This window comes from Pseudomonas sp. DR 5-09, assembly GCF_001655595.1.
GTDB lineage: Bacteria > Pseudomonadota > Gammaproteobacteria > Pseudomonadales > Pseudomonadaceae > Aquipseudomonas > Aquipseudomonas pharyngis.
In genome coordinates, this window is sequence record NZ_CP011566.1 from 2,913,731 (window position 1) to 3,024,386 (window position 110,656).

The 110,656-nt window shown below is 59.5% G+C and carries 120 protein-coding genes, 1 tRNA gene and 3 pseudogenes (2 of these 124 cut by a window edge); 66 read left to right on the forward strand and 58 right to left on the reverse strand.

Features of this window, described 5'->3' with window-relative positions:
* The 3 genes in view from PDR5_RS12955 to PDR5_RS12965 are tightly spaced (each overlapping or abutting the next) and all read right to left on the reverse strand, a layout consistent with a single transcriptional unit that may run on beyond the window.
* A protein-coding gene (locus tag PDR5_RS12955; RefSeq protein ID WP_064596017.1) for a xanthine dehydrogenase family protein molybdopterin-binding subunit crosses the window boundary here: on the reverse strand, positions 1-1,279 show its 5' portion. The gene continues 959 nt to the left of window position 1, outside the view; the window shows 1,279 of its 2,238 coding nt (coding positions 1-1,279); its start codon is at positions 1,277-1,279; its stop codon lies beyond the left edge, outside the window.
* Positions 1,276-1,749, reverse strand: coding sequence for a (2Fe-2S)-binding protein (locus tag PDR5_RS12960; protein ID WP_064596021.1), 474 nt, complete (start codon positions 1,747-1,749; stop codon positions 1,276-1,278). Before PDR5_RS12960 ends, PDR5_RS12955 begins: the two co-directional genes overlap by 4 nt.
* Positions 1,746-3,005, reverse strand: coding sequence for a c-type cytochrome (locus PDR5_RS12965; protein WP_064596025.1), 1,260 nt, complete (start codon positions 3,003-3,005; stop codon positions 1,746-1,748). Before PDR5_RS12965 ends, PDR5_RS12960 begins: the two co-directional genes overlap by 4 nt.
* Before the next feature lie 309 nt (positions 3,006-3,314).
* On the opposite strand from PDR5_RS12965, the gene PDR5_RS12970 reads away from it, so the two are divergent.
* Both PDR5_RS12970 and PDR5_RS12975 read left to right on the forward strand, forming a co-directional pair.
* Complete coding sequence (locus PDR5_RS12970) at positions 3,315-4,514, forward strand: MFS transporter (protein WP_064596030.1); 1,200 nt, start codon at positions 3,315-3,317, stop codon at positions 4,512-4,514.
* Positions 4,515-4,614: 100 nt separating this feature from the next.
* Entirely contained in the window at positions 4,615-5,532 is a 918-nt protein-coding gene (locus PDR5_RS12975; protein ID WP_064596032.1) for a LysR family transcriptional regulator, read from the forward strand.
* A 119-nt stretch (positions 5,533-5,651) separates the two neighbouring features.
* Here the strand turns inward: PDR5_RS12975 and PDR5_RS12980 are convergent, their stop codons facing one another.
* The 3 genes from PDR5_RS12980 to PDR5_RS12990 all read right to left on the reverse strand — a co-directional run bounded on the left by PDR5_RS12980 (position 5,652) and on the right by PDR5_RS12990 (position 8,620).
* On the reverse strand, positions 5,652-6,854 hold the full coding sequence (locus PDR5_RS12980) for an NAD(P)/FAD-dependent oxidoreductase (RefSeq protein WP_064596034.1): 1,203 nt from the start codon (positions 6,852-6,854) through the stop codon (positions 5,652-5,654).
* 223 nt (positions 6,855-7,077) lie between these two features.
* On the reverse strand, positions 7,078-7,452 hold the full coding sequence (locus PDR5_RS12985) for a response regulator transcription factor (protein WP_064600789.1): 375 nt from the start codon (positions 7,450-7,452) through the stop codon (positions 7,078-7,080).
* 148 nt (positions 7,453-7,600) lie between these two features.
* Positions 7,601-8,620, reverse strand: a complete 1,020-nt coding sequence (locus PDR5_RS12990; RefSeq protein WP_064596036.1) for a GlxA family transcriptional regulator — start codon at positions 8,618-8,620, stop codon at positions 7,601-7,603.
* A 275-nt stretch (positions 8,621-8,895) separates the two neighbouring features.
* Between PDR5_RS12990 and PDR5_RS12995 the strand changes: the two genes are divergently transcribed.
* The gene (locus PDR5_RS12995) at positions 8,896-9,855 is read left to right on the forward strand and encodes an MBL fold metallo-hydrolase (protein ID WP_064596038.1); all 960 of its coding nucleotides are present in this window, start codon (positions 8,896-8,898) and stop codon (positions 9,853-9,855) included.
* A 143-nt stretch (positions 9,856-9,998) separates the two neighbouring features.
* Here the strand turns inward: PDR5_RS12995 and PDR5_RS13000 are convergent, their stop codons facing one another.
* The 5 genes from PDR5_RS13000 to PDR5_RS13020 form a co-directional block, all read right to left on the reverse strand.
* Complete coding sequence (locus PDR5_RS13000; protein WP_064596040.1) at positions 9,999-10,373, reverse strand: response regulator; 375 nt, start codon at positions 10,371-10,373, stop codon at positions 9,999-10,001.
* A gap of 126 nt (positions 10,374-10,499) precedes the next feature.
* Positions 10,500-11,024 (reverse strand): hypothetical protein, encoded by a 525-nt coding sequence (locus PDR5_RS13005; RefSeq protein WP_064596042.1) that lies wholly within the window; start codon positions 11,022-11,024, stop codon positions 10,500-10,502.
* Between the two features lie 15 nt (positions 11,025-11,039).
* Positions 11,040-11,750, reverse strand: a complete 711-nt coding sequence (locus PDR5_RS13010) for an AraC family transcriptional regulator (protein ID WP_064596044.1) — start codon at positions 11,748-11,750, stop codon at positions 11,040-11,042.
* Positions 11,751-11,797: 47 nt separating this feature from the next.
* Complete coding sequence (locus PDR5_RS13015) at positions 11,798-13,258, reverse strand: PAS domain-containing sensor histidine kinase (protein WP_064596046.1); 1,461 nt, start codon at positions 13,256-13,258, stop codon at positions 11,798-11,800.
* Between the two features lie 346 nt (positions 13,259-13,604).
* Positions 13,605-14,252, reverse strand: a complete 648-nt coding sequence (locus PDR5_RS13020; protein WP_011333881.1) for a response regulator transcription factor — start codon at positions 14,250-14,252, stop codon at positions 13,605-13,607.
* Positions 14,253-14,654: 402 nt separating this feature from the next.
* On the opposite strand from PDR5_RS13020, the gene PDR5_RS13025 reads away from it, so the two are divergent.
* On the forward strand, positions 14,655-15,629 hold the full coding sequence (locus tag PDR5_RS13025; protein WP_064596048.1) for a LysR family transcriptional regulator: 975 nt from the start codon (positions 14,655-14,657) through the stop codon (positions 15,627-15,629).
* A gap of 110 nt (positions 15,630-15,739) precedes the next feature.
* On the opposite strand, the gene PDR5_RS13030 is transcribed toward PDR5_RS13025, so the two are convergent.
* A complete protein-coding gene (locus PDR5_RS13030; protein ID WP_064600791.1) occupies positions 15,740-16,558 on the reverse strand; it encodes an alpha/beta fold hydrolase in 819 nt (272 codons plus the stop codon).
* Between the two features lie 345 nt (positions 16,559-16,903).
* The gene (locus tag PDR5_RS13035) at positions 16,904-19,078 is read right to left on the reverse strand and encodes a TonB-dependent siderophore receptor (RefSeq protein ID WP_064596051.1); all 2,175 of its coding nucleotides are present in this window, start codon (positions 19,076-19,078) and stop codon (positions 16,904-16,906) included.
* A 404-nt stretch (positions 19,079-19,482) separates the two neighbouring features.
* On the opposite strand from PDR5_RS13035, the gene PDR5_RS13040 reads away from it, so the two are divergent.
* Positions 19,483-19,923 carry a hypothetical protein gene (locus PDR5_RS13040; protein ID WP_064596053.1) on the forward strand — a complete coding sequence of 147 codons (441 nt, stop codon included), beginning with the start codon at positions 19,483-19,485 and terminating at the stop codon, positions 19,921-19,923.
* 122 nt (positions 19,924-20,045) lie between these two features.
* Here the strand turns inward: PDR5_RS13040 and PDR5_RS13045 are convergent, their stop codons facing one another.
* The 6 genes from PDR5_RS13045 to PDR5_RS13065 form a co-directional block, all read right to left on the reverse strand.
* On the reverse strand, positions 20,046-20,465 hold the full coding sequence (locus PDR5_RS13045; RefSeq protein WP_064596055.1) for an organic hydroperoxide resistance protein: 420 nt from the start codon (positions 20,463-20,465) through the stop codon (positions 20,046-20,048).
* 319 nt (positions 20,466-20,784) lie between these two features.
* Positions 20,785-20,946 carry a hypothetical protein gene (locus PDR5_RS29860; protein WP_172829481.1) on the reverse strand — a complete coding sequence of 54 codons (162 nt, stop codon included), beginning with the start codon at positions 20,944-20,946 and terminating at the stop codon, positions 20,785-20,787.
* A 157-nt stretch (positions 20,947-21,103) separates the two neighbouring features.
* Complete coding sequence (locus tag PDR5_RS13050) at positions 21,104-22,456, reverse strand: c-type cytochrome (RefSeq protein WP_064596057.1); 1,353 nt, start codon at positions 22,454-22,456, stop codon at positions 21,104-21,106.
* Between the two features lie 17 nt (positions 22,457-22,473).
* Positions 22,474-24,723 (reverse strand): xanthine dehydrogenase family protein molybdopterin-binding subunit, encoded by a 2,250-nt coding sequence (locus PDR5_RS13055; protein ID WP_064596059.1) that lies wholly within the window; start codon positions 24,721-24,723, stop codon positions 22,474-22,476.
* Positions 24,723-25,178 carry a (2Fe-2S)-binding protein gene (locus PDR5_RS13060; protein WP_027613020.1) on the reverse strand — a complete coding sequence of 152 codons (456 nt, stop codon included), beginning with the start codon at positions 25,176-25,178 and terminating at the stop codon, positions 24,723-24,725. The genes PDR5_RS13055 and PDR5_RS13060 overlap by 1 nt, the downstream gene beginning before the upstream one ends.
* A 77-nt stretch (positions 25,179-25,255) precedes the next feature.
* Positions 25,256-26,188, reverse strand: coding sequence for an AraC family transcriptional regulator (locus PDR5_RS13065; RefSeq protein WP_064596061.1), 933 nt, complete (start codon positions 26,186-26,188; stop codon positions 25,256-25,258).
* 227 nt (positions 26,189-26,415) lie between these two features.
* Here PDR5_RS13065 and PDR5_RS13070 point away from each other — a divergent pair, with 227 nt between their 5' ends.
* Positions 26,416-27,624 (forward strand): MFS transporter, encoded by a 1,209-nt coding sequence (locus PDR5_RS13070; protein WP_064596064.1) that lies wholly within the window; start codon positions 26,416-26,418, stop codon positions 27,622-27,624.
* Between the two features lie 188 nt (positions 27,625-27,812).
* Here PDR5_RS13070 and PDR5_RS13075 read toward each other — a convergent pair whose 3' ends face one another.
* The 4 genes from PDR5_RS13075 to PDR5_RS13090 form a co-directional block, all read right to left on the reverse strand.
* Positions 27,813-28,811: an NADP-dependent oxidoreductase gene (locus PDR5_RS13075; protein ID WP_064596066.1), complete on the reverse strand. Its 999-nt coding sequence runs from the start codon at positions 28,809-28,811 to the stop codon at positions 27,813-27,815.
* A gap of 67 nt (positions 28,812-28,878) precedes the next feature.
* Positions 28,879-29,748, reverse strand: coding sequence for an alpha/beta fold hydrolase (locus PDR5_RS13080; protein ID WP_064596067.1), 870 nt, complete (start codon positions 29,746-29,748; stop codon positions 28,879-28,881).
* Positions 29,749-29,830: 82 nt separating this feature from the next.
* Positions 29,831-30,619 carry an SDR family NAD(P)-dependent oxidoreductase gene (locus PDR5_RS13085; RefSeq protein WP_064596070.1) on the reverse strand — a complete coding sequence of 263 codons (789 nt, stop codon included), beginning with the start codon at positions 30,617-30,619 and terminating at the stop codon, positions 29,831-29,833.
* Between the two features lie 39 nt (positions 30,620-30,658).
* Positions 30,659-31,759, reverse strand: coding sequence for an alkene reductase (locus PDR5_RS13090; RefSeq protein ID WP_064596072.1), 1,101 nt, complete (start codon positions 31,757-31,759; stop codon positions 30,659-30,661).
* A gap of 149 nt (positions 31,760-31,908) precedes the next feature.
* Here PDR5_RS13090 and PDR5_RS13095 point away from each other — a divergent pair, with 149 nt between their 5' ends.
* A complete protein-coding gene (locus tag PDR5_RS13095; protein WP_172829529.1) occupies positions 31,909-32,505 on the forward strand; it encodes a TetR/AcrR family transcriptional regulator in 597 nt (198 codons plus the stop codon).
* A 123-nt stretch (positions 32,506-32,628) separates the two neighbouring features.
* The gene (locus tag PDR5_RS13100; protein WP_064596076.1) at positions 32,629-33,249 is read left to right on the forward strand and encodes a TetR/AcrR family transcriptional regulator; all 621 of its coding nucleotides are present in this window, start codon (positions 32,629-32,631) and stop codon (positions 33,247-33,249) included.
* A gap of 25 nt (positions 33,250-33,274) precedes the next feature.
* Here PDR5_RS13100 and PDR5_RS13105 read toward each other — a convergent pair whose 3' ends face one another.
* Entirely contained in the window at positions 33,275-34,735 is a 1,461-nt protein-coding gene (locus PDR5_RS13105; protein ID WP_064596078.1) for an efflux transporter outer membrane subunit, read from the reverse strand.
* A 190-nt stretch (positions 34,736-34,925) separates the two neighbouring features.
* Between PDR5_RS13105 and PDR5_RS13110 the strand changes: the two genes are divergently transcribed.
* Together PDR5_RS13110 and PDR5_RS13115 are read left to right on the forward strand one after the other, a co-directional pair.
* Entirely contained in the window at positions 34,926-36,035 is a 1,110-nt protein-coding gene (locus PDR5_RS13110) for an efflux RND transporter periplasmic adaptor subunit (protein ID WP_064596079.1), read from the forward strand.
* Positions 36,032-39,121: an efflux RND transporter permease subunit gene (locus tag PDR5_RS13115; protein ID WP_064596082.1), complete on the forward strand. Its 3,090-nt coding sequence runs from the start codon at positions 36,032-36,034 to the stop codon at positions 39,119-39,121. The genes PDR5_RS13110 and PDR5_RS13115 overlap by 4 nt, the downstream gene beginning before the upstream one ends.
* A 127-nt stretch (positions 39,122-39,248) precedes the next feature.
* Here the strand turns inward: PDR5_RS13115 and PDR5_RS13120 are convergent, their stop codons facing one another.
* The 4 genes from PDR5_RS13120 to PDR5_RS13135 are packed head-to-tail and all read right to left on the reverse strand — an operon-like array spanning position 39,249 to position 42,605.
* On the reverse strand, positions 39,249-39,806 hold the full coding sequence (locus PDR5_RS13120; protein WP_236190449.1) for a hypothetical protein: 558 nt from the start codon (positions 39,804-39,806) through the stop codon (positions 39,249-39,251).
* Between the two features lie 16 nt (positions 39,807-39,822).
* Entirely contained in the window at positions 39,823-40,824 is a 1,002-nt protein-coding gene (locus tag PDR5_RS13125; protein WP_064596084.1) for an NAD(P)H-quinone oxidoreductase, read from the reverse strand.
* Positions 40,825-41,157 carry a carboxymuconolactone decarboxylase family protein gene (locus PDR5_RS13130; RefSeq protein WP_064596087.1) on the reverse strand — a complete coding sequence of 111 codons (333 nt, stop codon included), beginning with the start codon at positions 41,155-41,157 and terminating at the stop codon, positions 40,825-40,827. It lies immediately after the preceding gene.
* Between the two features lie 11 nt (positions 41,158-41,168).
* Complete coding sequence (locus tag PDR5_RS13135) at positions 41,169-42,605, reverse strand: NAD-dependent succinate-semialdehyde dehydrogenase (protein ID WP_064596089.1); 1,437 nt, start codon at positions 42,603-42,605, stop codon at positions 41,169-41,171.
* Between the two features lie 239 nt (positions 42,606-42,844).
* Here PDR5_RS13135 and PDR5_RS13140 point away from each other — a divergent pair, with 239 nt between their 5' ends.
* Complete coding sequence (locus tag PDR5_RS13140; RefSeq protein ID WP_039772208.1) at positions 42,845-43,771, forward strand: LysR family transcriptional regulator; 927 nt, start codon at positions 42,845-42,847, stop codon at positions 43,769-43,771.
* A 76-nt stretch (positions 43,772-43,847) separates the two neighbouring features.
* Here PDR5_RS13140 and PDR5_RS13145 read toward each other — a convergent pair whose 3' ends face one another.
* The 9 genes from PDR5_RS13145 to PDR5_RS13180 all read right to left on the reverse strand — a co-directional run bounded on the left by PDR5_RS13145 (position 43,848) and on the right by PDR5_RS13180 (position 48,516).
* A complete protein-coding gene (locus PDR5_RS13145; protein WP_064596091.1) occupies positions 43,848-44,099 on the reverse strand; it encodes a DUF2790 domain-containing protein in 252 nt (83 codons plus the stop codon).
* A gap of 675 nt (positions 44,100-44,774) precedes the next feature.
* The gene (locus tag PDR5_RS13150; RefSeq protein ID WP_064596093.1) at positions 44,775-45,224 is read right to left on the reverse strand and encodes a carboxymuconolactone decarboxylase family protein; all 450 of its coding nucleotides are present in this window, start codon (positions 45,222-45,224) and stop codon (positions 44,775-44,777) included.
* Positions 45,225-45,456: 232 nt separating this feature from the next.
* Positions 45,457-46,506 (reverse strand): tyrosine-type recombinase/integrase, encoded by a 1,050-nt coding sequence (locus PDR5_RS13155; RefSeq protein WP_064596095.1) that lies wholly within the window; start codon positions 46,504-46,506, stop codon positions 45,457-45,459.
* A gap of 1 nt (position 46,507) precedes the next feature.
* Positions 46,508-46,750: a DUF4224 domain-containing protein gene (locus PDR5_RS13160; protein ID WP_039772214.1), complete on the reverse strand. Its 243-nt coding sequence runs from the start codon at positions 46,748-46,750 to the stop codon at positions 46,508-46,510.
* A gap of 35 nt (positions 46,751-46,785) precedes the next feature.
* Complete coding sequence (locus PDR5_RS29675) at positions 46,786-46,941, reverse strand: hypothetical protein (RefSeq protein WP_156669328.1); 156 nt, start codon at positions 46,939-46,941, stop codon at positions 46,786-46,788.
* A gap of 60 nt (positions 46,942-47,001) precedes the next feature.
* Positions 47,002-47,436 carry a hypothetical protein gene (locus tag PDR5_RS13165; protein ID WP_064596097.1) on the reverse strand — a complete coding sequence of 145 codons (435 nt, stop codon included), beginning with the start codon at positions 47,434-47,436 and terminating at the stop codon, positions 47,002-47,004.
* 132 nt (positions 47,437-47,568) lie between these two features.
* Positions 47,569-47,796, reverse strand: coding sequence for a hypothetical protein (locus PDR5_RS13170; RefSeq protein WP_237233842.1), 228 nt, complete (start codon positions 47,794-47,796; stop codon positions 47,569-47,571).
* Positions 47,797-47,801: 5 nt separating this feature from the next.
* The gene (locus tag PDR5_RS13175) at positions 47,802-48,143 is read right to left on the reverse strand and encodes a hypothetical protein (protein ID WP_082934404.1); all 342 of its coding nucleotides are present in this window, start codon (positions 48,141-48,143) and stop codon (positions 47,802-47,804) included.
* A gap of 49 nt (positions 48,144-48,192) precedes the next feature.
* On the reverse strand, positions 48,193-48,516 hold the full coding sequence (locus tag PDR5_RS13180) for a hypothetical protein (protein ID WP_064596101.1): 324 nt from the start codon (positions 48,514-48,516) through the stop codon (positions 48,193-48,195).
* Between the two features lie 99 nt (positions 48,517-48,615).
* Between PDR5_RS13180 and PDR5_RS13185 the strand changes: the two genes are divergently transcribed.
* The gene (locus PDR5_RS13185) at positions 48,616-49,287 is read left to right on the forward strand and encodes a DUF4145 domain-containing protein (protein WP_064596102.1); all 672 of its coding nucleotides are present in this window, start codon (positions 48,616-48,618) and stop codon (positions 49,285-49,287) included.
* A 110-nt stretch (positions 49,288-49,397) separates the two neighbouring features.
* Here PDR5_RS13185 and PDR5_RS13190 read toward each other — a convergent pair whose 3' ends face one another.
* On the reverse strand, positions 49,398-49,757 hold the full coding sequence (locus tag PDR5_RS13190; protein ID WP_064596104.1) for a hypothetical protein: 360 nt from the start codon (positions 49,755-49,757) through the stop codon (positions 49,398-49,400).
* An 86-nt stretch (positions 49,758-49,843) separates the two neighbouring features.
* Between PDR5_RS13190 and PDR5_RS13195 the strand changes: the two genes are divergently transcribed.
* Together PDR5_RS13195 and PDR5_RS13200 are read left to right on the forward strand one after the other, a co-directional pair.
* Positions 49,844-50,494: a hypothetical protein gene (locus PDR5_RS13195; RefSeq protein WP_064596106.1), complete on the forward strand. Its 651-nt coding sequence runs from the start codon at positions 49,844-49,846 to the stop codon at positions 50,492-50,494.
* 186 nt (positions 50,495-50,680) lie between these two features.
* The gene (locus PDR5_RS13200; protein ID WP_064596108.1) at positions 50,681-51,337 is read left to right on the forward strand and encodes a DUF2971 domain-containing protein; all 657 of its coding nucleotides are present in this window, start codon (positions 50,681-50,683) and stop codon (positions 51,335-51,337) included.
* Positions 51,338-51,535: 198 nt separating this feature from the next.
* Here the strand turns inward: PDR5_RS13200 and PDR5_RS13205 are convergent.
* Positions 51,536-51,969: pseudogene (locus tag PDR5_RS13205) on the reverse strand (hypothetical protein).
* A 136-nt stretch (positions 51,970-52,105) separates the two neighbouring features.
* Here PDR5_RS13205 and PDR5_RS13210 point away from each other — a divergent pair.
* On the forward strand, positions 52,106-52,936 hold the full coding sequence (locus PDR5_RS13210) for a DUF3825 domain-containing protein (RefSeq protein ID WP_064596110.1): 831 nt from the start codon (positions 52,106-52,108) through the stop codon (positions 52,934-52,936).
* Positions 52,937-52,938: 2 nt separating this feature from the next.
* Here PDR5_RS13210 and PDR5_RS13215 read toward each other — a convergent pair whose 3' ends face one another.
* From PDR5_RS13215 to PDR5_RS13240, 6 genes are all read right to left on the reverse strand, one after another.
* Positions 52,939-53,301, reverse strand: a complete 363-nt coding sequence (locus tag PDR5_RS13215; RefSeq protein ID WP_064596112.1) for a hypothetical protein — start codon at positions 53,299-53,301, stop codon at positions 52,939-52,941.
* 84 nt (positions 53,302-53,385) lie between these two features.
* Positions 53,386-53,694 carry a hypothetical protein gene (locus PDR5_RS13220; protein WP_064596114.1) on the reverse strand — a complete coding sequence of 103 codons (309 nt, stop codon included), beginning with the start codon at positions 53,692-53,694 and terminating at the stop codon, positions 53,386-53,388.
* Positions 53,691-53,993 carry a hypothetical protein gene (locus PDR5_RS13225; protein WP_237233845.1) on the reverse strand — a complete coding sequence of 101 codons (303 nt, stop codon included), beginning with the start codon at positions 53,991-53,993 and terminating at the stop codon, positions 53,691-53,693. Before PDR5_RS13225 ends, PDR5_RS13220 begins: the two co-directional genes overlap by 4 nt.
* Before the next feature lie 415 nt (positions 53,994-54,408).
* Positions 54,409-55,287 (reverse strand): hypothetical protein, encoded by an 879-nt coding sequence (locus PDR5_RS13230; RefSeq protein ID WP_064596119.1) that lies wholly within the window; start codon positions 55,285-55,287, stop codon positions 54,409-54,411.
* Entirely contained in the window at positions 55,268-56,077 is an 810-nt protein-coding gene (locus PDR5_RS13235) for a HipA family kinase (RefSeq protein ID WP_064596121.1), read from the reverse strand. The genes PDR5_RS13230 and PDR5_RS13235 overlap by 20 nt, the downstream gene beginning before the upstream one ends.
* Positions 56,040-56,735 (reverse strand): helix-turn-helix domain-containing protein, encoded by a 696-nt coding sequence (locus PDR5_RS13240; RefSeq protein WP_064596123.1) that lies wholly within the window; start codon positions 56,733-56,735, stop codon positions 56,040-56,042. Before PDR5_RS13240 ends, PDR5_RS13235 begins: the two co-directional genes overlap by 38 nt.
* A gap of 106 nt (positions 56,736-56,841) precedes the next feature.
* Between PDR5_RS13240 and PDR5_RS13245 the strand changes: the two genes are divergently transcribed.
* From PDR5_RS13245 to PDR5_RS13285, 8 genes are all read left to right on the forward strand, one after another.
* Positions 56,842-57,045, forward strand: a complete 204-nt coding sequence (locus tag PDR5_RS13245) for a Cro/CI family transcriptional regulator (RefSeq protein WP_064596125.1) — start codon at positions 56,842-56,844, stop codon at positions 57,043-57,045.
* A 283-nt stretch (positions 57,046-57,328) separates the two neighbouring features.
* Positions 57,329-57,754, forward strand: a complete 426-nt coding sequence (locus tag PDR5_RS13250) for a phage regulatory CII family protein (RefSeq protein ID WP_064596127.1) — start codon at positions 57,329-57,331, stop codon at positions 57,752-57,754.
* Positions 57,755-57,940: 186 nt separating this feature from the next.
* Complete coding sequence (locus PDR5_RS13255; RefSeq protein WP_442963856.1) at positions 57,941-58,729, forward strand: helix-turn-helix domain-containing protein; 789 nt, start codon at positions 57,941-57,943, stop codon at positions 58,727-58,729.
* The gene (locus PDR5_RS13260; RefSeq protein WP_064596134.1) at positions 58,729-59,391 is read left to right on the forward strand and encodes a replication protein P; all 663 of its coding nucleotides are present in this window, start codon (positions 58,729-58,731) and stop codon (positions 59,389-59,391) included. Before PDR5_RS13255 ends, PDR5_RS13260 begins: the two co-directional genes overlap by 1 nt.
* Positions 59,384-59,593 carry a hypothetical protein gene (locus tag PDR5_RS13265; RefSeq protein WP_064596136.1) on the forward strand — a complete coding sequence of 70 codons (210 nt, stop codon included), beginning with the start codon at positions 59,384-59,386 and terminating at the stop codon, positions 59,591-59,593. Before PDR5_RS13260 ends, PDR5_RS13265 begins: the two co-directional genes overlap by 8 nt.
* Positions 59,584-59,886, forward strand: coding sequence for a nuclease domain-containing protein (locus tag PDR5_RS13270; protein WP_064596138.1), 303 nt, complete (start codon positions 59,584-59,586; stop codon positions 59,884-59,886). The genes PDR5_RS13265 and PDR5_RS13270 overlap by 10 nt, the downstream gene beginning before the upstream one ends.
* A complete protein-coding gene (locus tag PDR5_RS13275) occupies positions 59,883-61,196 on the forward strand; it encodes a tyrosine-type recombinase/integrase (RefSeq protein ID WP_064596140.1) in 1,314 nt (437 codons plus the stop codon). Before PDR5_RS13270 ends, PDR5_RS13275 begins: the two co-directional genes overlap by 4 nt.
* A 296-nt stretch (positions 61,197-61,492) precedes the next feature.
* A complete protein-coding gene (locus tag PDR5_RS13285; protein WP_172829530.1) occupies positions 61,493-61,882 on the forward strand; it encodes an antiterminator Q family protein in 390 nt (129 codons plus the stop codon).
* Between the two features lie 85 nt (positions 61,883-61,967).
* Here the strand turns inward: PDR5_RS13285 and PDR5_RS13290 are convergent, their stop codons facing one another.
* Positions 61,968-62,999 (reverse strand): hypothetical protein, encoded by a 1,032-nt coding sequence (locus tag PDR5_RS13290; protein ID WP_156669329.1) that lies wholly within the window; start codon positions 62,997-62,999, stop codon positions 61,968-61,970.
* A 378-nt stretch (positions 63,000-63,377) separates the two neighbouring features.
* On the opposite strand from PDR5_RS13290, the gene PDR5_RS13295 reads away from it, so the two are divergent.
* From PDR5_RS13295 to PDR5_RS13425, 28 genes and pseudogenes are all read left to right on the forward strand, one after another.
* On the forward strand, positions 63,378-63,698 hold the full coding sequence (locus PDR5_RS13295; RefSeq protein ID WP_064596150.1) for a phage holin family protein: 321 nt from the start codon (positions 63,378-63,380) through the stop codon (positions 63,696-63,698).
* Positions 63,699-64,100: 402 nt separating this feature from the next.
* Positions 64,101-64,670, forward strand: coding sequence for a hypothetical protein (locus PDR5_RS13300; protein WP_064596152.1), 570 nt, complete (start codon positions 64,101-64,103; stop codon positions 64,668-64,670).
* Positions 64,671-64,674: 4 nt separating this feature from the next.
* Positions 64,675-66,669 carry a phage terminase large subunit family protein gene (locus PDR5_RS13305; RefSeq protein ID WP_064596154.1) on the forward strand — a complete coding sequence of 665 codons (1,995 nt, stop codon included), beginning with the start codon at positions 64,675-64,677 and terminating at the stop codon, positions 66,667-66,669.
* Between the two features lies 1 nt (position 66,670).
* The gene (locus PDR5_RS13310) at positions 66,671-66,877 is read left to right on the forward strand and encodes a phage head-tail joining protein (protein ID WP_064596156.1); all 207 of its coding nucleotides are present in this window, start codon (positions 66,671-66,673) and stop codon (positions 66,875-66,877) included.
* The gene (locus PDR5_RS13315; protein WP_064596159.1) at positions 66,877-68,358 is read left to right on the forward strand and encodes a phage portal protein; all 1,482 of its coding nucleotides are present in this window, start codon (positions 66,877-66,879) and stop codon (positions 68,356-68,358) included. The genes PDR5_RS13310 and PDR5_RS13315 overlap by 1 nt, the downstream gene beginning before the upstream one ends.
* Positions 68,355-69,503, forward strand: coding sequence for a head maturation protease, ClpP-related (locus PDR5_RS13320; RefSeq protein WP_064596161.1), 1,149 nt, complete (start codon positions 68,355-68,357; stop codon positions 69,501-69,503). The genes PDR5_RS13315 and PDR5_RS13320 overlap by 4 nt, the downstream gene beginning before the upstream one ends.
* A gap of 2 nt (positions 69,504-69,505) precedes the next feature.
* A complete protein-coding gene (locus tag PDR5_RS13325; protein WP_064596168.1) occupies positions 69,506-69,850 on the forward strand; it encodes a head decoration protein in 345 nt (114 codons plus the stop codon).
* Positions 69,851-69,912: 62 nt separating this feature from the next.
* The gene (locus PDR5_RS13330; protein WP_064596172.1) at positions 69,913-70,908 is read left to right on the forward strand and encodes a major capsid protein; all 996 of its coding nucleotides are present in this window, start codon (positions 69,913-69,915) and stop codon (positions 70,906-70,908) included.
* A gap of 2 nt (positions 70,909-70,910) precedes the next feature.
* Positions 70,911-71,231: a head-tail joining protein gene (locus PDR5_RS13335; RefSeq protein WP_064596174.1), complete on the forward strand. Its 321-nt coding sequence runs from the start codon at positions 70,911-70,913 to the stop codon at positions 71,229-71,231.
* Positions 71,228-71,893, forward strand: coding sequence for a hypothetical protein (locus PDR5_RS13340; protein WP_064596176.1), 666 nt, complete (start codon positions 71,228-71,230; stop codon positions 71,891-71,893). Before PDR5_RS13335 ends, PDR5_RS13340 begins: the two co-directional genes overlap by 4 nt.
* Positions 71,886-72,401: a hypothetical protein gene (locus PDR5_RS13345; protein ID WP_064596178.1), complete on the forward strand. Its 516-nt coding sequence runs from the start codon at positions 71,886-71,888 to the stop codon at positions 72,399-72,401. The genes PDR5_RS13340 and PDR5_RS13345 overlap by 8 nt, the downstream gene beginning before the upstream one ends.
* 29 nt (positions 72,402-72,430) lie before the next feature.
* On the forward strand, positions 72,431-72,967 hold the full coding sequence (locus PDR5_RS13350; RefSeq protein ID WP_064600795.1) for a phage baseplate assembly protein V: 537 nt from the start codon (positions 72,431-72,433) through the stop codon (positions 72,965-72,967).
* Between the two features lie 52 nt (positions 72,968-73,019).
* Positions 73,020-73,268, forward strand: coding sequence for a hypothetical protein (locus PDR5_RS13355; RefSeq protein ID WP_064596180.1), 249 nt, complete (start codon positions 73,020-73,022; stop codon positions 73,266-73,268).
* Between the two features lie 5 nt (positions 73,269-73,273).
* Complete coding sequence (locus PDR5_RS13360; protein WP_064596181.1) at positions 73,274-73,600, forward strand: GPW/gp25 family protein; 327 nt, start codon at positions 73,274-73,276, stop codon at positions 73,598-73,600.
* Entirely contained in the window at positions 73,597-74,478 is an 882-nt protein-coding gene (locus PDR5_RS13365) for a baseplate assembly protein (RefSeq protein ID WP_064596184.1), read from the forward strand. The genes PDR5_RS13360 and PDR5_RS13365 overlap by 4 nt, the downstream gene beginning before the upstream one ends.
* 1 nt (position 74,479) lies before the next feature.
* The gene (locus PDR5_RS13370) at positions 74,480-75,088 is read left to right on the forward strand and encodes a phage tail protein I (RefSeq protein WP_064596186.1); all 609 of its coding nucleotides are present in this window, start codon (positions 74,480-74,482) and stop codon (positions 75,086-75,088) included.
* A complete protein-coding gene (locus tag PDR5_RS29300) occupies positions 75,081-77,093 on the forward strand; it encodes a phage tail protein (RefSeq protein WP_082934406.1) in 2,013 nt (670 codons plus the stop codon). Before PDR5_RS13370 ends, PDR5_RS29300 begins: the two co-directional genes overlap by 8 nt.
* Positions 77,094-77,095: 2 nt before the next feature.
* Positions 77,096-77,521, forward strand: coding sequence for a phage tail assembly chaperone (locus PDR5_RS13380; protein ID WP_156669330.1), 426 nt, complete (start codon positions 77,096-77,098; stop codon positions 77,519-77,521).
* 103 nt (positions 77,522-77,624) lie between these two features.
* Positions 77,625-78,794, forward strand: coding sequence for a phage tail sheath subtilisin-like domain-containing protein (locus tag PDR5_RS13385; protein ID WP_064596190.1), 1,170 nt, complete (start codon positions 77,625-77,627; stop codon positions 78,792-78,794).
* Positions 78,795-78,807: 13 nt separating this feature from the next.
* The gene (locus PDR5_RS13390; protein ID WP_064596192.1) at positions 78,808-79,311 is read left to right on the forward strand and encodes a phage major tail tube protein; all 504 of its coding nucleotides are present in this window, start codon (positions 78,808-78,810) and stop codon (positions 79,309-79,311) included.
* Positions 79,312-79,324: 13 nt separating this feature from the next.
* Positions 79,325-79,615, forward strand: a pseudogene (locus PDR5_RS30160) (phage tail assembly protein); the annotation flags it as partial.
* 75 nt (positions 79,616-79,690) lie between these two features.
* A pseudogene (locus PDR5_RS30165) lies at positions 79,691-79,924 on the forward strand (phage tail assembly protein); the annotation flags it as partial.
* Between the two features lie 150 nt (positions 79,925-80,074).
* Complete coding sequence (locus tag PDR5_RS13400) at positions 80,075-82,735, forward strand: phage tail tape measure protein (RefSeq protein ID WP_064596194.1); 2,661 nt, start codon at positions 80,075-80,077, stop codon at positions 82,733-82,735.
* 9 nt (positions 82,736-82,744) lie between these two features.
* Positions 82,745-83,590, forward strand: coding sequence for a phage tail protein (locus tag PDR5_RS13405; RefSeq protein WP_064596195.1), 846 nt, complete (start codon positions 82,745-82,747; stop codon positions 83,588-83,590).
* Positions 83,565-83,771 carry a tail protein X gene (locus PDR5_RS13410; RefSeq protein WP_064596196.1) on the forward strand — a complete coding sequence of 69 codons (207 nt, stop codon included), beginning with the start codon at positions 83,565-83,567 and terminating at the stop codon, positions 83,769-83,771. Before PDR5_RS13405 ends, PDR5_RS13410 begins: the two co-directional genes overlap by 26 nt.
* Before the next feature lie 96 nt (positions 83,772-83,867).
* A complete protein-coding gene (locus tag PDR5_RS13415) occupies positions 83,868-84,917 on the forward strand; it encodes a phage late control D family protein (protein WP_064596197.1) in 1,050 nt (349 codons plus the stop codon).
* Positions 84,918-84,966: 49 nt separating this feature from the next.
* On the forward strand, positions 84,967-85,500 hold the full coding sequence (locus tag PDR5_RS13420; protein WP_064596198.1) for a glycoside hydrolase family 19 protein: 534 nt from the start codon (positions 84,967-84,969) through the stop codon (positions 85,498-85,500).
* Complete coding sequence (locus tag PDR5_RS13425) at positions 85,497-86,021, forward strand: lysis system i-spanin subunit Rz (RefSeq protein WP_064596200.1); 525 nt, start codon at positions 85,497-85,499, stop codon at positions 86,019-86,021. Before PDR5_RS13420 ends, PDR5_RS13425 begins: the two co-directional genes overlap by 4 nt.
* On the opposite strand, the gene PDR5_RS13430 is transcribed toward PDR5_RS13425, so the two are convergent.
* The 5 genes from PDR5_RS13430 to PDR5_RS13450 form a co-directional block, all read right to left on the reverse strand.
* The gene (locus PDR5_RS13430) at positions 85,993-86,349 is read right to left on the reverse strand and encodes a hypothetical protein (RefSeq protein ID WP_064596202.1); all 357 of its coding nucleotides are present in this window, start codon (positions 86,347-86,349) and stop codon (positions 85,993-85,995) included. The two genes, PDR5_RS13425 and PDR5_RS13430, sit on opposite strands and share 29 nt — an antisense overlap.
* Positions 86,350-86,812: 463 nt before the next feature.
* Entirely contained in the window at positions 86,813-87,265 is a 453-nt protein-coding gene (locus PDR5_RS13435) for a transcriptional regulator (protein ID WP_064596204.1), read from the reverse strand.
* A gap of 1 nt (position 87,266) precedes the next feature.
* A complete protein-coding gene (locus tag PDR5_RS13440) occupies positions 87,267-87,596 on the reverse strand; it encodes a hypothetical protein (RefSeq protein WP_064596205.1) in 330 nt (109 codons plus the stop codon).
* 111 nt (positions 87,597-87,707) lie between these two features.
* Positions 87,708-87,917, reverse strand: a complete 210-nt coding sequence (locus PDR5_RS13445) for a hypothetical protein (protein ID WP_064596206.1) — start codon at positions 87,915-87,917, stop codon at positions 87,708-87,710.
* 209 nt (positions 87,918-88,126) lie between these two features.
* Positions 88,127-88,214, reverse strand: a tRNA-Ser gene (locus PDR5_RS13450).
* A gap of 122 nt (positions 88,215-88,336) precedes the next feature.
* On the opposite strand from PDR5_RS13450, the gene PDR5_RS13455 reads away from it, so the two are divergent.
* The gene (locus PDR5_RS13455) at positions 88,337-89,008 is read left to right on the forward strand and encodes a Bax inhibitor-1/YccA family protein (protein ID WP_007955123.1); all 672 of its coding nucleotides are present in this window, start codon (positions 88,337-88,339) and stop codon (positions 89,006-89,008) included.
* Positions 89,009-89,080: 72 nt separating this feature from the next.
* Here the strand turns inward: PDR5_RS13455 and PDR5_RS13460 are convergent, their stop codons facing one another.
* Both PDR5_RS13460 and PDR5_RS13465 read right to left on the reverse strand, forming a co-directional pair.
* Positions 89,081-89,407 (reverse strand): YceK/YidQ family lipoprotein, encoded by a 327-nt coding sequence (locus tag PDR5_RS13460; RefSeq protein ID WP_064596208.1) that lies wholly within the window; start codon positions 89,405-89,407, stop codon positions 89,081-89,083.
* A gap of 40 nt (positions 89,408-89,447) precedes the next feature.
* Positions 89,448-89,885 (reverse strand): Lrp/AsnC family transcriptional regulator, encoded by a 438-nt coding sequence (locus tag PDR5_RS13465; protein WP_064596210.1) that lies wholly within the window; start codon positions 89,883-89,885, stop codon positions 89,448-89,450.
* Between the two features lie 139 nt (positions 89,886-90,024).
* On the opposite strand from PDR5_RS13465, the gene PDR5_RS13470 reads away from it, so the two are divergent.
* Complete coding sequence (locus PDR5_RS13470; protein WP_064596212.1) at positions 90,025-90,918, forward strand: DMT family transporter; 894 nt, start codon at positions 90,025-90,027, stop codon at positions 90,916-90,918.
* Between the two features lie 2 nt (positions 90,919-90,920).
* Here the strand turns inward: PDR5_RS13470 and PDR5_RS13475 are convergent, their stop codons facing one another.
* The 3 genes from PDR5_RS13475 to PDR5_RS13485 form a co-directional block, all read right to left on the reverse strand.
* Positions 90,921-92,813, reverse strand: coding sequence for an acyltransferase family protein (locus PDR5_RS13475; RefSeq protein ID WP_064596214.1), 1,893 nt, complete (start codon positions 92,811-92,813; stop codon positions 90,921-90,923).
* Between the two features lie 73 nt (positions 92,814-92,886).
* Positions 92,887-93,927 carry an FUSC family protein gene (locus tag PDR5_RS13480; protein WP_172829531.1) on the reverse strand — a complete coding sequence of 347 codons (1,041 nt, stop codon included), beginning with the start codon at positions 93,925-93,927 and terminating at the stop codon, positions 92,887-92,889.
* Positions 93,928-93,973: 46 nt separating this feature from the next.
* Positions 93,974-95,599, reverse strand: coding sequence for an NADP-dependent glyceraldehyde-3-phosphate dehydrogenase (locus tag PDR5_RS13485; protein ID WP_064596218.1), 1,626 nt, complete (start codon positions 95,597-95,599; stop codon positions 93,974-93,976).
* Between the two features lie 231 nt (positions 95,600-95,830).
* Here PDR5_RS13485 and PDR5_RS13490 point away from each other — a divergent pair, with 231 nt between their 5' ends.
* The 3 genes from PDR5_RS13490 (at position 95,831) to PDR5_RS13500 (ending at position 98,881) form a co-directional block, all read left to right on the forward strand.
* Positions 95,831-96,193, forward strand: coding sequence for a c-type cytochrome (locus PDR5_RS13490; protein WP_064596221.1), 363 nt, complete (start codon positions 95,831-95,833; stop codon positions 96,191-96,193).
* 76 nt (positions 96,194-96,269) lie between these two features.
* Positions 96,270-97,598, forward strand: a complete 1,329-nt coding sequence (locus PDR5_RS13495; RefSeq protein WP_172829532.1) for a D-arabinono-1,4-lactone oxidase — start codon at positions 96,270-96,272, stop codon at positions 97,596-97,598.
* Between the two features lie 74 nt (positions 97,599-97,672).
* Complete coding sequence (locus PDR5_RS13500; protein WP_172829533.1) at positions 97,673-98,881, forward strand: DSD1 family PLP-dependent enzyme; 1,209 nt, start codon at positions 97,673-97,675, stop codon at positions 98,879-98,881.
* A gap of 3 nt (positions 98,882-98,884) precedes the next feature.
* Here PDR5_RS13500 and PDR5_RS13505 read toward each other — a convergent pair whose 3' ends face one another.
* Both PDR5_RS13505 and PDR5_RS13510 read right to left on the reverse strand, forming a co-directional pair.
* Entirely contained in the window at positions 98,885-99,157 is a 273-nt protein-coding gene (locus PDR5_RS13505) for a bacteriocin immunity protein (RefSeq protein WP_064596229.1), read from the reverse strand.
* Between the two features lie 9 nt (positions 99,158-99,166).
* A complete protein-coding gene (locus PDR5_RS13510; RefSeq protein WP_064596231.1) occupies positions 99,167-100,480 on the reverse strand; it encodes an S-type pyocin domain-containing protein in 1,314 nt (437 codons plus the stop codon).
* Between the two features lie 269 nt (positions 100,481-100,749).
* Here PDR5_RS13510 and PDR5_RS13515 point away from each other — a divergent pair, with 269 nt between their 5' ends.
* From PDR5_RS13515 to PDR5_RS13560, 10 genes are all read left to right on the forward strand, one after another.
* Complete coding sequence (locus PDR5_RS13515; RefSeq protein WP_082934408.1) at positions 100,750-101,361, forward strand: transposase; 612 nt, start codon at positions 100,750-100,752, stop codon at positions 101,359-101,361.
* 71 nt (positions 101,362-101,432) lie between these two features.
* Complete coding sequence (locus PDR5_RS13520) at positions 101,433-103,028, forward strand: ShlB/FhaC/HecB family hemolysin secretion/activation protein (RefSeq protein WP_064596235.1); 1,596 nt, start codon at positions 101,433-101,435, stop codon at positions 103,026-103,028.
* A gap of 14 nt (positions 103,029-103,042) precedes the next feature.
* Positions 103,043-104,842, forward strand: a complete 1,800-nt coding sequence (locus PDR5_RS13525; RefSeq protein ID WP_064596237.1) for a DUF2341 domain-containing protein — start codon at positions 103,043-103,045, stop codon at positions 104,840-104,842.
* An 11-nt stretch (positions 104,843-104,853) separates the two neighbouring features.
* A complete protein-coding gene (locus PDR5_RS13530; RefSeq protein WP_007955109.1) occupies positions 104,854-105,279 on the forward strand; it encodes an ExbD/TolR family protein in 426 nt (141 codons plus the stop codon).
* 3 nt (positions 105,280-105,282) lie between these two features.
* Positions 105,283-105,987 (forward strand): energy transducer TonB family protein, encoded by a 705-nt coding sequence (locus tag PDR5_RS13535; protein WP_064596239.1) that lies wholly within the window; start codon positions 105,283-105,285, stop codon positions 105,985-105,987.
* A 39-nt stretch (positions 105,988-106,026) separates the two neighbouring features.
* Positions 106,027-107,724, forward strand: a complete 1,698-nt coding sequence (locus PDR5_RS13540) for a putative porin (RefSeq protein WP_064596241.1) — start codon at positions 106,027-106,029, stop codon at positions 107,722-107,724.
* 16 nt (positions 107,725-107,740) lie between these two features.
* Positions 107,741-108,370 carry a hypothetical protein gene (locus tag PDR5_RS13545; protein ID WP_011333921.1) on the forward strand — a complete coding sequence of 210 codons (630 nt, stop codon included), beginning with the start codon at positions 107,741-107,743 and terminating at the stop codon, positions 108,368-108,370.
* A 29-nt stretch (positions 108,371-108,399) separates the two neighbouring features.
* The gene (locus tag PDR5_RS13550) at positions 108,400-108,867 is read left to right on the forward strand and encodes a YbjN domain-containing protein (RefSeq protein WP_064596243.1); all 468 of its coding nucleotides are present in this window, start codon (positions 108,400-108,402) and stop codon (positions 108,865-108,867) included.
* The gene (locus tag PDR5_RS13555) at positions 108,864-109,811 is read left to right on the forward strand and encodes a peptidylprolyl isomerase (RefSeq protein WP_064596244.1); all 948 of its coding nucleotides are present in this window, start codon (positions 108,864-108,866) and stop codon (positions 109,809-109,811) included. The genes PDR5_RS13550 and PDR5_RS13555 overlap by 4 nt, the downstream gene beginning before the upstream one ends.
* Positions 109,812-109,850: 39 nt before the next feature.
* Positions 109,851-110,656, forward strand: the 5' portion of a protein-coding gene (locus PDR5_RS13560; RefSeq protein ID WP_064596246.1) for a LysR family transcriptional regulator. 172 nt of this gene lie beyond the right edge of the window; 806 of the gene's 978 nt are visible here — the first part of the coding sequence; it begins with the start codon at positions 109,851-109,853; its stop codon lies off the right edge, out of view.

Sequence of the window (110,656 nt, forward strand, 5' to 3'; positions counted from 1 at the left end):
GCACCCGCACCGGCGTGCCCGGCACGCGCATGGCAATCAGCGCCGCATCGGCCGCGGCATCGTCTGCGCCGTTGTGGCCGTAACAGCCGGAGCCTTCGGTGTGGATGCAGCGCACGCGCTCGGGTGGCAGCCGCAGCATCTCGGCGATTCCGGCACGCAACGGGTACACGCCCTGGGTGTGGGTCCAGACGGTGAGGGTGCCGTCCTTGAACCAGGCCACGGCGCAGGACGGACCGATCGAGCCATGCATCAGGTATTGCTTGGTCACCCGGGCGCGATATTCGTTGTCGGTCGCGCCTTGGGGCGTGCCTTCATGGCTGATCGGATAACGACGCGACGGCAGGCGTTTAAGCAAGGTGTGGATGTCGCGCGATTCGGGAATCGCCTGTCCGCCGCTCCAGCGCGCGGAGGCGTATCCGTGACGCATGGCTTTGATCGCCTGCCATTCGTCCCGCGCTACCACGGCTAGATAATTGCCGTCGCGAATCACCTGCACCACCCCGGACAGCGTCTTGATCGATTCAATATCGATGGCTTCCAGCGTGCAGCCGGGACGCGGCGGGCGGATGACCCGGGCGTGGAGCATGCCCGGCAGGCGAATGTCCTGCACGAACGCGGCGCCGCCGCTGACTTTGCCCGGGATATCCAGACGTGGCAGCGAATGGCCGATGAGCTTGAACGACGCCGGCGGCATCGAGGGCGATGCGGATTTTGCGTAGCGGTGCAGATCGACCTGCTGCACGGCGTCGGCGTAGGACATGCGTTGCCCGGTCGGGCCGAGAATGATGCCGTCGCGAGTCGTCAGCAGCGCCGGCGCAACGTTCCAGCTGCGCCCGGCCGATTCCAGCAGCATCTCGCGCACTTGCGCCGCCGCGTTGAACAGCGCGGTGCCGCTGTCGAAAATCGTGTGGCTGCCGGCGGTGTAGCCTTCGTTCGGCGTGAGTGCGGTGTCGGCGGTGAGCAGGTTGATCGCTGTGGGGGCGACCTCCAGCCGTTCAGCGGCAATTTGCAGTAACGCGGTTTTGACCCCGGTGCCCAGTTCGACCTTGCCGGTGTAGACGGTGATGCCGTCGTGGCCGACGCGGATCCAGGCATCGAGCCAGGGGTTGGTGCGCAGGCTGCCGGGCAGGTCCGGCGCCAGGACGACCGTGCCGAGGGTATCGACTTCGGTGTCAGCCAGGGCGCGGCGCGAGACCGGCACCAAAGCAAACGCCACCAGCAACGCGCCCCCGCGCAGGAACGCACGGCGACTCTGATCGACCTCATTGATCGTGGTCATTGCGCACTCCCGTTTTGCCGGGCGACCAGGCTGATCGCCTCGATGATGCGCAAGTGCGTGCCACAGCGGCACAGGTTGCCTGCCATGTGTTCGCGAATGGTCTGCTCGTCGGGATGCGGATTGCTTTCGAGCAGTGACTGCGCACGCATCAACATGCCGGCGATGCAGTAACCGCATTGAGCGGCCTGTTTGTCGATGAATGCTTGCTGCAGAGTGCCGGGGCGTTCGGCCGTGCCCAGACTCTCGACCGTCCGCACCTTTTTGCCTTCAAGGCCGGCGCAGGGTGTCAGGCAGGAAAACACCGGTTGGTCATCGACGATGACGGTGCAGGCGCCGCATTGGCCCAGGCCACACCCGTACTTGGCGCCGTTCAGGCCTAGGTGATTGCGCAGCGCATAGAGCAGCGGCATGTCCGGTTCCAGCTCGAGAGCCCGGGAAGATCCGTTGACGTTGAGGGTGATCTGAGTCATTTCGTCTCCTGACGTAGCGCTTGGAGGGTGGCAGGAAGGTCGGTCCACGGTTGATCGGGGCTGGCCTGATGGCGCAGGTAGACGGCCAGGGCGTTGAGTTGGGTGTTATCGAGACTGGCGGCGAACGAGGGCATCACCGGACCGGGCTGGCCGGGTTCTGCCGGGATGCCTTCGAGTACGGTTTTCACAAAATTGCGCGGGCTGGCGGCCTGCAGAGCCGAGGTGCGATCCAGTGCCGGGCGGCCGTCGATGTCACGCATCGGCGCGCCTTGGGCATGGCAGCCGGCGCAGGCACTGGCGAACAGCAGCGCGCCAGAGGATCGATCCGCAGGTTCAGCGCTGGCGCTCGGAATTTCGTTGATCGCGGTTTTCGCCGGCAGACTCAGCAGGTATTCGGCAATCGCCTGGGCATCTTCCACGGGCAAGCGCGCCAGACCGAGACTGACCGGGCGCATCGGGCCCGCTGCCGTGCCGTGTCCGTCGACCACTTCGGCTCGCAGGTAACTCACCAGTTGCTCGCTGCTCCACGGGTTTGCCCGGTGCGCCATGCCCAGCAGTGACGGCGCGTCCCAGCCATCCACGCTGCCGCCGGCCAGGTTTTCGCCGGATTTCTCGGCGCCGATCAGGTTCAACGGCGAATGACAGCCCGCGCAGTGACCGGGCCCCTCGACCAGGTAACGTCCGCGATTCCACGCCTGCGATTGCTGCGCCAGTGGCGTCAGCGGCTTCCCATGCAGAAACAGCAGGTTCCAGAACGACACCAGAGGCCGGATGCTCATCGGGAAGTTCATGCGGTTCTGTTGTGGCGGCGAGCTCACGGCCGGGCCGCTCATCAGGTACGCATAGGCGTCGGTTATGTCGTCTTGGCTCATGCGCCGGTAATGAACGTAAGGGAAGGCCGGGTACAGGAAGTGCCCGTCGCGGGAGATCCCTTCACGCATCGCCCGCTCGAAGGCCGGCAGCGACCATTGGCCGATGCCGGTCTGTGGATCCGGGGTGATGTTGGTGCTGTAGAGGGTGCCGAACGGCGTCACCAGCGGCAATCCACCGGCCAGGTATTGGCCGCCGGGACGCGTATGACACACCGCACAGTCGCCCGCCTCGACGACGCGCGCGCCGCGTTGCAGTTGTGCGGAGTCGAAGGTTTGCGGGCGTTCGACCGGCGCAATTGCCGGCCGCCACATCAGCGCCAAGGCAGCGATTGCACCGATCGACGCGAGGGCTGCCGCGCTGACCCACAGCGCTCTGGATCTCATGAAATGGCCGTTCATGAGCGGTTGCCCAAGAGGCACGCGGTGGGCGTGAGGGACGGATTCGGCATCTTCGACAACTCCTTGAACGACCGGGGAAGGGCGCCGATGCAAAGCCCTGCGCCAGGTGCCCAAGGGTAGAGAAGGTGCATACGTCCGAGTATTGCCGGACCGCGCAATAGCACGTTGCGCCAAGTGCAACGCCGAGGGTCGTTGCATTTGGCGCATCACTCAATTGCCTTTGGGATGGATACTCGAAGGCCTGTGCGCCCCTTAGCCTTGGCGTCACTTTTCCAAACTCATCGAGGTGTCATCATGCTTACGGGCAATCCGGCAGCGGCGGCCAAGGCCGAAACATCCGCTTCTCTTTCCGGCCTGATGGTCGCGTTCCTGGCATTCTGCTGCGGCGCGGTCGTGGCCAACCTTTATTACGCTCAGCCGATCGTCGAACTGATCGCGCCGCAGATCGGCCTGTCCAGTGCCAATGCCAGTCTGATCGTTTCACTCACGCAGTTCGGTTATGCATTGGGCCTGCTGTTGCTGGTGCCGCTGGCCGACCTGATGGAAAACCGTCGGCTGGTGGTGGGCTTTACCCTGGCGGCAAGCGTGACGCTGTTGTGCGCCGGCCTGACGCATTCGCCGTCGATGTTCCTTGTCCTGTCGTTGCTGATCGGCCTGACTTCGGTGGCGGTGCAGATCCTGGTGCCGTTGGCCGCGCACCTGGCGCCCGAGGCGAGCCGTGGCCGGGTGGTGGGCAACATCATGAGTGGCCTGTTGCTGGGCATTCTGCTGTCGCGGCCACTGTCGAGTCTGCTGGTGGAGGTGTTCGGCTGGCGCGGGGTGTTTTTCAGCGCAGCGGCACTGATGGCCGTCATCGCCCTTATCACGGCGATTGCCTTGCCGCGCCGCGTCCCGAGCCATCAGGCGACGTACGTGGCGCTGATCGGCTCGGTGTTTGCGCTGGCCCGTCGGCACGCGGTTCTGCGCCAGCGTTCGCTGTATCAGGGCTTGCTGTTCGCCAGCTTCAGCCTGTTCTGGACCCTCGCACCGATTGAGCTGATGCGGCACCACGGTTTCAGTCAGGCACAGGTGGCGATATTTGCCCTGGTCGGCGCTGTCGGCGCGGTCGCAGCGCCGATCGCCGGGCGACTGGCCGATGCCGGGCACGGTCGGCGCGGGACGCTCGTGGCACTGTTGCTGGCGCCAGCCTCGTTGCTGATCGCCGCGCTGCCGGGCAGCAGCTATGTCTGGCTGGTGGTTTGCGCGGTGCTGCTGGATTTCGCCGTGCAACTGAACATGGTGCTCGGCCAGCGCGAGGTGTACGCCCTCGATCCGCACAGCCGGGCCCGGCTGAATGCCGTGTACATGACCAGCATCTTCGGCGGCGGTGCTCTGGGATCGCTGGTCGCCAGTCCGCTCTACGAACATTTTGGCTGGAACCTGTCCGCCGTGACCGTGGCGTTGCTGCCGGCGCTGGCCCTGGCGCTGTTCCTGAGCCGCAAGGCCGATGCGTGAACCGCAGGCACCGCTGAGTCCGATGAAGCACGGTCCTACAAGACGATTGGCGAACGGTGATGCACAATCATCACCGTTTCCTTTCGATCGGGCTCCACTTATGGACAAGTTGCTGGCACTGAAGATGTTCGTTGAAACCGTCCGTTGCGGTGGTTATTCCTCGGCGGCGCGCAAACTCGGCATCTCCACCTCTTCAGTGACGCGCCAGGTGGCGGGGCTGGAAAACGAATTGGGCGCCAGCCTGCTCAACCGCACGACACGCAACACCAGCGTGACGGTCGCCGGCCAAACCTATTTCGAGAAAGCGCTGGCCATTCTCGATGCCATCGATGAGGCCGACGCGGTTGTCGCCGACCGTGGCAGCGAGGCGCAGGGACGCTTGCGCATCAGCGTGCCGGTGGAGTTCGGCCGGCAGATCATTGCACCGCAACTGGGGGAATTGCTCGACCGCCATCCGGGGCTTGAAATCAGTGTGTCGTTGAGCGATCAGGTCAGCGATCTGCTGAGCGAGCAGATCGATGTCTCGGTGCGACTGGGATCATCTGTGGTCAGTGACGATATCGTCAGCAAGCGCGTGGGCGGCTTCCAGCGCTGGATTGTGGCGAGTCCGGATTACCTCAGCCTTCACGCTGTGCCGGCGCATCCGCGAGACTTGCTCGAGCATCAATGCCTGCGCTTCGACTACGCGGGTTCGCACCAGCACTGGACGTTCCAGGGCGACGAGGAAACCATCCAGCTCAATGTCCATGGCCGCCTGCAAAGCAACAACGCCGACATCCTGCGCGAAGCGGCGGTGGCGGGGCGCGGGGTGGCCCTGCTGGCCGACTGGCTGGTGCGCGCCGATGTCGAGGCCGGTCGGTTGACGCGGCTGCTGGAGGGTTATGAAGTCAACCCCGGTAATGCGAGCTGCTGCATCAATGCGTTGTACCTGCCCAATCACCGGGGCTCCAGTCGTATCAATGTGTTCATCGACTTTCTGGAAGACATTCTGGCAGCGGAGCCATCGACTCAACGCTAGAGTGCCGTTTATTGCCGCCCGACGCTTTGTAAGTTCTGCATAAAAAAAGCGCCCGCCAAAAAAACCGTGGCGGGCGCCTGGGAATGCGCAGCGATAGGGAAGTGTGAACCGTCGGGTGATCAGGCCACCGGAATCAACGGGTCGGCCGCGGCCAGTGCGGTTGCACGATCGGCGGCCGGCGGGTAAATCCACACGGTGTTGATCTGAGTCTTGAGGTCTTTGGCCTCTTGCCCGACCAGTTTCAATTGACGGTCCCAGCCCTCGGTGAACACCGCGCCCCAGGCACCGAGGTCAAGGCAGGTCACGTACTTGGGCTGGCGGTAGGTGACCGGTGCGACACCGATCAGGTCAGCGGCCACATTGTTGCCGGCATAACGGCCCAGGCTGATCGCATGCTGGCAGGACATCGCGGCGTAGTTTCCGAGATCATCCGTAGCGGCATAAGCGACGTCGCCGGCAGCGAAGACATCCACGTGCCCCAGCACTTTCAAGTGGCCGTCGACGTGCAGGCGACCTTGCGGATCACGGCTGCCCGGAATCTGTTCAGTGAGCGGGCTGGCGCGAAAGCCAACAGTCCAGATGACGGTGTTGGACTCGATCCGTTTGCCGTCAGCCAAAGTCACGCCGCTGGCATCCACCGAGGCGACCGAGGCATCGACTACCCATTCAATGCCCAGCTCTCGGGACGCTTCGACAATGGACGGGCGAATACCGTCACCCAGCGTCGCGGCGATTTGCGGCGCACGGTCCACCACGATGACCCTGATCGGCGCATCGTCACCCAGTGCGGCACGTAGGCGGGCCGGCATTTCGGTGGCGGTTTCGATCCCGGTAAAACCACCACCGGCGACCACCACGGTATTACGCGCAGCGCTCGACGGCTGGTCCTTCAACGATTTGATATGGGCTTCGAGGCGTGCTGCTTCTTCGATCTGATCGACATCGAAGGCGTGTTCGATCATGCCTTTGAGCGGTGGGCGAATCACGCGACTGCCGGCGGCCAACACCAGTCGGTCATAGCTCAGCGTGCTTTGTGTGCCGAAGGCATCGCTGTAGGTCACTTGCTTGCTGGCGGTGTCGATGCTGTCGGCGATGCCTTTGACAAATTTCACGCCGACCGCATCGAACAGCTCACCCAGCGGCGCTTTCATGTTGTGGACATCCGGCTCGTAGAAGCGCGGACGGATGCGCAGTTCTGCCTGGGGCGCGAGGACGGTGATCTGCACGTCGTTACGATCATGCTGGTCCAGCAGACGTGCGGCGCTCAAGGCGCTCCAGACTCCACCAAACCCTGCGCCTATCACTAAAATGTGCTGTTTCATCGGATGACTCCTGTGGAAAATCTGGTCGTTGAACGGCTTGTCCGTTCATGCGTGACCGTCTGCCGCTCTGCACGAAGCAGGTGGTTGTGAACAACCGCAGAGCCGGTTCGATTCGCTGGGGAAGATGCTATCGGGGAAGGTGCGGCGAGACACTTCTACATAGGGTCAGTGCCGATATGCTTAGGTATGGGGTGGGGTATACACAGGTATAGAAAGAGGGCAGTCAAACGGCGCGATTGAATGCGCTTTCGATGCAGGTGATGAGTTCGCCGCACGGGAAGGGTTTAGGGAAATAGGCGAGGGGCTCGGGGAATGCGGCGTTGACCCGTGGTGGACGCCCCTGGTAGCCCGTGATGAAAATGATCGGGATGCGCACGCCTCGGGCGCACAGCTCATCATACATCTCGATACCGGACAGACCGGGCATCTGGATGTCCGAGATGATGCAGCCAGGGCGGGGCGGCGCCTTCATCGCCAGAAAAGCCTCCGCGTTCGGGTACAACTGCACGGTGTAGCCGTGAGAGCGCAACAGGCTGTCCAGCGCCATGCGCACGGACTCATCATCATCGACAACCGATATAACAGCGGTGTGGGACATTGCTTTACCAGGGCTGATCTCGGGTAGCCCGTCGAGGACGCCCGCCATTGCCGCACGATACGCCGCTCGGTTCGGCGGCGTACTTATACGTGTGTATAGCGACCGTATTTGAAAGTCTGCGAGCCCGGCGCCATTGCGCTGTGTGGCGTCAGCGCGAGAACCGGCTGCGGTATTCCCGGGGCGAGACCGAGAGGTGACGGTAGAAGGTGTCGCGCATGCGTTCTTCGTCGCCAAACCCGCACAACTGTGCGATCTGGTCGATGTTGCGCTGAGAGTCTTCGAGCATTCGTCGCGCCGCTTCCAGGCGAAACAGCTCGAGTGCCTTGGCCGGCGTGCGGCCGATCTTGCGTTTGTAGACCCGCGCGAAATTGCGCGGGCTCATCTGCGTCTGTCGGGCCAGCGATTCGACGCTCAATTGCGGGTCGCCGAGGTTTTCGCTGATCCACAGGTGCAATTCTTCGAAGCAGCCTCTGTCGTCGATCTGCGCTTGCAGCAACTGGCTGAACTGCGCCTGACCGCCAGGGCGTTTGAGAAAAACCACCAGCTCCCGCGCCACCTTCAACGCCACGGCGCGGCCGCAATCGGCCTCGACCAGCGCCAGCGCCATGTCGATCCCGGTCGTGACCCCGGCGGAAGTCCAGACGTTGCCTTGCTGGATGTAGATCGCATCAAGGTCGACATCGACACTCGGAAAACCACCCTTGAGCATGTCGCACATGCCCCAGTGGGTGGTTGCGCGCAAGCCTTCCAGCAGCCCGGCCTGGGCCAGCAGAAAGGTGCCGCTGCACACCGAGGCGGTGCGTCTGGCCTTGGCCGACGCCGCGCGCAGCCAGTCGACCAACGCAACATTGTCGAGCATGGCCTGACGGATGTTCGGCGCACCGGGCACGATCAGCGTATCGATGGTTGTCTCGTCAAAGGTGCGCAGGGCCAAGGTGTTGACCGACAGCCCTTCGGCGGTGGCGATCAATCCGCCGTCCAGGCTTGCGGTGTGCAACGCGTAGCCAGGCAAGCCGCGTTCGGCCATGGCCTTGGACGCGGCCCAGAACACGGTTTGTGCGCCGGTCAGGTCCAGCAAGCCCATCTGCGGATACGCCAGGAACACCAGCGTGCGCGGTTGCGCGAGCAAGCAGGTGAGAGGGTCGGGTTGGTGAAAAATAGAGTTCATGACTGCTCAGGGACCTGATGATCGCCCGCTTTTCGGCGATCCGGTGCGCCGTAGTTTCGGTGTTTGCGGGCAGGAGCGCGAATATACATTGGTATGGGCCACAGCCACCTCAACAGCGGCGTTACTCGGTCGATGTGGTTCAAGCCCTATACCCGCGTATGGTGTTGGACGTCGTGGTCGCGATGCACACTCGATTTCAAGGCGCGCCATTCAGCGCTTGCGCCAGCAAGGGCATTCGTCCGGGAAATTTTGACTCAGCCAAGAGGAAAGCGACCATGTCAACGTATCTGAATCACTCCAATCAAACCAACGCAACCGATGACCGGCAGGCGTCCGTCACCCGCCAGCCATTCGCTCCGGCGCAGGAGCTGGTGCCATCGCGCTACGCACTGCAGGTCGGCGACATCGACGTGGTGGTGATCAGCGACGGCGTGCTGCCGCTGCCGACTTCGACCATGTCCACAAATGCCGACCCGCAGGCTCGCGCCGCCTGGTTCAAGGACATGTTCCTGGGGCCGGACGCGTTTGACTGGGCACTCAACGTGCTGGTGGTGCGCAGCGGCGAGCAGATCATTCTGGTCGACGCCGGACTGGGCGGGCAGTTTCCCGGTTTCCCCCGGGCCGGCCAGTTGCCGAAACGGCTGGAAGCGGCGGGCATCGATCTGGCCAGCGTGACTGACATTGTGATCACGCACATGCACATGGACCATGTCGGCGGTCTGCTGGTCGACGAGGTGAAGAGCCGGTTGCGTGCGGACGTGCGCATTCACGTCTCGGCAAAAGAGGTCGAGTTCTGGGAGACGCCGGACTTCACCCAGACCGTCATGCCGGCGCCAGTGCCTGACGTTCTGCGCGCGACGGCCAATCAGTTCATCAACGATTACCGCCGCCAGGTGCGCACCTTCGAGGATGAATACGAAGTGGCGCCGGGGGTGGTGGTGAAACTCACCGGCGGTCACACGCCGGGGCACAGCATTGTCTACGTCAACTCGGGCGGCGAACGCCTGACCTTTGCCGGCGACGCCCTGTTTCCGGTGGCCTTCGAGCATCCGGAATGGCACAACGGTTTCGAGCATGATCCTGAAGAGTCGGTGCGTGTCCGCGTACGCCTGATGCGTGAGGCGGCGGCAAGCGGCGAGTGGTTTGTCGCCACCCACCTGCCGTTCCCGTCGGTGGGCCGCGTGGCGGTCGATGGCGATGCGTTCCGCTGGATTGCAGCGTTCTGGGATTACTGATCGGCTGTCGGCGGCCTGGCTGCATTCGGCCGGGCTCGATAAAAATCAGTCCCCGAAGTGATGAACTTGCGGGGCCTTTTTTTGCTTTGAGGTTTGTCGGTCGGGCAGCGGCGGCTCTGCATCGAGTTGTTCGAGAGGACCGCTCAACGACGGCGCATCAGCGCCTGCTCGATGCAAGCCAGCAGAGCCTCGGTATGGAACGGTTTGGAGAAATAACCTTCCGGCGTCTTCACCCGGGCACTGAACTCGGGGGGCAGGCCCGGTTTGCCAGTGATGAAAATCGTCGGAATGTGGATCTTCCTGACCGCCAGCGCCTCGTACATTTCGACCCCGCACATGCCGGGCATCTGAATGTCCGAGATCAGGCACCCGGTCTGCTCTGGCGCGCTCGATTCAAGAAATGCAAAAGCGCTGTTGAATGTCTTGACCGTATAACCGCAAGACCGCAACAAACTGTCCATTGAAACCAGAACAAGTTCGTCATCATCGACAACTGAAACAATAGCTGAGTTGAACATGGGAAACCTTGCGTTCTTTGCGGGTGTCTGTCGCGCCCGCCATACTTGCAAGATACGCTTTCAAAAATTGTGGAATAGTATACGTGGGTATGTTTGGTTGGCTTTTTTGTTAGTTGCGAAAGTTAATCAATGTTCAGCAAATAAATGGTTGTTGATTAACGAAAGAAAGTAACTGTTATGTCGAGTGCAGGCTTCAAAGAGTTGTCGGCTGGCGTAGTCGTTGTTGGCAATTGCGCTGGCGCGACAGTCGCGGAACAAGGCATCGGCGGCCCGCAGTCGGCGCAGGGCGCGGTCAATGCCTTTAAGGCAGTCGGCAAAGCATAAAGGTTCGGGAGCTTCATTGAGGTGGTAGAGCGCGTCGCGCTGGGCATGGCCGCCCAGGTCGGTGATGCCGGTGACGAGAAAGTCGGCGTAACGGGTATTGGCATTCAACAGCCTGCGAAACAGCGTCTGCACCGGTAAAAAGCTGACAGCGTGCAGTGTCTGCTGGCTGTGCCTGAGCCGCGCCAGAATGCTCAGCGTCGCGCTCAGGGTCTGCGTCAATGCGTCGATGATCTCCACGCGCTCAGCGGTGGACAACGATGTGTGCGTGCCATAGCGGGTGACGCAGGGCGGGTGACTGACCAAATACAGTTTGTGCGGTGCGTTCATGACCACCGTCTCCGGCTAGCGCTCGTGCGCGATTGAATGTTGTGATTGCAGCAGCGGACTCCACTGTTTCTGGTTGTCCGGGCGTCGGTAGTAAACCACCATGCGCCGGGCGACCTGCATGGCCAGCTCGCGACCGTGATCGGCCTCAACCAGCGCCAGCGCCAGATCGATCCCTGCGCTGACGCCGGCGGAGGTCCACACCGATGCCTGGTGAACGAAGATGGCCTCGCGATCCAGCTCGACCCTGGGGAACAGCCGCTCGAACATGTCAGCCATCAACCAGTGTGTCGCCACGCGCAGGCCGTCGAGCAGTCCGGCCTGAGCCAGGAAAAAAGCACCGCTGCATACCGACGTCGTACGGTTGGCCGTGGCTGACGTGACGCGCAACCAATCGACCAGCGGCGCGTTGTCTCGCAACGCCTGGCTGATGAACGCCGAGCCCGGAACGATCAACGTATTGATCGGCTCGTCGCCGAGCTCATCCAGCCGCCGGGTTTGAACCACCAGGCCTTCGCCGGTCTGCACCGGCCCGCCTTGCAGGCTCGCGGTGTGCAAGGCATAACCGGGCAAACCGAGTTGCGCCAGTCTGCAGGTCGCTGCCCAGAACACGGTCTGCGCACCGGTCAGGTCCAGCAGGCCCATTTGCGGGTATGCGACGAAAACGACGGTACGGCTTGATTGCGGGGTTTCGGGTCCAGCGCCAGGGTTTGTACTTTCGATAGGCAATGCTGATCTCCATATCGCCACGGGGCGACATCAGGGGTGGATGACGGTCATTGATCGTGTTCGAGCGCAGCCAATGGAATCGCAAACACAAACTGCGTGCCGACGCCTTCGGTGCTGTTGACCCAGATGCGCCCGCCGTGGAACTCAATGATCGAGCGGCAGATCGAGAGCCCCATGCCCAGGCCCGTTGGCTTGGTCGTGAAGAACGGATCGAACAGTGAAGGCAGGATGTCTTCGGCAATGCCGACGCCGGAGTCGGCGATTTCAAGCACGGCCTCGTTGTGCAGGATCGAGGTGGTGATCCGCAGTGTCCGGGCCCGGTCATGCACGTTGGCCATGGCCTGGCAGGCATTGATGATCAGATTGATGATGACTTGCTGCAGCTGCACCCGGTCGCCTTTGATCAGCGCGCCGCGAGTGCCCAGTTGCGCGTGCGGGCGAACCTCATGGAAGCAGATGTCGTGTTGCATGAGCGTCAGCGAGTCACTGACGATGTCGTCGAACACTTCGACATTGCGCTGCACCTCGCTGTGTCGCGACAAGGCCCGGATACAGGCGATGACGTCGGAAACCCTGACGGAGTTTTGAATGATCCGGTCCAGCGAACGGCGCGCTTCTTCCAGGTTCGGCTCGGGACGATTGATCCAGCGTTTGCAGGATTCGCCGCTGGTGATGACCGCTGCCAGCGGCTGATTGATTTCGTGGGCAATCGACGCGGCCAGTTCGCCCATCGACGTCAGGCGCGTGACGTGGGCGAGGGTGGCTTGCGAGTGGAACAGCGCCTCTTCGGACTGTTTGCTGGCGGTCACGTCCATCAGAGCCCCGGCGTATTCCGTGCGCCCGCGGTGCCTGGGCATGGGGCTGGCGATCATCTGCACATGCTTGATCCGGCCATCGGGCATGACCAGCCGATGCTCTGCTTCGATCAGCTCCTGCCGGCGCGCGAACTGGTCCAGCACCTGGTCGATCACCGGCAGATCATCGGGATGGGTGCGTGACTTGACCAGGGCGAGTGTCGGGGTGACGCTCGGCGGATACTCGAAAATGCGCGAGGACTCTTCCGACCAGGACAAGGACACGCTGACTTTCTTGTCGATGATGAAACCGATACTGCCGGTGTGACTGAGCTTCTGTGCGCCGAGAAAGAACGCTTCCTTGCGCCGCAGCGTTTCAGTGGCGCGTTTGCTGCGCAGTGCCAGCAGGGAAATGGTCGTCAGCGCGATCAGGCACCTGACGAATCCGGCGATGCTGCGGTGATCGCGATAACCTTCATCGACCAGGAAGTCGGCCGTCAGCAGCGTGAGGCAACCCAACGCGACGGCAAGAAATACCGGTACCGGGAAGATGTTCGCTGACATGAATACCAGCGTGATGTAGAACAACGTCGGCGCAACGTCCAGATCAAGGTACGCATTGGTGATATAGATCATGCTGCCGACCGCTATGGCGCAAAGCCAGGCGAAGGCGTCTGAACAAAGAAGTTGTGCGCGACGTTTGATGATAGACATTTATTCTTCCAGATTTTTGCTATCGGACGGCAGGGCGTGTTCTTTCGATGAAGCAGGCAAACGCTATGAAAGGCGTATTGATGAAGAGGTTAAAAAGTCTGAAGTTGTTTTTCAGGCATGACGGTTGTTGGCGACTGTCTGTCATTCACCAATCGTTGTATTGAGTAATGGTTATTTGAATAAAGATCTTATTCGAAGACTTCTACGCTGGCACTGCTGCATTGGGTCATTTGCAGTATGACTGCGTATGAACCGGCTATACCCAAGTGTTAGTTGTTCGGAACTTGAGTGTTGATTGTGCCGGCCAGCCACGGCGGCTTGAGCCATACCGTATCGTTTCATTCGGTCACCGATGTGCAGGTAGCGCCGCGATGACTTCGGCCATGCGCACCAGGTCGGCAAATGAGCGCGCGCCCATTTTGCGCATGGCCTGGCCCCGGTGGATCTTCACAGTGATTTCACTGAGGCCGATTTCCCCGGCGATCTGCTTGTTCATCAAGCCTGAGGCCGCCAGCGCCATGACCGTCTGCTCCCTGGGTGTCAACGTCCCATGACGGGCGCGCAGTTCATCGGCATGCCGCCCTGACTCGCGACGCTGCTTGTCCCGCGAGTGTGCGGCGCAGACGGCATCGATCAGGTCCTGCTCGCGAAACGGTTTGGTCAGGAAGTCCACCGCGCCGGCTTTCATCGCGCGCACGGTCATGGCGATATCGCCGTGTCCGGTGATGAACACGATTGGCACATTGATTCCGGCGGTGGCCAGTTCATTCTGGAAATCCAGCCCGCTGCTGCCTTGCAGACGCACGTCGAGTACCAGGCAACTCAGCGTGTCCGGACGTTGATACGTCATGAACTCGGCGACCGACCCGAACAGCTCCACCCGCAGACCAATGGAGCGCAACAGGCTGCCGAGGGATTCGCGCAACGCGGCATCGTCGTCGACGATGAATACCACCGGCTCGCTGGGGTTGTTGCTGATGGGATTGTTGTTCATTGCTCTTTTCCCAAAAGGTTGTGACGTTGTGGCGAATCCCTTGGCCCGGCGGCCGGTGTTTGCTCGTGCGGGTTGATGCCCGACCAGAGACACGGTCCCGCTGGCGATAGCGCCGTGCGACACGTTGCGCAGGTGTGGGCGTAAGTAGATAGACGGTTAAGCATCGTAGTGGCGCAGCACGCCGCCAGCTAGGACAAAAAACCCGAAAAAACGGCCATTGCACCGGTCTTTGCGCGGCCCGATGCAGCTATCGGTTTCAAACGGTTCATACACAAGTATCAAAACACTCACCTAACGCATGATCCCGCTGTCCCCAAGTACCACAGACGTCCGGCAGCCGCGCCCTTAACCTTTAACAGCTCTCCGTCGATCTCAATGGCCGCGTGCCGGGTGGTGAACTTCATGAACAGAAATGAACTCCGTCGTGTCGACATCAATCTGCTGGTGGTCTTCGAGACGCTGATGCATGAGCGCAACGTCAGCCGGGTCGGCGAGAAGCTGTTTCTCGGTCAACCGACCATCAGTGCCGCGCTGGGGCGTTTGCGTGTGCTTTTTGACGATCCGTTGTTCGTTCGTGCGGGGAGGGTGATGGAGCCGACAAGGCGGGCCGAGGAAATTTTCGCCAACCTGACGCCGGCGCTGGATGGCGTTGTCGCGGCGTTGAGCCGTTGCCAGCCCTTCGACCCAGCTACCAGCGAGGTGACCTTTCAGGTCGGCCTGTCCGACGATGTCGAATACGCGTTGCTCCCGCGACTGCTGCGCCAGCTTCGTAGCGAGGCGCCGAATATTGCCTTGGTGGTGCTGCGCGTCGATCAGCAGCAGATGTCGCAGCGGCTGTTCAATGGCGAGATTTCTTTGGGCATCAGCCCTACGCTCGATCTGCCGGCCAACGCTCGACGCAAGAGTCTGCGGTCGATCCGGCCAATGCTCCTGCGCTCGGATACCCGCCCGGGCCTGCTGGCGCTCGATGAGTTCTGCGAGCGACCGCACGCCATCGTGTCATCCATGGGCAAAGCCAAAGACGACACCGACCACGCGCTGGACCTGCTCGGACGTCGGCGCAAAGTGGTGCTGGCGGTGCCGCAGTTCAGTGCCTTGCCAAGGTTGTTGGCGCAGAGCGACATGCTGGTCATCGTTCCGGATTACGTGGCCAGGGCCATGGCCTCGGTGAATGGCATCAGGGCCGAGCCGGCCCCTCTGTTGCTGCCATCGCGGGAGCTTTCCATGGTCTGGCGTGCCGCTGCGCACAACGATTGCGCTCAGCGTTGGCTGCGTTCGCGCTGCCAGGCGTTTTTCGGTACGCCGATTGAATTGCAGGTAGTGCCAAAATTACGCCCGGCGTTGCCCGTCGATCAGACGTTGATGATGGCCCGGTAGATAACTGCAACGGCTGTGTGATTCGCCCAATAAAAAAGCTCCGACTCGATCGGAGCTTTTCTTTTCAGGGGGCTGTACGTGGCTTGTCGTGAGGGCGCGGCCCTGGAACCTCATGCATTGATAAACGCCAGCAGGTCCGCGTTGATGGTGTCGCCGTTTGTGGTGCACATGCCATGGGGCTGGCCGGGGTAGGTTTTCAGCGTACCGTGCTTGAGCAATTTGATTGAGAGGTGAGCCGAATTGGTGATCGGCACGATCTGGTCATCTTCACCGTGCAGCACCAGGGTCGGCACATCGATGTTTTTCAGGTCATCGGTGAAGTCGGTTTCGGAGAACGCGCTGATGCAGTCGTATTGCGCCTTGATCCCGCCGTTCATGCCCTGACGCCACCAGTTTTCGACGATCGCTTCAGACACTTTCGCACCTGGGCGATTGAAGCCGTAAAACGGGCCGCTCGGGAAGTCACGATAAAACTGGCTGCGATTCTGCGCGAGTGCCTTGCGCAACCCGTCAAACACCTCCATCGGCAGGCCGCCGGGATTTTTTGCGGTGCGCAGCATGATGGGCGGCACGGCGCCGATCAGCACGGCCTTGGCCACCCGGCCGCGACCATGCCGCGCCACGTAGCGCGCCACTTCACCGCCGCCGGTGGAGTGGCCGATGTGCACGGCGTTGCGGATGTTCAGGTGCGCCATCAACTCGGCAACGTCGGCGGCGTAGGTGTCCATTTCGTTGCCCGTGGCGGTCTGCGAAGAGCGACCATGGCCACGTCGATCATGGGCGATGACGCGAAAGCCCTTGTTGAGGAAGAACAGCATTTGCGTGTCCCAGTCATCACTCGAAAGGGGCCAGCCGTGGTGGAAAACGATCGGCTGGCCGTGGCCCCAGTCCTTGTAGAAAATCTGCGTGCCATCCTTGACGGTGAACATTCCCGTACCGCTGCCGTTACCGGCGCTTTTGCTGCCCCCTGACGCGGATGCCGGTGTCTGCTGCGTCGCCAGCGCCGGCAATGCCACCGCCAGGGTAGCGGCCATGGCCCCCGTCGTGATCAAGCCACGACGGGTGGTTCCGTTTTTCTCGTCAGTCATTTTGAACACCCATTGAGTTAAAGAAGTTGCACAGGCGGCGCAAGGCTGCAGTCCTGGCCGAAGGCAATCTTTGGGCAAAGGGGTACGACTGACCACCAGACATGGGTTTTTGAAATTAACGCTTTGGTATGTAGGGCGTGGCGGGATGAGTGCTGCGGGGTTGGCGCGTCCCTGCGCCTGGACAACTCAGAAGGTGTACTTGGCCGTCAGCATCATGTTGCGCGGCGTGCCATAGCTGTCGCCGCCGTAGCTGACGGAGTTGGCGATGGTGGAGTAGTACTTGCGGTCGAAGATGTTGTTGGCGTTGAGTTGCAGATCGAGGTTTTCATTGACCCGGTAGCCGGCCATCAGGTCGGTCACGGCGTACGCGCCTTGCTTGAGGCGGTAGTTGCCGCCATCAAGAAGTTCGATGTCGTTGTACATGCGGCTCTGCCAGGAGATGTTGCCGCCCACGCGCAGTTTTTCCAGCGGGCCCTGGAAGTTGTAGCGGGTGGTCAGTTTGAACAGGTGTTCCGGGGTGTCGGTGTCGAACTGCTTGTTGACGTTCTGCGGGTTCGCCTCGTCCTTGATGGTGTGCGTACGGGCGTAGGTGTAGCCGCCGCCGATCTGCCAGTTGTCGGTGAGCGCGCCTTGCAGCTCGAGGTCGATACCCTGGCTGCGGATCTCGCCGGAGGCTTCATAGCAGGACGACTGCGGGCAGTTCGGGACGAACACTTGCACCGCGCGGTTTTCCTGATCGACGCGGAACACGGCGAGGCTGGCGTTCAGCGCGCCGCCCAGGTATTCGCCCTTGATGCCGACCTCGTAGTTCTTGCCCACGATCGGCTTGACCGGGTTACCGGAGGTGCCCTTGTTGCTCTGCGGGGTGAAGATGTCGCTGTAGCTGGCGTACACCGAATGATGGTCGTCCAGCTCGTAGATCAGGCCGGCATAGCGGGTGACGTTGCGGGTGACTTTGTAGTCGCCGTCGCCATCGCGGTTGTCGTAGTCGTACCAGTCCAGGCGTCCGCCGAGGATCAGCTTAAGCGGGTCGGCCAGGCTCAGGCGAGTCGTCAGGTACACGCCGTCCTGAGTGGTGACTTCACGCGTGTTGTTGGTGTGGACGAAGTCCGGTTTGCTGGCGTTGATCGGCCAGTTGGTGTCGTAGGGTGAGTAGTTGTGAGTGGTCAGGTCGTAGATGCGTTTGCTGGCGCCGACCACCAGTTCATGGCTGCGCCCGAAGGCTTCGAACGGACCGCTGAAGAAGGCGTCGAGACCTGCCTGGTTTTCATCGGCCTTGGACTGGTAAACCGTGCGGGCCAGGGTGTCGTTGACCCAGCGCGACTGGTACGAGCCGGAGAACAGCGCGTTCTGTTCGGAATAGTTGGCGTTGACCTGCAGCTTCCAGTCGTTGGCCAGTTGCTGACGGATCTCGGCGAAGACGGTGTTGATCTCCTGATCCTTGTCTTCCCAGGAAGTGCCGGGGTTATACGAGCGCGGCAGATCAAGGTGATGGCCGTCGAGGCCGATCATCGACGAGCCCCAGAAGTAGTTGGTTCTGTCCTTCTGGTGCGAGAAGCCGAGGGTCAGTGTGGTGTCATCGCTCAGGTCGGCTTCGGTGACGGCGTAGAACAGGTTGTGTTGCTCGTCTACGTCATCGATGAAACTGTTGGAATCGCGATAGGACGTGACGACCCGGCCGCGCAGGGTGCCGCTGTCGTTGAGCGGGCTTGAAGCATCGACCTCGCCGCGATAGTTGTCCCAGGTTCCGGCGGCGCCGGTCAGGGTCACGCGCTGCTCGGCCAATGGCCGTTTGCGCACCAGGTTGATCGCCGCCGAAGGGTTGCCGGCACCGGTGACCAGACCGGTCGCACCCCGAACGACTTCAACCCGATCGAACATCGCCAGATTCGGCTGGGATCCGACGTTCACGCCGTTGTAGCCGCTCGGAATGCCGTCGTACATCAGGTTATCAATGTCGAAACCCCGGGCTTTGTAGGACTGCCGACCTGGGCCGTTGGAGTAGTCGAGGAACAGCCCTGGCGTGGCGTTGACCACATCATTGATGCTGGTCATCGCCTGATCGTCCATGCGCTGGCGGGTGATGACGGTGACGGCTTGCGGTGTTTCGCGCAGGGTCAACGGCAGTTTAGTGGCGGTGGCCATGGTGCCGGTGGTGTAGGACTCCGAGCCTTCGGTGGTGCTGCCCAGTTCGGTGGAAGTGATGGCGGTCGCGCCGAGCTCGAGGGTGGCGGGCGGGGCGGTGTCCTGCGCCTCGCGGGTTTCATCGGCCAGCGCCGGGGCCATGACGGCCATGCAGATGGCCATGGACAGGAGGTTGCGTGACGGGTTGAAACGATGCGGCGAGGTAGGGCGCGACATGAAGGCTTCCTGATTTTTAAATAGCAAACAAAGAGCTGTTGAGAATCATTGCTAATAATTGTGTCAGGGTTTTTTACAGCAACAAAGCGCTTCGTGAAAAAAATGTGAAATTGCGCAGGAGGAGAGGGAGTGGACAAACGTGATCAAGGAACCGCTTAAGCGCGGCACTTGCAGCGCAGGAGCCGGTTACACCGTTGGTCAGCTTGCCATGCAAACCAACAGGTTGGTGTCTACTTTTGTGGCCGGGTCAGCCAAATGACAGGAGACATTCTGAAGTCATTAAGCGCTTTCGAGCTGACCCCGTGACGTTGATTTCAGGATGGATCTTGAATGAGGCGCGGAGCATCGCCCAGGCGATGCGTAACGGAGAACCCGCGCCTTTGAGCTCGTTAAGGAGAACGCAGATGGCAATCAGCCGAGTCACCGAAACAACCGATAAAACAGCGCTGGTCCAAGCCGAGGTGTACCGCTGGTACAACCTCTTTTTCCCGTGGTCGCGCGGTGTGGCTTCCCAGTCGGAAGACGCGATCAAGCCTTTGTACGATGCCCTGGCGAATGATTTCCGGGTGGTGCTCACGGACGGTCAGATCATGGACCGCGAGAACTACTGGGAACGTCTTTGGGGCCTGCACGGCAAACGTGCCGGAAGCCCCGAGTCGCACATCATCAATCTCTCGATCACGCCGCTTCCCGGTGACTTCTTCCTGACGGTTTTCGACCTGGTCAAGAACGGGATCACCAAGAAGAAAGTCGACTCGGCGCTCATGCGCCTCGACCCGGATTCGCCATCGGGTATTTCGTGGATTTACGTCCACGAAAGCGAGCACGAGACATCGTTCGCGTAAATCCTTCAATGACCGTTCGCGACTCTGGTTGTTTGAACCGGAGGATCGGCATTGCTCAACCCTGTAAAAAAAACCGCCCGAAGCCGTGCATCGGGCGGTTTGCAGGATCAAACAGGGCTGATTCAGATCAGCCGCAGGGTGACGTCGATGTTGCCGCGAGTGGCCTTTGAGTAAGGGCAGGTCTGGTGCGCAGCGTCTACCAGCGCCTGGGCAATCGAAGGCTCCAGCCCCGGCAGGCTGACACTCAAGCGCGCCTGAAGAAAGAATGCGTCGCCGGCCTTGCCCAGATCGATTTCGGTTTCGACCGCCACATCCGCCGGAAGCCTGATCTTCTGTGCCGCGGCTGCCTTGCCCATGGCGCCGATGAAGCAGGCCGACCAACCGGCTGCCAATAGCTGTTCGGGATTGGTGCCGCTGCCATTCGAACCCGGTGGCGAGAGCTTGATGTCCAGGTTGCCGTCCGAACTGCGCGATGCGCCATCGCGCCCGCCAGTGGTGCGGGTCTTGCCGGTGTACAGCACGGTGTCGAGTTGATTGATCATGGAAATACCTGCCTGAGTGATGGGGGATGTCGGACAGCGAAGGTTCCGATGGCCCACACTTTTGCATTGGCGTGTACCCGGGATGTGTCGTGCAGTGGCGCTTTTGTATCGCTCTGTAGCCTTATCGGTGTGGAAGGGGTCAAGGGCGCAACCAGGCTGGATGTAAGTGGGAGAGGACTTGCAGGTGGCGTTAGTCCAGAGTGAAACGGATAGAGCTGACTGGCGGTTGATCTCGTATTCACACCTGGCCGTTTTTAACCGGGTGCAGCGCAGGGGGGAGCCGAAAGCCCGGACCTTGCCGGGCGGGTGATGGACGTATTCAGCGCGAATCGGCGTTTCGCGTACGTTGCGTTGCAGATGCTTCGCGGCGTCTGCGAAGCCATGTGATGACCGCATGTACCGGGTGGAGGACGGCGACGAGAACGCCAAGCAGCATGATGGTGAAGATGATGATCAGCGGGATGCTTTCATGCGAGAACATGGTGGGTAACTCCTGTAGTCACTATGTCGGAACCCGCAGACTAGACGCTTGGTGCAATGTTTTAGATGAATGTATGTTCATTCGACGAGGTGTGGAATGTGCTACGGCGCAAGGGCGTTTCCACACGCAAGTCGATGGCTCCCGTCGGGTTTTCCTCTTAACGCATCTGCAGGATGATCGGACTGCTGCTGGCCGGATCGGTGTGCTCACGTAGCTTGCCAACCGTCTGCGCATCAACGGGGCTGCCGTGATTGCCCCAGGTGCTGCGCATGAAGGTCAGCACTTCGGCGATCTGCTGATCCGACAGCTGCTCACGGAAGGCCGGCATGCGATAGGCATCCGGCACGCCGGCAGCCACCACTCGTTGCGATCCATTCAGAGTGATGTTGATTGCCGAGGCACTTTCCTTGGCCAATGCCGAGGTGGCGCCCGCCAGTGGCGGCATCCACTGCGATTGACCCTTGCCGTCCAGACCGTGGCACGACGCACAACGCGTCACGTAGGTATGCGCACCGGGCGAGTCCAGATGTTGCGCTGCCGAAACCGCTTGATACTGCCAAGGCGCGCCATCCCGTTCGCGATCCCCGGGTAGCGACTTCAGGTAGTGGGCAATTGCGGTCAGATCGTCATCGCTCATGAACTGTGTGGAGTTGTTGAACGCCTCGGTCATCGAGCCGTAGACCACCGCGTGCTGGTTGCGACCGGTCTTGAGGAACTGCACGATCTCTTGCTCGCTCCAGCGGCCCAGCCCGGTGTTGTGGTCATCGCGCAGGCTCGGTGCGTACCAGCCATCGAGCAGGGCACCGGCCAGGTATGGCTTGCCGGACTCGTCCAGTGCCTTCTCGTTGAACGCCAGGCCGCGCGGCGTGTGGCAACTGCCACAGTGTCCGGCACCCTGCACGAGATAAGCGCCGCGGTTCCATCGTTCATCCTGCGACGGTTTGGTCACATAAGGTTCGGCGTCGACAAACACACCGTTCCACAGCGCAATTGGCCAACGCAGGTTCAGCGGAAATGGAATCGCACTGGGGATGTTCGCCTGTTTGACCGGCGCCACGCCTTTCATGAAGAACGCATACAGCGCTCGCACGTCGTCATCACTGAGCTTGGCGTAGGACGGGTAGGGCATGGCCGGGTATAAACGGCGACTGCCGGGCGCCACGCCGTGGCGCACGGCACGGTCGAAGTCCGCCAGGCTGTAGTGACCGATGCCGGTTTCCGTGTCCGGGGTGATATTGGTCGCATGGATCGCGCCCAGCGGCGTGGCCATTTCCAGGCCGCCGGCGAATGGCGCGCCACCCGGCACGCTGTGACAGGCCACGCAATCGCTGAGCCTGGCGACGTATTCGCCACGGGCGACCAGCGCCGGGTCGATGTCGGCCACGGCGATCTGATGGTTTTCCAGACGCGAGACAGGCTCGCGGGTGACATACCAGGCCAGCAGGCCTGCCGCGACCAGGCACGGCACCGCCAGCCAGCCAGCGGTTCTTGCGAATCGGCTGTTATTCATGGACGCTCCGGCGCTGATCAACTGAAGGTGTGTCGGCTCATGGGCAGGCTGCGCACCCGCTGACCGGTCAGCGCTGCCACCGCGTTAGCGACAGCGGGCGCGACCGCAGGCAACGGCGGTTCACCGATGCCACCCATTTTTTCCCCGCTCTCGACCACGCGCACATGAACCCGTGCCATTCGCGCAGGCGGCAGGATCGGATACAAGTCATAGTTGCGCGCCCGCGGCTTGCCATCGATCCACACGGCTTCTTCCACCAACGTCTGCGACAGACCCAGCGCCACGGCGCCATTGACCTGAGCCTCGACAATCGCCGGATTGACGATGCTGCCCGGGTCAATCGCCTGCCAGATGTCATGCACCTTGACCTGGCCGTTCTCGATGGACACCTCGGCGATCACCGCCGTCTCCGTACCAAACGGCGAAGCCATGGCCACCCCGCGCGCGCGCCGGCTGCCATCCTCGGCGGTAAACGGCCCACGCTTCCAGCCGCCCGACAGTTCACCCACCGCTTGTAGCAGTGTGGTCAGCCGTTGGTTGCCGCGCAGTAAATGCAGGCGCAGCTCGAATGGGTCTTTGCCCCCCTTGTCGGCCAGTTCATCGAGGAACGATTCATAGAAGAAGTCGTTGAGGGAATTACCCACCGAGCGCCAGTAGCCAAGCATCGCCGGACCTTTGACGTAGATCTGTGCGATGCGCTTGTTGGGGATCGCATAGGACTTGCCTGACAACCCTTCAAGCGCCGTCGGGTCGAGCTTTTCACCTTGCTTGCCGGCGAGGGCTTCGGTCGGGCCTTCGGTGGCACTGATCGCTTCGATTGCCAGCGGCCAGCCGTCGTTGTCCAGCGCGGCACGGAAATTCACCGCCGCCACCGGTCGGAGCACGTCACGCAGGAATTCTTCCTCGCGGCTCCAGATCAATTTGACCGGGCGCCCAACCGCTTTGGCCAGCGCGATGGCCTGAGGGTAGGGGCTGGCCGAGTCGTAGAGGAAATGCCGACCGAAGAACCCGCCCAGCAGCGGCGAATGCAAGGTGATGCGCGACGGATCCAGTCCTGTGCGCTTGGCGATGTCGGCGCGGAACATGTCCGGCGCCTGATTCGGCAACCAGACTTCCAGCGAACCGTCCGGATTGAACCGGGCCAGCGCTGAAGGCGGTTCCAGTTGGCCGTGGTTCAGGTATTGGTTGTGGTAAGTGGCGTCGATCCGGGTCTTGGTCTCCTTGAGAATCGAAGCCACATCGCCTTCGTGTTCATCATCTTTGGCAGGGCTTTTATCTTCAGCGAGGCGCTTGAACCAGGCATCGCTGGAAAAGTCGGCGGGCATCGGCCGCACTTGGCTGTCGGCCGTCGGCTCTTGCCAGTCGACCTGGATCGCCTCGACGGCACGTTTGGCGTGCCACCAGCGCTCGGCGACCACCGCCACAGCGCCCGGCAGACGATGCACGGAATGCACGCCTTTCATCGCCTTGACCTGGTCTTCATTGCGCAGATTTCCCACGGTCATCCCCAGGCGCGGGGCATGTTGAACGGCGGCATGCAGCATGTCGTCGACCTTCAGATCGATGCTGTACAGCGCCTTGCCCGTGGACTTGTCGTAGGCATCGAGGCGCTTCACCGGTTTGCCGATCCAGCGGAACTGACTCGGATCGCGCAGCTTTACAGAGGCCGGATCGGGAACCGGCAAATCCATTGCGCGCTCGGCCAGTTCACCGTAGGCCAGCGAGCGGCCCGATCTGGCGTGCACCACTTTGCCAGGCTCGGTGCTCAACTCGCTCACCGGCACGCCAAGTTGCTGCGCGCCCGCCTGCAACAGCATGGCGCGGGCAAGGGCACCGAGGCGGCGCATGACCGGGTAACTCATGCGCACCGACATACTGCCGCCGGTGATGCGCATGCCGTTTTCCATCACCACATAGGCTTCGCCGGGTGGCGCGGCTTCGACCAGGAAGGTCGCCGGATCGGCATCCAGTTCTTCACCGACGATCTGCGCCATCGCAGTGAACGTGCCTTGTCCGCCTTCCATGAAAGGGCAGAGCAGGCGCACCCGATTGTCCGGGCGGATCTCGAGGAACGCCGGGACCTGTGTGCCGCGCTCGGCCGTCGCAGAAGCGGCAGCTTGTACGCGCGTCGTACCCAGTGGCAGACCGAAGCCGAGCACCAGTGCGCCGACGGCGGTACCGGTCAGAAAACGTCTGCGCGACACATTGATCGGTTCATGCAGATCCAGTACTGAAGCGTGCTGTGAAGGGTCGATACGAACGTTCATCACGCGTCCCCCTTGCCGGCAAGCTCATGCACGGCGGCATGAATGGCGTTGTAAGTACCGCAGCGGCACAGATTGACCATCGCCGCCTCGATCTGCGCATCACTCGGTTTGGGGTTCTGCTTGAGCAGCGCGGTGGCGGCCATTACCTGCCCGGACTGGCAGTAGCCGCACTGGGCGACCTGCAGATCGACCCAGGTCGAGACCACCCGCTTGCCCACGTCATCGGCCTCGATGGCCTCAATGGTGGTGACCTCGCGGCCAACCACACCGGCCACTGGCGTGACGCACGAGCGCACGACGTTGCCGTCCACCAGCACCGAGCAGGCGCCGCATTGCGCAAGTCCGCAGCCGTACTTGGTGCCGGTCATGCCCAGATCATCGCGGATCACCCACAGCAAGGGCGTATCGGCGTCGGCATCGACCTGATAGGTCTTCTGGTTGATTCGTAGTTCCATGATTCACCCGCTGATCATCGGTTGACGTGCATTGTTATAAGCAGTGACACGCAGCGAGGCGCATCACCGGTTTTCGTTCAATTCGCGACTGTGCCGAACGCTTCTGCCTCGAATGGCTGCGCGCGCAAAAGGGCCATGTCACGACTCGGTGCGGTGCCGAACAGCCGGCCATATTCGCGGCTGAATTGCGAAGGGCTTTCATAGCCGACCGCAAACGCCGCCCGCGACACGTCCAGGCGCTCGACCAACATCAGCCGCCGGGCTTCGTTGAGCCGCAGCCATTTCTGGTACTGCAGCGGACTCATGCCGGTGAGCTGGCGGAAATGATGGTGAAAGGTCGGCGCGCTCATCTGCACTCGCGCGGCCAGATCGTCGATGCGCAGGGCATCGGTGTAGTTGACCTTCAGCCAGTCAATGGCCTTGGCGATGCGATAACCCTGACCGTCGACGGCAGTGATCTGCCGCAGCCGTGGGCCTTGGTCGGTATGGAGCAGCCGATAGTGGATTTCTCGCAGGATCAGCGGCGCCAGGACCGGGATCGCCTCGGGTTCATCGAGCAACGCCAGCAAGCGATCGAGCGCGTCCTCCAAAGCTGACGACAGGCTGCCGATCGCAGCGCCCGTACCCGTTGATGGCTGGCGTTTCGAGGGCAAGCCGCTCTTGGTAATGACCTCGGCAAGCATGCTGACATCCAGTTTCAGCACAAGGCCGACACAGGGCCATTCGGGAGTGGCGAGCATCACTTCGGAGTTGGCGGGCAGGTCCAGCGACGTGACCAGAAACCGGGACGGGTCATAGCTGTAGCCCTCACCGCCGACCCACAAGCGCTTTTCGCCGCGACCCACGAGAATCAGGCTGGGTTCGATCATGCACACAACGGGGGGCGCCGGCTGGTCGCGACGAAACAGCGACAGCCCGGGTATCGACGTGGCGAAGTCACCCGGTGCGTTCACACGCGGGTCGATGTGCCGTGCCAAAGGTGATTCCTGGGGCAGAGGGGTCGGGATCATGTGGGCTCACTCCTTTGACTGAACTCTAATGCGCGCGCGAGACGTTTCCTATCTATCACCCTGCATCCCCAGAGGATCAGGCAAGCATTCAAGAGGAATGCACTAGGGAAGCACCGGATTGACCGGGAGAATGTGTCCATCTGTTACAGGGACAGTGCCCGGACGGGCGACAAACTGCTTGCCCCTGCGCATCACCCCCTACGTTTTTCGCATCACAGGTAGTTTCCATGACGTTTCCTTCTACAGATCCTTCTAAAAGAACAGGCGGCTGGAGCGCCGTGCTGGCGATGTCGCTGGCCGCATTCGCTTTGGTCGCTTCAGAGTTCATGCCCGTCAGCCTGCTGACGCCGATTGCGGCAGACCTGCACATCACCGAAGGCCAGGCTGGGCAGGGGATTTCCGTGTCCGGTGGCTTTGCCTTGATCACCAGTTTGTTGATCGCCTCGGTCGCCGCTCGCATCGAACGCAAGCAGCTTCTGCTGGGCCTGACCTTGCTGATGATCGTCTCCGGAACGGTCGTCGCGCTCGCCCCGGGCTACCCGTCATTCATGTTTGGACGTGCGCTGATCGGGATTGCGATCGGTGGTTTCTGGTCGTTGTCGGCGGCGACTGCCATGCGCCTGGTGAAGCCTGAACAGGTTTCCCGCGCGCTGGCCATCGTCAATGGCGGCAACGCTTTGGCCACGGTCATCGCCGCTCCGGCGGGCAGCTTCCTTGGCTCGTTGATCGGCTGGCGCGGCGCATTCTTCTGTGTGGTTCCGGTCGCGGTGCTTGCCGCCGTGTGGCTGCTGATCAGCCTTCCGTCTTTCAAGGCCGAGCGCCAGGTCGGTAGCGGCAACGTTCTGCGGCTGATGAAGCAATTGCCAGTGGCCTTGGGCATGGTCGCCGTCAGCGTCTTTTTCATGGGCCAGTTCATGCTGTTCACCTACCTGCGACCATTTCTTGAAGGCGTGACGGGCGTCGGTGTCTCAACCTTGTCCTTCATGCTGCTAGGGCTGGGACTGGCCGGGTTTATCGGCACCTTTCTGATCGAACGGTTTATGGGGCGCGGCCTCTACCGCACGTTGACAGCTATTCCGCTGATCATGGCGGTGATCGCGCTGGCGTTGGTCAGCTTCGGCAAATCACCGCTGCTGACCGCCGTGCTGCTCGGACTCTGGGGGCTGGTCGCCACGGCCGCGCCGGTCGGCTGGTGGACATGGCTGGCGCAAACGCTCCCGGATGATGCTGAGGCGGGAGGCGGCTTGCTGGTAGCCATCGTCCAACTGGCAATTGCCGGCGGCGCAATCATTGGCGGTCTGGCCTTTGATTTGAGCGGCTACAAAGCCACCTTCGAGCTTAGCGCCGCTGTCTTGGTCGCCGCTTCCGTGCTGGCCTGGCTGGCCGGACGCAATGCCACGCAAATTCATCTTGTCGAGTCGAGCGCGACAGCCTGACGAGATCACCTGCAACCTTCCTTATGGCTCAAGCATCAAACTGCGCCAAACGATAACGGGCGCTTGAACCTGCACATCATCCGGTTGAAGCACTTGCTGCTCCTCTGGCGAAATCACTTCGGCTGAGGGCCGCTCCAGCAGTAAAGGCTGTGCAGTGTCTACGTTCAATTCAGGAACAGGCGGCGTGGTCATTTGAGCGCAACAACGACCTTGCCCTTGGCGCGTCCCTGCTCAACGTACTTCAATGCTTCAGCCGTTGATTCAAAGGGGAATGAACGATCAACCACTGGTTTGATGATTCCGTCCTCAACGAGCGCAGTGATGCGTTGCAGTTGAGCGCCATTGGCCCGCATGAACACAAACGCATAGCTGACGTCCTGCTTGCGCGCTTTGCGACGAATGCCAAGGCTCAGCAGGCGCATGACTTGCTGCAATGGCCAGGCTAACCCTTGCTCCCGCGCGAACTGCACAGTGGGTGGGCCCGAGATGGAAATGAGCTGGCCACCGGGTTTCAGGACCTTGAGTGACTTCTCCAGCACGTCGGCGCCGAGGCTGTTCAGCACCACGTCGTAGTCTTGCAGCACTTTTTCGAAGTCCTGCTGTGTGTAGTCGATCACCAGATCGGCCCCCAGCGCCTTGACCCATTCGACATTGGCGGTGCTGGTGGTTGTGGCGACAAACGCACCGAGGTGTTTGGCAAGCTGAATGGCAATGGTGCCGACGCCGCCTGAGCCTGCGTGAATCAGCACTTTCTGGCCCTTTTGCAGCCGGGCGGTTTCAACCAGTACTTGCCAGGCAGTCAGTGCAACAAGGGGCAAGGACGCGGCTTGTACCATGTCGGTATTGGCAGGTTTCAGGGCCACGGCGTTTTCGTTCACGGCGATCAATTGGGCGAACGTCCCGATCCGCGCTTCGGGCGGGCGAGCATATACCGCGTCTCCCGGTTTGAAGCGTGTCACCTTCGAACCGACTTCAATCACGACTCCCGCCAGGTCATTGCCCAGGATCAACGGAAAGGCGTAGGGCAGGATCAGTTTGAACTCGCCTTTGCTGATCTTCGAATCCAGCACGTTGACGCTGCTCGCATGGACCTCGATCAAGACGTCGTGGGCACCGACTGCGGGGGCGGGCGCTTCGCCAATGCGTCCGGGGTTCTTGCCATAGCCATCAATCAGAAATGCTTTCATCGTGGTGCGGCTCTTGCTGGTTGTACGGAGGGTAGTCGGTGGGTTGCGGTGTTGCTGCGTGACGTGATCAAGCATCGAGAAACGCCTGCGCCTTGGTCACAAAGTCGGCGTGATGCTGGAAAATCCCGCCGTGCCCGGCATCCTCATAAATCACCAACTGTGCGTCGGGGATAAGCCTGGCCAGTTCAAACGAGTTAACGCTGGGCACCATGATGTCGTTGTCGCCGTTGACGACCAGCGTCGGTGTGCGCAAGCGTTCGAGCGCTTGCCGCGGTTGTCTGCCCCACGCCGTGATGGCTTTCAATTGCCGCAGGAAGGCGCGGGGCGTCGGGCCCTTGTCGCGATTGTTCTTGCGTGCCTTGAGGCGCCCTAAATACTGCGAGGCAGACTGTCGCCCATTGGCCGACGAGGTGAAGAAAAGGTAGAACTTGGGATCGCGCAGGGTCAGCAAGCCTTTGAGGATCAATGGCCATGACACTGTGCCGACCTTGTCGATGCCGGTGCCGCCCGCCGGTCCAGTACCGGTCAGAATCAACCGGCGTACCAAGTCAGGCGCCTTGAGGGCAATGTCCTGAGCGACGAAACCTCCGAGGGAAAATCCGAGCACATCCACGGTTTTCAGCCCCAGCGCCCTGATCAGCTGGATGGCATCGTCGGCCATTTCACCCACCGTCAGTGGCGCGGTACCACCCGAGTTGCCGATACCGCGATAGTCGGTGGTGATGACGCGTCTGGTTTGCGCCAGGCCATCGATGATCGCGGGGTCGAAGTTGTCCAGCACCGCGCCCCAATGATTGAACAGCACGAGGGGCACGCCGGTTGTGGGCCCGGTGTCGCGGTAGGCGAAGGGAATGCCGTTGACCGTGATCGACTGGTTCGCTGCGTCGATGAATAACGTCGGCGAACCCGAGCGGGAATTTGTCTGTAATGAACTCATTGTCACTCCGGCCAGCGGGCAGGATTCGATGCAATGCCATGTGCCTGCATCGAATCTGCCGCGAATGCTCGCTAGCAAAAAATCACTGTGGCGTCTGGTAGCGCTGGGCGACCGCAGACTGGCGGATTTGCCCCAGCAGGCCCTGGCGTGCGCCCTGCAGGTCATCCCAGCGCTCGGCTTCGTGCAGCGGCGGGATGGTCACAGGTTCGCGACGATCAAAACCGACCAGTGCGGCATCCACCAGATCACCCACTTCCATGATTTCGCTCAGGGTGTTGATGTCGACGCCGGAGCGATCCCAGATTTCCGTGCGGGTGGCGGCGGGCAGCACGGCTTGCACATAGACACCTTGCGGCGACAGTTCCAGGCTCAGTCCCTGGGACAGGAATAGCACGAAGGCCTTGGTCGCACCGTAGACGCTCATGCCGAACTCCGGCGCCAGGCCTACCACCGAACCGATGTTGATGATTGCGCCGTCGCCGGCCTTGGCCAGGCGTGGGGCGATGGCGCTGGCGAGCCGCACCAGCGCCGTGGTGTTCAGGGCAACCAGTTGCGCAACGCTGTCGGTGCTTTGGTCGACGAAGTGGCCGGACAGCGCAGCGCCGGCGTTATTGACGAGAATGCCGATACGGGCGTCGTCGCGCAGGCGGCTTTCAACAGTGGTCAGATCGCCGAGTTGGGTCAGGTCTGCCGGGATGACATCGACGGCGACGTCGTGCTCGCTGCGCAAGCGCGCTGCCAGTGTGTCCAGGCGAGCCTGATCGCGGGCGACCAGTACCAGATCGTGACCACGTTTGGCGAAGCGGTCGGCATAGACGGCGCCAATGCCGGTGGAGGCGCCGGTGATGAGAACAGTAGGGCGAGTGCTCATGGGGTATCTCTCTTTCAGAAGGTGAGAAACGGAACGCGCTCAGCTTGCGCTGACGCTCGATTCAGCGAGAGTCGGATAGTCGATGTAGCCCGCCGCGCCGCCGCCGTAGAGGGTGGCGGGATTGAACGCGGACAGCGGCGCGCCCTGCTTGAGGCGCTCCACCAGATCCGGGTTGCCAATGAACGGTCGACCGAAGGCGATCAGGTCGGCCTGGTCTTCGGCGAGCCGCGCGTTCGCCAGGTCCAGGTCATAGCCGTTGTTGGCGATATAGGTGTTTTTGAAGCGCTGGCGCAGGGCGCCAAAATCGAAAGGCGCCACGTCGCGCGGGCCGCCGGTCGCGCCTTCGACCACGTGCAGATAAACCACACCGAGGGCGTCGAGTTGCTCGACGACGTAATTGAATTGCACCTGCGGATCGCTGCTGGATACGCCGTTGGCCGGCGACACTGGAGACAGACGCACACCGGTGCGATCCGCGCCGATCTCATTGACGACCGCCGCCGTCACTTCGAGCAACAGACGCGCACGATTTTCAATCGAACCGCCGTAAGCGTCGGTGCGCAGATTGGCGTTGTCCTTGAGAAACTGATCCAGCAAATAGCCGTTTGCACCGTGAATCTCCACGCCGTCGAACCCGGAAGCGACCGCGTTGGCCGCGGCCTGGCGGAAATCGGAGACGATCCCCGGCAGCTCGCTGAGTTCCAGCGCGCGGGGTTCGGAAACGTCTTCAAAGCGGTTGTTGACGAACACTTTGGTCGCGGCACGCAGCGCAGAAGGAGCCACCGGTGCTGCGCCGTTTTCTTGCAAGTCAACGTGCGACACGCGGCCGACATGCCACAGCTGCAGGAAGATTTTTCCGCCCTTGGCGTGGACGGCATCGGTGACTGTGCGCCAACCGTCTATCTGCGCCTGCGTGTAGATCCCGGGGGTGTCCTGATAACCCTGACCCTGTCGGGAAATCTGCGTCGCTTCGCTGATCAGCAAACCGGCGCTGGCGCGCTGGCTGTAATAGACAGCCGCAAATTCGCTGGGGACAAAGCCCTGGCCTGCGCGGTTGCGTGTCAGCGGCGCGAGAACAACGCGGTTCGACAGCGTGAGACTGCCCAGGGTGTAAGGGGTGAACAGAGTCTGTTTGGTCATCTGATGAATCTTCCGTGCCCGTTGATGGAGATCGGTGGGGTGTGAAATTAGGATGATGATCGAAATCTAAACTGTCAACGGTTTTGATTATGGGCGACATCTATGTATCATCGGAGGCAGGAATTCCCGCTAAACACGAGGTATTGCACGTGAGAGTGACCAAGGCCCAGGCGCAGGCCAATCGAGAACACATCGTTGAGACGGCCTCAGAGCTGTTCCGTGAGCGTGGCTTTGACGGCGTCGGTGTGGCGGATCTCATGGCGGCTGCCGGTTTCACCCATGGAGGCTTCTACAAGCATTTCGGGTCGAAGGCCGACCTGATGGCCGAAGCTTCGGCCTGCAGTCTCGGCAAATCGTTGACCGGTGCCCAGGCGCTCGATGTCCCCGGTTTCATCAACGTTTATGTGAACAGAGAACATCGCGACGGACGCGGCAGCGGTTGCACGATGGCCGCACTGTGTGGCGACGCGGCGCGTCAATCGGACGATGTGAAAGCAACGTTTGCCGAAGGTATTGAGCGCACCCTGCAAACTCTGGGGGAAAAATATCCGACAGGGCCGGATGCCGCGGAGGGCGAGGGGAGGAAGAAAATGATCGACTTGCTGTCGCGTGCGGTCGGCGCAATTGTCTTGTCACGCGCCTGTCCGGATGATTCCGCCTTGGCGGATGAAATCCTTGAGGTATGCCGCGCCGAAATGTTTGCTTCATTGCCGGTGTTGCCGGTCGATGAAGTGGAAACGCCGTAAAAGGGCCGATCCGCCCTGTTCGACGGCTTGAACGTCAGCCCGTTTCAGACAGCCGTTTTTCGTGAACATGTACTCTATTGGTCACGATTTGTAAGACCTCGACAGGCTGAGTAAGCTACGCCCATGAATCAGCCATCGATATCTTCGCCCTGCCCACGTGGCCCAGTCGATCACGACATTCGTGATCAGATTGTCGCGGCAGCCAATGAACACTTCAGCCAATACGGCTATGGCAAAACCACGGTTTCCGATCTGGCCAGGGCCATCGGTTTTTCCAAGGCGTACATCTATAAATTCTTTGATTCCAAGCAGGCGATCGGCGAAGCGATCTGCTCAAATTGTCTGGGGCAAATGGTTGCAGCGGTCGAACAGGCTGTTAACGCAGAGGGGATTTCGCCGACCGAGCGTTTCCGCCGGCTGGTGAAGACCGTGATTGCCACGGGTGTGGACCTGTTCTTCAATGATCGCAAGCTTTACGACATCGCGGCATTCTCCGCAGCGGAGCGTTGGCCAAGTGCTCAGGTGTATGAGGAGCAGATCAAGCGCTTTATCTTCGACATCGTGCGTGAAGGGCGAGAGCTCGGAGAGTTCGAGCGCAAGACTCCGCTGGATGAGACCGTCGAGGCGATTCATCTGGCCCTGCGTCCCTTCGTCAACCCGTTGTTGCTGCAGCACAATCTCGATTTTATCGAGGTAGCGCCCACGCTGACCTCCAACCTCATTCTGCGTAGCCTGATGCCCTGACCTGAAAGCGATCTGGTGGTGCTGCTCAGCGTGCCGCTACAGGTTGTGATTCAGTGGGTTGCCAGCCCCCGCCCAGCGACTTGAATACCGCCACCGCCGCACGGGCCGATTCCGTCCGCGCCTGCGCTCTGGCGTCGGAGGCCTGCAGCAATGTTTCGTCGGCGTGCAGGACATCGATCAGGCTGGCTGTGCCTTTTTCATAGGCGGTGAACGAGGACTGGCGAGCTTGAGTCAGCGCCGCTTCGCCGCCCGTAAGGGTGGTGGTCTGAGTTTGCCGATTCACCAGTGAGGACAGCGCGTTCTCTACATCTTCGGTGGCGCGCAGTACCGACTGGCGATAGGCGGCCAATGCTTCAGATTCCTGGCCTTTGGCCTGATCGATCCGGGCGTTGATGCGTCCGAAGTCGAATAGCCGCCAGCGCAAACCCAAGACACCGGCAGACTGGCTTGCGCCGCCGGTGAAAAGATTGCCGCCGGATACGGCTGTCGCGCTGCCGAGCAAGGCGCTGAGGGAAAATTTCGGGTAGTACTCGGCAATCGCTTCACCGATACGCGCGTTGGAGGCCGCAAGACGGCGTTCGGCGACGATCAGATCCGGTCTGCGCCGCAGCAGATCTGCCGGTGTGCCCAGCGCAGTCAGCGACGGCACATCGGGAATCTCGCCCTCACGTGCCAGTTGCGTGCGGTGAGTGCCGGGAGGCGTGCCGAGCAGCACGTCCATCGCATTCATGGCTGCCTCCAGACCGCTTTGCAGCACCGGAACGGTCGCCTCGACTTGCGACAACTCACCCTCGGCCTGGCGCACCTGATACTCCGCGGCCAGACCCTTGCCGTAAAGCAGCCGGACCTTTTCCAGCAACGCGCGCCGGGTATCGACTTGCCGGTTGGCGATGTCCAGCCGCGCCTGTAATCCGCGCAGAGTGATGTAGATATCGGCCGTTTGCGCAGCGATCGCCAACCTCGTCGCCGTGACACCCGCTGCTGAGGCCTGATACTCAGCCAGTGCCGCCTCACGCTCGCGGCGCAGTCCGCCAAAGACATCGACTTCCCAGCCCGCCTCGAGATTGGCCTCGTAGGCATTGCCGTAACGGTCATAGCCGGGTGTTGAATTCAACACCTGGCCCAGTGGCGTCTCGACGGACTGATAAGCGCGTGCCGCCTGTGCGCTGATGTTCGCCGAGGGCAGCAGTGCTGCATTTGCGGCGCCCAGGCCGGCCTTGGCCTGGGTGACGCGCGCCGAAGCCTGTGCCAGATCCAGATTCTGCTGCAAGGCCTGGTCGATGAGGTCGGTCAGCAGCGGATCATTGAAGCTTTCCCACCAGGCGGCAAGGCTGTCCGGTGTCGATCCGGATCGCGGTTCGACAGCAGACTGCCCCAGGTAATGATCTGAAAGCGGGGCGCCTGGACGATGGTAATCCGGACCCACCGCACAACCTGCCATGAGGCTGGCGGTAACCAAAAGAGCAATCGGGCGCAGGGGAGGCATCGGCGTTCCTTAACGAGATTTTCGTGACCATATTACGTAATGGTCACAACGTGTCAATTAAGGCTTAAAAAGGAAATCACGGCATTAATGATAAAAATGGAGCGTCGAATACCTCATGGAAAGTGACTGTTGACGATATTGGTCATAAGGATGAGAATATGATGGTCATCCTATTTCAGTAAGTGAACCTATGCGCCGGCTTCGAATTTCCCCTATTGCCGCATGCCTGTTGCCACTCGCCCTGGCGGCGTGCGGTGATTCCTCATCCGTTGCAGACCCGCGCACACAGGCGCCTTTGGTCAGGTTTACCGCCGTTCAGGCTGCGGTTGACGGTTCCCGCACCTTCACGGGGGTGGTGACGGCGCGCATTCAGGGCGACCTGGGGTTCCGCGTTTCGGGCAAGGTGCTCGAGCGTCTGGTTGACACGGGGCAGAGCGTCAAACGCGGTCAGCCGCTGATGCGGCTCGACCCCATCGACTTGGGGCTGCAGGCACGCGCGCAGCAGGAGTCGGTCATCGCCGCACGGGCCCGCGCCAGGCAGACAGCCGATGACGAAGCCCGCTATCGCACTCTGGTCAGCGCCGGCGCCATTTCCGCATCGGCCTACGATCAGATCAAAGCCGCCGCAGACACGGCCAAGGCCCAACTCAGCGCCGCTGAAGCGCAAGCGGACGTAGCTCGCAACGCTTCCGGTTATGCGGTGCTGGTTGCCGATGCCGACGGCGTTGTGGTGGAAACTCTCGCCGAACCCGGACAAGTCGTCAGCCCTGGACAACCGGTGGTTCGACTGGCGCGGGCAGGGCAGCGCGAGGCCATCGTGCACTTGCCCGAGACGTTGCGCCCCGCAGCAGGATCCACCGCGCAAGCCACGCTCTATGGCGATGCCTCGGGTGCTGTGACCGCGAAACTGAGGTTGCTTTCGGATTCGGCGGACCGCACGACGCGTACGTTCGAGGCGCGCTATGTACTGGAAGGCGCGCTGGCCAATGCGCCGATAGGTTCGACAGTCACCCTCAGAATCGCCGAGGGTTCGACACCTGCCGCATCGTTGCAAGTGCCTGTTGCCGCGCTTTACGACGCGGGTCAGGGTCCTGGCGTGTGGATCATCGCCGGCACCCCGCCAACCGTGACCTGGCGAGCGGTTCGGGTGCTGGGGTTGAGCGACGATTCGGCACGAGTCGCTGGCGATCTCCGGGTTGGCGAACAGATTGTGGCGCTGGGCGCTCACCTGTTGCGCGAAGGTGAAGCAGTAAGAATGCCCGTGCCTGATGCGGCGACCGTTGCCGGGAGTCGTCCATGAGCGAGGGCCGATTCAACCTTTCTGCCATCGCCGTTCGCGAGCGTTCGATCACGGTCTTTCTGATTTTCCTGATCGCCGTTGCCGGCACCCTGGCGTTCTTCCAGCTGGGGCGTGCCGAAGATCCTCCGTTTACGGTCAAGCAGTTGACCGTCATCACGGCGTGGCCGGGGGCGACCGCACAGGAGATGCAGGATCAGGTCGCGGAGCCACTGGAAAAACGCCTGCAAGAACTCAAATGGTACGACCGCTCGGAAACCTATACGCGACCAGGGCTCGCTTTCACGATGGTCTCGTTGCTCGATAGCACGCCGCCCTCGCAAGTGCAGGAAGAGTTCTATCAGGCGCGTAAAAAACTCGACGATGAAGCGATCAAGTTGCCGGCGGGCGTCATTGGGCCGATGGTCAACGACGAGTATTCGGACGTGACCTTTGCGCTGTTTGCCCTGAAAGCCAAGGGCGAGCCGCAGCGTCTGCTGGTCCGCGATGCGGAGTCCATGCGCCAGCGCCTGTTGCATGTGCCGGGGGTGAAGAAGGTCAACATCATCGGCGAACAAGCCGAACGGATATTTGTTTCCTTTTCGCATGACCGGTTGGCGACCCTGGGCTTGTCACCGCAGGACATCTTCGCCGCGCTGAACAGTCAGAACGCACTGACCCCGGCCGGATCAATCGACACCAGCGGGCCGCAGGTTTTTCTGCGTCTCGACGGTGCGTTCGACAAGCTGCAAAAAATCCGCGACACCCCTGTGATCGTGCAGGGGCGGACACTCAAGTTGTCTGATGTGGCGACGGTCGAACGCAGTTACGAAGACCCGGCCACCTTCCTGGTGCGCAATAACGGCGAAGAGGCGCTGTTGCTCGGTGTGGTGATGCGTGAGGGCTGGAACGGTCTTGATCTGGGCAAGGCGCTGGATGCCGAGACCATCAGGATCAATGAGGAAATGCCCTTGGGCATGAGCCTCTCCAAAGTCACCGACCAGGCGGTGAATATCGACTCCGCCGTTGGCGAGTTCATGGTCAAGTTCTTTGTCGCGCTGCTGGTGGTCATGCTCGTCTGCTTTCTGAGCATGGGCTGGCGTGTCGGCGTGGTGGTCGCCGCTGCGGTGCCGTTGACCCTGGCGATCGTGTTTGTGGTGATGGCGGCCACCGGCAAAAACTTTGACCGTATTACCCTGGGGTCGTTGATTCTGGCGCTCGGGCTGTTGGTCGATGACGCGATCATTGCCATTGAAATGATGGTGGTGAAAATGGAGGAGGGCTACGATCGCATCAAGGCGTCTGCCTATGCGTGGAGCCACACGGCGGCGCCGATGTTGTCCGGAACCCTGGTGACGGCGATCGGTTTTTTGCCCAACGGTTTCGCTCAGTCCACGGCCGGCGAATACACCAGCAACATGTTCTGGATTGTGGGCATCGCTCTCATCGCTTCGTGGGTCGTGGCGGTGGCGTTTACTCCTTATCTGGGAGTGAAACTGTTGCCGGACATCAAGGCAGTCGAGGGTGGACATGCGGCGATCTACAACACGCCGCGATACAACCGCTTCCGTCGGATTCTGACCCGGGTCATTGCGCGCAAATGGCTGGTCGCGGGCATGGTTATTACGCTGTTCTTCGTGGCGGCGGCGGGCATGGGCCTGGTGAAGAAACAGTTCTTCCCGACCTCTGACCGTCCCGAAGTCATGATCGAGGTGCAAATGCCCTACGGCACCTCCATCGAGCAGACCAGCGCCACGGCCGCCAAGGTCGAAGCCTGGCTGCGCCAGCAGGATGAGGCGAAAATCGTCACGGCCTATATCGGCCAGGGTGCGCCGCGTTTCTTTCTGGCGATGGCGCCGGAACTGCCCGATCCATCGTTCGCCAAGATCGTGGTGCTGACCGACAGTCAGGAAGCGCGGGAAACCCTCAAGTTGCGTTTTCGTGACGCGGTCGCTCAAGGGCTCGCCCCGGAGGCGCGTCTCAGGGCAACGCAAATCGTGTTTGGTCCTTACTCGCCGTTTCCGGTGGCCTACCGGGTGATGGGGCCTGATCCGGCCAAGTTGCGCGTCATCGCCGAGCAGGTGCGGGGCGTGATGCAGGACAGCCCGATGATGAGAACCGTGAACACTGATTGGGGGCCGCTGACGCCGTCGTTGCATTTCAATTTGGATCAGGACCGTCTGCAGGCAGTGGGGCTGACATCGACTGCGGTTGCACAGCAGTTGCAGTTCCTGCTCAGCGGAGTACCAATCACGGCGGTGCGTGAGGATATTCGTTCAGTGCAGGTCATGGGGCGGGCAGCGGGCGATATCCGCCTCGATCCACAGCAAATCGAAGGCTTCACCCTGGTCGGTGCGTCGGGGCAGCGGGTCCCGTTGTCGCAGATAGGCGAGGTCGATGTGCGCATGGAGGATCCGATCCTGCGCCGGCGTGATCGCACCCCGACCATCACCGTGCGCGGCGACATTGCCGAAGACTTGCAGCCACCGGACGTTTCCAGTGCGCTGCTGAAGCAATTGCAGCCGATCATCGAGAAACTGCCTTCCGGTTACCGGATCGAGCAGGCGGGTGCGATCGAAGAGTCCGGCAAGGCCGGCAAGGCGATCCTGCCGTTGTTGCCGATCATGATCGCCATGACCCTGGTCATCATCATTGTGCAGGTTCGTTCGATCTCGGCGATGATCATGGTGTTCCTGACCTCGCCGTTGGGCTTGATTGGCGTGGTGCCGACACTGCTGATCTTCAATCAGCCGTTTGGCATCAATGCGTTGGTCGGGTTGATTGCACTGTCGGGGATCCTGATGCGCAATACGCTGATTCTGATCGGTCAGATTCATCACAACGCGCAAGAAGGGCTGGATCCGTTTCACGCTGTCGTCGAAGCCACGGTGCAACGTGCGCGACCGGTGCTGTTGACGGCCCTGGCGGCGATCCTGGCGTTCATTCCCCTGACACACTCGGTGTTCTGGGGGACGCTGGCCTATACCCTGATTGGCGGTACGCTCGTCGGCACCGTCATGACGCTGGTGTTCCTGCCCGCGATGTACTCGATCTGGTTCAAGATCCGTCCCGACGCCAGGGCGCCGACTGCAACAGTCAAACCGGTGTAGCGATAAATGCAGGAAATCGAGGCCCGTTCTGGCGGGCCTCTTTGTCCGCGCACGTGAACAGCCTGGCGCTATTGGCTCGTCATTTCCAAACCCCGGAAACGTCCGCGTCAGCCCTTGGTGCCAGAGCTTATGAAATCGTGTACCAGTGGAAATGGATGTACTCGTCTTCATACTCCGCGAACAGTGAAACGATGAAATCCGTCTTCATTGAGTACATCAGCAACGCTCCGACAAAACCTGTCGGCTCATGCAGCGGTTGCTTGAGCGGAGCAATCAAATCAATCGTCCGATCCACAATCATCTGATTGAAAACAGCTTCCGGGATTTTCTCAAACTTGGCGTCGGATACGTGTTGCGGGAAACGGCTGTCACTTTCAGGTCGCCAATCCAGGTACTCCGCCTGGAGCCAGAATTTCAGTCCGTCTTCACCATGTCGTTTGGGTGCGCGAGTTATTCTGATGGTCTCCTGCGACTCAGAATATCGAAAGGCGTCGTTTGGATAGGTGACGTAGTAGAGACCGCGACATTCACTTCGTGCAGCACTACAAATCTGCTGGTCACTCGATAGTTGATCGAAATCGCTTCTGTCGAACATGTAAATACCTGCGTTTACTTCGTGCAATTGGGCTGGAGCGCGCGATGTTAGCAAGATAGTCTTGCCGATTTCTCCGGGAGGCGTCTTCATCCCGTTTTGGCCAGACTCAAAGCAAGTCTTCAGGCTGCATCGTCAAAATGATTTTCCCGACGTTCTCGGAAGACTCCATTCGGCGGTGAGCATCGGCAGCCCGTGATAACGCAAAGGTGCTATCGACGACAGGCTCAAGACTTGCGGCCCCCTCAAAGCGATCAAGCCAGTGCTCGCGGAAGCGCTTGATCATGTCGTGCTTCTCCGGCTGCGTACGCGACTTCATCACCGTGCCGATGATTTGCAAATGGCGGTAAAGAATGTCCTCCAGCGCTACGGTCACGTTGCCGCCTGCGCCGAGGATGCCCACCTGAACCAGGCGACCGCCCTTTGCAAGGGACGCGATGTTGCGTGCGAAGTAGGGCGCCCCGATAAAGTCGATGATGACATCGACGCCGCGCCCCTGGGTTTTGGCGGCGATTACGTCAGCGAAATCCTGCGTCTTGTAGTCGATCGCCACGTCAGCGCCCAAATGCTCGACACGCGCCAACTTGCTGCCGTCGGTCGTCGCATACACCGTGGCACCCGTGGCGTAAGCCAGCTGCACCGCGGCAGACCCGACGCCGCCGGCGGCCGCATGAATCAACACTGAATCGCCGGCCTTGAGCCGAGCCAGATGCATCATCGCTTCATGGGCCGTGACGAAGACCTCGGGAATGGCCGCTGCGTGTACATAGTCAAGCTGCGCCGGGATGTGCATGGCCATGCGGTAATCGATGCGTGCCAGTTCGGCGTAGGCACCGCCTCCGACCACGCCCATGATTCGATCTCCTGCTTCGAACCCCGTCACCGCGCTACCTTTCCCGATCACTTCGCCGGCGATTTCCAGACCGATGATCATTGAGTCGCCGAAATTCGGACGGCCGTACCCACCGGTCCGGTGAGTCAGGTCCGCACGATTCACCCCGGCGGCATAGACACGTACCAGCAGGTCGTCAGGCCGCACTTCAGGATTGGCGACTTCGACGAGTTCAAGGACGTCTGGCGCACCGAATTCTCTGATGTTGATGGCTTTCATTCAGTTGTTCTCCGTTTCGCTGAACGTGGCGTTGGCAATAGCAGAAGCAGTGATGGCGCCAGGGAAGCCCACATAGAAAGCCAGGTGCGTGATCGCTGCCGCCATTTCGTCCTGGGTTACACCGTTGCCAGCCGCGCGGCGTAAGTGGGCAGGCAACTCTTCCGAGTGACCAGCGGCAATCAATGCCGCCACGGTGATCAGGCTACGGTCGCGCGGGGACAGCGCCGGATCGCTCCAGATTTGCGGATAAAGTGTCGAGTCCACGAATTGCGCCAGCTTTGGCGTGAACGCGCGCGCGGCTTCGCGAGGACTGTTGAAGTTGATCCTGGACATGGGCGAGCTCCTTAAACCTGGCTGATGAATTTGTGGGTGAGATAGTGCTCGATACCTTCAATGCCACCTTCGGAGCCGTGACCGCTTTCTTTCATCCCGCCGAAGGGGAGCTCGGTAGCGACGATGCGGTATTGGTTGATCCCGATCATCCCGGCCTCCAATCCGTCCGCGACGTCAATGGCAGTGCGAGCGCTGGAGGTGAACGCGTAGGCAGAGAGGCCGTAGGGCAGGCGGTTGGCTTCTTTCAAACCATCAGCCAGTTCATCGAACGGCATCAGTACGGCGATGGGGCCGAAAGGCTCTTCGTGCATCACGCGGGCATCCATCGGCACATCCGCCAGAACCGTGGGTTGGAAGAAGTAGCCTTCGCCTGACAAGGCTTCACCACCGACCAATACCCGTGCACCTTTTTCGACGGCGTCGGCGACCAGTTCTTCCATCTTTGCCAATTGCCTTGGGTTGGCCAACGGTCCGACCTGGGTGTCAGGATGCAAGCCGTCGCCGATCCGCAGGGCCTGGGTCGCAGCGACAAAGTGATCAACGAAGGCTTGATAGGCACCACGCTGGATCAGAAACCGAGTGGATGAAATGCACACTTGCCCGGTCCCGCGAAACCGATTGGCGACACCTTCAATGGCGGCTTTTTCAATGTCGGCATCTTCGAATACCAGAACCGGTCCGTGCCCACCCAGTTCGAGGGTGATGGGCTTCACGCCTTCAGCCGCTCGTGCAGAGAGCAGGCGCCCGATGGGCACCGAACCGGTGAACGTCACTTTGCGGATGATCGGCGAGGCGATCAGATGGCTGGACACTTGATCCGGTACGCCAAAGACCACTTGCAGCACACCCTTGGGCAATCCTGCATCGTCGAGTGCACGCGCTAGGGCCAGCGCTGTGGAGGGGCTTTCTTCACCTGGCTTGAGAATGACGCTGCAACCCGCAGCCAGCGCTGCCGCGAGTTTGCGTGCCGGGGTGATGGCCGGGAAGTTCCACGGCGTGAATGCGGCCACCGGGCCGATGGCTTGGCGTTTGACCAGTTGCAGCACGCCTGGTCGATTGGCCGGGACCACACGGCCGTCGATGCGCCGGGCACTTTCGGCGAACCATTCGAAATACTCCGCCGCGCGGGTCACTTCATCCAGGCTTTCACCCAGCGGTTTGCCTTCCTCCAGGGTCATCTGCGCAGCAATCTGCGGTGCACGTTCGAGGATCAGGTCGGCGGCACGTTTGAGAATTTTTGCGCGTTTGTCGGGCACGGTTTGGCGCCATTGCTCGAAGCTCAGGCGAGTCACTGCCAGAGCATGATCAAGGTCGTCTGCGGTGGAGAGTGGGACGCGTCCGATTTCCCGGCCGGTTGCCGGGTTAACAACGGCGGCAGTCTCGCGCCCTTCGGCGTTGAGCCATTCACCACCGATGAAAAGATAAAGCGGATCGTAGGAAGTCTTCATGATGTGGCCTTCAGTTGGTTGTGAGATTCGTATGAAGCTCGGTGCCTGATGGGCTGTACTGCAAAGCCTGATCAGGAAGCTTGTGCAACCAAGTCTATGGAAGGAGGGCCCGTTGATTTAGTCGGGCCAAAGGGAATCATTGTTGTCTGCAGAGGTAATATCGGGCTGCGGGCCGACCGTGTAGCATCCTGAAAAAAGCGGTTATCACGGGTGTGCGCCAGATCCACAGGAAGGTCGCGATGGATAAGCTTTCGAACATGTCGGTGTACATAAAGGTTGTCGAGATGGGCAGTTTCACGGCCGTGGCCAATCATCTGGACTCCACGGTCGGTAACGTATCGCGTGCTGTATCTGCGCTTGAAAACGTGCTCGACGCACGTCTGTTGCAGCGCTCGACGCGGCGCCTGTCGGTCACCGATGCGGGGCGACGGTTCTATGAGCGCTGCACGAAAATTCTGGCTGATCTGGAAAGTGCCGAAGCCGAAGCCAGCAATGCGGCGCTGGAGCCTCGGGGAACACTGCGGGTGCATTGCGTCCCCGGGTTGGCTCGGCATCTGGTCACGCGGGCCGTGCTGGATTACCGCCAGCAATTCCCGGATGTGTCCGTGGATTTACTGCTTTCGCAACGCATGCCTAACCTGCTGGAAGACCAATTGGATGTCTCGATTCTGATCGCCCGAGCGCTACCCGATTCCGCATACGTCAGCCAAAAGATCGGTGTCAGCCATTGTGTTCTGGTGGCGTCGCCAGACTACTTGGCCCGGCATGCGCCTCTTGAGACGCCTGAAGATCTGCGTGATCACCAGTGTTTGCTGCTGGGTACGGTGGACTATGCGCGGGATGAGTGGCAGCTCAAAAGCAAGGCGGGGGACGCGACATTTATCCCGACAGGGCCGAGTTTCAGCGTCAACGATATGGATGCGATGGCGCTTGCCATTCGAGAGGGTGCCGGGATTGGCTTGCTGGCCGGTTTCACGGCCATCGACGATCTGCGCTCCGGCAAGCTGGTGCGGGTTTTGCCTGACTACCATACCTACGAGCGTAACGTGTATGCCGTCTATACCTCGCGACAGTTCGTCGATGCAAAAATCACGCGTTTCATCGAAACGTTGAAAGATCAGGTTGGCAGTCAGCTGGCAGCCACGGCCAAAGCACTTATCGGTTGAAACGCTGCGGGGCAGAAAGGTATTTGCGCCTCGATGAAGCAACTTCCCGAGGCGCAATGATCGGCGAACAGGTTACTTAGCCCTGGCTGCACCGGCCCATGACCTTATAGGCCAGTACGTGTTGTTTGCCTTGCGAATCCTGGTAGGTCATGTGTGTCGGTACGACTGCACAAATATCCGGCACCGGGTCTTCAGAGATGACCTTGGCGACATCAAGGTGGGTGCCGTAGCCATATTGCTCGACCTGTTGATTCTTGGCATTACCGTCCTGTGCCGCTACCACAGAGCTGAAGCCCAAGAGTGCGACGATGATCATTGCAGTTTTCATGATGAGATTCCCTGAAGTAAGTGTGATCTTGCTGGCAGGACGAACTTTAGGCTCGAGGGGTTTGTGGAAACAGGAGCGAATCAGGGAAAGACTTTTCTACATTCCAAACACAATCGTCAGGTTTCGGACGTCAGAACGCTTGATTTTGGGACTGTCGGCTTTTGACTGAAAACCGCATGTTGAAGACAGCTGCCTCCCTCAGTTGCGAGGTGGAGGAACTAAATTTTTTTGGGGGCGCGCGCAGCCGTGTCGGAAGAGCAGGGGGGCGGAAATGACCGAAAAGATGCGCAAACCATCCTGAGGGAGAGGAGTAAAATTCCCGGATGCCAGAAACGACAAAGCCCTGAATAATCAGGGCTTTGTCGTACATAAGATGGCGGAGGCGATGGGATTCGAACTCATGGACCTGTTACAGTCGACGGTTTTCAAGACCGTTACATTGACGCAATCAGGCTGCGGCTTGTAGCGATTTTTCGTCCCATTACTTTCATTTTTCAGCACCTCTACAGACCGCATTCTACAAGGGGCCTGCTTCGAGTTATGGAACGAATTTTCGGGCTATTTCGATGGTTTGGCTATGGCACCGATCCGATGGTAAGCCAGATCGGTGATGTCGCCTTCGGCGTGAACCAGCAGCCTTGCCTCACCGGGCAATCGGGATTATCTGAAGAGTGATTAAGCCTTGGCAGCTGGCTTCAGCCTGAAAGTGACACCCATACGGTTGAATGCATTCATGGCGGCGATTGTCGCGGTCAAATCGACTAGATCTTTAGCTGTAAATACGGCGGAGGCAGCCGCATATGCGTCGTCGGATACGTGGGTTTCTCCAACCCGAGTCACTTCTTCAGCCCAAGCCAGCGCAGCACGTTCCTGATCGGAAAATAGATATGCTGCTTCGTGCCAGACCGGCACCATAAGGACTTTATCCACCGACATGTATTCTTTGATGAGATCGCGAGAATGCAAATCTATGCAATAAGCGCATCCGTTGATCTGCGATACCCGAAGAAACACCAGGTGGATTATTGAAGGCGGTAGGTCCGTACCCGTGGTGACGTAATGATGCAAACCGGTCATGGCTTTTGCTGCACCAGGAGATACTTCGAACCAATTTTCGCGAGACATTAGAACTCCTCCAGATTGAGTAGATAGACAAGCTAAGCTTTTGAAAGTGCTTATTTTGTTGACTCTAAAGGCTATGTTTGGTGGGGTGTAGATCCAATTTTATTATTTTTTATTAGTCCATTTTTGGAAGGACGGGGATTCCTGAGAGTTGTGAAAACGCTACCAATACTTATCAGAGATGCAGATCACACTCAAAAGGGGCCAGCTTCGAGTGATCCAACCGATATTCGGGCTATTTTGATGGTTTGGCGATGGCGCCGACACGGCGGTAAACCCGCTCCGTGATGTCGCCTTTGGTGTGCCCCAGCAGCAGACTCGCCTCGCCGACGTCGGTGATTTCCGATGCAGCTTTTGGCCGAATATCTCGGAATTGAAAGCCGCCGATCTTGGCTGCAAACAACTCGTCGCCGACTTCAAGCGCTGCCGCTTTCGCCTTTTCTCGAGCAGCATCCCAGCGCTTTCTCAGCATTGTGGCTGTCATCCGTTTACCGCTCCGGTTGATGATCAGGTAACTCGAAAGGTGCTGGGCATTTCGCTCTGTGATTGCCGCGATCAGCTTGCCCAGGCTGTTTAATTCCCCGCCGGCCGTGATCTGGATTCGAAGCTTCTTTTGAGTCTTGTTTTGCTGAACGGTCAGATACCCGCCTTCAACATCATCCTTCCTCATGACCAGCACGTCTGCCGGCCGCTGGCCGGTCAGATATGCCAGGTCCATCGCTTCTTTCAGCTCTTGAGCTGCCTTCTTGTACACCGCCTCCCAAACCACGTCATTCGCGTAATAATCCCTCGGCGTTTCCTTATTCTTGCGCACACCCTGGCAGGGGTTTTCCTTTGTCGTCAGGCCCCACTCCCGGGCAATGTTGAAAATATGGGAGAGGGTAGCGATTTCGCGGTTCGCCCGAACCTTTGCCGATCGTGCATCTCGATATCCGGCAATCGTCGCCGGAGTGATCGAGTCAATCGGAGCGCTGTCGAACATCGGCCGCAACTGCTTGATCTCTGCCAGGTTGTCCTTTTGTGTGCGGGGCGCCTTCTTCGGCACCACGTCGCGGATGTACCGATCGAAGATGCCTTTCATGGTGCGCAGGTCGAGCGGCTTTTCCTTGGCTTCCAGCTCGGCCCACTTCAACCGGGCTTTGTCGAGATCCTTGCCCAGCGGTATGTCTTTGCCGAGCAGGTCACGGTAGTAGTAGGCTGTCCAGGTGGTGCCGTTCTTGCGTTTTCGGGATCGTTTGTACATCCGAGGTGGCAGGTGATGATGCTCGGTCTTGCGGGGGCGCATATCAGTTCACTCGCGAAAAGTCTGGCGTCCATGCCGGCGCGGCCGGCGGTGGGTTCGGGTCGGCAATGGTAGGGCTGATCATGCCCAGCTTCATGCGGGCGTACATGCGGCCCACCAGCGGGCGCTTGCCCCGGCTTTCGACAAACACCCACTGGCGATCAATCAGCCAGCGGCGTTGGTAGGCCCTGGCCTTGTAGCCGGTGAGTTCGGCCAGTTCCTCGTCAGAGAGGATTTCGGTTTCCATGGGATTCTCCACGCCGCCGGCGGCGGCAGAAGGTTTTAATGAAGGGTCACGCTGTCCTGCCCTGGGGCGATGGCGCGAGCCTGTTGTTCGGTGCGGAAGGACATGTGCTGTTTGGTGCCGTTGCAGTCAGCGATGACCCACCAGAAGCCGCCGAAGTGGTGCGGGCCCTTGATGATCTTCGTGATGGTCATGGCGCACTTCCTTGCCCGGGTGGGCGGTGCCGCGCTGGGCAGCAGAAGGTGGTTGCTGGGCTACTCGTCTTCGTCCTGATCGAATTCGTCATCGTCGTCATGGCTGACGCTGATCGGGAGTTTGCCGAGGCGCTCGAGGGCCAGCACGAGACCGATCCGCAATCCCTTGGCCATGTCTTTTGTCAAAGCGATCTCGACGGGATCGTCGATGCCCAGCTGAAGCGTCACGCCTTCCTTCGCGTTGTCGATGATCATCTGCACCTGCTCGGCCTGCCGCTTGTGCCAAGCCAGTAACGACTGGATCATTTCGCCCACGTCCTGCGGGGCATTCAGCGACCCCTCCAGCGCGCCGGTGACGAGTTTCTTCAGTTCCGCTTTCTCTTCTTCAGCGCGCTCGAGCTGGTCGTCTGCGGCGAATGGGCCGTCAATCAGTGACCAGCTGCTAGCGAACACTTGAGCCTGTTCCATGATGGCTTTGATATTTTTCTCAGACATACGAATTCCTCGCCCGCCGTACACCGGCAGGCTGTTGAGTAGGGGGAGGGGTTACTGCTGGATGAGTTCGGCGGGGACCTTCACCGTGGCGCCGCGGATGGCGAAGACCACGGCGCGGAACACGGCGATTGCTCAGGTTTCGCCGATCTGGCGGTTGAATGGGTCGTTTGTCGCGTCGGCCAGCCACGGTTGCCGGTGACCGACATCGACCCAGACGCCGTACTTCGTGATCAGCTGCTCGACGTTGGGCAGGGCGAATAGATCCAGCTGGCCAGCCACGGGCTGCTGGTCAGACTCGATCGCGCTGATTGCCCAGTCCAGCGCCGGGCCGGCCAGCTCCTCGGTGCGGACGCTGAACACGCGGTTCACTGCCGATTGCCGATTTCTGCTGCGGCCCGGACGATTGCTCGGCGGGTTCCGTAACTGTCCATCGCCTCGATGATCATCACTCCATGTGCTGACTGCTCGGCTCCAACCGAATCGCAGTCCTCCATAAACACGATGCAGATCCCGAGCTGAACAGCTAAGCGAAGAGCATGGCCATCGTCGGTCAGAGGATCCCAACCCGTTGTCACGACATCCCCATCCTTTCGAACGAGAAGCGCGGCAACAGGCGGTTCCATCTTCAAGCGCTTGGCGTTCATCGGGTGAGATGTATCGTATCCAGCGGCTTTTGCAGCCAGTTCCAGCATTTCACGTTCGTTCATCGCCACGGCCCCTTGTAGATGAGGTAGGTCATGTAGATCGGGGCGAAGATCATGGCGTCACCTCCCGACGTGCCCACCAGCAGACTGGGCCGTCGTCGGTGTCGTGCATGGCCAAGCAGAACCAGCCTTCGCCGTCAGGGCGGGCCGGGTCCCAGTAGCTGAAGTCCGGGTCGCCGGATTCGAAGTAGCGATCGGCAACAGCTTCGTCGGCGTACTCGAGGCGGGCCTGCGAAACTGTCAGCCCCTGTTCCGCTACCCATGCTTTGCACTTTTCACCGTCGCCCTCATCGAAGTCGGGCATGTCTGGATGTTGGAACCAGCCGTTTGCGTCGCGCACGACAGGGGCTGGCTGAATCAGTTTTATCAATTCCATGGGCGAGCTCGTCCTTGCCGCTATAGCGGCTAACTTTGAAGGGGGGAGGCTAAAAGAGTATTCTGATGTAGGGCCAAAAATCATTAGGAGCAGTTAAACATGGAACGAAAGATCATCAAGGATAAAACTGCTGGTGAGAAACTTAAGATCATCTGCGGTGAGTGTCGAATTGCGCAGAAGCACGTGGTATTAACCTCTCTGGAAGACTGCATTGATGAGGATAATTTTGGGTCGGTGAAATCTTATCAAATAGTTCAATGTCAGAATTGCGACTCTCTTTGTTTTCGTAGTGAATACGCCGATTCCGAATCTCACGCATATGATCCAGAAACTGGGGAAGATTTCGAGTGGACTCAGGTAGACATATTCCCCCATCGCACCGCTGGCAGGTTTAAGATCAAAGATTCATTCTTGCTACCTATCGGTGTTCGTCAAGCGTATGACGAGCTTATTGACGCGATGAACGCCGGGCAAAGAATTCTCGCAGGTCTTGGTATTAGAGTCGTTGTCGAGTCTATATGCGTTGACCTCAATGCAGAGGGTGATAGTTTGTATAAAAAAATTAATGATCTTTCACTAAAGAAAGCAATTACTCAAGTTGACGCTTCCATCCTTCATAAGTTGAGATCTCTCGGCAACGCTTCCGCCCATGAGGCAAAGCCAAGTAGTGCGGAGCAATTAGATCTCGCGATGAACGTTGTTGAACATTTATTGCTTGGCACTTACATACACCCAAGACTCGCTCAAAGTGTCTTCAAGGATTCAAAGTAATTGGTATCAGATAGTAAGCATTTTCTATTACTTCGGCGTGTAGGCCAGCGCGCCGTCGCGGATGGCAGCCTTGATCGCTTAGAATTCCCAGGCATAGTAATGAAGGCTGTTCACGATCTCCCAGCGCTTGTTCCATTCGGTGACGGTGCGGTTATCGAACTCGGCGAGATATTACCCTGGCCGTCATCGTCCAGATCCATAAAGCCGCATTCCCGATCAGCCATCAGAGCCTGATCGATTTCTGCGCCTTCCTCTTCGTCGAGGTCGACCCAGTATTCCTTGGGGCTGAACCACGACCGACCCTCCTGGCACACGACTCGACCTTCGGCGTAGTCGATTCGTTTGGTCTGCACGGTGAAAATCACGGCCGCGGAGTGGTGCCACTTAACGCCGGCGCCGTTGCAGTGATAAAGGAGGCGTTCGACGAAATCGTACCAGGTCGACGCATCAAGTGCGTCGCCGGTCGCCAATGTCAGAAGCGGCTCAACCGTTTATTTTCTGTGGGCATGGAGGATACCTCGGCGCTACTATCGCTATGATTGAATGGAGGCTAGCTATGTCGATCTGTTTGGTGATTTCCGATGTGGATTGGGCGCTGACAAAGGACGTTTTTGCGGTAATAGGAACGGTGATATCCGGTGTGGGTGTGATAACTGCCGCGATCATCGGATTTATTGGCCTTGCAACTTGGAGGCGGCAAATCAGAGGGCAAAACGACCACGAGTTGGCTCGTCGATTGCTGGTTGATCTATATCGTACGGTAGAGCATTTTAAAAAGTATCGAGCAAGAGCCATTTACTCGCATGAGGTAAGGCGAGAGGGTGATCCGGTTTTTTCAGGCAGCCCTCAAGATCGACACGCCCGTCAGGAGTTGGGCTTCAGTCGCCGAATAGAGATTCTTCAGGAGTCTTATGCACAGATGGCAGCATCGTTGTTCGAGGCCCAAGCTCTCTGGGGTGAGGAGGTCGTTTCCAGAGCTACGCAGATTAAGCGTCTAATCGATGAGTATGCCGATTATGTAAACTTGTTGTTGCTGTCAAGAGATCCCTCAGAGCCCGAGGATGAGCGCGAGGACCACTTGGAGTTTTTGAACTCCCGCCGGATCGTTTTCAGAAATAGACTGCGCGAGCAAGATGAATTTGGAGATGAGCTAGATCGAGCGGTTCGTAGTTTTGAAGGTGTACTGAAACTGAAGCTGGCGCGGTAGATGCAAAATACCGGTGAGCAGCGATCGCAAGGTATATAGATGCATCACCGGAACCCGCGAATAAATCGATTCCAGTGGTCATAGGCGATCCTCGCCGGCTGGTGTGGTTCGTTTTCAAGGGGGTGTCAAGGCTACTTCGGATGAATACCAAAGAAAACCACAATATGCATGGGTGCCAGGATGGTTATGAAGCGGATGTATCATTTCTGTAATGCGGAACACGGTCTTCAAAATATAGAGCATAACCGTCTTAAGATTGCGACAATTCAAGATCTAAACGACCCCTTCGAAATGCTTTGCCATGATTTAACTGAACCAAAAGCCCGAAAAGCAGTTTTGGCTTTAAAACGCCATTTTTCAGAAAATGTAGGACTTTTTTGCTTTAGTTCTTCTTACGCAAATCCTGTGCAATGGGCGCACTATGCAGACAAACATAAAGGAGTTTGCTTGGGGTTTGATATAGACGAAGATGATCTTGTAAAAGTTAAGTATTCACCATCTAGGCTTGCGATGGATGCCGGAGATATTCTCTCGAAGTCAAGGTATAGACAATGGTTGGAGGAGTTTGTCTCGACAAAGTATTCGCATTGGAAATATGAAAGGGAGTACAGGGTTTTTGTAGATATCTCAAAAAAAGATCGAGCGCAAAATGTTCTCCTTCAATCTTTGAGTGATAGGATAAAGCTGCGACAAGTTATCGTTGGTTGTAATAGCGGTCTGTCAAGAGGCGATGTCTCCAGCGTACTGGGTGGTTACGAAAACTCTATTGAGGTATTTAAAGTTAGGGGTGCATTTAAGAAGTTTAAGATGGTGAAAAATAGAAATCCAGATTTGTGGATTTGAATTTATTTCTAAGCTAACTGCAATGACATAACTACTTAGTGGAGAGGTGGCGGTGGAATCGTTGTTGCGGGGTTTCTGACTTTCAGAGCATCTTTGAATTCTGACGCGATGGTTTCTCGCGGAGTATCTCGTTCACGCAAGGGTGCCTTCGACTGATTGCCAATCCTGCTCGTTCGCGCGAGCAGCTTGCCGCGCTGGTTACAAGAGTTTATCGCAGTAGGTGAGGGCGGATAAGGCGCGCCGGACCTTGAAGTCTGCATCGCCTTGATGCTGTGGCAGTAATCCTGAAGTCGCTCATAGGCTTTGTACTTGGCCTGACTTCGTGTAGCTGCCCACACCCTGACCAGATCTTCGCGGGCTTCTCGATTCCAGTCGAGATCATCCCAGTCATGCTTGAACGGTAGGACGAGCCACTCTTTGAGCGGTAGCGTCTCGGCCATTTCGCCGTACTGCATTTCGTGCGTTGGGTGGTAGTTGCCGATTCGCTTCTTCGGGTCTTCGTCCAGCACCACGCCGATGTAGTGGCCGCGATCGGCCAGGATCACACCGGGCTTTCCGTAGGCGATGACGCGGCGGCCGATTTCGGCGGGCACCTGATAGTGCTGCCGCAGGTATGCGCAGTTGTGGTTCATGGAATGTCTCCAGTCAGGCGCCGCCCCCCGTGACTGGTGGCGGCATGGTGGCAATTTCATGTTAATTGGGGTTTGATAGCACACCGACCGCGAGGGGCGGCGGCCAGATAACGCATTGCAAAACAAGGAATGGAAGATGTTCGAGCAGCAAGAGCTGATGCAGCACCTCGGGGATCCCTACACGAACAAGGTGGTTGAGCGATTCAACAAGTTCGCGTTTATTCCGAAAGATCTGATCGACAGCCTCGGCGTCGAGGCGCTCTCTCAAAAGTGGGGCGCAAATAATCACGTGCTGAAAAAGTACTTGGCCGTTCACGTCGCATGGAGCATCGAGCAGGGGAGGTATACGGAGAGCTCAAACCAGTTCTACGTCACTGCTGGACACCTCCAGACGCGCTACGGAACCCCGCTGTACCTTGCTTTTGCGAAAAACAAGAATCCAGGGCGTGAGCCTTACTACTTAGTGGCGGCTGGATCGAAGATCTCAGCTCCTCAGTTGCCGATTCCCCCAGATATTCCGCGCGAGCCTGAGCTGCCTGCGCGCGCTGAGATCGTCATGATGCACGATCACATCTTGGGCGATAACGCAGGCCGCTTCCCGTGGCTTGCTCAAACGCCTAGGGTTGCGCAAATGTGCGCAATTTCAGGCGCAATCCAGTGGTCGATCAACCGAGGGCTCCATCTACCGCAGTGGTACTTCGGCAGAATGACGTACGTGGTACCCCTTTATTTGCAGTCGCGTGAGGACATCACTGCAGCACCTGACCTCATCGCGCCTGTACAGGTTAACCCCGACAGCCTTCTCGTCAGGACAGTGCTTCTGCCTCATATGTCCTACGGGAATTCGCGCGTTGCTGTAAAGCGGCACGATCAGCTACCACACTGGCTGATTTCCGCTTGGGATGTACATGCGGATGAACTGACTGAGGCAGAGATCGACAACCCTGAGCCAGAGAATCAGGAGTAGATTCAAGTAAGGTTGGTTGGGTGGATAATTTCTACTCCAGGATCCTGCTGAATCATGAGCATGCTTTCGTCGTGAAAAGCTCGCGACACCTTTTCACTAACTACAAAAGGTGTCGTGACACACTGGAGCATCTTGGCTTGGGTATCGAAGTCCGTCGCGATTAGGTTCATCAGCAGCCTCTGGTGAACGTCCTGCTGGTTGTCGATGCCGTGGGCTTTCATGACCCGCCTGAGGTCAGGCTTGAACACGCCGGCCACCTCAACCGTAAACTTCTCGACGCCCAATGCAGCGTCCTTTGCTGCTGCCTTCTCGCGCTTTTTCTTCTGCTTGATGGCTTCCTTCGTTGGCTCCTGTACTTCGGCCATGGCCTACCTCTTCAATTCCGCTGGCCGGCAAGTCCAGCCAGGTCTGTCGGCGGCGCGTGGCCGCCCGGTTGGAGGATCGTTTCATCAGTCTTTGAATTTGACGTTGTTTTCTTTGGCGATGAGCAGGGCCCGTTTGTGGCCGATGTCCAACGCTTTGCAGGCTTGGTAGAGGTTGGCGCCGCTGTCTGCCAGCCGCTTGAGATCGGGCGCGATCTTGTCGCGTTTGGCGCGGAGCTTGTCGCCGTAGGCGGTGCCGAAGGTGAGCTCGCGCTCTCCGGACACGCCAAGGTCGACGTGTTGAACCTGTTTCCCGGCGCCGAAGAAATCGTCCAGCGCACGGTTTAGGTGGTCGGTGATCTGCTCGCGCGGATCTGGCATCGGCACACCAATCACTGCTCACCAACCTTTGACCGGTTGGCTTTCTCTTCGAACTGGATCGCCATGTCGAGCGCTGCTTTGTAGGTCCAGCGAAACGCCTTGGTCTTGCCGGTGGACAGATCCACGACATGGAAAGCCTTGCCGACTGTCTTCACCTGGAAGCGCACCTTCTTTTCCGGGATCACCAGGCCGGCGAGCCGTGCGAACGTCTCGCGCGCTGCTTGGGTGCGAATCATCAGGACGCGCAGAACATCGACGCGCTGTTCCATCAGTGGGTGCATTTCGACCTGAGCAATTTCTGTTGCGTGCTTCATGGTTGATTACCTGTCGGTTGTCATCCCAAGCAGCCCTCGCGAGAAGGCTGCTCAGTGATGCTTTCCGTCCAATTGCCGCCGGAAGGGGCGGGGCGCATAGCTTGCCGGGTCATTCACTCGGTTCTGGCGTTTCACCATCGGGCAGCCGTACAAGGTTTTCCCTGTCGTTGGCAGGCTTTCGGGCCTGTCCGCTCGCCGGTCGCCGGTAGAGGCAATGCGGTCTGTTGGTTTGTTTTTGCACTGATTGTTAAAGAGCGGCGGGTCTCTTGAAGACCCTTCGCAGTGGCTGTGTGTCGCTGCGTCGAATTAAATATCTCCCATGGAAATATTTATGTCAACTCCAGTGGAGATATTAATTTCTCCGGGCGATAAAAAACCCGCTCATTGGCGGGCTTGGGGAAGGGCTATCTGTTGGCTAAGCGGCTGACTTTTCGAGTCTTTGTATTTGCTTTGCACCTTCGAATGCACTGCGAACCATGACGAGATCAAAGTCTTTTTTGTCTGCCATGTCTTCCAACATTAGAATTCGGTCTTTGTAGGTTCTCATCGCTACAGGCTTCAGCTGTTCGATTACGGCGTCCTGCGGTACCACAAGCATCATTGCCGCTTTGTGATCGTGTCGAATGAGGGCGTCATGGTCTTTGAGCTGCTCCAGCCTGAATACCTTAGAAGTGGCCGCGTCAAAAAGTTGAGCCAAGCGATAGTTGCCCGAAAAAGCACAGACGTTAACTGCGATTCGAGAAGAAAAATAGTCGCACTGCAAGGCCAGTCTAGAGCCGCGAATTGTGACATCAACAGGTACGTTAAAGTGCGGCACAAGAGTCTTATCTACTCGCTCCATAGCCTTCTGAACACGCTTCCAATAGGAGGACCTATCATGGCTGGACTTAATGTCCTCGTTGTGAATTAAGCTGAGGCTTGAGCAGAGATCTATTCCCTGGGAGATGATGTCCTCGAGGTCGTAACCGATCCCTTCGCGGGCTTTCCCTAGAACGACACCATGGATTCCAGATGAATAGCCTTGGACGAATCCTTTTTTGGCGTAAACCAACGCCTTCTTGAGAGCAATCTCCATCATTGCCTTCATTCCTGGCGCGGACTCACCATACAAGCATTGAAGAGCCTTATCGGTAATTGTAAGGCTGCCAGAAACTTGCCCTTCAACCCCTGCAACTACGCCAATGGTTAAGCGCTCTCCAGACTCGACTATAGGCTCCAAATAGATCGGCGCCCACTGTGCTTCGAAGGTGGGGAAATCTGGAATTCCTTCAATGTTAGGCGCGTGGACGGTCATAATTCAGATCTAAATGTGTTTGACTGAGGCCTAGGCCGCTCTCGAGAAGCTTCGGCATGTGCTGAATTCGGTCGGTGAGAAACTGTACCACGGCATCCATGTGTGCGCCTGTAACCTGACACGCCGTCGGCATGCCGTTCAGCGCTTCAGCAGAGATATCGATATCCACAAACCCAAGCGACTCTTCCTTCAACCTCTGCGCTGTACGTCGAAGTTCGAATTGGCTCAAGTCTTCAGATAGCCGCTTTAGTAGATAGTTCTGTATCTGCCTGTGAGCCGCAGTCAGAGGGTCTCTTAAAGCCTCTTCATGATCGATAAGCCATATCTTGCCGTCGGCTCCTAGCAAGATGTTCTTAAGATTCCTATCGGCGTTGGCTATCAGCTCATCAAACACGATTGCCGTACGGATATGCGTCCACTTAGTGAGCAGATCGTTGACGTCGTCAAGCCTTGCGATTCTTCCAATTGGAGCTGCGCCGCAGTCAAGGCTTGCTACGCAGAGGACATGAGCGGCCGTAATGCCGACAGTTTGACCTTTTGCATAAACCGGAATGGTGAGCGGGACCGGCAAACCGAGAGCGCGACCAAGAAGAGAGGCTAGTACCTCCGCATATACCAGCCTGGCGGGAATCATTTTTACGTACGCGTTGTAGCGCATCTGCCCCTTAAGTTGGACGATGCCGTAAAAAAGAGGATGCTGCCCACAAACGGCCGGATCCTCTACGTGTTTTCCCGTCAAAAACAGGCCGAGCTCAATTTCGCTCGGTACGAGACTTTTTTGGGCGGACATTCTCTTTTGCCTGTTCCTTGTGGCTGTGTTTGCTTAACCCGTGCTCAAGCATTGAGAAGAGATCATTGGAAAAGCCGCCTTCCTCGGAAACTTTAAAGGCTGCTGCGGCAATTCCATCAAGACCTTTTGGCAGGGTGCTATATGGTTCGCTTCTTGGATGGACCATTTCGTCCCTTATGCCAAGTATCTGCTTTGCGTGAGTCTCACTGAGGCCGGTGATTGACGCCTTCGTGGCGATTAGAAATAGCGCCATGATCACTTCACGCGGATCTTTGTGTCTGTCGTTAATCGCGACTTTGGTAAGAGCTTGCGAGCTCTCCACGTCGGTTTTTTCGCCGACATTAGTTGAGTCAGGATTAGAGGTATCGCCAACTACAGCGGCCATGTCCGCAATCTGATCGGCAAGCCTCGTACTGAATTTTGAAATAGGAATATCAAGCAGTTTTGCCATTGCCACAGCCAGCTTTTGAGTCACCGGCCTATGACCATTCAGGTGGCTACCAAGCGTGCCTTGGCTCATCCCGACTTGGTGAGCAATTTCTTCCTGCGTCAGCTTTCTGCCTTTAGGCAGCTTCGCATTATGTTCGGCAAGGGCGGATTTGAGCGCTGCGCACTCCTGCTTTTCCCAACTCTCTAGATCGCGTCGTTCTGTGCTCATCTTTCAAGAATATTCCCAATGGCAATACCTCGCCATCTCCTGTGGAGTTGCTTAATATCTCCGATGGAGATAGCCTGCCCTTAAGTGAACCAATGGAGTTCTGGCGATGGGCCGAATCCCGCTATCTGAATTTGCAGAAACCAACGGACAGACCAAAGCAGCGGTGCTGCTTGGTATGACTCAGGGAGCCCTTAACAAGGCAATCCGCGTGGGCCGGGAGGTGTACGTGATTGAACATGAGGATGGTAAGTACACCGCCGAAGAGTTGCGCCCTTTTCCAGTCCAGTCCGCAAAGCGCACTGCCGCCTGACCGCGGTTCGCACTGAGCGAAACCGTTGAGTGCGCAAAACCGCGCAGCACATCAGCCACGAGACGATTCCGCAAGAGGGCCGGCATCGCGCTCAAACGCACGCCATAGCTTGAGCTGAGCAGGTGAGGGAAGGGTGGAAGCCAAGGCGACCACCAAGCAGCAAAGGGCGGTATCTCGCCATGCAGTTCTGAAGAGTCGGTCATGGGGCGCCCCGGATCATTTGATGAACAAATGATCGCGTCACTGATGGCGCAAAGCCACGTAACAATTTTTGAGGTGTGACATGCAGGAATTGATGAGCGCGATCTACGACGTAGTCGACACCCACGGCGCGAGCAAGATTGCCGAAGGCGCTGACTTCACCAGTCGCACACTACTGTCGCAGAAGGCCAATCCGAATTACGACAGCCACAAGATGAACGTGGAAGAACTGCATCGAGTGATGAAGTTCACCCAAGACTTCCGTCCGCTCAAAGCGTGGGCTGAGGTGTTCGGTTTCGACCTGGTTCCGAAGGAAAAGCCGGAAGGAATCAACCTCAATGCCGCACTTCTGCGGCTGCACGCTGATCTTGCCGACGTAACCCGGCTTGCGTTCGACGCACAGGCTGACGGGCGAGTCTGCTCGGTCGAGAAAACGAGCCTGCTTAAGGAAGCTGAGGAGGTGATCGTAAGCCTGGAGGTGTTCAAGCAGTCCGTGAAGGCAGCCTGAATAGCAGACACAAAAAAGCCGACGGTGAAGGTCGGCTGATTCGCAAAACTAGAGAGGGCCGATTATGCAGAGCCAGCCAAATTCTAGCAATACCCAGAAAAATGTTGCGACACGTTTTCAGAGTCCCCGAAGCGTGTCGCGACGCATGTCATCAAGTCTGGCCGAATTGAATATCGGAGCTTCTTTGTGAGTGTTCAAGCAATGTCATGGGCGCTGTCTTTGCCCACGCAAGTTCTCAAGGATGCCAGTGCGCGCCACGTTCTCCTGTGCCTGGCCAACTACGCCGGATCGAATGGCGCAGGCGCTTTCCCATCTGCGACGACTCTGGCCCAAGACACCGGGCTGTCCGAGCGCACCGTGCGTTACAAGCTTGATGACCTAGAGAAGTCCGGGCTGATCATGAAGGGCAATCAGGCGATCGCCGCCGTTCACATCGACCGTCATGACCGCCGCCCAGTCGTTTATGACCTTCAGCTATTGCGGGGTGCAAATGCTGCACCCCGTTCTGATCGGGGTGCAAATGACGGCACGGGGTGCAGTTCAAAACAGAACGGGGTGCAACCTACGACAGAACGGGGTGCAGCGGCTGCACCCAATCCGTCACTTAACCATCAATTAACCGAAGAGCAGCAGCAGCGCGAGATTGATGCCGCTCTCGCCGAACAGAACAGCGCTGCCATCGAGTCGCATGATGATCGCCAGCGCTTCGCCATGTTCGCCACTTGGGTACCGAACGAGAAGGCGCTGTCGGATCAAATCGCAATCGCTCGCCTTCCCGCTGATGCGATACCTGACGCAGCGGTGCGGGCTTTCATGGGGTTCTTCGTCGCCAAACCGGCCACGGTCGATACCTCGGCTGGCTGGTGCCACCGGCTGGTGCAGTGGGTAAAGCGTGAACGTGTGCAGGCCGCGGGCCGTGGTCAAGAGCCTGATTTCAACGACACCAGCTGGGGCGATGACCTGGGAGGTCTGTGATGAAGTCCGTTTCGAATGTGCTGCAAATGTTGCCCAGCGTAGCGTCGGCCGAGGTCGCGCCAGTGAAGGCTGACCCGGGGACTGTCCAGGTCATCAACGCCTTGTTTCGCGAGCTGATGGCAATTTTTCCGGCGTGGAAGCAGGCATGGCCTGACAAAGAGGCCACCAGCGCAGCGAAAGCTACGTGGACCAAGGCGTTCATGGCCGAGAAAATCACGACGATCGAGCAGATTCGCTTCGGCATCGAACGCTGCCGGAAGCTTGGCTCTGACTTCGCGCCGAGCGTCGGCAAGTTCATCTATCTGTGCCAGCCTACCCCGGAAATGCTCGGCCTCCCGCCGCTCGAAACGGCATTTCGCGAAGCGTGCCGAAATGTTCATCCATCGATGGCCGGCCAGGCGAACTGGTCGCACGACGCGATCTGGCACACGGCCAAGGAGTCCGGCTTCGAAAGCCTGAACCGTTTGGATACCTCGCTGGCGCGCAAGCTGTTCGAGCGTAACTACGTGATCACTGTGCGGCGCTTGATCGATGGCCTGCCGCTGCAAAAGATGCCACTGGCATTGCCAGCCCGTGTCGATGGTCGCCGGACGCCTGAAGTAGGAAACAAGGCGTTGGCAGAGCTGCGCGCCATGCGTTCAGGGGGTGTCCGTCATGCCTAATCGTCGCCTCGCTGTCCCTGAGATCGAGACCTACCGTTGGGCAGTGTTCTGCTGTTCGTTCAAGGTCGATCTGAGCTCGCCACCTGATCACGCGTTGGCGCTGTTCGCCGATCAGGCCATGGCCAAACGCTACGGATCGTGGATGTGGCCGGGCACGTTCGAAGTGATCGATGTCGTCACGGGGAAGCCGGTATGCGAGTGAGTTCTAAGAAGCTGCGCAACTCAGCCCGAGGCCAGGACTGCACCGTCCGTATGCCGGGTACCTGCAATCACAACCTGGAAACCACGGTCCTCGCGCATCTGCCATGCGGGCAAAAAGGCATGCGCATGAAGGGCTTCGACACTGTCGCGGTGTACGCCTGCAGTGCCTGCCACGACGTGATCGATGGCCGTGCCGCCGGCGAAGTCGATTGGTCGGATATGCCGCGCGCCATTGCCGAAACCCACGAAGCCCTGATCCGGGCGGGAATTCTTACCGTGAAGGGGGCTGCATGAGCACCGCAGCGGTGAAGATCACCGAAGCCGAGATCAAGCGCCAAGCAGCCGGCACTGTGCAGGACGTGCGAGATCTCGAAAACAAAGGCCTGTACTTGCGCTTCAACAAGGCCCGCTCCGGTGGGTCGTGGTACCTGGTGCTGAAAGGGGAGTGGAATCACATTGGCACCTTTCCCGAGCTGAACCACAAGCAGATCGTCGCGGCACTGCCGTCGGTTCGCCTGCGTCTCGCCGCCGGCGAAGGGGCCGCCTTGTCGAAGTGGGATACCGTAGGCGAGCTGCTCGACTGGTTTGCCGATCGGATGTCGCGAGACCGAAACCTGTCGACCAAGCGAAAGGGCACCGGTGCCTCGATCATCAAGTGCCACCTGAAACCGCGCCTCGGCGAACTGCCGCTGATCAGCCTCGACAAGGCCACGCTCGACACTTTGTTGATGTGGCCCCTGCAAGAGACGGTTTCCATCGACTACGTGCGATCGGCGTTCCAGCTGCTGGCCCTGGCATTCCGGCAGGCTGCCAAGCTGGGAATGATCATGTCCAACCCGATGGCGACGATCCGGTTCAACGACTTTTCCAAGGCGAAGGTCGGCGTCAAGCCGTCCCGTCTTCGCGGCGTTCAGTTGGAAGGCCTGTTGAAGCGTCTGGCAGACGCCTTCGTTTCGGCACCCGCTGACGCAATGTTGGCTTTGCTCCAGCTTTGCCACGGTACGCGCATTGGCGAGAGTCGTCTCACCGAGTGGCCGCACATCAGCTTGGCCGAGCGCGAATGGTTCATTCCCGGCAATCACACGAAGACCGGCGTCGAGCATCACCTACCCCTGACCGAGCAGGTGTGCGCGATCCTGATCCGTTACCGCGAATGGCAGTACGCCAACGGCTATACCGGTCAATACGTTTTCCCGGCCCGCCACGGCAAGCCGATCAGCGAAGGGCAGGCCTGCGCCGTGTACACGCGGCTGGGGCAGGGCGATTGGACTAGTCACGACCTGCGCAAGGTGGCCCGCACCGGCTGGGCGGACCTTGGTGTTGACCACCTGATCGGCGAGCTGCTGATCAATCACGCGATGGGCCACAACGTGAAGGTGTACATCCAGTCGGACGTGATGAGCCGCAAACGTGATGCCCTCGAGCAGTGGCACGCACATCTAGATCAGAAAGGCTTTGCAGCGATTCACGGATTGACCGGCTTTAGATTTGAAGATTCTGGTAATTCGCTGCGAGCCACAGACCATAAGGCCTGCAAGGCCATTGAAGAAACAACCATAGGCGAGGTTTCAAATCATGCAGAAAGGGCTGGGGCTTGGCTTTAGGCGAGAGCGGATCGAGTTGGAGCCGTGCTCGATTTGCAATGGGAACGCTGTAGTGAAGGGGCTGTTTTATGAGTTGGTTTGCACTGATTGCAATGGTTCAGGTTGGGTGGTGCGTGGGAGCAAGTTGGTGCTTTCGTCGGATGAGTTAGTCACCCAGCTAAATTTCAAATTGCAGCAGGTTCAGCGTGAAATTTTGGCACTGAAAGGTACGCCAATCATGGCCGGGCCGCAGAGTCAGTATGAACAATCGAACCGCCTGGGAGCGGGCGGAACAAATTACACAGGGGATTGAAAGCATGATGATTCGTAAGCCAGCAGGCCGACCATTGGGGGACACCGAATACCTACTTGAGCAGTGGGGCTGGTGGAGGATGGATGGAATGGGAATTCCTGGTTACACGTCACCGACTTTAGCGCTGATGCGCCAAGCAGTAGCCCAGCCGTCTTCGAGCAAGAACTACTGCATCACGGATGACTGGGCGATTGCTATCGACAATGCAGTTGCCAGGCTCGCACATCGGGATCAGCAAATGGGCGATGTTCTCTGGCTGTACTTCGGCGAAAAATGGGCCATGGTGCGTGTGGGAAAACACTTTGGGATCAGTGAGGGAAAGGCGAGGGAGTTGGCTCGGGCCGGTTCTGCCTGGGTTGATTGTGCGGTGAGCTATATGAGGGATGCTGCATAGGTCGGTGATAGAACAGGTCTTCAAAGTGAGCCAAGCCGGGCAGGATCGCCCGGCAGGTATAGGCAATGATCCGGTCTCATTTGAATTATGTTTCGTCCGATGGGATGCCTAGGTCTTTCCGGACTGTATTGAAGTAATCTTGAAGGGAGTTTCTGCAGGATTCGTTCTTGTCGAGAATGATTTCGCGATACTTACGCTGTAAAACCAGTTTTCTGGATAACTGATACCCAAGGGTCATACTTTCAATGTCCGCATCTCGTACAAGTAGCTTGCTTCCTTGTTTTTCTGCAGCTTTGCTCTGACGGTCTATTTCAGTGAGCGCATCATTTTTGGCGGCAGAGTCTATTGTTTTTAGTTCTTTTAAATACCCTTCTGCCAGCGCGTCAAAGTCTGGCTTTGGGCAAGCTAGTTCGTTTGCATGCCCTTCAATGTGGGTCTTTATTCTTTCGTAATAAATTGCGGGAATTTCTTTTGAGCTACTACTAGCTACTTCTATACCGTATCTGAGTGGCTCCAAGTTGTCCGGCCAAGGCTCTTTCGCTTTCAAGATAAATTCTGCACCATCACCTTTTTCGCCGTATAGAGCGTTTGAAAGCTTTTCGTACCCTGTGAGAGTGCCTATGTAACTGAATTGGACAAAGTTCATCATAACTATCTTCCAGCGTGCAAGATCGAGGGATGAAAGCTCTTTTTTAAGTCTTTCATTTGCCTTGCTAACAGAAAGCTTTGCTTGTTTTTCCCTCCGTTCTGCGTGTTCTAACTTTACTGACGTTTCTGCTAGTTTATTTTTTTCTTTTAGTAGAAGTGCTTGAAGTGTCTGTAGGTTTTCGCTTTGAAGTTTGTAGTCTGTTGTAAGTTTTTCTAGCTTTTCTTCCTCGCGCTTAGTGTCTGCTTGGAGTTTTGTGTTGTTCATCTGAAGTTGGGCGTTATCTTCTTGTAGTTTTTGGTTTTGGAAAACTGGCAGGACGGTGTAAAAATAGCCGAATCCGGCAAGTAGTACTGCGCCGATTTGAGCTGCGCTTGATGCTCTAGTGAGAAAGGTGTCTATGCCACTTTTTGGTGGCACTGGGACAACATTAGGATTAGATCGTAGTACACGCCTAGTAGGTATCTTCATTTTTTTTGATTCATGAATTTATTAGAGTTGATCAGGTCGGTAGATCGTCGGGGGATTTTTAGCGGAAGTTTTTGGACAACTGCCTAGGATAGGGCGAATGGCATCAAAATGCCATTCGACGGTTCGACCACGCTCAGAAAAAAAGATACGGTTAGGTAAAAGAAGCTTTTCCGCACGGAATAGATTTGTTTTTATAGCAGCGTAAATTGCTGTGAACGCAGCGCGACGCTTTCAAGAACCCGGCCATCGAGCCGCTTTTTGTACCACTTACAAGCCCTGCCATTGAGCGGGGCTTTTTCGTTTTCGCCCTCATGCCTGGCTCTTTGCTCCCAAGCGGATGACAGTGATATGGAGGTCGAATCTATTTGAGGGAAAAAAATGAGCACGGAGCAACAAGCTCTTGCGGATGTACCGCTTTGGCTTTTGATATTGCTGAGCATGGCCGGCCTGTCGGGTGAGATGTTGAGGGCCTCCGGCAGCGATCTCGGGTTACGGCAGATCTTGCAGCGAGTAGCTTTACGTTTTCTTGCTTCAGGTCTGCTGGGCATGGCAACGCTACTGCTAGCGATGGCGCTCTGGAACAACCTCTACGTCGCTGCCGGATTGGGCATCGTCATTGCGGTGATTGGTGCCGATGTTGCCGGTGGTTTGTACACCCAGTTCTTAGCAAAGAAGGCAGGCGTTCAAGTCGATGAGTAAGCCACTGACAATCAAACGTTCCAAGGAGACTAGCCGATACGGGGCCGAGTGATGGCGAGGGTCATAGGTGAGACCTGACCCGACCTGGAGCTGACATCGCCGGGGACCCTGGGATTATCGGAAGGGTACGGGGTCGGAAACCCGCGGGAAAGCGTTAGCCACAGGGCTGGAAAGTTAGTTGACAGCGGTTGACAGGTTGACAAGGAATTCTGTGTTTTCAGCGACAGCGTTCGCATGACCCAAACAGTGTTTTTTAGTGGAGTCCCCCCGGTTCTATTGGGCTGTAGGCGTTTTCATGCCTGTTCATTTTCTTAAACAGCAGCCCCGGCGCAATGGTCGGAAGGCCTGTCAACTAAGCCGGGTTAGTTGACAGGCTTAACAAGCCACGACGATGGAGGCCGCATGGCTTTTGTAACTCGCAAGGAGTACTGCGAGCTGAAGGGGTGGTCTCGGCAGTACGTTGGCAAGCTGGTCAAGAGTCAACGACTGGTTCTAAATGCTGCCGGGAAGATTGATGTAGAGGCCAGCGAGCGGCTTCTGGCCATGACGAGCGACCCGAGCAAGGCCGGCGTCGCCGCTCGACATGAACGCAATCGTCCGAAACGGGATGATCAGCCACCTCTGGAAATAGTCATCGCAGACTTTGTAGATGACCCCTCTGGTGAGGTACCCGACTTTCAAAAGTCACGCGCGCTTCGTGAGCACTACCTGTCGCTTCAGGAAAAAAACAACTTCCTTAAAGCCCAAGGCACCTTGGTAGAGCGCAAAGCGGTCGAAGATGCGGCCTATAACGCCGGTCGCTTACTGCGCGATCTTTTGCTTGGAATGGCTCCGCAGCTCGCGCCTGAGCTGGCCTCGCTGTCTGATCCATGGCAAATCGAAAAGCGTCTGACGTCGGCTTTACGACAAACACTGGAAGATGCTGAGCGGCTGTCAGCAGCAGATCTACAACAAGCCATTACCCCGAGCTAAACCTATGTCCTTAGAAATGTCGAACGGTGCGACGGTGTACCGCGAAGCGTATTTCCGTGGGCAGCGACCAGAGCCAGATGTCTGGATTGATCAGTGGGCCGACGAGTACATGCGCATTCCGCGCGACACGGGTGCGGCCGAGCCTGGTCAATACCACACTTCGCGCACCCCTTATGCGCGTGAGCCGATGCGCTGTCTGTCACCTGCCCACCCGTGCAAGCGCGTGGTGACCATGGTGGCCTCGCAGTTGATGAAAACGCAGATCGCCTTGAACTGGATCGGCGGGCTGATCCATATGGCACCGTCCAACATCCTCACGTTGTTGCCCAGTCTGGGGTTGGCCAAGCGGGTATCGTCGCGGATTGGTAAAACCATCAAGGCGACGCCGGTGCTGCGTGAGCGCGTGGCGTCCAACCGCTCGCGAGATGCGCGCAACACCATGGACACGAAGGAGTTCGAGGGTGGTTCGCTGTACATCACCACGGCCGGTTCTGCGGCCAACCTGGCGGAGCTTTCCGCACGCTACATCTACGGCGACGAGGTTGATCGCTGGAGTGTCGACGTGGGCGAAGAGGGCGACCCGGTCGAACTGGCCGAGACTCGCGGCAGTACGTTCGGCCGTAACGCAAAATTTTACTTTTCCAGTTCGCCGACGGTCAGGGGGGCGTCCCGGATCGCTGATCTGTTTGAGGTCAGCGATCAGCGTTACTACTACGTACCGTGCCCAACCTGTGAACACATGCAGGTTCTGGAGTGGGAGCGTTTGCATTACTCGGCGGATTTTCAGGTTGTGCATTACCAGTGTGCCGGCCCCGACTGCGACGTACTGATCGAGGAGCGCTATAAGGGCGAAATGCTGGCGAAAGGGGAGTGGCGAGCACACACCCAGGGCGATGGCGAAACTATTGGTTTTAACTTGAATGCGTTGTACTCGCCGCCCGGCTGGACCGGTTGGGCCTCGTTGGCCAAGCAATTCGAGAAGGCTAAAAAGGCTCAGGCCAAAGGTGATCTGGAGCCGATGCAGGTGTTTTACAACACCCGTCTGGCCAAGGTCTGGGATAGCGCTCAGGAGCAAACCTCAGCCGGTGTGCTGATGGATCGGGCGCGACTGGAAAGCTACGGGCTTGGCTCAATGCCCGACGGCGTATTGATGCTGACCGCTTCTGTTGACACCCAAGCCAACCGCCTGGAACTGATGGTGATGGGTTGGGGTGCTGGCATGGAGCGCTGGGTGGTCGACTTTCAAGTGATCTCCGGCGACCCTGCCGATGAGCGCACTTGGGTGGCGCTGGATGAGTTACTCAAGGCCCGTTACCGACACCCTTGTGGTGCTGAGCTGATGATCATGGCGACTGCGGTCGACTCCGGTGGTAACCATACGGATGAGGTCTATCAGTTCTGTCGTATGCGCCGCTGGCGCAGCGTGTTCGCCATCAAGGGGGGGAGCAAGCGGGGCCGGCCGGTGATCGCGCAGCGACCTTCGATGGTCGACGTGACATGGAAGGGACTGACTGAACGGCATGGCGCCGAGCTATGGATTGTCGGTACCGACACGGCGAAGGACTGGATCTACAACCGCTATGCATTCGACACCGGCCCGGGAGCGCTGCACTTTGCCAACGACCTGCCGGATGACTTTTTCGCCCAGTGTGTGGCTGAGCGCAAAGTTACCCGTTACGTCAGGGGGCATAAACGCATTGAATGGACCAAGGGCAAGTCCGAGCGCAACGAAGCGCTCGACCTGTTGGTTTACAACCTGGCCATGGCCCATTACCTCGGCATCAATCGCTACCAAGATCACGATTGGGCGCGGATTCGGCAGGCGGTCATCCAGTCGGCTTCGGGCGATAGTGGCCAACCCGTTCAGAGCGAGCGGCTCAGCCGGCCAGTCGAAACACCGGCAGGACCACAGGCGCCGCAACCCGCCGTGAAACCACGTCCGACAACGGCCCACCCACAACGCCGCAGCTCCACCAGTGGCTACCTGAAGAGACGCTGATATGTCATTTACGAAAAAGCACCTCGACGCGGTTGAGGCGGCCATTGCTCGCGGTGAGAAAACTGTGCGCTACACCGACCGTACCGTGGAATACCGCACGGTCGATGAACTGCTCGCGGCGCGCGCGGAAATACGCTCATCGCTGGCACGCGACGCCGGGCCACGTTCGCGCGTGGTCCGCCTTTATCACGGGGGCAAGGGACTTTAATGGCCCGACATTTTCCGACGTTGACCCGTAACGGCTTTGTGCTGCCGTCCAACATCAAGGCCAGTTACGAAGGCGCTGGTGAAGGCCGCCGATCCGCTAACTGGGACGCTCCCGACAACGGGATCAACAGCATCAACACCCCGGCACTGCGCAATTTGCGGTCGCGCTCCCGGGCAGCGGTTCGCAATGACCCGTATGCCTTCAACGTCATCGACAAGCGCGTCAGCAACCTGATCGGCACCGGCATCACCCCTCGGCCAGCGACCGATGATGATGCCCTGCGCAAGCTGCTGCAGGAGTTGTGGAGCGATTGGGTTGATGAATCTGATGCGGATGACCGTACCGACTTTTACGGCCAGCAGGCGCTGGTGGCGCGCACGGTGGAAACATCGGGTGAATGCTTTGTTCGCTTGCGTCCTCGCAGTCGGGACGAAGGCTTGGCGGTTCCGCTGCAGTTGCAGATTCTGGCGCCGGAGTTCGTGCCGCACGACAAATTCGAGAGCACCAAGAACGGCAACGTCATCCGAGCCGGCATCGAGTTCACGCCCGGCGGCAAGCGGGTAGCGTATTGGATGTACCTGTCGCACCCGCGTGATGCGGCTTCATTGAACGCCGGCTACAACCAGCTAGTGCGCGTCCCGGCCGCGCAGGTGCTGCACATCTTCGAACCGGTCGAACCTGGCCAGTTGCGCGGTGTGCCGCGATTGTCGCCGGTTCTGAAACGTCTACGCAGTCTGGACAACTACGACGACGCGGTGCTGTTCCGTCAGGAGGTGGCCAACCTGTTCGCCGGTTTCATCACGCGCCCGCCGCCGGACGCGGGTCCGGCTCCACGCGATCCGGTCACTGGCGCGTTATTGGATCTGGACCGCGACGGCTTCACGCCCATGGTTGCGCTCGAACCTGGCACCATGCAGGAACTCGGTCCGGGCGAAGAGGTGGAATTTTCCAAACCGCCGGATGCGGGCAACAACTACCCGGACTTCATGCGTCAGCAGTTGATGGCTGCAGCGGCGGGTAGCGGTACGCCTTACGAGATCCTCACCGGCGACATGCGCGGAATCAACGACCGAGCGCTGCGGGTTGTACTCAACGAGTTTCGGCGCCGCCTGGAACAACTCCAATTCAGCGTGTACGTCCATCAACTTTGCCGTCCGGTGCGGGCCGCGTGGATGGACATGGCGGTGCTGTCGGGTGTTCTGGTGCTGGACGATTACGCACAGAAGCGCCGCCAGTACCTGCGCACTCGCTGGGTACCGCAAGGCTGGGCCTACATCCAGCCGGTGCAGGACGTGCAAGCGCGAGCGATGGAGGTGAGAGCCGGTTTTTCGTCGCGCAGCGAGATGGTCTTGCGTACCGGCTACGACGCCGAAACGGTCGATCTGGAAAACGCCGCCGATCTGGCGCGGGCCACCGCATTGGGCATCAACTACAACACCCTGGATGCCGTCGAAGACACCGACGACAAGGAGCAACCATGAGCAAGAGCGCGAAACCGCGTATTTACAACCGCGCCGGCAAACGCGTCGAGGTAAAGGACAAGACCTGGTATGCCGTTAATGCCAGCGGCGAAGCGGCCGATCGAGTGATCGAAGTCTTCGTTTATGGCGAGATCGGCGCGTGGGGTATCACTGCCAATCAGTTCGTGCAGGATCTGCGCGCCCTGGATGACGGTGTGTCGCCGGTAGTCGCCGCGTTCAACAGCATCGGTGGCGATCTGTTCGATGGTCTGGCCATGCACAACGCGCTGTCGCGGCTGGGCGAGCGCTGCACCGGCCGGATCGATGCACTGGCCGCCAGTGCGGCCAGTGTGGCCGTGTGCGGTGCACACCGCGTAGTCATCGCGGCGAACGCCATGCTGATGATTCATAACCCCTACACCTATACAGGCGGGGACGCTGAGGACTTTCGCCGGGTCGCTGATGTGCTGGATCAAACCTTGGAGGCGATCATTGCAGCCTATAAGGCCAAGGCGCCCAACATCGACGACGCGGAACTGCGGCGAATGGTTAATGCAGAAACCTGGCTGACTGCCAATGAAGCATTGGCCCTCGGTCTGGCTGATGAAGTCGGCGACGGCATCAAAGTCAAAGCGTGCCTCGGTCAAGGCGCGGTGCTGCAACGATTCCAGAACGCACCGGCTGATTTGCTGGCCCAGCTCGACGAGGCACCCGAGCCGGATCCGGATCTTGATCCTGTCGATCCGCCGCCGGTGCCGCCCGTTGTGGCCTCGGCCAAGTTGGCATTGATGGTCACTCAGCGCTGCACGGCGGCGGGCATCAGCAACCTGATCGAACCGCTGCTCAAGTCCACCCAGCTTGAAAGTGAAGAGATCGTTTTGGCGGGTCTGGAACGCGCCAAGGCGATTAACGACCTCTGCGTGGCCGCGCGGCTGCCGGAATTCAGCACCGAGTATGTCGCGGCAGGTCTGGATGCGCCGGCGGTGCGGGCGCGTCTGTTCGACAAGATTGTCACCAGCGGTAAGGGCTTTGAAATCGACAACAGTCTGCCGCTGGCGTACGACCTGGCGCCCAAGGTGCTGGCCAAACAACCTGACCCCAACTCGATTTGGGCTGCTCGCCAAGCGGCTCAAACTGGAACCGCGCGCGGCGCGAAAGGAGCATGAGCATGAACATCAAACGGGAACCGATTCACGCAGGTGAATTCCTGCTGTCCGAAGGCGCCGGAAACATTTCGCGGGAAACGATCAATGTCGCCGCTGGCCCGGCACTGAATTCGGGCCAAGTCCTCGGGCTGGTGACGGCCACGGGCGAGTTTGCGCCGTATGATCCGGCCGCCGAAGACGGCACCCAATCTGCTGTCGCGATCCTTTACGGGCCGTTGGGTGAGTCGGACATCGTGCGCCGTGGTCGCGCGGTGGCACGCATGGCTGAGGTCAGCGAAGCGCACCTGACAGGGCTGGATCCTGAAGCCGAAAAAGATCTGGCGGCTCATTTCCTGATCGTCCGCTAAGACGTTTCCTTCTTTATATGCATCCCGCCGCGTGCGGGATTTTTCGTTTCTGGAGAGTACCCATGGCCGATATCGCCATTTTTGAAGACGAAGCGTTTACCGTTACCTCGCTGACCGCTGCACTCAATGATCAACCCTACCTGCCGGGCCGCATCAGCGCCCTGGGCCTGTTCCGCGAGGAAGGCATTACCACCCTGACCGTGCAGATTGAAAAGGACGGTGACACCCTGGCACTGGTGCCGGCCGGTGAGCGCGGTGGTTCTGGCCTGGTGGTTGCTGCGAGCAAGCGCAACCTGATCCCGTTCAACACCGTGCACCTGCCGGAGCGTTTCACCATCAAGGCGGATGAGATCCAAGGCATCCGCGCCTTCGGCACTCGCACTGAGCTGCAGGCGGTGCAGGACGTGGTCAATGCGCGGCTGGCTAAGGCGCGTCGTCAGTTGGACGCCACCCACGAATTCCAGCGCATGGGCGCACTCAACGGTCAGATCCTCGACGCTGATGGTTCGACGGTGCTGCTGGACTTGTATGAGCGCTTCGGTGTGCAACGTCAGAAGATGTCCATGGGGCTGACTGAAGCCGGTACCGAGCTGCGGGTCAAGTGCGGTGAGGCGCTGGACATGCAGGAGGATGCGCTGGGCAGCGTGACCAGTACCGGTTCGCGCGCTTTCTGCGGCAAGAACTTCTGGAACAAGCTGATTGTTCACAAGTCGGTCAAAGAGACCTACCTCAACAGTCAGCAAGCGGCAGCGCTGCGTGGCGACGCCCGGGAAAGCTTCGAGTTCGGCGGCATCATCTGGGAGCGCTACCGTGGCAAGGTGGCCGGCGTGTCTTTCGTCCACGACGATAAGGCGCTGCTGGTTCCCGAAGGCGTGCCCGATCTGTACATCTCGGTGTTTGCACCGGCCGACTACATGGAAACGGTCAACACTCAGGGCATTCCGTACTACAGCATGATCGAGCCGCTGCCCTTCAACAAAGGCATGGCCGGTGAAGCGCAGTCCAACCCACTGCACCTGTGCACTCGACCGCGTGCCCAGATCCTGCTGGAACTCTGACCGTGGGCTTTCGCGATCTGATCGCCGAGGTCGACGCGGTGGTGTTCGAAACGCTGGGCGATACCGCGCGGATCGAGGGTCGCGACGAACCAGTGTTCGGCATGTTCGCCGCGCCCTGGCTGCAACCCAAGTTCGGCAAGCTCAACACCGGGTTGCGTGAGCCTCGCTTCGAGATCCGCGTCAGCGATTCGCATGGTCTGGAACAGGGAATGCGGGTCAGCGTTGACCTGCCTGCCTTGGACGGCGGCGGTGACTACGACCTGATCCAGCTCGAACCGAGCGGTGACGGGCTGGTCGCCCTGATTCTGAGGTTACGGCCATGAGCGTCGGCAGCTATTTCAAACCCTCGGCCGGGGGCGGGATGATCTCCATCCAGTCCTCGGCCGCAGACTTTCAGGCGTTTCAGGACTTTGCCAAGGTGGTGCCGAAAGCGGCTGCGGCGGCGCATCGGCGCGCGATCAACAAGACGTTGGGTAGGTTGCGCACGCACATCGCCCGAGCCGTCAGCCGGTCAGAGCGCATTGCCGTAGCGGCGGTGCGTCAGCGGTTGCGCAGCTATCCAGTTTCCGGGGCGGCCGCGAGCGGCAAACTGTGGTTCGGGTTGAACACCATCGAATCCAGCCGGATCGGCCGGGCGCGGCAGACCGGCAGTGGTGTGTCGGTGGCGGGGCGGCGTTACGAAGGTGCCTTTCTCAAGAAGGTCTACGGCAACAAGCCCGACATCTGGATCCGCACGGCCAGCAAGCATTTCAACGCGGACGACTACCCGGACAGCACGGTGTCACCCGGTCGCGGGCCGAGTTCGGGTTGGGTCGCTGAAAACGGTAGTCGTTTCCCGCTGTCCAAAGCCAAGGTGTCGCTTGAGCAAGCCCGGCCGCATTTCGACAGCTGGGTCAAAAAGGCAGACGAGATCCTGTTGGCGATTCTCAAACAAGAACTCAACTTTGAGCTGCAGAAATACCTCAAGAGGATCGGCAATGTCTGACGAACCGTTCAGCCTGGACCAGCTTTATCTGGCGGTAGAACAGCATCTGCGTACCCACTTGCCGGGCGTGCAGACCGTCACCGCTTGGCCAGACATTAAGGATCGCGTGTCGCTGCCGGCGGTGTTTCTGGAAGTGGCCGAGATTGAGCCGGGTACCGATATCGGTACCGGCGAAACCTCGCTGGTCTGCAAGTTCGAGGCGCGAATCATCGTTGACCCGATCAAGCCGCACCATCATCAACAGGCCGTGCAGTTGGCGACCCAGTTGGCGGTGCTGCTGCGTGCGCAGACGTGGGGGTTGCCAGTTGAACCCGCCGAGTTTGTGCAATCGTTGCAGGACTGGACGCAGCCGCACCTGGATGGATACACCGTGTGGCTGGTGGAGTGGACGCAGCAGGTTTATCTCGGCCTTGAAGAATGGCCGTGGCCAGACGAACCGCCGGGCATGTTGCTCATTGGATTCAACCACGACGCCAAAGAGGACTTTGTCCCTGCGGAGGATGTGTGAGTGGCTATGCGAGTGCCCAGCACGACCGCATGCTCGCCGGGGTGGTCAAGGCTTGCTATGTGGTCGCGGTGGATCTGACGGCATCGCCGCCGGTGTGTCGCGTGTCGGATGGCAGTGATTGGGTCAGCGCTTGGGTGCGCTGGCACAGCATCGCCGCCGGCAAGGCCAGGCACTGGCGGGCGCCGTCTTTGGGCGAGCAGGGCAGTTTGATCAGTCCCAGCGGTGACGTGTCACAAGGCACGTTTGTGCCGGGCCTGTATGGCAATGCCGGACCCCCGCCAGACAACCGCGACCATGTCGAGGTCTGGCGTTTTGATGATGGCGGCTCGTTGATCTACGACTGGCAGGCCAAGAGCTACGCCATCACCCTGCCGAGCGGTACGGTCAGCATCAAAGTGGCCAGCACGGAAGCGGTTGTAACCGATGCCGCCGTGAGCGTGACCACCGGCAACATCAACCTGAAGGCGGCGGTGATGATCGACGGCGCGTTGCATGTCACCAAGGGCATCACCAGCGCCGGAGCAATCATCGACGCCACCGGCAACAGCAACCACCACACGCATTAATTCAATCACCACAGCCCGCCCAGTGCGGGCTTTTTCATGCCTGGAGAAATACATGGCCAAGATCGATACGACCCTCACTGAGGTGCAAGCGTCCTCGGAACCGGCAATTGCATCCTTAACGTTCTCATCGCCCGAGTTCTTGAAATTCCGCGACAAGCTCTACACGTCGCGACTATTGATCGTCCCCGCCACTGGCCGTTCCTATCCCGTCGACAAGGCGACGGTCGTGGTGCCGGCCTCCGACATTGAAGCGGTCAAGTTCCTGAAAGCCAGCGACGAATACGAGCCGTTCAAGGAGTGACATCGATGATCGGAATGGATCGCCACACCGGCCTACCCATATCCGGCATCGAGCACCTGCGCCAATCCATTGCCGATATCTTGAGCACGCCGCTGGGTAGTCGCCGGCACCGTATGGAATACGGCAGCAAGCTACGGCGGTTTGTCGATTTGCCCATCAACGAAGGCTGGAAAAGCGCTGTACAGGCTGAGGTTGCCCGCGCTCTGGAGCGCTGGGAGCCGCGTTTGAAGTTGGATCAGGTGCGGGTCATTTCCGTCATTGGTGGGCAAATCAATTTGCAAATCGTCGGGAAGTTCATAGGCGACAGCGTCACGTTGGAGGTGGCCGCATGAGTACCGTAGATCTGTCGTCGCTTCCGGCGCCGACCGTGCTGGAGCCTCTGGACTTTGAAGAGGTTTACCAGGACGGGCTGAGCGTGTTTCGCGGGTACATGGGCGGGAACTGGACGGCCGCGCTGGAAAGCGATCCAGTGGTCAAAGTGCTTGAGGTCGGGGCTTACAACAAGGTCGGTAACCGCGCCCGGGTCAATGACGCCGGCAAGGCGCTGTTACTGGCGCATGCCATTCGCGGCGACCTCGATCACTTGGGGGCCAACGTCAATCTGACGCGCCTGGTCATTCAGGCCGAGGATCTGCTGGCGGTGCCGTCGTTACCCACGGTCATGGAAGACGACGACCCGTTTCGCGAACGCATCCAGTTGGCCTATGAGGGTTTGACCACGGCCGGCCCGCGTAACAGCTACATCCTGCATGCGCGTAACGCCTCTGGACTGGTAGCAGACGCCACGGCCGAAAGCCCGAAGCCCTGTTACGTCACGGTCACAGTGCTGGGATTGGACGGGGAAGGCGAAGCACCGCCGGAACTGCTGGCGACGGTGGCGGCTGCGCTGAATGACGAGGACGTGCGGCCGGTTGGTGATCGGGTGACGGTGCAGAGCGCGCAGGTGATCCGTTACGAGATCGACGCCATTTTGCACATGGCCAGCGCCGGCCCCGAAGCGGATGCCAGTCTGGCCGAGGCCAAAAGCCGCTTGGCAGCTTGGATCAATCCACGCAAGCGGCTGGGCGTCGAGGTCGCCCGCTCCGCTGTTGACGCCCAGTTGCACGTTGCCGGCGTTGCCCGGGTTGAGTTGGTCGGATGGCAGGATCTGGCCCCAACCAAGGCGCAAGCGGCGTTCTGTACACGCTACAACGTGAGGCTGGCGAGCTGATATGAAAAGCCTTCTGCCGCTCAACAGCACACAACTGGAACGGGCCATGGAGGCTGCGTTCTTCGAAAAGACGATTGTTCCACTGCGCGACCTCTACAACGCCGATACCTGCCCGGTTCATCTGCTACCGCACCTGGCATGGGCGTGGTCGGTGGATCGCTGGGATTACCGTTGGAGCGAAGCTACCAAGCGCGCGGCCATCAAGGCGTCGTACTACATCCACAAGCACAAGGGCACCATCGGCGCTCTGCGTCGCGTGGTTGAGCCACTGGGCTACTTGATCGAGATCGTCGAGTGGTTCCAGACGGTGCCCGAGGGTGTGCCGGGTACCTTCGCGCTGAAGGTTGGCGTTCTCGACACGGGTATCACCGAGGAGATGTACCAGGAGCTGGAACGTCTGATTGACGATGCCAAACCCGTCACCCGGCAACTGACCCGGCTTGCGATTAGCCTCGAAACCCAAGGCAATTTAGACATTGCCGTGTCCCTCTACGACGGCGACGAAATCGATGTTTACCCGCCCGTCATGCGTGACATTGAGGTCACCGGCAGCATTGGCGTGGTCGGCCGCGAACACACCATAGACACCCTGGACGTTTATTATGATTGATGCGAATTCGCAGTTTTTCGCGATCCTCACGAACGTGGGGATGGCCAAACAGGCGAACGCCGACGCGCTCGGCATTGCCTGGAAGATCACGGAAATGGGGGTTGGCGATGCGAACCCGGGAGGGTTGGCCGACCCGCCCAATCCAGTGCCGGCGGCCACTCAGACCAAGCTGCTTAACGAATGGCGCCGCAAGCCGCTGAATCAGCTTCGCGTTGACCCGGTCAACCCGGCGGTGATCATCGCCGAGCAAATCATTCCGGCCGACGAGGGCGGTAAGTGGATCCGCGAAATCGGCCTCTACGACGCTGACGGGGATCTAGTGGCGGTGGCCAACTGTGCGCCGAGCTTCAAGCCGCTGCTGTCGCAAGGCTCCGGCCGCACGCAAGTGGTGCGGATGAACTTCGTGGTCAGCAGTACGGGCAACATCACGCTCAAGATTGACCCGGCGGTGGTGCTGGCGACCCGTGAGTGGGTGCTTGCGCAGATTCTCGAGGAATTGAGCAAGCTCGACATCAAGCAGTCGGTGCGCGCTGCCACCACGGCCAATATCAATTTGGTCGGTTTGCAGGTGGTGGACGGGGTTTCGCTGAACGCCGGCGACCGGGTGCTGGTGAAAGACCAAATAGCGGCCAAGGACAACGGCCCGTATGTGGTGGCGGTGGGTGCGTGGGTGCGGGCCAAGGATGCGGATAACAGCACCAAGGTGACGCCGAACCTGACGGTAGCGGTCGAGGTCGGCGCTACTCAGGCCGACACGATCTGGCAACTGGTGACGGATGGCCCGATTGTCGTGGGCACCACCGCGCTGACGTTCAAGAACATCACGGACGGTTTCGCCCGGCTGTTCTCGCCGACGTTTATCGGCAATCCCACGGCCCCCACGCCGGCGCAGTTCGATAGCAGCAAGTCGTTGGCGACGACTGAGTTTCTAAAGCGGCGCGGTATCGAGTATTCGGGGTTCACAACCAACGACGCGAGCTTGGTGCTTTCGGCGGCGCACGTCGGCGGCCTGCACAGTTTCTCCGCCGCTGCGCAGCTCACGGCGACCTTGCCGCCAACGGCGGGCGTGGCGCAGGGGGCCACGATCACGCTGGCCAGCGCCGGCTCGGGCGGGCTGAAAGTCGTGGGTTCGGGAACTGACGTGGTGTACACCTCGACCGGTGTTGCCGGGCCTCTCGTGTTGGCCCTGGGCGACACGGCCGGATTCATCCGCCTGCAGGACCAGTGGCGGCTGATCGGCGGCACTGCGGCGCTACCTTTTGCGGGGGTCATGGCCGGGCCAAGCTTTTCGACTCGGCCGCAATTTGATGATTCCAAGGCTCTGGCTACCACGGAGTTTGTGAAGCGGGCGCTTGGTAATTGCAAGGGTTTCGTTTACGTGTCTGCCAATACAGTGCTAACGGCGGCTCAGGTCGGCAGTTATGTCTCGTCGAACGTCGGTTCAGGGGCCGTCAATGTCGGATTGCCTTTGCTCAGCTCGGTAGCTCCGGGATCGATGTTCGTTATCTCCCACTCATCGACAGCGATGGCGTCGTTTGCAGTAACGACATCGGGTAGCGATGCGCTTGTATTTGAAGGGCTGGCCGACACTGCGGCGCCTTACGTCATGGCGGTGGGTGAAACGCTGACTGTTGTCTCCACTGGAGTGGTCTGGAAAGTCGTGGCCAGTAACGGCGCAAGGTTTCTGAAGCATGGCGGCGGGTTCGCTGCTGGCGTGGGCGTTCAGGGCTATCAGAAGCTGCCGAGTGGGACAGTGATTCAAAGGGGCACGGGGACGACGGTTAACGGAACTGGCACAGTGTCATTTCCTGTCGCATTCCCTACGGCTTGCCATCAGATTCTGGTTACGGAATCCGCCGGGGGTGGCTGGAGCCCGTCGAACTTCACGGTTTACGGCGCGGGCGCTAAAACCCTATTGGGCGCCACAATTCGATCAATGAACTGGAGCGGGTCTTCTTGGACAGGGACGACCGGCAACTTCCACTACATCGCCATAGGAGAATGATCATGTTGTTTAGTCCAACCACATGCGGTTTCTATGATCCTGACATCAATCTCGTTATTCCTGATGATGCAGTGGTAATTAATGATGATCTTTATGCCGAGCTTTTGCTTGGCAACTCGCGTGGAATGATCATTTCGTCAGATAAACATGGTTATCCATGCCTAGTTTCTCCGGAACCGCCATCGGTGGAATACCTCGCTGAGGTCGAGCGAGCTTGGCGCGATGTCCAGTTGTCAGTGACCGATGCTTTGGTGGCTCGGCATCGCGACGAGCTGGAAGAGGGCGGCTCCACCTATCTCACTGCCGAGCAGTACGCGGAGTTGCAGGCCTACCGCCGGCAGTTGCGCGACTGGCCGCAAGGCTCGCAATTCCCGCTCGCCGAGCATCGGCCGATCGCGCCGCCCTGGTTGATCGAGCAAGTCCAATAGACGCCCCGCACTGACGGGGCGTTTTCTTTTCCGTTACGCGTAACACGCACACCCTCACAGCCTCGCTTATGCGGGGCTTTTTCGTTTCTGGAGACTGACCCTTATGAGTGGTTTATTTCACGGCATCACGACTACGGTGGTGGAGACCGGCGCGCGCACCATCTCGCTGCCGTCGTCGTCGATTATCGGCCTGTGCGACACCTTTACCCCGGGCCAACTCGGCGGCGGTACGGCCAAGGCCGGCGAACTGAAGTTGATCACCACCGAGCGCGAAGCCATTGCCGCGTTCGGTGCCGACTCGGCCATCACCAAGGCCTGTCAGGCGATCTACGTCAAAGCCAAGGCCGTGATCGTCGCTATCGGCGTGCCCAAACTGGAAGACGCCGCGCTGCAAACCTCGGCGATCATCGGCGGCGTGCTGGCCTCGGGTCAGCGTACCGGCCTACAGGCGTTGCTCGACGGCAAAAGCCTGTTCAACGCCCAACCGCGATTGCTGATCGCACCGGGCCACACGGCGACTCAGGCGGTGGCCACGGCCATCGACAGCGTGGCGCAGAAACTGCGTGCCATCGGCATCATCGACGGGCCGGGTACTACAGACGAGGCTGCCATGGCCTACGCCGATAACTTCGGCAGTCGCAACCTGTTCATGGTCGACCCGGGCGTCAAGTATTGGGACACCGTCACCAGCGCTACGGTCGACGCGCCCGGCTCGGCTTGGGCTGCAGGCCTGTTTGCGTGGACGGATGCTGAATACGGTTTCTGGGCCTCGCCATCGAACAAGGAGCTGACCGGCATCACCGGCACCGGCCGCGCGGTCGAGTACCTGGACGGCGACGAGACCTGCCGGGCCAACCTGCTCAACAACGCCAATATCACCACGATCATTCGAGATGACGGTTATCGCCTGTGGGGTAACCGCACGCTGTCGAGCGATCCGAAGTGGGCCTTTGTTACTCGCGTTCGCACGCTGTTCATCCTCATGGACGCTGTGCAGGCCGGGCACAAATGGGCGGTCGACCGCTCGATCACCAAGACCTATGTGGCCGATGTCACCAACGGTCTGGATGCATTCCTGCGCGACCTGAAAGCCCAGGGCGCGATCATCAACTTTGAAGTGTTCGCCGACACCGAACTGAACACGGCCAGCCAGATCGCCCAGGGCAAGGTGTATTGGCGCATCCGTTTCACCGATGTGCCGCCAGCAGAGAACCCGAATTTCCTTTTCGAAGTCACCGATCAGTGGATGACCGAAGTGCTTGAAGCAGCCTAAGGGGGCGTAGCAAATGATTCCTCAGACTTTGTACAACACCAACCTGTTCGTCGACGGCGTGAACTTCTCCGGCGATGTGCCTAGCCTCACGCTGCCCAAGCTGACCACCAAGACTGACGAATATCGTGGCGGCGGCATGGCCGGCCCCATCGATATGGATCAGGGGCTTGAGAAAATGGAAGCCTCGTTTGTCACCAAGGGCGTGCGCCGCGAGTCGCTGAAGTACTTCGGCCTGGCCGACGGCACGGCGTTCAACGCCACGTTTCGAGGTGCCTTCAAGGGCCAGAAGGGTGCGGTAACAGCGGTCGTTGCCACTCTGCGCGGTCGCCTCAAAGAGGTCGACATGGGCGACTGGAAAGCCGGTGATGCGGCCGAGATCAAACACGCCGTTTCGGTCACGTACTACAAGCTCGAAATTGACGGGCGCCTGATGTACGAAATCGACATGGTCGCCGGCATTCAGGTGATCGACGGCAAAGACCAACTGCTCGAAGTGCGCAACGCGCTCGGCATGTAAGGAATAGATCCAGATGACTCAAGTAATCGCTAAAACCCTGCCTGCCTGGCTGTCGCTCAGTGCAATCGGTGCCGTCGTAACCCTGACCCGCCCAAGCCAAGCCAATAGCGTCGACGTCGAGGCGTTGACCCTGCGTGCCCCGACCGTGCGTGCGGTACGCGCGGCCGATCGCGCCGCCAATGGTGACGACGAACAGCGCGAGCTGATGTTGTTCGCCGGTCTGGCTGAAGTCGGGCTGAAGGATCTGGAAGGCCTCAAGCTGACGGATTATCGCCGCGTGCAAACGGCGTATTCGCACCTGGTACCGAAAACCGATTATTCGGACTCGATGCCGGCGTGGTTGTCGCTAACCACCGATCAGGTGCTGGTGACGCTGTCGTGTCCGAGTGAAATCAATGGCGTGACCGTCGACAAGCTGGCCTTGCGTTCGCCGACTGTGGGCGACGTGCGAGCGGCCAACCGTGAGGTGGGTGGCGACGATGAGCAGCGCGAGCTGGTGTTGTTTGCGGCGCTGTCCGGCGCTTCGGTGGCGGATCTGGAGGGGCTGAAGCTGGTGGATTTTAACCGCTTGCAGGCCGGCTATTTTCGCATGGACAACGACGACGGGCTTTAACCCCAGCGTGATCAAGTCGGCGGCGAAACGTCTGGCGGCGGAAACCGGATTTTCCGCCGCTGAGATCCAGTCGATGCCGTTCGCGGATATGGTGTGGTGGCTCACGGATTGAGCCGCCATCGGTAGTGCTGGGCACATGAGGGCCACGACATGGCAAACAAACTCGCCCTCGGGCTGGTGATCGGCGGTGCCGTCAGTTCCACGGTCGGCGCCGCGTTCAAGGATGTGACCGGGCGCATCAAGCGCCTTGAGGCTGAAGGCAACAAAGCGCGCGTGCTGCAGCGCACGATTGGCGACACCATCCGCCTGCGCGAAGAATGGAAGAAGGCTCACGACACCGGTGCGTCCGGTGCGTCCAAATTACTCAACCGCTTGAACTCGAACCTGGACAGTTTGAAAAAGCAGGGGATCGAGGTCGGCAAGCTGGAAAAAGCCTATCGCTCGATGGGGCAAACGGCCAACAAAGCCGAGCTGAAAGCCAAGGGGCATCAGCAGATCGATTCTGGCGTAAAGGGCATGAAGGGCGCTGTCGGTGCTGCGGTTGTGGGTGTCGGTGCCATGGCGGTGCCGGCCAAGGTCAGCGCTGATTTTGGCGCCATTGTGCGAGACATCGCGATCAAGGCCGGCATTGCCAACAAGCCGCAAGAGCAGGAGATGTCGCGCAAGATTATCGACACGTCACGCGATATCGGCATGGCGCGCAACGATGTGGCTGACGTGGTCAATCAGTTGGTCGGCGCCGGTATGGACTTGAGCAAGGCGCTGGAATACGCGCCTGTCGCGGCCAAGTTTGTCGTGGGGCAGGGATCCAGCGGCGTCGACACGGCGAAGATGATCAACGCCCTGGGGCAGAACGCCAAGATCACCGACCCCAAGCAAATGCAGCAGGCGCTGGAGGCGATTGCCTACCAAGGGCAGGCGGGCAGCTTTGAAGCGGCCGACATGGCCAAGTGGTTCCCGGAACTGCTGGCCAACATGGCCAGCAACGGCATTACCGGCTTGGATGCGGTGACGCAACTGGGCGCCATGTTGCAGGTGCAGATGAAGCAGGCCGGCAGTTCGGACGAAGCGGCCAACAACCTGAAAAACTGGATGGGCAAAATCGGTTCGACCGATACGGTCAAGGCTTATGAAAAAGCCGGGATCGACTACAAAGGATCGATGCAGACCGGTTTGCAAAACGGCATGTCGACGCTTGAGACCAGTATGGCGCTGGCTCAGAAATACATTCAGGCGACCGATCCGAAGCGTGCGGCGGCCATGGCCGAAGCGACGTCAAAGATCAGCAAGGAAGCCGATCCGGACAAGGCGAAGGCCATGATGGCTTCGCTGGAAGAATCGTTGCGCACCGGTGACCTGTTCGCCGACATGCAGGTCAAGGCCGCACTGTCGGCCTACATGCAGAACAAGGCGCTGTACAGCCAGCTCAAAAACGATTCGCGTGAGGCGACCGGGATCCTCGACAAGAACCTCGCCGAGCGGCGTGAGTCGTCATCGCAGAAATGGGCGGAAATGGCCCAGTCGATGGATGACGCCATGCGTAGCATCGGTGATGCGCTGCGGCCGGTGACGGACACTGTGGCCGAGTCGTTGACCAAGGTTACTAAAGGCATTACGTCGCTGACGGATAGCGCGCCAGGGGTAGTTGCCGGTATCGCCACGGTCGGGGCGGGGCTGATCGCCTTAAAAGGTATCTTCAGCACGATCAAAATCAGCAAGGGGCTACTTAACCTTGCACGTGGTTCGCGCGGTGGCAGTAGAGAAAGAGACGCCGGCAATCAAAAGCCCGGAGAACTTGATCTGGTAGCGACTGGCCTGGATGTTGTTTCGCGGGTGAAGGAAGCGGCAACGGGCGGCGGCCTTGGCACTGAAACTGGCGCAGGTAACGACGGCGTCAAAAAGGTTTTCGTCGTCAATGCCGGTGCTATGGGTGGCGGTGTGGATGCGTCGGGCGAATCGCGCCGACGTGGACGTGGGTCAAGGCGCAGCGCTCGGCGTCGGTCGTTGCCGAGTTCGAGAGGGCCTCGCCCGTCTGTGCCTCGTCCACCTGTTCCGGTTTCACGCCCATCTGTTCCGGCTCCGCGTCCACCTGTTTCGATCCCGACGCCATCAGCCCCTGCCGTTCCAAGTGGGGCGCTGTCAAAGCTCGGCGTCGTTGCAGAGTCCGTCGGTAAGGTCGGCAAGGCGGCTAAGGTCATTCCTGGCGGCACGCTGCTGGAGTCCGGTGCGATGGCTTTTGAAACCTTTCAAAACGCCAAGACCAAGGACGAAAAAGCCGAAGGCTACGGTGCGGCCGCCGGCAATCTGGCCGGCACCATGGCCGGTGCAGCAGCTGGTGCCGCCATTGGTTCGGTGGTGCCCATCATCGGCACGGCTATTGGTGGCCTGATTGGTGCTTACCTCGGCAGTCAGGGCGGCGCGGCGCTGGGCGGATCCTTGGGTAAATCGCTGTTCGGTGGCGAGGATGAAAAGCCCGAACAGACTGCAAAGGCACCGGTGCCAACCACGCCGCTCATGATGGCGTCAGCGGGCCAGCAAGGACCGGCGCTGGGGGATGTCGCGCGCTCTATGGCGGTGACGGTGCCGCTCAAATCGGCGGCGACGGCGATCCAGCTCAAGGAGCCAGAAAAACCGGTGCCGGCCAAGGTGGACCAGCAGTTTCAGTACTCGCTGAACATGCCGGTCACGGTGCAGGGCGACGTCAAGGACCCGCAAGCTCTGGCGCAGGATCTGATGCCGCACATGCAGCGAATGATGGCGGATGCGGCGAAGAGTAACGCTGCCAAGCTGTACGACGAACCCCATGTCTAAGGAGGTTTCATGGCTTACATGGAGCAAATGCAATCGAGCCTGAAGTATTTGGTCGAGGCAGCGGAAACCGGGCGGCGCAGTGCTGACGGCATGCTGACCCCGGTCAACGGCGCGATCCGCGAACTGACCGGCGCCGCGTCCGAGCTGGAAAACATCCCGTTTGTTGGGCCGGCGATCGGGGCCAAGCTTCAGCGGGTCATGCGCGGCGTCGACGCAGCTCAAGCCAAGGTCGGTCAGGTGGTGGCGGTGTACGGCCGCGCCACTCGGGCGGCGGCTGAAGTGCAGGATCGGCTGGGCACGTTGAAGGAACAGGCGGGTAAGGCGGCCACGGCAATCAACAATGTCGCCGGCAAGGTCAGCCCGTCGCTGGCCAACATCGTGCCCACCAGTTCTTTTGCCGGGGAGGCCACGCCGGCGCCGGAGGCGGTGAAGCCGTTCCCGCACCTGATGATCATTCAGCCGCGCGATCCGAAGATTGAGCCGTACTACTTCAACCTCGATACGGCGGCCTTTGATGAGCTCAGTCGTTCGACCGAGTTCCGTTGGGCTTCGCAGGAGCGGTTGACGCGCCGGCCGGCGAAGCAGGCCATCGGTATGGGCGATGAAAAGTTAACGCTCAAGGGCACGATCTACCCAGGCTTCAAGGGTGGATTGAAGCAGCTCGACACCCTGCGTTCCATCGGGGCCAGGCTTCAACCGCTGACTCTGACCACCGGCTATGGCGAAGTGATCGGAACGTGGTGCCTGAAAAACATCAACGAGGAACAGTCCGCGCTGCTGCACGGCGGGATTGCTCGCAAACAGGGCTTCACTCTGGAGTTTGAGCGCTATGGCGACGACATGCAGGACGTCTGATGGCGACATGCTCGATGTCATTTGCAACAACGTTTACGGCCATCTGAATGGCAGCGTCGAGGCGGTGCTCGATGCCAATCAGGGGCTGGCCGATGAGCCTCAGCCGTTCCGGTCGGGCGTGATTATCGTCCTGCCGGATCTGCCCAGCCCGACCAGTGAGGGCGTCAGCTTGTGGGATTGACCCGGCGCTATGCCTTCGCCGGCGCCGCGTCGCGTTACGCGTAACGACACCTTGTTTTCTGGCCCGCCTTGTGCGGGCTTTTTATTGGAAAAAACCATGACTCCGATGTTTCGAATCGTCGCCGATGGGGCTGATGTCACGGCCAAGATCAATGATCGGCTGTTGTTGCTGCGTACTTCTGACAAGCCAGGCATGGAGTCCGACGAGTTTGAGCTGCGTATCGACGACCGTGACGGGCAAGTGCAATTGCCTCGTCGCGGCAGCTCAATCGAGATCTACCTGGGTTATGCCGAAACGACCTTGGCGCGCATGGGCAGTTACACCGTGGACACGGTCGAGGTATCAGGCCCACCGGATACCATCGTGATCAAGGGCAAGGCCAGCGACATGCGTGGCAGTGGCAAGACTATCCGTAGCGGAAGCTGGGAAGACGTGCCGCTGTCAAAGATCGTGGCTGACGTCGCCGCGCGCAATGGCTGGCAGCCGGTTTGCCCGGTGTCGACCAAGGTCGCCCGGGTCGACCAGCTCAACGAGTCCGATTTTAATTTCATCACCCGGTTGGCCAAGCAATACGACTGCACGGCCAAGGTGGCCGACGGCAAGTTGTTGGTGATGCCGCGCCAAGGTGGCCAGACAGCCAGCGGCAAGACGTTCGGCGCCATTACCCTGACTCGACGCGACCTCAGCCGTTGGCAGTTCAGTCTCGGTGATCGCAACTCACACAAGGCGGTCTCGACCAAGCATCAGGACAAGAAGAACGGTAAGCTCGCGGTGGTCACCATCGACAATGATGACGCTCCGGATGGCCTGCCGGCAGTGCATACCGACCGCCATATCTACCCAAACAAGACCGCTGCTGAAGCGGCAGCCAAGGCCCGTCTGTCAGCGTTCAACCGCTCGACCGCCGATGTGCGGCTTGAAATGCCCGGCCGAACGGACATCTTCGCCGAGCGGCCCATCATCGCTCAGGGTTTCAAGGTGGGGCTTGATGGCGAATACCTGGCGGATTCGGTCGAGCAGGTGTTCACCCAGTCCGGCTGGTCGACCACGGTCGAATGCAATGCCGGCAAAGCAGGTAAATCCAAGGGCAATAAAAAGAAAGGGCCGAAACCACCCCTCAAGGTGGTGAACATCGAGAAGCAGTAGCCGCATCCTATCGCCGCCTGAGTGCGGTTTTTTTACGTCTGGAGTTTGTATGTCCATCACTGAACAACAGCTGCAAAGCATCATGCCCAACGCCCGCCGCCAAGCGGGCGTTTTTGTTTCCGCCCTGAGCACCGCCATGCAGCATTACCAGATCGTCGGCCCCAAGCGCGCGGCCGCGTTCATTGCGCAGATTGGCCATGAGTCTGGCCAGCTGCACTATGTCCGTGAAATCTGGGGGCCTACCGCTGCGCAGCGCGGATACGAGGGACGCGAAGACTTGGGCAATGCCTTGCCCGGCGATGGCCGCAAGTATTGCGGTCGCGGCCTGATCCAAATCACCGGCCGGGCGAACTACGCCAAGTGCGGCGAGGCGCTGGGGCTCGACCTGATCAGCCATCCCGAACTGCTCGAGCTGCCGCAGCATGCCGCGATGTCGGCGGCGTGGTTCTGGAAACAGAAGGGACTGAATGATTTGGCCGATCGGGAAGAGTTCAACACCATTACTCGGCGAATCAACGGCGGACTGAACGGCTTGGCGGAACGCCTGGCGCTCTGGAAGAAGGCACGGGAGGTGCTGGCGTGACCGTGCCGTGGCGGCTGATCGGCTTGCTGGCGCTGGCGCTCGCCGGCGCCGGTAGCGCTTGGCAGGTCCAGGACTGGCGCTACGGTAATCAGTTGGCAGAGCAATCCCGGTTGCACACCGAAACCCTGAATCGACTGACCCAGGCTGCCGCCACCGCGCAGCAGGCCGAGCAGGACAAGAGGCTGGCGCTCGAGCAACGGCTCAAGGCCAGTGAACAAACCCGTTACCGAGCACTGAACGATGCCCAACGTGATCAGGATCGCCTGCGCGATCGTCTTGCCACTGCTGATCTGCGCCTGTCAGTCCTCATCGACGCAGGCGACGCTGCCCAAGGCTGCTGTGTGCCAGCCACCTCCGGCGCCGGCGGCGTGGATCATGCAGCCGTACGCGCCCGACTTGACCCAGCGCATGCTCAACGAATTGTCGCCATCACCGATGAAGGCGACCGGGGACTGATCGCGCTGCAGGCTTGCCAGGCGTACGTGAAGGCGATCAGCTCTCGCGCTCCTGCGCCTCCCTGAGAAGGCGCTGGTTTTCGTGGAAGAGGTGCGTGTTCTGATGCTTGATATCGTTGAACACGCGAAGCCGGCTCGAAAGCTCGGTAGTTTGAGACTGAAGGCGATTCACATCGGCCTGGGCTGCCAGCAACTGTTTCCGCAAAGAGTCACGGTCTTTGCTGGTCTCGGTGTTCATTTCCACCAGCTTGAATATCCGCTCCCGCTCTTCGCGAAGTTGCCGATTCAATTCCTCGAATTCATTTTCGTAGAGCCTGAGCTGCTGCCGGCAGGTTTCGAGTGGCGTCGGGCAGCCGAGCCAGTCGTCTGTGTCTTCTATATATAGGGGATCCACGGAGGTGCCTTGCTTAATACTGTTTTTATATACAGTAATCGAGGCGCGGACGGTCGGCGAGGGTGAGGCGACGAGCTGTAGGAGGGGCGGGGTAAAGGCCAGGATGGCCGTTCGGCCATCCTGGTGTGGAGCGCATCAGACTCGGCTGATGTAGATCTTAAAAGGCTTGCCGACCGCGCGAAGGATCTGGCCGCTTTTCAAGCGGCGCGTCCAACGCAGGATAAACGTGCCCCGTTCGTCGGTATAGGTCATGACCTAATCTCCGTGGGATTGTGGCCACTACTCATTAGGTGGACAGAACAGCCGAACGGGACTAGCATATGCACCTGCTACGGAATGCCTCTGCAAGCTGTTCGTATCTGCGGAAAGCGAGTGGAGTACTTTCCTGGCAGGCCGCAAGCCTGCCACCATCTAGCTGGCCACGGTGAGACGTGGTCAGCTAGATTATTTAGTTATTCCATCATTACGCACATTTTTTTTCAGGCTCCCAGCCGCTTCCACCATCCTTGAAGAACAATTCAGTGTCCTTTTTTTCTAGGTGGTTGATCTTTTCAAGAAGTTCTCGAACAGTGCTGGCCTTGTTCTGGCTTTCCAGATAAAGGCTTCTCAACGTCATGTCCGCGATTTTTTGGATAGGGTTTTCGCCAGACTCCCACTTTTTAACTGTCTCTTCTGAGTAACCGATGATACCGGCCAGAGATTTTCTGGTCAGCTTCACTTCGCTTCTCAGAAAGCGAAACTCATCGCCATTCAAGAGCGTGTTTTTTTCTACCAGCGAAAAAGCGATAGCTTTGTGCAAGCCTTTGACGTCTTCGATGTGAAAAACAGGCTTGCCATCACTGGAGACACCTACGGTGTAGCCATTCGCGAGCCACACGTTGGAGAGACCACAAGCTACATAATGGAACTGGTCCATTTCATTTCACCTCAATTGATGCAGACAGAACCTCAATCCAAGAGTCATCTTGGGTTAAGGCAAAAACGACCTTTACAAGCCCTTCATGGGAGTGAAAGGAAATTACTCCACGAGCTTCGTCATCACTGATCTCCAGCCCATGGTGCATTACCTGCCCCTCCGTTAAGCAATCCCAAATCTGTGGCATTGACAAGATTCGTGCGCTTGCAAGGTCATTTATATCTTGCGAGTAAGCAACCCTTTCTAGATCACTTGCGACCTCGTTGACGCGTCTTGTCAGCATCCTCGGGTGGTCTACTAATTTAGCGACATTTTTGCTGCTGCTCTGCATAGGGAACCACCCGCTTTTTTCAGAAGTATAGGTATTTAATACCTGTAAGGCAAGCGGCTTTGAATAACTAGCATCGACGAAGTGGTCGCATGGTTTACACAAGCTGGTGAGTTACTCTGGACTCATCATCAGCGCCAAGGTCATCTTGATGAACTCCTCATTTCGATCGATTGCACCCAGTGACACGCGAACGTTTTCCCCGACTTCGGCGAATCCGCGCTGCTCAACCCAAAGGGTGAGCTCCATGATGGCGGCTTCGAGGGCCAGTTGGTTCTCGTTGATTTTGTAGAGCAGGGAAGGGAGCAGATCAGAGTTAGACATCGCGGGTTCCTCCGTGAAAGAGCCCAGCGTAGCACCGTGTTACATGAAGAGTGTTTTATGTTCGGCAGGACGCCGGAGAAGGGAGTGAAAAGCTGCTAGTTATGGAACACGTCCAGAATAGTTATGGAACACATCTCGATGACCGCATATTTTTCAGAACGCCAGAAACGACAAAGCCCTGAATAATCAGGGCTTTGTCGTATCAAATATGGCGGAGGCGATGGGATTCGAACTCATGGACCTGTTACAGTCGACGGTTTTCAAGACCGTTGCCTTAAACCACTCGGCCACACCTCCGTTGCGTTGCGGGCGCCATAATACCTGAATGAAACACACTGTCAAACTCTGTGCATGGCTTGTTACAGAGCGTCTGTTATGATCTTTGCGACTGAACGTTTCAAACCAACAGGAGTGTCGCCATGCGCGAACAGGATTACGCAGTTCACAACAGCGTGCAGGCTGAGCAGCTAGAGGTTAGCCGCGTCCTGCGCAACACTTACGGTCTACTGGCGCTCACCCTCGCATTCAGCGGTGTGATGGCGTTCGTGGCCCAGCAGATGCGGGTCGGCTATCCGAATATTTTCGTGGTGCTGATCGGTTTCTACGGGCTGTTCTTCCTCACCAACAAGCTTCGTGATTCCGCCTGGGGCCTGGTGTCGGCGTTTGCCCTGACCGGTTTCATGGGGTTCCTGCTCGGCCCGATCCTCAACCGTTACCTGGGCATGCAGGGCGGCGCTGAAGTGGTCAGCTCCGCGTTCGCGATGACCGCACTGGTGTTCGGTGGTCTGTCGGCCTACGTGCTGATCACCCGCAAGGACATGAGCTTCCTCGGTGGGTTCATCACCGCCGGTTTCTTCGTTCTGCTGGGTGCGACGCTGGCAAGCATGTTCTTCCAGATCAGCGGCCTGCAACTGGCGATCAGCGCAGGTTTCGTGCTGTTCTCCTCGGTTTGCATCCTGTTCCAGACCAGCGCCATCATCCACGGCGGCGAGCGCAACTACATCATGGCGACCATCAGCCTGTATGTATCGATCTACAACCTGTTCGTCAGCCTGTTGCAGATCTTCGGCATCATGAGCCGCGACGACTGATCGCTGCACCGCTATAAACAGAAAACCCGCGAAAGCGGGTTTTTTGTTGCCTGCGAAAATACGAGCAGGCGCTCAATTGATCTCGATGCTGCCGTCTGCCTGTTGCTTGTAAATCGTGTAGGGCAACAGCAACGTATCGAGCACTCCCGACACGGCTGCATCGACCAGCAGACCCGGCGTCGCGTTCTTGTAGTTGAACGCATCGACGTCATCCGGCTTTTCGGCGTGCAGCATGCAGAAATCGTACGTCACGCCACTGTAGATGCGCGGTACAGCGCCGCAGTAGGATTTTTTAGTCTTCAACTGGTCGGTGGAAGACTTATCGCTGAACGCCACGGTCTGCACCGTCCCGCACCCGGCCAGCATCAACATCGCCAGCATCATTGCCTGAATTTTCATACCGCCAATCCTTCGCCGGAAAAAACACAATCTACGCCGCTCACGCCATCGGCGGCAATCGTCGTTTCACCGGGGTCTTCTTGACGATCGCGGTATTGGTTTCCGCCAGCGTGTTCAGCCGGTCAAGCAGGGTGTCCAACTGCTCCATCGAGCGCACATGCAGGCGCGCGATAAAACAATCTTCTCCGGTGACCTTGTCACACTCGGTGAACTCGGGAATCGAAAGGATCTGCCGCTCCACTTCCTGCAACTGCCCCGGCAATGGCCGCACCCGGACAATCGCCTGCAACTGATAACCGAAGCATTTCGGGTCAATCTCTACGGTGTAACCCTTAAGCACACCGCGCTCCTCCAGACGCCGCAGGCGCTCGGCCACGCTGGGCGAGGACAACCCGCTGATTTGCGAAAGGGCCTTGAGCGAGCGGCGCGAATCCTCCATCAGAGCTCCGATCAGGATCTGGTCGATATCGTCGGTCATACAAGAAACTCCCGCATTAGGCGAATGGCACAAACCACCCATGATAAAAAAGGCAGAAACCGAGTTTAGCCTGCTTTTTGCGCTGGAGAAGTTTCGGTCTCGCTTGGCATACTTTTGCCACACATTAAGGAGATTGATGATGGACAAAACAATCCGTCGCGGCTCATTCGAAATGACCGCCGCCATGCTGATATCCGGGACAATCGGCTGGTTCGTGCTGGTGTCGGGGCAACCGGTGCTGGACGTGGTGTTCTGGCGCTGCGTGTTCGGCTCCGGGACTTTGCTGCTGATCTGCGCCGCATTCGGCTTTCTGCGCCCAGGCATCCTGACCCGCACCACCTTCCTGCTGGCGGTGCTCAGCGGGGTGGCAATTGTCGGCAACTGGGTGCTGTTGTTCGCCTCGTATTCACGGGCCTCGATTGCCATCGGCACGGCGGTGTACAACGTGCAGCCGTTCATGCTGGTGGGTTTGGCGGCATTGTTTCTGGGCGAGAAGATCACCCTTCAGAAGCTGTTCTGGCTGGCGATTTCTTTCATGGGGATGCTGGCCATTGTCAGTGCCCATGGGGGGCAGGGCGAGGGTGGCAATGATTACCTGATGGGGATCGCGCTGGCATTGGGGGCGGCGTTTCTGTACGCCATCGCCGCGTTGATCATCAAGCGCCTGACCGGCACACCGCCGCATCTGATTGCGTTGATCCAGGTCTGCACAGGGGTGTTACTGCTCGCGCCATTCGCGCATTTTTCAGCGATGCCCGAGGCACCGAGTGCCTGGGCCAGTCTGGTTACGCTGGGCATTGTCCACACCGGTCTGATGTATGTGCTGCTTTACGGCGCGATTCAGAAACTGCCGACCGCATTGACCGGCGCGCTGTCGTTCATATACCCGATCGCGGCGATTTTCGTCGACTGGTTTGCCTTCGGCCACCAACTGCAAACTCTGCAATGGGTCGGCGTGGCGGCAATCCTGCTGGCAGCAGCCGGCATGCAACAGGGTTGGGGATTGAAGTCACGTCGTCTGCTCGCTCAGTGAATTCAGATCTCCTTGACCGCGGCTTTGAACAGTCCTCTTAGTTGTTGATTGCCGGCATCGACCAGATGGTTATCGTCGAAATACAACGGCACACCTTGCTTTGACCCCATGCAGTTACCGTCCGGACAAAGCAGCGGGGTCGGGTCCAGCACCTGTGCATTGCACCGTTTCGCCACAGTTTCAATGGCATCGTTGGCGATTCGGTTGCGTTGCTCGTAATCCTGCAACGGGATGGAAATATCGGCTTTATCACCAAAGATGCGTTGATGCAGATTCAGGCCTTTATAGACGCTGAACGGCATCTCCGGGATTGGTTTGACGATGTAAACCGGATGGTTTTCGGCGATGGCGCACACGGTGTTCGCGTATTCAGCGACGTAGGCCTCGCTGAAAGACATTGGCTGCTGATCGGGAAAGCGAATCCGATAGCTGTTGTTACGACTCGGATCGGCATACAGCGCCGCTCTGCTGAACAGCACCACTGGAATTCCCGTGTATGAATTCTTCAATATTTGCAGTTTTTCGTGATTGAACGCCTGACATTGACGCTCGAGTGTTTTGTCGTGCATCTGGAAGTTCTGCAATGTCGGACAACCGCCCAGGGACCACGACAAAGCTGCTTGCGGATTATCCATCTGCACGGCAGCGGCGGTGGATTGCGCATGACTGTCGCCAAACAGAATGACTGACACCTCGCCGTTGCCCAGTTTGCAATCGGCTGCGCCATGAGCATTCGGGTGGCATTCCTGGGTATAGAGTTTGCTGGTGTACTCGGGTTGCCCGAGGTCGACAAAGGCAAAGCGCAGTGATGGGTGATTCTTGACCAGCGACGCCGTCGCGGCAGACACGACAACCATTCCGGTCACCCACGATGCATACCTGAAGAGCGTACCGCGTACCGACTTTATCGGCTTGATCCTGGATTCCACCAGGTAATACGACCCGGCACCCAGAACAAATGACAGCGACACTGCGCCCCAGACGTGTGGCCAGCTATTGAGCAGGCCACAGGTGTAGAGAAGAACCACCAGTGGCCAGTGCCACAGATAAACCGAGTAGGAAATGGTGCCGGTCAATTGCAGTGGCTTGAACGTGCTGAAAACCGATCGGGTATTACCGTAGATCACCAGTACCGTGCCCAGAACCGGCAAGAGTGCCAGGTAACCCGGCCAAAGGTCCTGTTCCGAAAAACACAACACGCTACCCAAAATTGCCAGAAGCCCAAGGCCTTCACAGATGGAGCCGTTGCGCTTGCTCAGTTGCAAGGGAAAGAGAAATACGAGGCCACCGGCAATCAATTCCCAGGCTCGGGTCGGCAGCATGTAGAAGGCAAACACCGGATCCGAGCGTGTGATGACAGTCGAGGCGGCAAAAGACGCAGCAGCCAGTATCAACAAGCTGTAGCGGGTCTTTTGTGCGCACAGGCACTTGTAAAGCGCCATCAGCAGCAAGGGATACAGCATGTAGAACTGCCATTCGACTGACAGCGACCAGGTGTGCAGCAACCAGTTCTCGTGCAGCGGTGCGTCGAAGTAGCTGCCACCCTTGGCGAACATGAAGTTGGAACTGAACAGCAGGCTGCTTTTGATCGTTCTGATGACGTCGCGAAAGTCATCCAGCGGCAGAAAGACGAAACCGAACAGCAGCAGGGCGAGACACACCACTAGCAACGCCGGGATGATGCGTCGGGCTCTCGAGGCGTAAAACCCCAGTAACGAAAAGCGCTGCTGTTCCAGGCCCGTGAAGATGATGCCGGTCATCAGGAAGCCGGAAATGACGAAGAACACGTCTACGCCTGAAAATCCGCCGCCGAACCCTGGAACAGCAAAGTGATAGAGCACCACCGATAGCACGGCAAGCGCCCGCAAGGCATTGATATTCGTCCTGAATTGCATTGAAGCGTCCGTCCACGTCCATTGTGGAGGCGCATTGTAGAGAGTATGTCGAGTTTGTTACATCGGAAAAGTCTCAGATATTCCAGCGCGGCTCAGTCTTCGCCAGACGCTGGCGCATCTCGCCGATGTTGGCTGCCAGTTGTCGGGTCAGCAGACGGTAGCCATCCAGCGGGCTGTAAATCGGCGTGTCGAGGCTGGCGTCCGGCAATTCCACCGGACGTCCCAGTCGCTGGACCGCACCGGATTTCAACGCTCGGGCCATGCCGATCAATTGCACGCGAATGTGCCGGTGTTCGGCCTTGAGCGCCGCTTGCAGGTGCGTCATGGCGTCGGGGTCGTTGGCGTCCGGGCGGATGTTGCCGAGGATTTCCAGAGTGCTGATGCACATGCGCAGGTTGCGCTGGATAGCGTCCAGCTCGGTCATCGACACTTTGACTTCCTTGGACACAGAAGGCATCAGCGAACGCAGTTGCACCATCACCGCGTTCAGCCGGTTCATCAACTTCAAGTGTTCGTCGGCGGTCACCGGTTGGCCGCCGATGATCCGTCCGTACACCGTCGCGCAATCGCGCAGCGCGTCGGCCAGGTTGTAGCGCCACGAGTACACCGCGTACAGCGGCAGTGCGAACGAGAAGGCCAGGGCCAGGGCGATACCGATCAGGATATCGACCCCGCGCCACAGCCCGTCGGTGATCGGGTTGTCGCCATGCCCGGCGACGATGAACACGGTGATGGCCGAGAGCAGGGCGGTGTAGCCGCCCTTGCCGATGGCGTGATACGAGAAGAATCCGCACACCACCGCCATCGCAAAATAGGTCAGCCACGGCATGCCCAGCCACGCCTGCTGCGCCACTATCAACAAACCGACGCCGGCACCGATCAAGGTCCCGGTGGCGCGTTCGGCGGCTTTCTTGCCGATGTTGCCGTGGTGCTGCAAGCCGCCGATCACCACCAGCATGGTCACCGACGCCCACTCGCCGTGGGGCAGGTTGATGCCGGTGGTCAGCAGGATCGTCGCCAGCAATCCCAGCGCGACCCGCACCGCGTGAATCGTTCGTGCATGGCGATAACGTCGATACGGGTCGAGCAATGGCCGCAGGATCCGCCGCAACAGCGGCGGCCAACGGTGGGGGCTGAAAGTGCTCAGCGGTGTTTCCTCCTCAGAAGATGTAGTCGGTGGCGATGAAGTTCGAATCTCGTCCGCGAATGATTTCGCTGATCAGATCTTTATTGGGTTCCTGGAACTTGGTGGCCACCAGCGTACGGATCGAAAACACCCGCAGCGCATCGTGTACCGACAGCGTGCCTTCGGCGGAGTTCTTGCGCCCGTTGAACGGGTAGGTGTCCGGGCCGCGCTGGCATTGGGCGTTGAGGTTGATCCGCCCGACCTGGTTGGCGAAGGTGTCGACCAGTCGGCCAACCGCCACCGGGTTGGTGCCGAAGATGCTCAGTTGCTGGCCGAAGTCCGATTCCAGCACGTAGTCGATCACGGTATCGAGGTGACGGTACGGCACGATCGGCACCACCGGGCCGAACTGCTCTTCCTGATAGACACGCATCTGCGGCGTCACCGGGTACAGGACCGCCGGGTAGAAGAAAGAGGCCCGCGCTTCGCCGCCATTCGGGTTGACCACCTGGGCGCCTTTGCTCTGCGCATCAGCCACCAGCCCATGCAGGTAATCGACCTTGCCTGACTCTGGCAGCGGCGTCAGCGAAACCCCGCTGTCCCATGGCATGCCTGGTTTGAGGCTGGCCAGTTTGGCGTTGAATTTCTCGATGAAGCTGTCGACCACATCCTCATGCACAAACAGGATTTTCAGCGCGGTGCAGCGCTGGCCGTTGAAAGACAGGGAACCTGTGACCGCTTCGCTGACCGCGTTGTCCAGATCCACCTCGGGCAGGACGATCCCGGGGTTCTTCGCATCCAGGCCCAGCGCGGCACGCAAACGGTGTGGTTTCGGGTGCAGCTTTTTCAGGTCGCTGGCGGCCTTGTTGGTGCCGATGAAGGCGAAGATGTCGATCTTGCCGCTGGCCATCAGCGCGCTGACGGTCTCGCGGCCGCTGCCGTAGATCACGTTGATCACGCCGGTCGGGAAGCTGTCGCGGAAGGCTTCAAGCAACGGGCGGATCAGCAGCACGCCGAGCTTGGCCGGTTTGAACACCACGGTGTTACCCATGATCAGCGCCGGAATCAACGTGGTGAACGTCTCGTTCAGGGGATAGTTGTAAGGGCCCATGCACAGCGCCACGCCGAGCGGGACGCGGCGGATCTGGCCGAGGGTATCCTGCTCCAGCTCAAAACGGCTTGACCGGCGGTCGAGTTCTTTCAGCGCATTGATGGTGTCGACGATGTAGTCGCAGGTGCGATCGAACTCTTTTTCCGAGTCGTTGAGGTTCTTGCCGATTTCCCACATCAGCAGTTTCACCACGGCGTCGCGCTGTTGGCGCATGCGCCCGAGGAAAGCTTCGACGTGCTGGATGCGCTCGGCCACACGCAGGGTCGGCCACAGGCCCTGGCCCCGGTCGTAGGCGCGGACGGCGGCGTCGAGGGCGGTGAGGGCGGTGTCGGCGTCCAGCAGCGGTGTGCTGCCGAGGATCACTTGTTCGTCGCCGTTGTCGCCGTGCAGATAGACCGGGCTGCGCACGGTGGCGAGCGGGCCGTCCCAGCGGCGCAACTGGCCATCGACCAGGTATTCGCGTTGCTCGACCTGACCGTCGAGGCGGTATTTTTCCGGGATGTCGCTGACAGAAGGGAACAGGTTGCCAAGGATGTTTGCTGTGGTCATGTCGCTACCCCGTAGAAGATGTCGGCGGGCCGATTGGAAAAGGCTTTACAGGTTATACGCCTGAATTCACTGAAATTTAAACCCGCAAATGTCACGGGAATGTCACGCACGGCATAAGCCCTGACTGGCCCCGTATGCCCCCCTCGCTGTCCCGCAATGCCCTCAACCCGCCGCCGTCGCTGCCTTAAGGTGGGATCACAACAATAAGCGGCACCTCACGCGAGGATCTTTATGCGGGCATCCCGATTCACCTGGCTGCTGATGCTGGCCGTTGCACTGGCCGGTTGCGGCGAAGACGCCAACTCCCCGACCTCATCCGGCATCGCCCGTAGCGCCATGCCCTCCGACCCGGCGCTGGCGCAGATCTACGCCAACAGCTGCCAGCTCTGCCACGCCAACCCCGCCGCCAATGCGCCGCTGACCGGTGACCGCAAGGCCTGGGAACCGCGCATCCAGCAGGGCGCCGACACGCTGCTCGACCACGCCATCAACGGCTACAACGGTATGCCGCCGATGGGCCAGTGCGTCGAGTGCTCGGAAGACCAATTCCTTCAGTTGATCGGCTTCATGGCCGACCAGCCGCTCCCACAATAAGGACCCTGGCATGCCGATAGATCTGACACGCCGGCAGTTGTTGCAACGGGCAAGCATCGTCGGCGCGTTCAGCGCGCTGGCTTCCAATCCGGCGCTGGGCCAGTTGATGCGCGCGCCGCGGCTGATTCCCTGGCGCAACTGGTCGGGCGGGCAGAGTTGCCTGCCGGCGGCGCGGGTGGCGCCGAAGAATCTCGATGAGCTGACGACGGTCATTCAGCAGACACCGGGCAAGATTCGTCCGGTCGGTTCGGCGCATTCCTTCAGTGCGCTGGTGCCCACTGATGGCACGTTGCTGTCGTTGAGCTATTTCAATGGTCTGCTCGATCACGACCCGAAAACCCTGCAAGCCGAATTCGCCGCGGGCACTCCGATGTCGCGCATGGGCGTGCCGCTCAAGGACATCGGCCAGGCCCTGCAAAACATGGCCGACATCGATTACCAGACCCTCGCCGGGGCGATTTCCACCTCGACCCACGGCACCGGCAAAACCTTCCAGTCCTACTCGGCCCACGTCTGCGGACTGCAACTGGTGACCGCCAGTGGCGAGGTGCTGGACTGCGACAGCCAGCGTCATCCCGACGTGTTCAACGCCGCGCGGGTATCCCTCGGCGCGTTGGGCGTGGCGACCAAAATCCGCCTGCAAAACCGCCCGGCCTATCGCCTGCGGGAAACCCAGTGGATCGCCAAGACCGAAGAACTGCTCGAAGACCTGGACAAGAACACCCGCGAAAACCAGCACTGGGAAATGCTCGTCGTCACCCATTCCGATTACGCCTTGTCGATCGCCCTCAACGAAACCACCGACCCGCCCACGCCGCCGATTCCGCCCGAAGAGGAGGGCGGCAACGAGTTCGTGACGTTGATCGAGAAGATCGACAAGTACGGCAGCGATTTCCCGAACCTGCGCAGTTCGCTGCTCAACAGCCTGCGGCATCTGGCGAGTTTCGACGACCGGGTCGGCGACTCGTTCGACATCTACGCCAACGTGCGCACCGTGCGTTTCAACGAGATGGAATATTCGGTGCCCGCCGAACACGGCCCGGCCTGCCTGCGCGAGATTCTCAAGCTGATCCGCGACAAGGACCTGCGCACCTGGTTTCCCATCGAGTACCGCTACGTGAAGGCTGACGACATTCCGCTGAGCATGTTCGAAGGCCGCGACAGCTGTTCGATCTCGGTCCACCAGCATTACCAGATGGACCATCACAACTTTTTCGCCGCCGTCGAGCCGATCTTCTGGAAGTACAACGGCCGCCCGCACTGGGGCAAGTTGCACACGCTCAATGCCCGCACGCTGCAGACGCTCTATCCGCGCTGGCAGGAATTCATTCAGGTACGCCAGGCGCTGGACCCGAACGGCAAGTTTCTCAACGGGCATCTTTCGTCGATTCTGGGGGTGAGCTGATGGCGGTCAATCGACGTGATTTCGTGCTGGGTACGTTGGGTGTCGGTGCGTTGCTGGTGGGCGTGGGTGCGTGGCTGCGGCCGGGGGATCGCGGCGGGCCTTACAGCGACTATTTCCGAGCGCTGAACAACGAACTCAAGGCCAACGGCCCGATGCGCCCGGTGTTGCTGATCGATCTGGATCGCCTCGATCACAACATCGACGTGGTGATGCGCTCGGTCAAACGCACGGGCAAGCAGTTGCGGCTGGTGGAGAAATCCCTGCCGTCACCGGGGTTGCTCAGCTACATCGGCCAACGGGCGGGGACGCAGCGGCTGATGTCGTTTCATCAGCCATTTCTCAATCACGATGCGGTGACGTTCCCGCAGTCGGACATCCTGCTCGGCAAGCCCTTACCGGTACGCTCGGCTGAGCTGTTCTATCAAACCCACAAAGGTCCGTTCGACCCGACGAAGCAACTGCAATGGCTGATCGACAACCCCGAACGCTTGCAGCAATACCTCGCGCTGGCCCAGGGATTGGGCACGCGGATGCGGATCAATATCGAGCTCGACGTCGGCCTGCACCGGGGCGGCGTCAGTGACGTGAACGTGCTCGGGCAGATGCTCACGCTGATCGCCGCCAACCCGCAGCACCTGGAGTTCGCCGGGTTCATGGGCTACGACCCGTTCGTGGGCATGGGCGTGCCGGGGATTCTCGGTTCGCCCGAGGAACTGTTCGCCAAGGTGATGGTGATTTATCAGCGCTGCGTCGACTTCACCCGGCAGCAATATCCGGCGCTGTGGCATGACAGTTTGTGCCTGAACACCGCCGGCAGCCCGAGTTATCGCATGCATGAAAACGAACACCTGAGCAGTGAAGTGTCGGTGGGGACGGCGATGCTCAAGCCGACGCATTACGATCTGCCGTCGCTGGTTGAACATGAACCTGCCGCGTACATCGCCACGCCGGTGCTGAAAAGCACGGGGGCGGTGAATATTCCGGCGCTGGATGACAAGTCGAGGCTGTTTTCGTGGTGGGACACCAACCAGCGGCAGACTTTCTTCATCTACGGCGGCAACTGGATGGCCGAATTCGAATCACCGCCCGGATTGCAGAGCAATGGTGTTTACGGCCGTAGCTCGAATCAGGAGATGGTCAATGGTTCGAATGCCGTGGGGCTGACGGTGGAGGATCAGGTTTTTCTACGGCCGACTCAGACTGAGGCGGTGTTGCTGCAGTTTGGTGATTTACTGGCGGTGCGCGGCGGCAAGATTGTCGATACCTGGCCTGTGTATACCTGAAGGTTATTCGGGTTTGAACCCTGGCAAGCCTTGCGATGAACGCCATTCTTTTATGGTTCGGGTTATTCCTTCCGCTGAGTCATCGGCCTCGGGCAACGGACGATAGATCAGGTTCATCTTCTCCGGATGCCCGACGATCTTGTTGAAGTGGCGAACCAGCAAGTCGGCGCGGGTATCAGAAGGCGCCTGGTCCTCTTTGAATATTTCTTCCAGAAAACTAACGAACTCGCGCTCCGTGTATTCAGAAATGTTGTTTTTGATAAAGGGATCCTTCATTTTCTTTCCTTAATTCTGATGTACGTCAATGTGGTTTCGAGGTGTGTTAACTCGCATGTTATCGACGTCGTAAACCGGACCACCCTCTGAAATCAGCTCCACGTGATGTATCTCATGCGAGATCCTTGAGCCTGCCACATCCAAAATATCGACACGCGGTGCTTTTCCTGCTCGCATACGATCCAGATCCCTGCGCGAAAACTGGGAACTCAATTCCGGCCTTTTCGATACGGCGGTCCAGAACGCTCGTCGGAATGCATCGAAGCTGGAGAAACGACGTCCTCTTAATTGACTGGCCATATTGGTTGGAATTGGCGCTCCGAGTCCGGAACGGGCAGTGTCGAGCCATCGTCCCTCCACATCCTCACCCACCCCCGTCACAATCCCCGGCTCATACCGCGTGCTGAGCACCACATAAATCGGTGCCAGCCCCGCATCCGCCGGAAACCAGACGATTGCGTCGTGATAATCCGGCGGATGCTGCGGATTGACAAGGATGCGGTCAGTCTTCTCGCCCGGCGGATACACCCAGATCGTCGGCAGCGGCGGGGCGCCTTCGAGGGCCGGGATGGAGGGGGCGTCATCGGGGTTGGCGGCGGGTGTCCAGGTCAGCCCGATGCCGTGGCCGAGGTCGGCGACGAAGTGTTCGCCTTCTTGCCGGGCTTTGATGACCGGGACGAACTCCCAGTCCTTCTTGCCACCCGTGTAGAAGCCGTAGGCACTGATGGAGCCGTCGGGCAGTGTCTTGGCATTGAAGCGCACGCGGGTACGGCCGCTGGTGAGCTGCGCGTATTGTTCGTTGGTGTAGAAAGCGCTGTCGGACGAGATATCGGTGTTGGGGATCAACAATGCCAAGGTGCCGGCGGCACTGGCGCCGCTCAGCAGGCTGAGCCCGAGCGAACCACCGAGCCTTTGCCCCAGCGCCCGACCGGTGCCGGAGCCCGCCACCCACTTCAACGGAACGCCTTCAGCGCTGATTGGCACCTGGCTGCCGAGGACGGCCCACTGACCATACTCGGCCAACCGTTCGGTCGGGATGAAACCGGCCGGATTGTTGTGATCGATCACGCCGTCCGAAAGGTTGCAGCTTTTGGCGAACACACAACCCCGACCGGGCGCTTGCGGACGCTGCACGATCTGGCGCAAGTACCGCTCTTCATGTGCCTGTTGGCGGGCGATGATTGCGTCGTAGGTCGCTTCGCGGGCTTTGAATTCGGCGAACTCGGTCGACGTCATGTCCCGTGGGACAAGCCTGCCGTGTCCGGCGCCGCCATTGCCGCCCCGGTATTCCCAGACCTGGGGAATGTCCTTGTCCCGCGCCATGGTTGTTTATCTGTAGGTAACGGAAGAAGCCCGCAACCTAACTGGGACGCCCCCTACCTGGCGTTAGGACCTTTCCTAAAAGATGCGCGGAAATATCCTGTTTCGGAGTGTTGCGGCCATGATCCGAAGACCCACTCGATTTTCGTAATGAAGCTTTTATGACAAAAGTTCGGTAGCACATCGCCAGTCCGGTCATGCCTATGTAACGCGCTTGAGGGGCCCTGAGGGGCGCTTTTCACAAGCCGAGGCGGGACGCCGGGAGTGAGGCAATGGGGACTATGGAACGCTACTCGAAAGTGGGCATGCAGGAACTCGATCAACGCCTGTCGAAGATCGTCGAGGCCGCGCGCAAGAAGCCGGTTTCGGTGTATCGCTACGGCGCGCCGTGGGTCTGGATCGTGTCGCAGGATGACTGGCAGGGCGCCTTGAAAGAGGTCTCCAGCTACATTCCGCCGGGGCATTCGCTGGTGCTGCTGCGCCCGCAGATCGACGACCTGCTCGACGCTCACCGCGACCTCCTGCACGACCTCAATGCCCAACCCGGCATGCTGATCGCCCCGCAGACGGTCATGCACATCCTGCTCCTGCAACTGCTGTATTCGGTGCCCAGCGAGCAGCAGCTCTACGAACAGCTCAATTACAACCTGCTGTTCCGCTGGTTCGTCGGCCTGGGCCTGAACCAGAAAGTCTGGAGCTTCAACGTCCTCAGTCGCGACATCGCCACGCTGCTCAACGAGCCGCGTGCGGTGCAGCTCATCCAGAAAATCATCGGTGAAGTGTTCTGCGGCGCGCTGCTGCAAATGCCCGAGTTCTCGCTGAACTTCGCGCTGCTGCACACCTGGCTGGGCAAGCACGCCGCGGTCCCGCACGTCAGCAATTAACAACGCCAGTCATTGACGCACACGCAAGGCGCAAAAGCGCCAACAGGTCATCGCGAATTTCAGGGGGTAGTGTGGAGCAGATTTTCACGTCACGGCTGGCGCTGTGGGGCTGGCTGCTGGTGACGGCCGGCGCGCAGCCGGCGTTCGCCGAGGAGGCCGAAAGCGCAGCGGCGCAGCGTCTGGTGGACGTCAACGAATACTTCGTGCGCGGCAACACCGTGCTCGATGCGCGGGCGATCGAAGAAGCGGTGTACCCGTTCCTCGGCCCGCAAAAAGCCTTGAGCGACATCGAAGGCGCGCGGGATGCCCTGCAAAAGGCCTATCAGGAGCGCGGTTATCAATCGGTGTTCGTCGAACTGCCGGAGCAGGCGGTGGCCGACGGCATCGTCTACCTGCAAGTCAGCGAAACCAAGGTCGGCCGGGTGCGGGTGGTCGGCGCCAAACACTATTCGCCGCTGGATATTCGCGACAATGTCCCGGCGCTGAAGGAAGGCGAGGTGCCGGACTTCGCCAAGGTTCAGGGCGAACTGGCGCAACTCAACAAGACTCCGGGCCGCCAGGTGATGCCGCTGGTGCGCGAAGGCCAGCGCCCCGGCACCATGGACGTGGACTTGCAGGTCGAAGATCAGAACCCGTGGACCGCCAGCGTGGGGCTGAACAACGACTACAGCGCCGACACCGAAAAACTGCGCACTGTCACCAGTCTCGGTTACAACAACCTTTGGCAGTTGGGGCACAGCGTCAACCTGACGTTCTTCACCGCGCCGCAGGAGACTGACAACGCCAAGGTCTGGTCCGGCTCTTACACCGCGCCGCTGACCGAGCGCTGGAGCGTGCAGTTCTCCGGTTACCAGTCCGACAGCAACGTCGCCACCATCGGCGGCAGCAACGTGCTCGGCAAGGGCCATTCCTACGGCGTAGCGGCGATCTACACGATCCCGTCCAGCGGCAACTGGTCGAACTCGCTGTCGGCCGGCATCGACTTCAAGGACTTCGACGAACGCCTGACCCTGTCCGGCGAGAGCGACAAGGTGCCGCTCAAATACGCACCGTTCACCTTCGCCTACAACGGCTATCGCTACAGCGAAAAGAGCCAGCTCGGCCTTGGCTTGAGCCTGGTCGCGGCCACCCGCAGCATCTTCGGCTACGGCAGCTCCGACGAAGACTTCGACTACAAACGCTACCGCGCCAACCCGAGTTTCGCCGTGCTCAAGGGCGATACCAACTTTACCTGGACCTTCGACAGCGACTGGCAGAGCGCAAGCAAAGCCGCGTTCCAATTGGCGTCGGGGCCGCTGGTTTCCAACGAACAATTCTCCGCCGGTGGCGCCACTTCGGTACGCGGTTATCTGGCCGCCGAACGCACCGCCGATGACGGTTTCCTGCTCAGCGAAGAGCTGCGCACGCCGTCGCTGGCCAAGTACGTCGGCGGCTGGATGCAGGACTGGCGCTTCTACGCCTTCGCCGAGGGCGCGCAACTCTACCTGCGCGACGAACTGCCGGACCAGGACGCCAATTACGCCCTGGCCAGTGTCGGCCTCGGCACCCGCGCCAGCCTGAGCAAATGGCTGTCCGGCAGCCTCGACTGGGGCTACCCGCTACTCGAAGGGCCGAACACCTCGAAACAGGAATCGCGCCTGCACTTCAACCTTCAGGCCACTTTCTAACAAGGAGCACCTCCATGCAGCGCCTTTTCCTTTCGTTGTTGATCTGCCTGGGCTTCGTGCTCCCGGCCACGGCTCAGGCCTGGTGGCAAGACGACTGGCATTACCGCAAACAGATCGCCGTCGACACCACGCCGCAAGGTGCCGCGATCAATCAGGCCCTGGGCCGCACCGCGCTGTTGGTGCGCCTGCACACCGGCAATTTCACCTTCGACGGCGTGAAGGAGGACGGCTCGGACCTGCGCTTCGTTGCCGCCGATGACAAGACCGTGCTCAACCACCAGATCGAAAGTTTCGACGCGCTGATGGGCATGGCGCTGATCTGGGTCGATGTGCCGAATGTCGAGGGCGGTCAGCGTCAGGACATCTGGATGTATTACGGCAATCAGAAAGCCCCGGCGACCGGCAACGGCCAACTGACGTTCGATCCGAATTACACCGCGCTCTATCACTTCGACGGCGCCACCGGCACTCCGGCGAAAGACACCACTGCTTACGGCAACACCGCGCAGAGCGCGACCGGCGCAAGCATTGACGGCGTAGTAGGGCGGGCCTTGCAGTTCAGCGGCCAGCCGTTGCTGTTGCCGGCCAGTCCGTCGTTGCAGCACAACGCCGGCAGCGCGTTCACCTTCAGTGCCTGGCTGCGACTGGATCAGGCCAATGGCGAGCAACTGATCCTGGCCCGCCGCGAAGGCGCCAACAGCCTGCTGGTCGGTGTGAATCAGGGCGTGCCGTTCGTGGAAATCGATGGCCAGCGCGCCGTGGCCACGCAGCCGCTGAATCCGGGTCAATGGCAGCACGTCGCGCTGACCGCCGAAGGGGCGAAAGTGACGCTGTACATCAACGGTCGCGAAGGCGCGGCATTGGCTCAGGCGATGCCGGCGTTCAACTCGGTCATGGCCATTGGTGCTGATCTTTCCCCGAGCGCGTTTCAGCCGTTCGTGGGTGCCATCGATGAATTGCGCCTGTCGAAAGTCGCCCGTCCGGCGCCGCTGTTGCTGGCCGACGCCACTTCCCAGGGCGCCGAGTCGAAACTGGTGGCTTACGGCGTCGATGAAGAACAGTCCGGTTTCGGTTTCGGCAGCCTCGGCTTCCTGCTCAACGCGGTGCCGGTGGATGCCTGGGTGATCATCGCGGTGCTGGTGCTGATGATGTTCCAGTCGTGGATCATCATGCTGCGCAAGAACCGCACCCTGAGCCGCGTCACTGCTGCCAACGAAGACTTCCGCGTGCAATTCGCCAAGGTCGGCACCCGCCTGGAAATGTTCGCCGACGACACTCAACTCGCCCAGCGCCTGCAGCACTCGCCGCTGTGGCGTCTGTATCAAGTAGCGGTAAAAGAGATCCGCACCCGCCGCGAGCAGGGCGCCGATACCTCGTCGGTTTCCGCTGCAACCATCGAAGCCATCCGCTGCTCGATGGACGGCGTGCGCACCCGTGAAAACCAGCAGCTCAGCTCTAAACTGTCGACCCTGTCCAACGCCATCGCCGGTGGCCCGTACATCGGCCTGCTCGGCACCGTGCTGGGGATCATGGTGGTGTTCCTCGGCACGGCCATGGCCGGCGACGTCAACATCAACGCCATCGCGCCGGGTATGGCCGCCGCCTTGCTGGCGACCGCCATGGGCCTGTTCGTCGCGATCCCGGCGCTGTTTGGCTACAACCGCCTGATTACCCGCAACAAGGAAGTCAGCGCCGACATGCGCGTGTTCGTCGACGAGTTCATTACCCGGCTGGCGGAGATGCACGGCGAAGGCCAGTCCAGTGAAGCGGCGCATCAGCGCGGTCATCACGCCAACCACTCCGTACCGGCCTGAGGAGCAAAGACATGGCGTCCGTAAATGCCTCCCACGACGATGACGAAGATGCCGCAGTGGACAGCATCAACATCACGCCTCTGGTGGACGTGCTGATGGTGGTGCTGGTGATGTTCATCCTCACCGCCACCGCGCAGGTCTCCGGGATCCAGATCAACCTGCCCAAGGCCAGCGCCGCCGTGTCGCTGTCCGAGGCCAAGACCAAGGCGATTTCGGTCAACGACGGCGGCCAGGTGTTCCTTGACGCCTACCCGGTGACCTTGCCGGAGCTGGAAGAACGCCTGCGCATCGAGAAGGCGCAGAACCCGGACTTCCCGGTGATTGTGCGCGGCGACGCCACGGTGCAGTACCAGAAGGTCATCGAAGTGCTGGACCTGCTGCGCCGGCTCGAACTGTCCCAGGTCGGTCTCGTTACCGGCAAACCGACGCAGGGCTGAGTGATGACTGCACAACTGCCAATCGAGCCTTTGCCGGTGAAGAAGTCGCCACTGCGTTACGTGAAGTGGGGCGCCGGGCTGCTGCTGGGTGCCGTCGCGGCATTCCTGTTGTGGCAGTGGGCCAACGACATGAGCGGCATCCGCCGGGAAGCGCCGAATGTGCCGACGATCATTCCGTTGCCGCCACCGCCACCACCGCCGCCGGAAAAACCGCCGGAGCCGGAAACCCCGGTGGAAGAAAAAATCGTCGAGCCCGAGCCAACGCCCGAACCGCAAGAGGTCAAGCCCGAGGAAGAGGCACCGCCATCGCCGGCGGACGACCTGGCCAACCCGATGCAAATGGACGGCGACGCCCAGAGCGGCAGCGACGCGTTCAACATCGGCGCGGGCAAGGGCGGCGGCATGGCCGGTTCCGGCGGCGGGCGACTGGGTAATGGCACCTACAGCCAGTTCCTGGCGTTCACTTTCCAGAAGCTGCTGCGCGAGAACCCCGACCTGCGCAACCTCGCGTTTTCGCTGCAGGCCGATGTGTGGCTGAGCAGCGTCGGCGAGATCACCCGGGTCGAGCTGATCAAGTCCAGCGGCAACCCCGAGATTGACAGTCAGGTGCTGGCCGCCTTGCGTAACGCGCCCCACCTGAGCGAACGGCCACCGGCCTCCATCACCTTGCCTGTGCGCATGTCCCTGCAAGGGCGGCGTCCGGGTTAACCGAATTCATAAAGCTGTATGAAAAGGAGTTGTGTGCAGATGATTTCCAACGTGAATCGATTGTCCCTGGCGGTCGGCATGGTCATCGCGACCCTGGTCGGTCAGGCCGCGGCAGCGCCTGCGCCCTCGGAGAACGCCACGATCAATCTGATCCGCTTGCTGGTCGAGCAGGGCATTCTGAAACAGGACAAGGCCGACGCGCTGATTGCCCAGGCCCAGAACGAAGCGGCCCAGGCCAAGCAGGCTGCGGCGTCTACTGCCGTGGCAGCCGGGCCGGTCGCAGCGCCTGGCGATGTGCGGGTGCAATACGTGCCGGCCGCAGTGCGCGACCAGATCCGCGATCAGGTCAAGGCCGAGGTCATGGCCACCGCCAAGCAGGAAAACTGGGCCGCGCCCAATACGTTCCCGGACTGGGCGTCGCGCATCAGCTTCGACGGCGACATTCGCCTGCGTGACGAATCGCGCTATTACTCGGGCAGCAACAGCAACGAAATCGTCGACTTCGCCAAGCTCAACAACAATGGCCCGTACGACGTGAACCCCAACAGCAGCACCGCGCTGCCGCCGTTGCTCAACACCCGCGAAGACCGCGAAAACCTGTTCCGCCTGCGCGCCCGGCTGGGCATGAAAGCGGTGATCTCGCCGGAATGGACCGCCGGCATCCGCATCGGCACCGGCTCGGACAACAATCCGGTGTCGACCACCCAGAACCTCGGCGGCGGCTTCTCGAAAAAGGACATCTGGCTCGATCAGGGTTACCTGACCTGGAAGCCGTCGGATGAACTGACGCTGACCGGTGGCCGGTTCGCCAACCCGTTCATGTCCACCGACATGCTGTATTCCAACGACCTGAACTTCGACGGTGTGGCGGCGATTTTCGACCACAAGCTCAGCCGCGACTGGGGCGTGTTCGGCACCGTCGGCGCGTTCCCGGTGGACTACACCAACGACACCACCACCAGCAACGGCTTCGACAAGGAAGAAAGCGACAACAAATGGCTGTACGGCGCGCAGATCGGCGCCAAATGGGCGATCAACAGCAACAACCGCTTGAAAGGCGCGCTGGCCTACTACCGCTTCGACGACATCGAAGGCCAGCGCTCCAGTCCTTGCGAACCCTGGGCCGGCGCACCGGGCTGCGACAGCGACGGCACCCGCGCAGCATTCATGCAGAAGGGCAACAGCGTGTTCCTGCTGCGTGACATCACGCCGAACCCGCTCAACCCGACCACCACGCCGCAACCGCAGTTCGTTGGTCTCGCTTCCGAGTTCAACCTGCTCGACCTCAACGTGGTGTGGGACGCCGACCTGCCGGAAGACTTCAAACTGCGCAGCCAGGGCAACTACATCCACAACCTCGGCTACGACGAAGGCGACATGCGCAAGCGTTCGGCGGGGCAGATCGTCAACAACCTCGACAGCAACGGCAACATCGAAAGCGGCGCCAATGCGTGGATGGTCCAGTTCACCCTCGGCAACGCACTGGAGCTGAAGAAGCAGGGCGACTGGAACCTGTTCGCCGGCTACAAGTACATCCAGCCGGATGCCTTGCCGGACGGCTTCAACGATTCGTCGTTCCACCTCGGCGGCACCAACGCCAAGGGCTACTTCCTGGGCGGCAATTACGGTCTGGCGAAGAACGTCTACGCCACCGGCCGCTGGCTGAGTTCGGAGGCGGTGTATGGCGCGCCGTTCGACATCGACGTCATGCAGCTCGAGATCAATACGCGCTTCTAAGCGCCGGGAGAGGGTTATGAAAATCCGCTGTTTATGGCTTGGGCTCGGGATGTTGATCGCCACCGGGGCGAGCGCCGAAGGCATGGAGGAACGCCTGCGCACCCAGTTGCGCAGCACCACCCAGCAACTGCAAACCCTGCAAAGCCAGCAGGCCCAGGCCAGCGCCGCGCAACTGGCGGCGCAGAACGAAGCCAAGGCTGCGCAGGCGCAAATCAAGCAATTGACCGCCGAACTGGCCAAGGCCAAAGGCCTCGCCGAGCAACTGGCCGGGCAACAGCAAGCCTTGCACAGCCAGGCCCAGGCGCAAGTCGCGGCGAGTAACGAGCAGACCGGCAAGTTCAAGAAAGCCTACGACGAGCTGTTGGTCATGGCCCGTGCCAAAGAGGCAGAACGGTCTAAGCTTCAAGCGCAATTGACTGAACGTGACACACAAGTGCAGCAATGTTCGGTCAAGAATCAGCAGATGTATGGCGTGGCCAAGCAGATTCTCACCGCCTACGAAAACATCGATGTGGCCGAGGTGATGAAGATCCGCCAGCCCTTCGCCGGCAGCGCCCGGGTCAAGTTCGATGAACTGGCTCAGGGCTTTGGCGATGAACTGTACAAGACTCAATTCGATGCGCCGCAAGCCGCGATCGCGCACTGATTAAAAGACTCATGGACAAGGAAGAAGTAATGACTCAATTGATCTCCCACGTATCCCCGCAATCCCTGACCGACGTGCTGCAAGCCGCCGGTTACCGCGTCAACCAGACCGAACAGAACGGCATCGTCCAGTTGCTCAGCGCCAGCCAGGGCATCGGTTACGCCGTGCGTTTCGGCAACCCTGCGGTGGTGGAGCAGGGCAGCTACGTCGACTTCACCTTCAGCTGCGCCTTGCGCGTGCAGGGTGAGTTGCCGGCGGGTGTGGCCGAGCAGTGGAACGCAACACGCCGGTTTGCCCGATTGTCGTTGCAGGGCGAGTTTCTGGTGATGGAAATGGACGTGGTGGTGGCCGCTGGCGTCAGCAACGATTACCTGCGCGGCAACCTGGAACTGTGGGATCGCCTGTTGCAGGAGTTCATCGTGTATCTGCGTGATTTCACCCAGAACGCTGCTGCCGCCCAGGCTCCAAAGGTTGAGCAAGAGGAAGTCGCGCTGTGACGAAACCTGCCATGGTAATCAGCGCCGCTGCGGTGGCGCTGTTGGTGGTCGCCGTGGCGCTGGTGGTGCGGCCGGGCAATGACCCGGTCGCCGCCCAGCAACCGGCGCCGGTGATTGCGGCGAACAGTGGGCCTGCGGTGGCACGGTTGGGTAATCAGCAGGTTTCGCCGGAGGAATTGCAGGCGCTGCTGGCGGCCGTACCACCGCAAACTCGCGAGCAACTGCGCGGTAATCGTGAGGCGCTGGAGCGCTGGATTCGTTCACGCCTGGCCGAAAAAGCCGTGCTGGAACAGGCCGACGCCCAAGGCTGGGCGCAGCGTCCGGAGGTAGTTCGGCAAACCCGTGCAGCCACCGAACAGATCGTGTTCCGCGACTATTTGCAGTCGGTGAGCCAAGTGCCGGCGGATTACCCGAGCGCTGCCGAATTGCAGCAGGCATATGACGCGGGCAAGGCCAACTGGCAGACGCCGGCGCTGTATCGGGTCAGCCAGATTTTCCTTGGGGTGAATGAGCCACAGAATCTTGAGGTGGTGCGCAAACAGGCGACGGAGTTGAGCAAGAAAGCCCAGGCAACTTCGGCGGACTTTGCAGCACTGGCGAAGGAGTTTTCTCAGGATCGCCTCACCGCTGAACGTGGTGGAGATACCGGCCTGCAACCCTTGCAGCAACTGGTGCCGGAAGTGCGCGGTGCGGTGGCGCGACTCAAGGTTGGCGCGGTTTCCGATCCCGTTCAAAGCAGCGCCGGTTTCCACGTGATCAAACTCACCGAACAACAACCGGCCCGCACCGCGACCCTCGACGAATTGCGTGATCAACTGACCCAGGCCTTGCGGGCACAGCGTCAGGAACAGATCGCCCAGGCCTATCTGGACGGCATGCTCAACACCGCAACGCTGAGCATCGACGGGGCCGAGCTGAACAAGGTGCTGGAGACCAAACCCTAAGCGCGGCACACCAAAACAAAGATCGACAGGGAGTCATCGATGTCATTCACCGAACCCGCAGCACGACCGAGCAGCGCCGATTTCCGCTGGCCCCGGGACAAGGACGAACCCTGGCTGGCGCAAGCCGCAACCCTGGACGGCGACGTCGCGCAATACTTTCTGGTCAGCGCCCGTTGCGGCTGCTTCATGCAGGCCGCCCGCAGCCTCAACGTGCGCTCGACTCTGCTGCGCAAGCAACTGGCGCAACTTGAACAGCAACTGCAATGCGCGCTGTTCAGCTTTCAGGGCAGCGCGCTCAGCCTGACCCGCGAAGGCCAGCAATTGCAGGCGCAACTGATCGCTTTGGCCCACGAACGCAAGCTGCCGGTGATCGAGCAACCGCTGATAAGGCTGGCCGTCGCCGAGTCGATCCTGCATGACATCCTTGGCCGCGACCTCATCGCACTGCTGCGCCGCAACGCCAGCGTGCGCCTGGAAATCATCGCCCTCGACAGCGAACTGGCCCTGCGCGCGGTCAGCGCCGACATCGTGCTGTGGCTCGCCCACGGCGAAGCTCCGCACCCCGGCCCGACCTTCGCCACCAGCGAACCGCAACGCCTCGCGCAACTGGAATATCAGCCGCACATCGCCAAACGCTACTCCCGCGTGACCGCGCGCCCGGAAAGCCCGGACGACCTCGCCGATTTCATGCTGGTGCAATGGCAGCACGATCGGCAGATCGACAGCTTTCGGCCGTGGAATGAACTGGTTGAACAGCGTCTGGCGGGCGTGGTGCAGATGCAGTCTTATGAGCTGATGCTGGAGATGATCCGGTGCAGCGCGTGCATCGGGTTGCTGCCGATGTA

Bases quoted from the DNA above. Each gene is read 5' to 3' on its own strand.
- PDR5_RS13210 (WP_064596110.1), top strand. From the start codon at position 52,106: ATGTTCGAGCAGCAAGAGCTGATGCAGCACCTCGGGGATCCCTACACG.
- PDR5_RS13150 (WP_064596093.1), bottom strand. From the start codon at position 45,224: ATGTCTCGCGAAAATTGGTTCGAAGTATCTCCTGGTGCAGCAAAAGCC.
- PDR5_RS13060 (WP_027613020.1), bottom strand. From the start codon at position 25,178: ATGGAACTACGAATCAACCAGAAGACCTATCAGGTCGATGCCGACGCC.
- PDR5_RS13055 (WP_064596059.1), bottom strand. From the start codon at position 24,723: ATGAACGTTCGTATCGACCCTTCACAGCACGCTTCAGTACTGGATCTG.
- PDR5_RS12970 (WP_064596030.1), top strand. From the start codon at position 3,315: ATGCTTACGGGCAATCCGGCAGCGGCGGCCAAGGCCGAAACATCCGCT.
- PDR5_RS13475 (WP_064596214.1), bottom strand. From the start codon at position 92,813: ATGCAATTCAGGACGAATATCAATGCCTTGCGGGCGCTTGCCGTGCTA.
- PDR5_RS13410 (WP_064596196.1), top strand. From the start codon at position 83,565: ATGGCGACGACATGCAGGACGTCTGATGGCGACATGCTCGATGTCATT.
- PDR5_RS13330 (WP_064596172.1), top strand. From the start codon at position 69,913: ATGGCCGATATCGCCATTTTTGAAGACGAAGCGTTTACCGTTACCTCG.
- PDR5_RS13045 (WP_064596055.1), bottom strand. From the start codon at position 20,465: ATGATCAATCAACTCGACACCGTGCTGTACACCGGCAAGACCCGCACC.
- PDR5_RS13185 (WP_064596102.1), top strand. From the start codon at position 48,616: ATGGAACGAAAGATCATCAAGGATAAAACTGCTGGTGAGAAACTTAAG.
- PDR5_RS13360 (WP_064596181.1), top strand. From the start codon at position 73,274: ATGATCGGAATGGATCGCCACACCGGCCTACCCATATCCGGCATCGAG.
- PDR5_RS13490 (WP_064596221.1), top strand. From the start codon at position 95,831: ATGCGGGCATCCCGATTCACCTGGCTGCTGATGCTGGCCGTTGCACTG.
- PDR5_RS13545 (WP_011333921.1), top strand. From the start codon at position 107,741: ATGAAAATCCGCTGTTTATGGCTTGGGCTCGGGATGTTGATCGCCACC.
- PDR5_RS29300 (WP_082934406.1), top strand. From the start codon at position 75,081: ATGATTGATGCGAATTCGCAGTTTTTCGCGATCCTCACGAACGTGGGG.
- PDR5_RS13290 (WP_156669329.1), bottom strand. From the start codon at position 62,999: ATGAAGATACCTACTAGGCGTGTACTACGATCTAATCCTAATGTTGTC.
- PDR5_RS13355 (WP_064596180.1), top strand. From the start codon at position 73,020: ATGGCCAAGATCGATACGACCCTCACTGAGGTGCAAGCGTCCTCGGAA.
- PDR5_RS13155 (WP_064596095.1), bottom strand. From the start codon at position 46,506: ATGCGCCCCCGCAAGACCGAGCATCATCACCTGCCACCTCGGATGTAC.
- PDR5_RS13025 (WP_064596048.1), top strand. From the start codon at position 14,655: ATGAACAGAAATGAACTCCGTCGTGTCGACATCAATCTGCTGGTGGTC.
- PDR5_RS13300 (WP_064596152.1), top strand. From the start codon at position 64,101: ATGGCTTTTGTAACTCGCAAGGAGTACTGCGAGCTGAAGGGGTGGTCT.
- PDR5_RS13405 (WP_064596195.1), top strand. From the start codon at position 82,745: ATGGCTTACATGGAGCAAATGCAATCGAGCCTGAAGTATTTGGTCGAG.
- PDR5_RS13225 (WP_237233845.1), bottom strand. From the start codon at position 53,993: ATGAAGCACGCAACAGAAATTGCTCAGGTCGAAATGCACCCACTGATG.
- PDR5_RS12985 (WP_064600789.1), bottom strand. From the start codon at position 7,452: ATGTCCCACACCGCTGTTATATCGGTTGTCGATGATGATGAGTCCGTG.
- PDR5_RS13180 (WP_064596101.1), bottom strand. From the start codon at position 48,516: ATGGAATTGATAAAACTGATTCAGCCAGCCCCTGTCGTGCGCGACGCA.
- PDR5_RS13320 (WP_064596161.1), top strand. From the start codon at position 68,355: ATGAGCAAGAGCGCGAAACCGCGTATTTACAACCGCGCCGGCAAACGC.
- PDR5_RS13030 (WP_064600791.1), bottom strand. From the start codon at position 16,558: ATGTTCACCGTCAAGGATGGCACGCAGATTTTCTACAAGGACTGGGGC.
- PDR5_RS13120 (WP_236190449.1), bottom strand. From the start codon at position 39,806: ATGAAGACGCCTCCCGGAGAAATCGGCAAGACTATCTTGCTAACATCG.
- PDR5_RS13195 (WP_064596106.1), top strand. From the start codon at position 49,844: ATGTCGATCTGTTTGGTGATTTCCGATGTGGATTGGGCGCTGACAAAG.
- PDR5_RS13370 (WP_064596186.1), top strand. From the start codon at position 74,480: ATGAAAAGCCTTCTGCCGCTCAACAGCACACAACTGGAACGGGCCATG.
- PDR5_RS13445 (WP_064596206.1), bottom strand. From the start codon at position 87,917: ATGTCTAACTCTGATCTGCTCCCTTCCCTGCTCTACAAAATCAACGAG.
- PDR5_RS13090 (WP_064596072.1), bottom strand. From the start codon at position 31,759: ATGACCAAACAGACTCTGTTCACCCCTTACACCCTGGGCAGTCTCACG.
- PDR5_RS13340 (WP_064596176.1), top strand. From the start codon at position 71,228: ATGAGCGTCGGCAGCTATTTCAAACCCTCGGCCGGGGGCGGGATGATC.
- PDR5_RS13550 (WP_064596243.1), top strand. From the start codon at position 108,400: ATGACTCAATTGATCTCCCACGTATCCCCGCAATCCCTGACCGACGTG.
- PDR5_RS12980 (WP_064596034.1), bottom strand. From the start codon at position 6,854: ATGAAACAGCACATTTTAGTGATAGGCGCAGGGTTTGGTGGAGTCTGG.
- PDR5_RS13200 (WP_064596108.1), top strand. From the start codon at position 50,681: ATGAAGCGGATGTATCATTTCTGTAATGCGGAACACGGTCTTCAAAAT.
- PDR5_RS13080 (WP_064596067.1), bottom strand. From the start codon at position 29,748: ATGAGTTCATTACAGACAAATTCCCGCTCGGGTTCGCCGACGTTATTC.
- PDR5_RS13325 (WP_064596168.1), top strand. From the start codon at position 69,506: ATGAACATCAAACGGGAACCGATTCACGCAGGTGAATTCCTGCTGTCC.
- PDR5_RS13310 (WP_064596156.1), top strand. From the start codon at position 66,671: ATGTCATTTACGAAAAAGCACCTCGACGCGGTTGAGGCGGCCATTGCT.
- PDR5_RS13250 (WP_064596127.1), top strand. From the start codon at position 57,329: ATGCAGGAATTGATGAGCGCGATCTACGACGTAGTCGACACCCACGGC.
- PDR5_RS12975 (WP_064596032.1), top strand. From the start codon at position 4,615: ATGGACAAGTTGCTGGCACTGAAGATGTTCGTTGAAACCGTCCGTTGC.
- PDR5_RS13345 (WP_064596178.1), top strand. From the start codon at position 71,886: ATGTCTGACGAACCGTTCAGCCTGGACCAGCTTTATCTGGCGGTAGAA.
- PDR5_RS13285 (WP_172829530.1), top strand. From the start codon at position 61,493: ATGATGATTCGTAAGCCAGCAGGCCGACCATTGGGGGACACCGAATAC.
- PDR5_RS13035 (WP_064596051.1), bottom strand. From the start codon at position 19,078: ATGTCGCGCCCTACCTCGCCGCATCGTTTCAACCCGTCACGCAACCTC.
- PDR5_RS12965 (WP_064596025.1), bottom strand. From the start codon at position 3,005: ATGAGATCCAGAGCGCTGTGGGTCAGCGCGGCAGCCCTCGCGTCGATC.
- PDR5_RS13105 (WP_064596078.1), bottom strand. From the start codon at position 34,735: ATGCCTCCCCTGCGCCCGATTGCTCTTTTGGTTACCGCCAGCCTCATG.
- PDR5_RS13240 (WP_064596123.1), bottom strand. From the start codon at position 56,735: ATGAGCACAGAACGACGCGATCTAGAGAGTTGGGAAAAGCAGGAGTGC.
- PDR5_RS13215 (WP_064596112.1), bottom strand. From the start codon at position 53,301: ATGGCCGAAGTACAGGAGCCAACGAAGGAAGCCATCAAGCAGAAGAAA.
- PDR5_RS13135 (WP_064596089.1), bottom strand. From the start codon at position 42,605: ATGAAGACTTCCTACGATCCGCTTTATCTTTTCATCGGTGGTGAATGG.
- PDR5_RS13440 (WP_064596205.1), bottom strand. From the start codon at position 87,596: ATGCAGAGCAGCAGCAAAAATGTCGCTAAATTAGTAGACCACCCGAGG.
- PDR5_RS13535 (WP_064596239.1), top strand. From the start codon at position 105,283: ATGACTGCACAACTGCCAATCGAGCCTTTGCCGGTGAAGAAGTCGCCA.
- PDR5_RS13275 (WP_064596140.1), top strand. From the start codon at position 59,883: ATGAGCACCGCAGCGGTGAAGATCACCGAAGCCGAGATCAAGCGCCAA.
- PDR5_RS13110 (WP_064596079.1), top strand. From the start codon at position 34,926: ATGCGCCGGCTTCGAATTTCCCCTATTGCCGCATGCCTGTTGCCACTC.
- PDR5_RS13260 (WP_064596134.1), top strand. From the start codon at position 58,729: ATGAAGTCCGTTTCGAATGTGCTGCAAATGTTGCCCAGCGTAGCGTCG.
- PDR5_RS13485 (WP_064596218.1), bottom strand. From the start codon at position 95,599: ATGACCACAGCAAACATCCTTGGCAACCTGTTCCCTTCTGTCAGCGAC.
- PDR5_RS13245 (WP_064596125.1), top strand. From the start codon at position 56,842: ATGGGCCGAATCCCGCTATCTGAATTTGCAGAAACCAACGGACAGACC.
- PDR5_RS12960 (WP_064596021.1), bottom strand. From the start codon at position 1,749: ATGACTCAGATCACCCTCAACGTCAACGGATCTTCCCGGGCTCTCGAG.
- PDR5_RS13530 (WP_007955109.1), top strand. From the start codon at position 104,854: ATGGCGTCCGTAAATGCCTCCCACGACGATGACGAAGATGCCGCAGTG.
- PDR5_RS13540 (WP_064596241.1), top strand. From the start codon at position 106,027: ATGATTTCCAACGTGAATCGATTGTCCCTGGCGGTCGGCATGGTCATC.
- PDR5_RS12995 (WP_064596038.1), top strand. From the start codon at position 8,896: ATGTCAACGTATCTGAATCACTCCAATCAAACCAACGCAACCGATGAC.
- PDR5_RS13130 (WP_064596087.1), bottom strand. From the start codon at position 41,157: ATGTCCAGGATCAACTTCAACAGTCCTCGCGAAGCCGCGCGCGCGTTC.
- PDR5_RS13040 (WP_064596053.1), top strand. From the start codon at position 19,483: ATGGCAATCAGCCGAGTCACCGAAACAACCGATAAAACAGCGCTGGTC.
- PDR5_RS13470 (WP_064596212.1), top strand. From the start codon at position 90,025: ATGGACAAAACAATCCGTCGCGGCTCATTCGAAATGACCGCCGCCATG.
- PDR5_RS13175 (WP_082934404.1), bottom strand. From the start codon at position 48,143: ATGAACGAACGTGAAATGCTGGAACTGGCTGCAAAAGCCGCTGGATAC.
- PDR5_RS13265 (WP_064596136.1), top strand. From the start codon at position 59,384: ATGCCTAATCGTCGCCTCGCTGTCCCTGAGATCGAGACCTACCGTTGG.
- PDR5_RS13050 (WP_064596057.1), bottom strand. From the start codon at position 22,456: ATGAATAACAGCCGATTCGCAAGAACCGCTGGCTGGCTGGCGGTGCCG.
- PDR5_RS29860 (WP_172829481.1), bottom strand. From the start codon at position 20,946: ATGTTCTCGCATGAAAGCATCCCGCTGATCATCATCTTCACCATCATG.
- PDR5_RS13070 (WP_064596064.1), top strand. From the start codon at position 26,416: ATGACGTTTCCTTCTACAGATCCTTCTAAAAGAACAGGCGGCTGGAGC.
- PDR5_RS13085 (WP_064596070.1), bottom strand. From the start codon at position 30,619: ATGAGCACTCGCCCTACTGTTCTCATCACCGGCGCCTCCACCGGCATT.
- PDR5_RS13460 (WP_064596208.1), bottom strand. From the start codon at position 89,407: ATGAAAATTCAGGCAATGATGCTGGCGATGTTGATGCTGGCCGGGTGC.
- PDR5_RS13270 (WP_064596138.1), top strand. From the start codon at position 59,584: ATGCGAGTGAGTTCTAAGAAGCTGCGCAACTCAGCCCGAGGCCAGGAC.
- PDR5_RS13400 (WP_064596194.1), top strand. From the start codon at position 80,075: ATGGCAAACAAACTCGCCCTCGGGCTGGTGATCGGCGGTGCCGTCAGT.
- PDR5_RS13415 (WP_064596197.1), top strand. From the start codon at position 83,868: ATGACTCCGATGTTTCGAATCGTCGCCGATGGGGCTGATGTCACGGCC.
- PDR5_RS13160 (WP_039772214.1), bottom strand. From the start codon at position 46,750: ATGGAAACCGAAATCCTCTCTGACGAGGAACTGGCCGAACTCACCGGC.
- PDR5_RS13385 (WP_064596190.1), top strand. From the start codon at position 77,625: ATGAGTGGTTTATTTCACGGCATCACGACTACGGTGGTGGAGACCGGC.
- PDR5_RS13005 (WP_064596042.1), bottom strand. From the start codon at position 11,024: ATGAACGCACCGCACAAACTGTATTTGGTCAGTCACCCGCCCTGCGTC.
- PDR5_RS13125 (WP_064596084.1), bottom strand. From the start codon at position 40,824: ATGAAAGCCATCAACATCAGAGAATTCGGTGCGCCAGACGTCCTTGAA.
- PDR5_RS13505 (WP_064596229.1), bottom strand. From the start codon at position 99,157: ATGAAGGATCCCTTTATCAAAAACAACATTTCTGAATACACGGAGCGC.
- PDR5_RS13365 (WP_064596184.1), top strand. From the start codon at position 73,597: ATGAGTACCGTAGATCTGTCGTCGCTTCCGGCGCCGACCGTGCTGGAG.
- PDR5_RS13295 (WP_064596150.1), top strand. From the start codon at position 63,378: ATGAGCACGGAGCAACAAGCTCTTGCGGATGTACCGCTTTGGCTTTTG.
- PDR5_RS13140 (WP_039772208.1), top strand. From the start codon at position 42,845: ATGGATAAGCTTTCGAACATGTCGGTGTACATAAAGGTTGTCGAGATG.
- PDR5_RS13165 (WP_064596097.1), bottom strand. From the start codon at position 47,436: ATGTCTGAGAAAAATATCAAAGCCATCATGGAACAGGCTCAAGTGTTC.
- PDR5_RS13435 (WP_064596204.1), bottom strand. From the start codon at position 87,265: ATGGACCAGTTCCATTATGTAGCTTGTGGTCTCTCCAACGTGTGGCTC.
- PDR5_RS13015 (WP_064596046.1), bottom strand. From the start codon at position 13,258: ATGTCTATCATCAAACGTCGCGCACAACTTCTTTGTTCAGACGCCTTC.
- PDR5_RS13075 (WP_064596066.1), bottom strand. From the start codon at position 28,811: ATGAAAGCATTTCTGATTGATGGCTATGGCAAGAACCCCGGACGCATT.
- PDR5_RS13230 (WP_064596119.1), bottom strand. From the start codon at position 55,287: ATGACCGTCCACGCGCCTAACATTGAAGGAATTCCAGATTTCCCCACC.
- PDR5_RS29675 (WP_156669328.1), bottom strand. From the start codon at position 46,941: ATGACCATCACGAAGATCATCAAGGGCCCGCACCACTTCGGCGGCTTC.
- PDR5_RS13100 (WP_064596076.1), top strand. From the start codon at position 32,629: ATGAATCAGCCATCGATATCTTCGCCCTGCCCACGTGGCCCAGTCGAT.
- PDR5_RS13065 (WP_064596061.1), bottom strand. From the start codon at position 26,188: ATGATCCCGACCCCTCTGCCCCAGGAATCACCTTTGGCACGGCACATC.
- PDR5_RS13380 (WP_156669330.1), top strand. From the start codon at position 77,096: ATGTTGTTTAGTCCAACCACATGCGGTTTCTATGATCCTGACATCAAT.
- PDR5_RS13390 (WP_064596192.1), top strand. From the start codon at position 78,808: ATGATTCCTCAGACTTTGTACAACACCAACCTGTTCGTCGACGGCGTG.
- PDR5_RS13420 (WP_064596198.1), top strand. From the start codon at position 84,967: ATGTCCATCACTGAACAACAGCTGCAAAGCATCATGCCCAACGCCCGC.
- PDR5_RS13350 (WP_064600795.1), top strand. From the start codon at position 72,431: ATGCTCGCCGGGGTGGTCAAGGCTTGCTATGTGGTCGCGGTGGATCTG.
- PDR5_RS13455 (WP_007955123.1), top strand. From the start codon at position 88,337: ATGCGCGAACAGGATTACGCAGTTCACAACAGCGTGCAGGCTGAGCAG.
- PDR5_RS13305 (WP_064596154.1), top strand. From the start codon at position 64,675: ATGTCCTTAGAAATGTCGAACGGTGCGACGGTGTACCGCGAAGCGTAT.
- PDR5_RS13510 (WP_064596231.1), bottom strand. From the start codon at position 100,480: ATGGCGCGGGACAAGGACATTCCCCAGGTCTGGGAATACCGGGGCGGC.
- PDR5_RS13000 (WP_064596040.1), bottom strand. From the start codon at position 10,373: ATGTTCAACTCAGCTATTGTTTCAGTTGTCGATGATGACGAACTTGTT.
- PDR5_RS13515 (WP_082934408.1), top strand. From the start codon at position 100,750: ATGGGGACTATGGAACGCTACTCGAAAGTGGGCATGCAGGAACTCGAT.
- PDR5_RS13145 (WP_064596091.1), bottom strand. From the start codon at position 44,099: ATGAAAACTGCAATGATCATCGTCGCACTCTTGGGCTTCAGCTCTGTG.
- PDR5_RS12990 (WP_064596036.1), bottom strand. From the start codon at position 8,620: ATGAACTCTATTTTTCACCAACCCGACCCTCTCACCTGCTTGCTCGCG.
- PDR5_RS13315 (WP_064596159.1), top strand. From the start codon at position 66,877: ATGGCCCGACATTTTCCGACGTTGACCCGTAACGGCTTTGTGCTGCCG.
- PDR5_RS13115 (WP_064596082.1), top strand. From the start codon at position 36,032: ATGAGCGAGGGCCGATTCAACCTTTCTGCCATCGCCGTTCGCGAGCGT.
- PDR5_RS13465 (WP_064596210.1), bottom strand. From the start codon at position 89,885: ATGACCGACGATATCGACCAGATCCTGATCGGAGCTCTGATGGAGGAT.
- PDR5_RS13020 (WP_011333881.1), bottom strand. From the start codon at position 14,252: ATGAACAACAATCCCATCAGCAACAACCCCAGCGAGCCGGTGGTATTC.
- PDR5_RS13525 (WP_064596237.1), top strand. From the start codon at position 103,043: ATGCAGCGCCTTTTCCTTTCGTTGTTGATCTGCCTGGGCTTCGTGCTC.
- PDR5_RS13235 (WP_064596121.1), bottom strand. From the start codon at position 56,077: ATGTCCGCCCAAAAAAGTCTCGTACCGAGCGAAATTGAGCTCGGCCTG.